The sequence below is a fragment of the Streptomyces stelliscabiei genome (genome assembly GCF_014873495.1).
Lineage (GTDB): Bacteria > Actinomycetota > Actinomycetes > Streptomycetales > Streptomycetaceae > Streptomyces > Streptomyces bottropensis.
In genome coordinates, this window is the sequence record NZ_JADBGF010000001.1 from 2,924,171 (window position 1) to 3,038,643 (window position 114,473).

95 protein-coding genes (2 of these 95 running past the window's edge) are annotated in these 114,473 nt (G+C 71.7%); 47 read left to right on the top strand and 48 right to left on the bottom strand.

What is annotated here, in order from left to right; all coding sequences use genetic code 11:
- The 3 genes in view from H4687_RS12840 to ctaC are tightly spaced (each overlapping or abutting the next) and all read right to left on the bottom strand, a layout consistent with a single transcriptional unit that may run on beyond the window.
- Positions 1–202, bottom strand: partial view of a cytochrome c oxidase subunit 4 gene (locus tag H4687_RS12840; RefSeq protein WP_046914243.1) — the 5' portion only. 197 nt of this gene lie to the left of the window's left edge; 202 of the gene's 399 nt are visible here — the first part of the coding sequence; the start codon lies at positions 200–202; its stop codon lies beyond the left edge, outside the window.
- Entirely contained in the window at positions 199–1,938 is a 1,740-nt protein-coding gene (gene ctaD, locus H4687_RS12845; RefSeq protein ID WP_046914244.1) for an aa3-type cytochrome oxidase subunit I, read from the bottom strand. The genes H4687_RS12840 and ctaD overlap by 4 nt, the downstream gene beginning before the upstream one ends.
- Positions 1,935–2,894: an aa3-type cytochrome oxidase subunit II gene (gene ctaC, locus H4687_RS12850; protein WP_020115275.1), complete on the bottom strand. Its 960-nt coding sequence runs from the start codon at positions 2,892–2,894 to the stop codon at positions 1,935–1,937. The genes ctaD and ctaC overlap by 4 nt, the downstream gene beginning before the upstream one ends.
- A 281-nt stretch (positions 2,895–3,175) precedes the next feature.
- Here ctaC and H4687_RS12855 point away from each other — a divergent pair, with 281 nt between their 5' ends.
- Positions 3,176–4,558: a cysteine desulfurase/sulfurtransferase TusA family protein gene (locus tag H4687_RS12855; RefSeq protein WP_046914245.1), complete on the top strand. Its 1,383-nt coding sequence runs from the start codon at positions 3,176–3,178 to the stop codon at positions 4,556–4,558.
- Positions 4,559–4,692: 134 nt separating this feature from the next.
- On the opposite strand, the gene H4687_RS12860 is transcribed toward H4687_RS12855, so the two are convergent.
- Positions 4,693–5,667 carry a carbohydrate kinase family protein gene (locus H4687_RS12860; RefSeq protein ID WP_046914246.1) on the bottom strand — a complete coding sequence of 325 codons (975 nt, stop codon included), beginning with the start codon at positions 5,665–5,667 and terminating at the stop codon, positions 4,693–4,695.
- Between the two features lie 134 nt (positions 5,668–5,801).
- Here H4687_RS12860 and H4687_RS12865 point away from each other — a divergent pair, with 134 nt between their 5' ends.
- Complete coding sequence (locus tag H4687_RS12865) at positions 5,802–6,014, top strand: hypothetical protein (protein ID WP_046914247.1); 213 nt, start codon at positions 5,802–5,804, stop codon at positions 6,012–6,014.
- Between the two features lie 84 nt (positions 6,015–6,098).
- The gene (locus tag H4687_RS12870) at positions 6,099–7,838 is read left to right on the top strand and encodes a hypothetical protein (RefSeq protein ID WP_046914248.1); all 1,740 of its coding nucleotides are present in this window, start codon (positions 6,099–6,101) and stop codon (positions 7,836–7,838) included.
- A 122-nt stretch (positions 7,839–7,960) separates the two neighbouring features.
- On the opposite strand, the gene H4687_RS12875 is transcribed toward H4687_RS12870, so the two are convergent.
- Positions 7,961–8,317 (bottom strand): HesB/IscA family protein, encoded by a 357-nt coding sequence (locus H4687_RS12875; protein WP_005478347.1) that lies wholly within the window; start codon positions 8,315–8,317, stop codon positions 7,961–7,963.
- A 351-nt stretch (positions 8,318–8,668) separates the two neighbouring features.
- Here H4687_RS12875 and nadA point away from each other — a divergent pair, with 351 nt between their 5' ends.
- On the top strand, positions 8,669–9,853 hold the full coding sequence (nadA, locus tag H4687_RS12880) for a quinolinate synthase NadA (protein WP_005478348.1): 1,185 nt from the start codon (positions 8,669–8,671) through the stop codon (positions 9,851–9,853).
- A 30-nt stretch (positions 9,854–9,883) separates the two neighbouring features.
- Here nadA and H4687_RS12885 read toward each other — a convergent pair whose 3' ends face one another.
- The 6 genes from H4687_RS12885 to H4687_RS12910 form a co-directional block, all read right to left on the bottom strand.
- Positions 9,884–12,136 (bottom strand): protein kinase domain-containing protein, encoded by a 2,253-nt coding sequence (locus H4687_RS12885; RefSeq protein WP_046914249.1) that lies wholly within the window; start codon positions 12,134–12,136, stop codon positions 9,884–9,886.
- A 131-nt stretch (positions 12,137–12,267) separates the two neighbouring features.
- Positions 12,268–15,402 (bottom strand): efflux RND transporter permease subunit, encoded by a 3,135-nt coding sequence (locus H4687_RS12890; protein WP_046914250.1) that lies wholly within the window; start codon positions 15,400–15,402, stop codon positions 12,268–12,270.
- 202 nt (positions 15,403–15,604) lie between these two features.
- Entirely contained in the window at positions 15,605–16,294 is a 690-nt protein-coding gene (locus H4687_RS12895) for a response regulator (protein WP_046914251.1), read from the bottom strand.
- A 22-nt stretch (positions 16,295–16,316) separates the two neighbouring features.
- Positions 16,317–17,555: a sensor histidine kinase gene (locus tag H4687_RS12900; RefSeq protein WP_097251437.1), complete on the bottom strand. Its 1,239-nt coding sequence runs from the start codon at positions 17,553–17,555 to the stop codon at positions 16,317–16,319.
- 119 nt (positions 17,556–17,674) lie between these two features.
- Positions 17,675–17,953, bottom strand: a complete 279-nt coding sequence (gene pspAA, locus H4687_RS12905; RefSeq protein WP_005478354.1) for a PspA-associated protein PspAA — start codon at positions 17,951–17,953, stop codon at positions 17,675–17,677.
- Positions 17,954–17,978: 25 nt separating this feature from the next.
- A complete protein-coding gene (locus tag H4687_RS12910; protein WP_078531418.1) occupies positions 17,979–18,779 on the bottom strand; it encodes a PspA/IM30 family protein in 801 nt (266 codons plus the stop codon).
- Positions 18,780–19,113: 334 nt separating this feature from the next.
- On the opposite strand from H4687_RS12910, the gene H4687_RS12915 reads away from it, so the two are divergent.
- Positions 19,114–19,743, top strand: coding sequence for a DUF3043 domain-containing protein (locus tag H4687_RS12915; protein ID WP_179860141.1), 630 nt, complete (start codon positions 19,114–19,116; stop codon positions 19,741–19,743).
- 80 nt (positions 19,744–19,823) lie between these two features.
- Positions 19,824–20,537, top strand: coding sequence for a class I SAM-dependent methyltransferase (locus tag H4687_RS12920; RefSeq protein WP_028796922.1), 714 nt, complete (start codon positions 19,824–19,826; stop codon positions 20,535–20,537).
- A 310-nt stretch (positions 20,538–20,847) separates the two neighbouring features.
- Here the strand turns inward: H4687_RS12920 and H4687_RS12925 are convergent, their stop codons facing one another.
- Positions 20,848–21,051 (bottom strand): hypothetical protein, encoded by a 204-nt coding sequence (locus tag H4687_RS12925; RefSeq protein WP_046914254.1) that lies wholly within the window; start codon positions 21,049–21,051, stop codon positions 20,848–20,850.
- 127 nt (positions 21,052–21,178) lie between these two features.
- Between H4687_RS12925 and H4687_RS12930 the strand changes: the two genes are divergently transcribed.
- The gene (locus tag H4687_RS12930) at positions 21,179–22,384 is read left to right on the top strand and encodes a bifunctional adenosylcobinamide kinase/adenosylcobinamide-phosphate guanylyltransferase (RefSeq protein WP_046914255.1); all 1,206 of its coding nucleotides are present in this window, start codon (positions 21,179–21,181) and stop codon (positions 22,382–22,384) included.
- An 85-nt stretch (positions 22,385–22,469) separates the two neighbouring features.
- Here H4687_RS12930 and H4687_RS12935 read toward each other — a convergent pair whose 3' ends face one another.
- Positions 22,470–23,318 carry a class I SAM-dependent methyltransferase gene (locus H4687_RS12935; RefSeq protein ID WP_050399112.1) on the bottom strand — a complete coding sequence of 283 codons (849 nt, stop codon included), beginning with the start codon at positions 23,316–23,318 and terminating at the stop codon, positions 22,470–22,472.
- A gap of 192 nt (positions 23,319–23,510) precedes the next feature.
- Between H4687_RS12935 and cobT the strand changes: the two genes are divergently transcribed.
- Positions 23,511–24,626 (top strand): nicotinate-nucleotide--dimethylbenzimidazole phosphoribosyltransferase, encoded by a 1,116-nt coding sequence (gene cobT / locus H4687_RS12940; protein WP_046920019.1) that lies wholly within the window; start codon positions 23,511–23,513, stop codon positions 24,624–24,626.
- Between the two features lie 1,019 nt (positions 24,627–25,645).
- Here cobT and H4687_RS12950 read toward each other — a convergent pair.
- Complete coding sequence (locus H4687_RS12950; RefSeq protein WP_046920309.1) at positions 25,646–26,494, bottom strand: hypothetical protein; 849 nt, start codon at positions 26,492–26,494, stop codon at positions 25,646–25,648.
- Between the two features lie 90 nt (positions 26,495–26,584).
- Between H4687_RS12950 and H4687_RS12955 the strand changes: the two genes are divergently transcribed.
- On the top strand, positions 26,585–27,394 hold the full coding sequence (locus H4687_RS12955; protein ID WP_050399113.1) for an adenosylcobinamide-GDP ribazoletransferase: 810 nt from the start codon (positions 26,585–26,587) through the stop codon (positions 27,392–27,394).
- Positions 27,395–27,460: 66 nt separating this feature from the next.
- Here H4687_RS12955 and H4687_RS12960 read toward each other — a convergent pair whose 3' ends face one another.
- Positions 27,461–28,246, bottom strand: a complete 786-nt coding sequence (locus H4687_RS12960; protein WP_046918550.1) for an endo alpha-1,4 polygalactosaminidase — start codon at positions 28,244–28,246, stop codon at positions 27,461–27,463.
- A 513-nt stretch (positions 28,247–28,759) separates the two neighbouring features.
- On the opposite strand from H4687_RS12960, the gene H4687_RS12965 reads away from it, so the two are divergent.
- The 7 genes from H4687_RS12965 to H4687_RS12995 all read left to right on the top strand — a co-directional run bounded on the left by H4687_RS12965 (position 28,760) and on the right by H4687_RS12995 (position 39,787).
- Positions 28,760–30,298 (top strand): leucyl aminopeptidase, encoded by a 1,539-nt coding sequence (locus H4687_RS12965; RefSeq protein ID WP_046918549.1) that lies wholly within the window; start codon positions 28,760–28,762, stop codon positions 30,296–30,298.
- A gap of 302 nt (positions 30,299–30,600) precedes the next feature.
- Positions 30,601–31,989: a dihydrolipoyl dehydrogenase gene (gene lpdA, locus H4687_RS12970; protein WP_046918548.1), complete on the top strand. Its 1,389-nt coding sequence runs from the start codon at positions 30,601–30,603 to the stop codon at positions 31,987–31,989.
- Between the two features lie 60 nt (positions 31,990–32,049).
- Positions 32,050–33,843 (top strand): 2-oxoglutarate dehydrogenase, E2 component, dihydrolipoamide succinyltransferase, encoded by a 1,794-nt coding sequence (gene sucB / locus H4687_RS12975; protein ID WP_097250375.1) that lies wholly within the window; start codon positions 32,050–32,052, stop codon positions 33,841–33,843.
- Between the two features lie 293 nt (positions 33,844–34,136).
- Entirely contained in the window at positions 34,137–34,778 is a 642-nt protein-coding gene (locus tag H4687_RS12980; RefSeq protein WP_046918547.1) for a GntR family transcriptional regulator, read from the top strand.
- Positions 34,779–35,274: 496 nt separating this feature from the next.
- Complete coding sequence (aceE, locus tag H4687_RS12985; protein WP_050399116.1) at positions 35,275–37,977, top strand: pyruvate dehydrogenase (acetyl-transferring), homodimeric type; 2,703 nt, start codon at positions 35,275–35,277, stop codon at positions 37,975–37,977.
- A 209-nt stretch (positions 37,978–38,186) separates the two neighbouring features.
- Complete coding sequence (locus tag H4687_RS12990; RefSeq protein WP_050399118.1) at positions 38,187–39,206, top strand: helix-turn-helix transcriptional regulator; 1,020 nt, start codon at positions 38,187–38,189, stop codon at positions 39,204–39,206.
- Between the two features lie 56 nt (positions 39,207–39,262).
- Positions 39,263–39,787 (top strand): DUF4240 domain-containing protein, encoded by a 525-nt coding sequence (locus H4687_RS12995; protein ID WP_046915552.1) that lies wholly within the window; start codon positions 39,263–39,265, stop codon positions 39,785–39,787.
- 30 nt (positions 39,788–39,817) lie between these two features.
- Here the strand turns inward: H4687_RS12995 and H4687_RS13000 are convergent, their stop codons facing one another.
- Both H4687_RS13000 and H4687_RS13005 read right to left on the bottom strand, forming a co-directional pair.
- Positions 39,818–40,105: a hypothetical protein gene (locus H4687_RS13000; protein WP_179860305.1), complete on the bottom strand. Its 288-nt coding sequence runs from the start codon at positions 40,103–40,105 to the stop codon at positions 39,818–39,820.
- A 114-nt stretch (positions 40,106–40,219) separates the two neighbouring features.
- Complete coding sequence (locus H4687_RS13005; protein ID WP_046915554.1) at positions 40,220–40,963, bottom strand: peptidoglycan recognition protein family protein; 744 nt, start codon at positions 40,961–40,963, stop codon at positions 40,220–40,222.
- A gap of 328 nt (positions 40,964–41,291) precedes the next feature.
- Here H4687_RS13005 and H4687_RS13010 point away from each other — a divergent pair, with 328 nt between their 5' ends.
- Positions 41,292–42,476, top strand: a complete 1,185-nt coding sequence (locus H4687_RS13010) for a MarP family serine protease (protein ID WP_046915555.1) — start codon at positions 41,292–41,294, stop codon at positions 42,474–42,476.
- A 52-nt stretch (positions 42,477–42,528) separates the two neighbouring features.
- Here the strand turns inward: H4687_RS13010 and H4687_RS13015 are convergent, their stop codons facing one another.
- Positions 42,529–43,017: a GNAT family N-acetyltransferase gene (locus H4687_RS13015; protein WP_179860140.1), complete on the bottom strand. Its 489-nt coding sequence runs from the start codon at positions 43,015–43,017 to the stop codon at positions 42,529–42,531.
- A gap of 95 nt (positions 43,018–43,112) precedes the next feature.
- On the opposite strand from H4687_RS13015, the gene H4687_RS13020 reads away from it, so the two are divergent.
- Together H4687_RS13020 and H4687_RS13025 are read left to right on the top strand one after the other, a co-directional pair.
- Positions 43,113–44,033, top strand: a complete 921-nt coding sequence (locus tag H4687_RS13020; protein WP_046915557.1) for a TIGR01777 family oxidoreductase — start codon at positions 43,113–43,115, stop codon at positions 44,031–44,033.
- A gap of 248 nt (positions 44,034–44,281) precedes the next feature.
- Positions 44,282–45,679, top strand: coding sequence for an NAD(P)/FAD-dependent oxidoreductase (locus H4687_RS13025; protein ID WP_046915558.1), 1,398 nt, complete (start codon positions 44,282–44,284; stop codon positions 45,677–45,679).
- Positions 45,680–45,764: 85 nt separating this feature from the next.
- Here the strand turns inward: H4687_RS13025 and H4687_RS13030 are convergent, their stop codons facing one another.
- The gene (locus H4687_RS13030; protein ID WP_005478400.1) at positions 45,765–47,204 is read right to left on the bottom strand and encodes a hypothetical protein; all 1,440 of its coding nucleotides are present in this window, start codon (positions 47,202–47,204) and stop codon (positions 45,765–45,767) included.
- 403 nt (positions 47,205–47,607) lie between these two features.
- On the opposite strand from H4687_RS13030, the gene lipB reads away from it, so the two are divergent.
- The 4 genes from lipB to H4687_RS13050 all read left to right on the top strand — a co-directional run bounded on the left by lipB (position 47,608) and on the right by H4687_RS13050 (position 50,877).
- Positions 47,608–48,399, top strand: coding sequence for a lipoyl(octanoyl) transferase LipB (lipB, locus tag H4687_RS13035; protein ID WP_078907421.1), 792 nt, complete (start codon positions 47,608–47,610; stop codon positions 48,397–48,399).
- 153 nt (positions 48,400–48,552) lie between these two features.
- Positions 48,553–49,518 (top strand): lipoyl synthase, encoded by a 966-nt coding sequence (gene lipA / locus H4687_RS13040; RefSeq protein WP_005478403.1) that lies wholly within the window; start codon positions 48,553–48,555, stop codon positions 49,516–49,518.
- 293 nt (positions 49,519–49,811) lie between these two features.
- A complete protein-coding gene (locus H4687_RS13045; RefSeq protein WP_005478404.1) occupies positions 49,812–50,015 on the top strand; it encodes an SCO2195 family GlnR-regulated protein in 204 nt (67 codons plus the stop codon).
- 160 nt (positions 50,016–50,175) lie between these two features.
- Positions 50,176–50,877, top strand: coding sequence for a DUF4191 domain-containing protein (locus H4687_RS13050; RefSeq protein ID WP_046915560.1), 702 nt, complete (start codon positions 50,176–50,178; stop codon positions 50,875–50,877).
- Positions 50,878–50,994: 117 nt separating this feature from the next.
- Here the strand turns inward: H4687_RS13050 and H4687_RS13055 are convergent, their stop codons facing one another.
- A complete protein-coding gene (locus tag H4687_RS13055; RefSeq protein WP_046915561.1) occupies positions 50,995–51,462 on the bottom strand; it encodes an RDD family protein in 468 nt (155 codons plus the stop codon).
- Positions 51,463–51,660: 198 nt separating this feature from the next.
- On the opposite strand from H4687_RS13055, the gene glnA reads away from it, so the two are divergent.
- Both glnA and H4687_RS13065 read left to right on the top strand, forming a co-directional pair.
- Entirely contained in the window at positions 51,661–53,070 is a 1,410-nt protein-coding gene (gene glnA, locus H4687_RS13060; protein WP_037693601.1) for a type I glutamate--ammonia ligase, read from the top strand.
- Between the two features lie 146 nt (positions 53,071–53,216).
- Positions 53,217–53,474 carry an SCO2583/SCO2584 N-terminal domain-containing protein gene (locus tag H4687_RS13065; RefSeq protein ID WP_046915562.1) on the top strand — a complete coding sequence of 86 codons (258 nt, stop codon included), beginning with the start codon at positions 53,217–53,219 and terminating at the stop codon, positions 53,472–53,474.
- 43 nt (positions 53,475–53,517) lie between these two features.
- On the opposite strand, the gene H4687_RS13070 is transcribed toward H4687_RS13065, so the two are convergent.
- On the bottom strand, positions 53,518–53,811 hold the full coding sequence (locus H4687_RS13070; protein ID WP_046915563.1) for a hypothetical protein: 294 nt from the start codon (positions 53,809–53,811) through the stop codon (positions 53,518–53,520).
- Positions 53,812–54,008: 197 nt separating this feature from the next.
- Here H4687_RS13070 and H4687_RS13075 point away from each other — a divergent pair, with 197 nt between their 5' ends.
- A complete protein-coding gene (locus tag H4687_RS13075; protein ID WP_179860139.1) occupies positions 54,009–54,968 on the top strand; it encodes a phosphotransferase family protein in 960 nt (319 codons plus the stop codon).
- Positions 54,969–55,106: 138 nt separating this feature from the next.
- Positions 55,107–56,291 (top strand): winged helix DNA-binding domain-containing protein, encoded by a 1,185-nt coding sequence (locus tag H4687_RS13080; protein ID WP_097251436.1) that lies wholly within the window; start codon positions 55,107–55,109, stop codon positions 56,289–56,291.
- Positions 56,292–56,788: 497 nt separating this feature from the next.
- On the opposite strand, the gene H4687_RS13085 is transcribed toward H4687_RS13080, so the two are convergent.
- Complete coding sequence (locus H4687_RS13085) at positions 56,789–57,436, bottom strand: DUF4360 domain-containing protein (RefSeq protein WP_046913468.1); 648 nt, start codon at positions 57,434–57,436, stop codon at positions 56,789–56,791.
- A gap of 279 nt (positions 57,437–57,715) precedes the next feature.
- Entirely contained in the window at positions 57,716–58,030 is a 315-nt protein-coding gene (locus tag H4687_RS13090; RefSeq protein ID WP_028796925.1) for a hypothetical protein, read from the bottom strand.
- A 176-nt stretch (positions 58,031–58,206) separates the two neighbouring features.
- Between H4687_RS13090 and H4687_RS13095 the strand changes: the two genes are divergently transcribed.
- From H4687_RS13095 to H4687_RS13120, 6 genes are all read left to right on the top strand, one after another.
- Complete coding sequence (locus H4687_RS13095; RefSeq protein WP_179860138.1) at positions 58,207–58,566, top strand: arsenate reductase family protein; 360 nt, start codon at positions 58,207–58,209, stop codon at positions 58,564–58,566.
- A 160-nt stretch (positions 58,567–58,726) separates the two neighbouring features.
- On the top strand, positions 58,727–59,437 hold the full coding sequence (locus tag H4687_RS13100; RefSeq protein ID WP_046913470.1) for an RlpA-like double-psi beta-barrel domain-containing protein: 711 nt from the start codon (positions 58,727–58,729) through the stop codon (positions 59,435–59,437).
- Between the two features lie 313 nt (positions 59,438–59,750).
- Positions 59,751–60,779, top strand: coding sequence for a glutamine synthetase (gene glnII / locus H4687_RS13105; RefSeq protein ID WP_046913471.1), 1,029 nt, complete (start codon positions 59,751–59,753; stop codon positions 60,777–60,779).
- 443 nt (positions 60,780–61,222) lie between these two features.
- Positions 61,223–61,876 (top strand): winged helix-turn-helix domain-containing protein, encoded by a 654-nt coding sequence (locus H4687_RS13110; protein WP_046913472.1) that lies wholly within the window; start codon positions 61,223–61,225, stop codon positions 61,874–61,876.
- A 99-nt stretch (positions 61,877–61,975) separates the two neighbouring features.
- Positions 61,976–62,983, top strand: coding sequence for an NAD-dependent epimerase/dehydratase family protein (locus H4687_RS13115; RefSeq protein WP_192781668.1), 1,008 nt, complete (start codon positions 61,976–61,978; stop codon positions 62,981–62,983).
- Between the two features lie 279 nt (positions 62,984–63,262).
- Positions 63,263–64,837, top strand: coding sequence for a DUF1996 domain-containing protein (locus H4687_RS13120; protein ID WP_046913474.1), 1,575 nt, complete (start codon positions 63,263–63,265; stop codon positions 64,835–64,837).
- A gap of 126 nt (positions 64,838–64,963) precedes the next feature.
- On the opposite strand, the gene H4687_RS13125 is transcribed toward H4687_RS13120, so the two are convergent.
- Positions 64,964–65,416: a hypothetical protein gene (locus tag H4687_RS13125; RefSeq protein WP_179860137.1), complete on the bottom strand. Its 453-nt coding sequence runs from the start codon at positions 65,414–65,416 to the stop codon at positions 64,964–64,966.
- A 115-nt stretch (positions 65,417–65,531) separates the two neighbouring features.
- On the opposite strand from H4687_RS13125, the gene H4687_RS13130 reads away from it, so the two are divergent.
- From H4687_RS13130 to H4687_RS13140, 3 genes are all read left to right on the top strand, one after another.
- Positions 65,532–68,660: an alpha-N-acetylglucosaminidase gene (locus H4687_RS13130; protein ID WP_050398477.1), complete on the top strand. Its 3,129-nt coding sequence runs from the start codon at positions 65,532–65,534 to the stop codon at positions 68,658–68,660.
- 139 nt (positions 68,661–68,799) lie between these two features.
- On the top strand, positions 68,800–70,746 hold the full coding sequence (locus tag H4687_RS13135) for a hypothetical protein (protein ID WP_046916157.1): 1,947 nt from the start codon (positions 68,800–68,802) through the stop codon (positions 70,744–70,746).
- A gap of 71 nt (positions 70,747–70,817) precedes the next feature.
- Entirely contained in the window at positions 70,818–71,510 is a 693-nt protein-coding gene (locus H4687_RS13140; protein WP_046916158.1) for a TetR/AcrR family transcriptional regulator, read from the top strand.
- Positions 71,511–71,556: 46 nt separating this feature from the next.
- On the opposite strand, the gene H4687_RS13145 is transcribed toward H4687_RS13140, so the two are convergent.
- From H4687_RS13145 to H4687_RS13215, 15 genes are all read right to left on the bottom strand, one after another.
- Entirely contained in the window at positions 71,557–71,907 is a 351-nt protein-coding gene (locus H4687_RS13145) for a 5-carboxymethyl-2-hydroxymuconate Delta-isomerase (RefSeq protein WP_046916160.1), read from the bottom strand.
- 5 nt (positions 71,908–71,912) lie between these two features.
- Positions 71,913–73,520, bottom strand: a complete 1,608-nt coding sequence (locus H4687_RS13150) for a fused response regulator/phosphatase (protein WP_046916161.1) — start codon at positions 73,518–73,520, stop codon at positions 71,913–71,915.
- 83 nt (positions 73,521–73,603) lie between these two features.
- Positions 73,604–79,039 carry a pullulanase-type alpha-1,6-glucosidase gene (gene pulA, locus H4687_RS13155; RefSeq protein ID WP_050398476.1) on the bottom strand — a complete coding sequence of 1,812 codons (5,436 nt, stop codon included), beginning with the start codon at positions 79,037–79,039 and terminating at the stop codon, positions 73,604–73,606.
- A 113-nt stretch (positions 79,040–79,152) separates the two neighbouring features.
- On the bottom strand, positions 79,153–80,535 hold the full coding sequence (locus H4687_RS13160) for an alpha-amylase (RefSeq protein ID WP_046914270.1): 1,383 nt from the start codon (positions 80,533–80,535) through the stop codon (positions 79,153–79,155).
- Between the two features lie 561 nt (positions 80,536–81,096).
- The gene (locus H4687_RS13165) at positions 81,097–82,002 is read right to left on the bottom strand and encodes a S8 family serine peptidase (RefSeq protein WP_046914271.1); all 906 of its coding nucleotides are present in this window, start codon (positions 82,000–82,002) and stop codon (positions 81,097–81,099) included.
- Positions 82,003–82,040: 38 nt separating this feature from the next.
- The gene (locus tag H4687_RS13170; RefSeq protein WP_046914272.1) at positions 82,041–82,268 is read right to left on the bottom strand and encodes a hypothetical protein; all 228 of its coding nucleotides are present in this window, start codon (positions 82,266–82,268) and stop codon (positions 82,041–82,043) included.
- Positions 82,265–82,465 carry a hypothetical protein gene (locus H4687_RS13175; protein WP_046914273.1) on the bottom strand — a complete coding sequence of 67 codons (201 nt, stop codon included), beginning with the start codon at positions 82,463–82,465 and terminating at the stop codon, positions 82,265–82,267. Before H4687_RS13175 ends, H4687_RS13170 begins: the two co-directional genes overlap by 4 nt.
- Complete coding sequence (locus tag H4687_RS13180) at positions 82,462–82,653, bottom strand: hypothetical protein (RefSeq protein WP_046914274.1); 192 nt, start codon at positions 82,651–82,653, stop codon at positions 82,462–82,464. The genes H4687_RS13175 and H4687_RS13180 overlap by 4 nt, the downstream gene beginning before the upstream one ends.
- A gap of 7 nt (positions 82,654–82,660) precedes the next feature.
- Positions 82,661–82,852, bottom strand: coding sequence for a hypothetical protein (locus H4687_RS13185; RefSeq protein ID WP_046914275.1), 192 nt, complete (start codon positions 82,850–82,852; stop codon positions 82,661–82,663).
- A gap of 187 nt (positions 82,853–83,039) precedes the next feature.
- Positions 83,040–84,023 (bottom strand): cyanobactin maturation protease PatG family protein, encoded by a 984-nt coding sequence (locus tag H4687_RS13190; RefSeq protein WP_046914276.1) that lies wholly within the window; start codon positions 84,021–84,023, stop codon positions 83,040–83,042.
- 91 nt (positions 84,024–84,114) lie between these two features.
- Positions 84,115–84,372 carry a hypothetical protein gene (locus tag H4687_RS13195; RefSeq protein WP_046914277.1) on the bottom strand — a complete coding sequence of 86 codons (258 nt, stop codon included), beginning with the start codon at positions 84,370–84,372 and terminating at the stop codon, positions 84,115–84,117.
- A gap of 179 nt (positions 84,373–84,551) precedes the next feature.
- Complete coding sequence (locus H4687_RS13200; RefSeq protein ID WP_046914278.1) at positions 84,552–86,228, bottom strand: glycoside hydrolase family 13 protein; 1,677 nt, start codon at positions 86,226–86,228, stop codon at positions 84,552–84,554.
- Between the two features lie 218 nt (positions 86,229–86,446).
- Positions 86,447–87,358, bottom strand: a complete 912-nt coding sequence (locus tag H4687_RS13205; protein WP_046914279.1) for a sugar ABC transporter permease — start codon at positions 87,356–87,358, stop codon at positions 86,447–86,449.
- A gap of 13 nt (positions 87,359–87,371) precedes the next feature.
- Complete coding sequence (locus H4687_RS13210) at positions 87,372–88,376, bottom strand: carbohydrate ABC transporter permease (protein WP_046914280.1); 1,005 nt, start codon at positions 88,374–88,376, stop codon at positions 87,372–87,374.
- Between the two features lie 122 nt (positions 88,377–88,498).
- A complete protein-coding gene (locus tag H4687_RS13215) occupies positions 88,499–89,770 on the bottom strand; it encodes an extracellular solute-binding protein (protein WP_046918827.1) in 1,272 nt (423 codons plus the stop codon).
- A gap of 473 nt (positions 89,771–90,243) precedes the next feature.
- Between H4687_RS13215 and H4687_RS13220 the strand changes: the two genes are divergently transcribed.
- Both H4687_RS13220 and H4687_RS13225 read left to right on the top strand, forming a co-directional pair.
- Positions 90,244–91,278: a LacI family DNA-binding transcriptional regulator gene (locus tag H4687_RS13220; protein ID WP_020115298.1), complete on the top strand. Its 1,035-nt coding sequence runs from the start codon at positions 90,244–90,246 to the stop codon at positions 91,276–91,278.
- A 132-nt stretch (positions 91,279–91,410) separates the two neighbouring features.
- Positions 91,411–92,274, top strand: a complete 864-nt coding sequence (locus H4687_RS13225; RefSeq protein ID WP_046918831.1) for a phosphatase PAP2 family protein — start codon at positions 91,411–91,413, stop codon at positions 92,272–92,274.
- On the opposite strand, the gene H4687_RS13230 is transcribed toward H4687_RS13225, so the two are convergent.
- Complete coding sequence (locus H4687_RS13230; protein WP_046918826.1) at positions 92,264–93,196, bottom strand: LysR family transcriptional regulator; 933 nt, start codon at positions 93,194–93,196, stop codon at positions 92,264–92,266. The genes H4687_RS13225 and H4687_RS13230 overlap by 11 nt on opposite strands.
- A 72-nt stretch (positions 93,197–93,268) precedes the next feature.
- Here H4687_RS13230 and H4687_RS13235 point away from each other — a divergent pair, with 72 nt between their 5' ends.
- The gene (locus H4687_RS13235) at positions 93,269–94,279 is read left to right on the top strand and encodes a DMT family transporter (RefSeq protein WP_097251434.1); all 1,011 of its coding nucleotides are present in this window, start codon (positions 93,269–93,271) and stop codon (positions 94,277–94,279) included.
- Here the strand turns inward: H4687_RS13235 and H4687_RS13240 are convergent.
- Positions 94,230–97,241, bottom strand: coding sequence for a bifunctional [glutamine synthetase] adenylyltransferase/[glutamine synthetase]-adenylyl-L-tyrosine phosphorylase (locus H4687_RS13240; RefSeq protein WP_046918825.1), 3,012 nt, complete (start codon positions 97,239–97,241; stop codon positions 94,230–94,232). The two genes, H4687_RS13235 and H4687_RS13240, sit on opposite strands and share 50 nt — an antisense overlap.
- 240 nt (positions 97,242–97,481) lie before the next feature.
- On the opposite strand from H4687_RS13240, the gene H4687_RS13245 reads away from it, so the two are divergent.
- Positions 97,482–97,910, top strand: a complete 429-nt coding sequence (locus H4687_RS13245) for a hypothetical protein (RefSeq protein WP_050398475.1) — start codon at positions 97,482–97,484, stop codon at positions 97,908–97,910.
- 240 nt (positions 97,911–98,150) lie between these two features.
- Complete coding sequence (locus tag H4687_RS13250) at positions 98,151–98,594, top strand: VOC family protein (protein WP_046918824.1); 444 nt, start codon at positions 98,151–98,153, stop codon at positions 98,592–98,594.
- 109 nt (positions 98,595–98,703) lie between these two features.
- On the opposite strand, the gene H4687_RS13255 is transcribed toward H4687_RS13250, so the two are convergent.
- The gene (locus H4687_RS13255) at positions 98,704–100,065 is read right to left on the bottom strand and encodes a glutamine synthetase family protein (RefSeq protein WP_005478482.1); all 1,362 of its coding nucleotides are present in this window, start codon (positions 100,063–100,065) and stop codon (positions 98,704–98,706) included.
- A gap of 391 nt (positions 100,066–100,456) precedes the next feature.
- Between H4687_RS13255 and H4687_RS13260 the strand changes: the two genes are divergently transcribed.
- From H4687_RS13260 to H4687_RS13270, 3 genes are all read left to right on the top strand, one after another.
- Positions 100,457–101,119 carry a DUF3105 domain-containing protein gene (locus tag H4687_RS13260; protein WP_046918823.1) on the top strand — a complete coding sequence of 221 codons (663 nt, stop codon included), beginning with the start codon at positions 100,457–100,459 and terminating at the stop codon, positions 101,117–101,119.
- A 28-nt stretch (positions 101,120–101,147) separates the two neighbouring features.
- Positions 101,148–101,768 carry a DUF305 domain-containing protein gene (locus H4687_RS13265; protein WP_046918822.1) on the top strand — a complete coding sequence of 207 codons (621 nt, stop codon included), beginning with the start codon at positions 101,148–101,150 and terminating at the stop codon, positions 101,766–101,768.
- 110 nt (positions 101,769–101,878) lie between these two features.
- On the top strand, positions 101,879–103,633 hold the full coding sequence (locus tag H4687_RS13270; RefSeq protein WP_046918821.1) for an NAD+ synthase: 1,755 nt from the start codon (positions 101,879–101,881) through the stop codon (positions 103,631–103,633).
- A gap of 28 nt (positions 103,634–103,661) precedes the next feature.
- On the opposite strand, the gene H4687_RS13275 is transcribed toward H4687_RS13270, so the two are convergent.
- The 5 genes from H4687_RS13275 to H4687_RS13295 form a co-directional block, all read right to left on the bottom strand.
- Positions 103,662–104,204: a GNAT family N-acetyltransferase gene (locus tag H4687_RS13275; RefSeq protein ID WP_046918820.1), complete on the bottom strand. Its 543-nt coding sequence runs from the start codon at positions 104,202–104,204 to the stop codon at positions 103,662–103,664.
- A 406-nt stretch (positions 104,205–104,610) separates the two neighbouring features.
- Positions 104,611–105,837 (bottom strand): MFS transporter, encoded by a 1,227-nt coding sequence (locus H4687_RS13280; protein ID WP_046918828.1) that lies wholly within the window; start codon positions 105,835–105,837, stop codon positions 104,611–104,613.
- Positions 105,838–105,960: 123 nt separating this feature from the next.
- A complete protein-coding gene (locus H4687_RS13285; protein WP_046918819.1) occupies positions 105,961–107,010 on the bottom strand; it encodes an endonuclease/exonuclease/phosphatase family protein in 1,050 nt (349 codons plus the stop codon).
- 182 nt (positions 107,011–107,192) lie between these two features.
- A complete protein-coding gene (locus tag H4687_RS13290; protein ID WP_046918818.1) occupies positions 107,193–107,828 on the bottom strand; it encodes a TetR/AcrR family transcriptional regulator in 636 nt (211 codons plus the stop codon).
- Positions 107,829–107,874: 46 nt separating this feature from the next.
- Positions 107,875–109,452, bottom strand: coding sequence for an MFS transporter (locus H4687_RS13295; RefSeq protein WP_046918817.1), 1,578 nt, complete (start codon positions 109,450–109,452; stop codon positions 107,875–107,877).
- Between the two features lie 190 nt (positions 109,453–109,642).
- Between H4687_RS13295 and panB the strand changes: the two genes are divergently transcribed.
- The 3 genes from panB to H4687_RS13310 all read left to right on the top strand — a co-directional run bounded on the left by panB (position 109,643) and on the right by H4687_RS13310 (position 112,547).
- Positions 109,643–110,509 carry a 3-methyl-2-oxobutanoate hydroxymethyltransferase gene (gene panB, locus H4687_RS13300; RefSeq protein WP_005478495.1) on the top strand — a complete coding sequence of 289 codons (867 nt, stop codon included), beginning with the start codon at positions 109,643–109,645 and terminating at the stop codon, positions 110,507–110,509.
- Between the two features lie 176 nt (positions 110,510–110,685).
- Positions 110,686–111,711 carry an ATP-binding cassette domain-containing protein gene (locus H4687_RS13305; RefSeq protein WP_050398472.1) on the top strand — a complete coding sequence of 342 codons (1,026 nt, stop codon included), beginning with the start codon at positions 110,686–110,688 and terminating at the stop codon, positions 111,709–111,711.
- Positions 111,708–112,547 (top strand): ABC transporter permease, encoded by an 840-nt coding sequence (locus tag H4687_RS13310; protein WP_050398471.1) that lies wholly within the window; start codon positions 111,708–111,710, stop codon positions 112,545–112,547. Before H4687_RS13305 ends, H4687_RS13310 begins: the two co-directional genes overlap by 4 nt.
- A gap of 48 nt (positions 112,548–112,595) precedes the next feature.
- On the opposite strand, the gene H4687_RS13315 is transcribed toward H4687_RS13310, so the two are convergent.
- On the bottom strand, positions 112,596–114,473 hold the 3' portion of the coding sequence (locus H4687_RS13315; RefSeq protein ID WP_050398470.1) for a BTAD domain-containing putative transcriptional regulator. It continues 1,431 nt past the right edge of the window; the window shows 1,878 of its 3,309 coding nt (coding positions 1,432–3,309); the start codon falls outside the window, past its right edge; it ends in the stop codon at positions 112,596–112,598.

Sequence of the window (114,473 nt, forward strand, 5' to 3'; positions counted from 1 at the left end):
CGTCGGCCTCCTTGTTGTCCTGCGCGCCCACGTCGACCCGCCGGGCCGTGAAGGCCAGGTAGTAGCCGACCATGATGCACAGACCGAAGGCCAGGAACAGTGCCGTGGTACCGGCCGGCTCCTTCGACCACACGCCGTAGACGATCGCCATGGCCAGCACGAAGACTGCCAGCCAGATGAACATCTTGCCTTGGACCTTCACTTGCCGGCCTCCTTGCCGCTGGCCGCGAGCTCGTCCGCCGCCGGGCCGCCGTGCGCGAGCTGTTCGAGCGCGGCGATCTCCGGGTGGTGCAGGTCGAACGCCGGGGATTCACTGCGGATCCGCGGCAGGGTGAGGAAGTTGTGCCGCGGCGGCGGGCAGGAGGTCGCCCACTCCAGCGAGCGACCGTAGCCCCACGGGTCGTCGACCTCGACCTTCTTGCCGTACTTGGCCGTCTTCCACACGTTGTAGAGGAACGGCAGGATCGACAGACCGAGGACGAACGAGGCGATCGTGGAGATCGTGTTCAGCGCGGTGAACCCGTCGGCCGCGAGGTAGTCCGCGTAACGACGCGGCATGCCCTCCGCGCCCAGCCAGTGCTGGACGAGGAACGTGCCGTGGAAGCCGATGAACAGCGTCCAGAAGGTGATCTTGCCGAGGCGCTCGTCGAGCATCTTGCCCGTCATCTTCGGCCACCAGAAGTGGAAGCCGGAGAACATCGCGAAGACGACGGTGCCGAACACCACGTAGTGGAAGTGCGCCACCACGAAGTACGAGTCCGAGACGTGGAAGTCCATCGGCGGCGAGGCCAGGATGACACCGGTCAGACCACCGAAGGTGAAGGTGATCAGGAAGCCGGTGGCCCAGAGCATCGGTGTCTCGAAGGACAGCGAGCCCTTCCACATCGTTCCGATCCAGTTGAAGAACTTCACGCCTGTCGGTACGGCGATGAGGAACGTCATGAAGGAGAAGAACGGGAGGAGTACGCCGCCCGTGACGTACATGTGGTGCGCCCACACCGTCACGGAGAGGCCGGCGATCGCGATCGTCGCTCCGATCAGACCCATGTAGCCGAACATCGGCTTACGGGAGAAGACCGGGATGACCTCGGAGATGATGCCGAAGAACGGCAGGGCGATGATGTACACCTCTGGATGGCCGAAGAACCAGAAGAGGTGTTGCCAGAGCAACGCGCCGCCGTTGGCGGCGTCGAAGACGTGCGCACCGAACTTGCGGTCCGCCTCCAGGGCGAACAGCGCGGCCGCGAGGACCGGGAAGGCGAGCAGGACCAGGACAGCGGTCAGCAGCACGTTCCACACGAAGATCGGCATGCGGAACATGGTCATGCCGGGTGCGCGCATGCAGATGATCGTGGTGATGAAGTTGACCGCGCCGAGGATGGTGCCGAAGCCGGAGAAGGCCAGACCCATGATCCACATGTCGGCGCCGATGCCCGGGCTGCGGACCGCGTCCGACAGCGGGCTGTAGGCGAACCAGCCGAAGTCGGCCGCGCCCTGCGGGGTGAGGAAGCCACCGACCGCGATGAGCGAGCCGAAGAGGTACAGCCAGTACGCGAACATGTTCAGCCGCGGGAACGCCACGTCGGGCGCGCCGATCTGCAGCGGCATGATCCAGTTGGTGAAACCGGCGAACAGCGGCGTCGCGAACATCAGCAGCATGATCGTGCCGTGCATCGTGAACGCCTGGTTGAACTGCTCGTTCGACATGATCTGCGTGCCCGGGCGGGCGAGTTCGGCGCGCATGAGGAGCGCCATGACGCCGCCGATGCAGAAGAACGCGAACGACGTGACCAGGTACAGCGTGCCGATCGTCTTGTGGTCGGTGGTCGTCAGCCACTTGACGATGATCTCACCACGCCGCTGGCGCCGGACCGGCAGCTCGTCCTCGTAGTGGGAACCCGCCGTCTCGGCACCCTGAGGTTCGTTGAGGATGCTCACAGTACGTTCGTCTCCCGGTTCTTCTCGTGCTTCGTCTGCTCGATGCCGGCCGGGACGTAACCGGTCTGCCCCTTCTCCACGAGCGACTTGAGGTGCTCCTCGTAGCGCTCCTGGGAGACGACCTTCACGTTGAAGAGCATCCGCGAGTGGTCCACGCCGCACAGTTCGGCGCACTTGCCCAGGAAGGTTCCCTCCTGGTTGGGGGTCACCTGGAAGGCGTTGGTGTGGCCCGGGATGACGTCCTGCTTCATGAGGAACGGCACCACCCAGAAGGAGTGGATGACGTCACGCGAGGTCAGGACGAAGCGGACCGTCTTGCCCTCCGGGAGCCAGAGCGTCGGGCCCGGGTTGCCGGTCTGCGGGTTCTTGTCGCCAGGAATGCCGCAGGTGTAGACGCCGCCGGCGTTCGCCGGGAAGTCCTTCTTGTACCGGTCCGGGATCGCGGCCAGGTTCTCGTCGGTGGCCGCGTCGCCGGTGGAGCCTTCGACGTTCTCGATGTAGTTGAAGCACCAGCTCCACTGGAAGCCCACCACGTTGACCGTGAGGTCGGGCTTCTTCGACGTGTCGAGGAGCTTCGACTCGTCGCGGGCGGTGAAGTAGAAGAGCACCGAGACGATGATCAGCGGGACGACCGTGTACAGCGCCTCGATGGGCATGTTGTACCGGGTCTGTGGGGGAACTTCGACCTTGGTGCGGCTGCGCCGGTGGAAGAAAGCACTCCACAGGATCAGGCCCCACACCAGCACGCCCGTGGCGAGCGCGGCCGCCCACGACCCCTGCCACAGGGAGAGGATCCGCGGAGCCTCTTCCGTGGTCGGGGTGGGCATACCCAGGCGGGGGAAGTCCTCCCATGTGCAACCGGTGGCGGTCGCCAGGACCAGGCCTGCGGTCATTGCCTGCAGCAGCTTCCGCCGCATCGGGCGCCGCGGCGAGCGGTCGGAGCCGTTGGGACTCACGTAGCGCCTTCCCGAGAGTCTCGCCCGCGCGGTATGGCTGCGGCCTTCTCGCTGGTCGGTCGCCGCCCTGCGACGGGCAGGGGTTTGGATGTTTATGCGGACCAAACCCTACTGGACGCGTTTTGGGGTCGCGCGGGGAGGGGGGCCCAACACTCCGCGGGTCATGCCGAGCGCCTAATAGCTCGGGGCTTCGGGTGATTTGGCGGGTGCGCGCGCGTTGTGGCTGTTCGCGCAGTTCCCCACGCCCCCGTGTCCTCGGCCCGAGGCTTTAGCGTTGGCCTGTGGCCTACTTCGACTCCGCTTCCTCCGCTCCCCTTCATCCCGTCGCGCGGCAGGCGCTGACGGCCTCGCTGGACGAAGGGTGGGCCGATCCCGCGCGGTTGTACCGGGAGGGGCGGCGGGCACGCCTGCTGTTGGACGCGGCCCGGGAGGCCGCCGCCGAGGCGGTCGGATGCCGGGCGGACGAACTGGTCTTCACCTCGTCGGGGACCCGGGCGGTGCACTCCGGGATCGCGGGAGTGCTGGCCGGGCGGCGGCGGGTGGGGCGCCACCTGATCGTGTCGTCCGTCGAACACTCTTCGGTGCTGCACGCGGCGCAGACGCACGAGGCCGACGGCGGATCGGTCACCCGGGTGGCGGTGGCCCGTACGGGGTCGGTCGCCGCGTCCTCCTACGCCGAGGCCCTGCGCCCCGACACGGCGCTGGCGTGTCTGCAGTCGGCCAACCACGAGGTGGGGACCGAGCAGCCGGTGGCGGAGGTCGCGCGGGCGTGCCGGGCGGCGGGCGTGCCGTTGCTGGTGGACGCGGCGCAGTCGCTCGGGTGGGGGCGGGTGAACGGTGACTGGTCGGTGTTGACCGCCAGCGCGCACAAATGGGGCGGCCCGTCCGGGGTCGGCCTCCTGGCCGTGCGCAAGGGGGTGCGCTTCGCTGCGCAAGGGCCCGCCGACGAGCGGGAGTCGGGGCGGGCCGCCGGGTTCGAGAACATCCCGGCGATCGTGGCGGCCGCCGCCTCGCTGCGGGCCGTGCGGGCGGAGGCGGACGCGGAGGCGTTGCGGCTGCGGGAGTTGACGGAGCGGATCCGGGCGCGGGTGCCGTCGCTGGTGCCCGATGTGGAGGTGGTGGGCGATCCGGAGCGCCGGCTGCCGGGGGTGGTCACCTTCTCGTGTCTCTATGTCGACGGGGAGACTTTGCTCCACGAGCTGGACCGCGAGGGCTTCTCCGTCTCCTCGGGCTCCTCCTGTACGAGCAGCACGCTGACGCCCAGCCATGTGCTGCGGGCCATGGGGGTGCTGAGCGAGGGGAACGTGCGGGTCTCCCTGCCGGCGGGGGCGGCGGCCGAGGACGTCGAGCGGTTCCTGTCCGTGCTGCCGGGGGCGGTCGCGGCGGTACGGGAGAAGCTGGGGGCGCCGGTGAGCACCGCTGTGACGGCCGTGCGGGAGGACGCCCTCGTCGTGGACGCGCTCGGCAAGCGGTGCCCGATCCCCGTCATCGAGCTGGCCAAGGTGATCGGCGACGTCCCGGTCGGCGGCACCGTCCGTGTCCTCTCGGACGACGAGGCGGCTCGCCTGGACATCCCGGCGTGGTGCGAGATGCGGGGCCAGGAGTACGTGGGGGAAGAGCCGGCGGAGCGGGGTTCGGCGTACGTGGTGCGCCGGGTGAGCTGACGGGGGCCCCGCGCCCGTGAAGGTGAGGCCGAAGGCCTCTCCTCAGGGCGCGGGGAACTGCGCGACCAGCCACATCGCGTCCGCGGCCGACAACGCGCAACCGACCCGGCAGTCCGGTGGTCGCCCCGGCCCCCTCAGCCCAGGTGCTTCTTCACTTCCGCCGCCGCCTCGTCCCCGTAGGCCTTCTCGAACCGGTCCATGAAGTGCGCCCGGCGCAGCTGGTACTCCTGCGTCCCCACCGTCTCGATCACGAGGGTGGCGAGCATGCACCCGACCTGCGCCGCCCGCTCCAGCGAGACACCCCAGGCCAGCCCGGAGAGGAAGCCCGCCCGGAAGGCGTCGCCGACACCCGTGGGCTCGGCCTTGCGCTCCTCCTCGGGGCAGCGGACCTCGATGGGGTCCTCGCCGGCCCGCTCGACGCGGACGCCGCGCGCGCCGAGCGTGGTCACCCGGTGGCCGACCTTGGCGAGGATCTCCGCGTCCGACCAGCCGGTCTTGGACTCGATGAGGCCCTTCTCGTACTCGTTGGAGAAGAGGTAGGTGGCGCCGTCCAGCAGTATCCGGATCTCGTCGCCGTCCATACGGGCGATCTGCTGCGAGAAGTCGGCGGCGAACGGGATGCCCCGGGTGCGGCACTCCTCCGTGTGGCGGAGCATCCCCTCCGGGTCGTCCGCGCCGATCAGGACGAGGTCGAGGCCGCCGACGCGGTCGGCGACGGTCTTCAGCTCGATGAGGCGGGCCTCGCTCATCGCGCCGGTGTAGAAGGACCCGATCTGGTTGTGGTCGGCGTCCGTGGTGCACACGAAGCGGGCCGTGTGCAGCGTCTCGGAGATGCGCACGGAGGCGGTGTCCACCCCGTGCCGGTCGAGCCATGCGCGGTACTCGTCGAAGTCGGAGCCCGCCGCGCCGACCAGGATCGGGCGCGTGCCGAGCTGTCCCATGCCGAACGCGATGTTCGCGCCGACACCGCCCCGGCGTACGTCGAGCTGGTCGACGAGGAAGGAGAGGGAGACCGTGTGCAGCTGGTCCGCGACGAGTTGGTCGGCGAAGCGGCCCGGGAAGGTCATCAGATGGTCGGTGGCGATGGAGCCGGAGACTGCGATACGCACGGCGAGGACACACTCCTGCGAAGGGAGAGGGGATTGACAGTTCACGCTACCGGGTCCCTCACCTGCTCTGAAGCAGGCGAAACTACCCGATAGTAGGTCTTTCTTCGCGGGTTCGCGGTGCGTACGGTGCCGGTATGACGAACCTCAAGATCCACGGCTCCGTCCCGTTCGACCCGGACGGCGGCAGCCTCGCGGCGCTGCGCGGTGACTGCGCCCGGATGGCTCCGCACTGGGCGGCCCCCGCGAAGGTCATTACGGCTCCGGTCTCCCCTTCGCTCATTCACGGGGTCACGGTGCCCGTCGCGTCCGCCCGGCTGGTGGACGCGATGCCGGAGTACGGCTACTGAGGGAACCGCAGGCTCCCGCGCCGCGTCCCATCGCTGTCCCCCGTAGAGGGGATGTGGTGTACGACCTGCCGAAGGAGCGATGCGGTGAACTCCGAGCGACCCGACAACCCCGAGAACCCGGACGAGGGCCCCGAGCCCGACGCCGCCGAGGAGCTCGGGGCTGCCGGGGATGACGCCACCGAGGCGGAGGCGGACGGCGCAGAGGCGGCCGACCGGGCCGATGAGCCCGCGCGAGCGACCGATTCCACGGATGCGGATGCGTCTACGGATGCTGACGAGTCTTCGGATGCTGATGCTGCGAGCGCCGAGGTCGTGGGCGGCGGTGCCGAGCGGTCGGGCCGGCGGCGCTCCCGGGTGATCGTCGCGTCCGTGGCCGCCGCGGTGCTGCTGGTCGGGGGTGGTGGGGCGCTCCTCGCCAGCACCGCTTCCGACGGGTCCGGGGGCGACGGCAAGGGTTCCGGTGCGCCCGGCGGCGACGGCACTCCCCCGCCGCTCGCGCTCGACGGATACTCCGGCGGCGGTTCGAACGGCATCGCGCCCGGTGAACCGAACCCCTACGGGGTGACCTACCGCGCCGGTGACGACCTGCCCGAGGGCCCCGGCTCGGCTCCGGTGTACGCGCCGAAGGGCGAGGTGACGGCCGCCGAGGTGGCGCGGCTCGCCGAGGCGCTCGGGGTGACGGGCAAGCCGACGGCCGAGGGTGAGGGCTGGCGGGTGGGGGCGGCCGGGGACGGTTCGGAGCCGGTGCTGCGGGTGGGCCGGCAGGCGCCGGGGGCCTGGACGTTCGACCGGTACACGCCGGGCACGGACGACTGCGAGAAGGTGACCGTCTGCGCGTCCGGCGGCACGGCCGGCGCCGGCGACCCGGTGAGCGAGGCGGTGGCCCGGAAGACCGCGGCGCCCGTCCTCAAGGCCGTCGGCCAGGACGACGCCAAGCTCGACGCCACCCAGCTCATGGGCGCCGTACGGGTGGTGAACGCGGACCCCGAGGTGGGCGGGCTGCCCACATACGGCTGGGCGACCGGCATCCGCATCGGCGCGGACGGCCAGGTGCTCGGCGGCAGCGGCAACCTGAAGTCGCCGGTCAGGAGCGACACGTACCCCGTTGTGGACGCGGACCGGGCGCTGGAGCTGCTGAACCGCTCCGGGCAGGGCATCGGCCCCGAAGGCGCCGGCACCGAGCGCGGCGGCATCGGCGGCTGCACCGGTCCCGTACCGCTGGAGGGGGAGGACGGGGCGGTCGTCGGGAGCGGGACGGCCGCGTCGGGCGAGACGCCGTGCGAGCGGGTGACCACGGCGCCGAAGCCGGAGGCGGTCGCCGTCGAGAAGGCGGTGTTCGGGCTGGCCTCGCACCAGGTGGACGGGCGGCCGGCGCTGGTGCCGTCCTGGCTGTTCGAGGTACGGCCGACCGGGGCCGAGGACACCTACACGGTGACCCACCCGGCGATCGATCCCGCGTACCTGGCCGGCCCCGAGTCCCGCTCGGCGCCGACCGAGAAGCCCGGTGGGCCGGGTGACACACCCTCCACCGGCGCGTCCTCGCGCGATGTGCGGATCCAGGGCTGGACGGTCGACGGTGACGAGCTGACCGTGACCTTCTGGGGCGGGGTGTGCAGCGCGTACGCGGCCGGGGTGAGGGAGGAGTCGGGCGAGGTGCGGGTCACCGTGACCGACACTCCGCAGGAGGGCAGGGCCTGCATCCTGATCGCCAAGGCGATGGAGCGGACGGTGCGCCTCGACGAGCCGCTCGGCGACCGGAAGGTGGTCGGGTCGGACGGCGAGGCGATCCCGAAGGGCGGCATCGCGGAGCTGGAGCCGCGGTAGGCGCCACCGGGGGCGCACCGGGCCCGGCATGACGGAAGGCGGCGTCCCCGTGGAGGGGACGCCGCCTTCGTCGTACCTGAACGTCGCCGTGCGCGTACCACTGCCGCGCGCGGGCGGGGACCCTAGCTGAAGGAGTCGCCGCAGGCGCAGGAACCCGTCGCGTTCGGGTTGTCGATGGTGAAGCCCTGCTTCTCGATGGTGTCGACGAAGTCGATGGTCGCGCCGCCCAGGTACGGGGCGCTCATGCGGTCGGTGATGACCTTCACGCCGTCGAAGTCCTTGACGACGTCACCGTCGAGCGAGCGCTCGTCGAAGAAGAGCTGGTACCGCAGGCCGGAGCAGCCGCCGGGCTGAACGGCGACGCGCAGCGCCAGATCGTCACGGCCTTCCTGGTCGAGCAGGGCCTTGACCTTGGCCGCGGCGGCGTCGGTCACGATGATGCCGTCGGTGACGGTGCCGGTCTCGTCCGATACGGACATCTACATCTCTCCCGGGTTGTACGGAGACTGCTTGCCGACGGGTGCAACCGCCGGAGCCCCGGATTCATTCCGGGTCGCGCGGATATGCCACGCGTCTCTCTTCATGCTCGCACATGGCCCGCGGCAGGGACACGAGGTCGCGGGGGGCTGTGGACAACGCCACGCGCCGGGGGCGAGTCAGGCCGTTCGGCGCGGGCCGCCGGGATTCATGTCACATGGACACTATGGCCATCGTCAAACTGACGTGAAGCGGTTATGATAGATAGCGTCAATTCGACGAAAAGGATCGCCCGGATGTCCCGCCGACCCTCCCCGGGGGCGGCGAGCCGCAGAACAGAAAGGGTGCGTGCCGTGACCACCGCCCAGACCCAGGAGCTCGACGTACAGCCGACGCCTCTCGCCCTGCTGCTGCTCGGCCGCGAGGCCGACCCGCGGAGCGAGCGGGGTGTCGAGTGCCCGGGCGACCTCCCCTCCCCGTCCGACCCCGACCTGGTGGAGCGCGCCCGCGCCGCCAAGGAGAAGCTCGGGGACAAGGTCTTCGTGCTGGGCCACCACTACCAGCGCGACGAGGTCATCCAGTTCGCGGACGTCACGGGCGACTCCTTCAAGCTGGCGCGGGACGCGGCGGCGCGACCCGAGGCCGAGTACATCGTGTTCTGCGGTGTGCACTTCATGGCCGAGTCGGCGGACATCCTCACCGGCGACGACCAGAAGGTGGTCCTTCCGGACCTGGCCGCCGGATGCTCCATGGCCGACATGGCCACCGCCGAGCAGGTCGCCGAGTGCTGGGACGTGCTGACCGAGGCGGGCGTGGCCGAGCAGGTCGTGCCCGTGTCGTACATGAACTCCTCGGCCGACATCAAGGCCTTCACCGGCAAGCACGGCGGCACGATCTGCACCTCCTCGAACGCGAAGCGGGCCCTGGACTGGGCCTTCGAGCAGGGTGAGAAGGTGCTGTTCCTGCCGGACCAGCACCTGGGGCGCAACACCGCCGTGCGGGACATGGGGATGTCGCTCGACGACTGCGTCCTCTACAACCCGCACAAGCCGAACGGCGGCCTCACGGTCGAGCAGCTGCGGGCCGCGAAGATGATCCTGTGGCGGGGACACTGCTCGGTGCACGGCCGCTTCAGCCTGCAGTCCGTGAACGACGTACGGGAGCGGATCCCGGGCGTCAACGTCCTCGTCCACCCCGAGTGCAAGCACGAGGTCGTGGCGGCGGCCGACCACGTCGGGTCGACCGAGTACATCATCAAGGCGCTGGAGGCCGCTCCGGCCGGTTCCAAGTGGGCCATAGGCACCGAGCTGAACCTGGTCCGGCGGCTGGCGAACCGTTTCGCGCCGGAGGGCAAGGAGATCGTCTTCCTCGACCGCACGGTCTGCTTCTGCTCGACCATGAACCGCATCGACCTCCCGCACCTGGTCTGGACCCTGGAGTCGCTGGCCGAGGGCAACCTGGTCAACCGCATCGAGGTCGACAAGGAGACGGAGGCGTTCGCGAAGCTGGCGCTGGAGCGGATGCTGGCGCTGCCGTAACCGTTCCCGGGGACCGGGCGGGACACGTGCTCACCCCGACGCGGCGGGTTCGCGGTCGGGGTGGGCGGGGTCGAGGGAGAAGACCGTGCCGTCGGCGACGGCCACGACCAGCGCTCCCGCCTGGGGACTCGCCCAGGGAGTGCCCTGGACGGACCAGGTCGGCGTGGTCCTGGGCAGCGTCTCCCACAGCAGGGTGCCCTTGACCCTGTCGAGCGCCGCGACCCTGCCGGTGTCGCTGACCAGGTAGAGGGTGCTCGTCGCGGCGTCGTACGCGGGCGCGCCCGGCCGTTCCAGACTGGTCCGGGTCCGCCACAGCAGCTCGCCCGTGTGCGGTGACACGGCGGTCACCTGGCCGCCGGACCGGGTGTACACCAGCACGCCGCCCGCCAGGGCCGCCCGGCCCAGCCCGTTCCGGCCCGGCTTCGTCGTCACACGGGTCCCGGTCTCCAGGTCCACGAGCAGGGTCGTGTCGTACGCCGGGTCGCTGTCGGAGGCTCCGTCGGTGTGCTCGGTGTCCTCCCCGACCAGGACCAGATCTCCCTGCTTCACGCCGAGGAGGACGCTCTCCAGCGGCACCTTCACGGTTCTGGCCGAGCCGTCGGCGCGGTCCACGACCAGGACCCGGGACTCCGTGTTCGCCGCCTTGGCGTCCCGGGTCACCGGGCGGCAGTGCGCGTACGTGCCCGCTCCGGCCGAGGTGAACACGCAGTGGTGGCCGGCGGGCAACGGCAGGGACCAGCGCTCGGCGCCCGTGCGCGGTGAACGGGCCGTGAGCGTCCTGCCGTCGGGTTCGGCGGTGAGGACGAGGTCTCCGATCACTGCCGAGTCGATGTCGGTGCTGCCCACCCGGCGGGTCCACAGCCGCTCGCCGGTGTCCGCGTCGAGGGCGATGAGATCGATGGGGTCCACGACGGGTTCGCCGCTGAAGACGGTCTGCTGCACGAGCACCGTGCCGTCCCGGACACCGAGGATGCCGGCGTAGTACCGGTCCCGCACGGTGGTCGCCCGCGCGATGGCCGCCCGCCAGAGCGTCCTGCCGGTCCGGCCGTCGAGGCGGACGGGGAGGACTCCCGCGCCCCCGCAGTAGACGTCGTCCCCGTGCGCCTGGCAGGAGGGAGCGCCGCCGTTGTCGCCGTCCTTCGCGGGCAGCGACCGCCGTGCGCCCGCCGCCGCCGTCGCGAACAGCGTCGTCTGCCAGGGTTTCCAGCCACTGGGCGGCGGCGTCCAGCGGGAGGTCGGGGACGGCGCGGGCGTCGCCGCGTCGCCGGTGGGCGCCTGGTCGGGCCCCAGCAGGTAGGCGGTCAGTCCGAGGACCAGTACGCCGACGGTGCCGGTCGCGGCCAGTAGGGGGCGGAGACGGCGGCGGGCGGGATGCGGGGTGGGTGCCGGGTCCGCGCCGGTCTCCAGATGGATCTCGGTGGCGGCGGCCGCGACCTCCTCGCGCCGGGGGACCCTCGGCAGGGCACCCGGCTCCGGCTCCGGCAGGACGGCCTCGAACTCCCGCGCCAGTTCGTCGAGTCCGGGCCGGTCGGCGGCCGTCTTGGCCAGACAGCGCGTCAGTACCGTGCCCAGCCGCGGGTCCACCCCGTCCAGCACGGGTTCGTCGTTCATCACCCGGTAGGCCGTCAGATAGGGGCTGTCCGCGTCGAAGGGTCCCCGCCCGGTGAGGGCGTACACCAGCAGCGTCCCCAGCGAGAACACGTCCGAGGCGGGGCCCGCGGTACGGGCGTCGGTGAGCTGTTCCGGGGACATGAACGGCGGGGTGCCGATCATCTGGCCGGTCTCGGTCAGGGAGAGGTTGTCCGCGGCGCGCGAGATGCCGAAGTCGATGACCCGGGGGCCGTCGTCCGCCATCAGCACGTTGGCCGGCTTCAGGTCCCGGTGCACCACGCCGGCCCGGTGGATCTCCCGCAACGCCTCCACCAGCCCCAGGGCCAGGGGGCGCAGTTCGGTGTCGCGGAGCGGGCCGTGGTCGCGGATCCGCTGGGCGAGCGAGCGGCCGGGCACGTACTGGGTCGCCATCCAGGGGCGCTCCGCCTCCGGGTCGGCGTCCACGACCGCCGCGGTGAAGGCGCCGCTGACCTTGCGGACGGCCTCGATCTCCTGGCGGAACCGGCTGCGGAAGACGGAGTCCTGCGCGTACTGGGCGTGCACCACCTTCACGGCGACCTCGCGCCCGGAGCGGGATCTCGCCCGGTAGACGACGCCCATGCCGCCGGTGCCGAGCCGGTCGACCACCTTGTACCCGCCGACCGATCTGGGGTCGTCGCTGCGCAGCGGCACGCCCTGGTCCCTCCCCCCGACAAGCAGCCCAACCAGCAATCAGAGGCACAGGATACGTAAGGACGACGCACGGCGGCCGGGCCGCGGACCCTATGGTTCCGCGACCCGGCCGCCCTGGGCCTCACGAGGTGTCAGACTCCGGCGGGCTCCGGCTTCTCCGCCTCCGTGCCGGACTCCGGCTTCGTCGGCCCGGACGCCTTGCCCGCCCGCTTCAGGGCCTTCTTCTTCGCCCGGCGCTCCTTGCGGATCTCGATCATCGTGTAGAGGGTCGGGACCAGCAGGAGCGTCAGCAGCGTCGAGGTGATCAGGCCGCCGATGACGACCACGGCCAGCGGCTGGGCGATGAAACCGCCCTCGCCGGTGATGCCGAGCGCCATGGGCAGCAGCGCGAAGATCGTCGCCAGTGCCGTCATCAGGATCGGGCGGAGGCGGTGACGCCCGCCCTCGATGACCGCCTCGACCGTGCTGTAGCCCTGGCGGCGGTACTGGTTGATCAGGTCGATCAGCACGATCGCGTTCGTCACCACGATGCCGATCAGCATCAGCATGCCGATCATCGCGGGGACACCCATGGGCGTGCCGGTGATGATCAGCAGACCGATGGCCCCGGTGGCCGCGAACGGGATCGAGACCAGCAGGATCAGCGGCTGGACCAGGGACCGGAAGGTCGCCACCAGCAGCATGAAGACGATCGCGATCGCCGCGAGCATCGCGAGACCGAGGGAGGCGAAGGCCTCGTCCTGGTCCTCGGAGACGCCGCCGATGTCGGCGGTGGCGCCCTCGGGCAGCTTCAGGCCGTCCAGCTTGGCGGTGAGGTCGGCGCTGACCGCGCCGGTGTTGTCGCCCTTGGGCTTCGCCGTGATCGTCGCGGCCCGCTGGCCGTCGATCCGGGTCATGGAGACCGGGCCGTCCACCAGCTCGACGTCCGCGATGTCGCGCAGCTTCACCGCGCCGAGCCGCAGGTCGCGCAGCTCCTTCAGGGTCTCGGCGGGCTTCGCCGACTTGATGACGATGTCCCGCTCGGTGTCGTCGAGGATGGCCCGGCCGCTGGTCGTCCCGCGGACGGCCTGGGAGACGGCGGCGCCGAGGGTCTGGTCGTCGAAGCCGGCCGCGGCCGCCCTGTCGGTGACCCGGACCGAGATCCGGGGCACGCTCTGGGCGAGGTCGCTGGTGACGTCCGAGACGTTGTCCATCGTCGAGACCGCGTCACGGACCTGCTCGGCGGCCTTGCGCAGGACGCCGGCGTCGGCGGCCTTCACGACCACGCTCAGGTCCTGGCTGCCGAAGGCGTCACCGACCGCGACGGTCGTCGTACCGATCCCGGAGAGCCCGGTGAGGCCCTTCTCGATCGTGTCCTGGACGTCCGCGGCCGTGGCCGAGTCGTCCAGCATGACGCTGTACGAGGCCTGGTTGGAGTCGGTGCCACCGCCGAACGCGGCGAGGAAGCCGGAGGAGCCGATGGTGACCTGGTAGTCCTTGACGCCCTCGGTGCCGGCGAGCAGCTTCTCGACCTTCCTGGTCTGCTCGTCGGTCGCCGCGAGGCTGGTGCCGGGCTTCAGCTCCTGCTTGAGACTGAGGACCTCCTGGTCGCCCGGGTCGAAGAAGTTCGTCTTCAGCAGCGGGGCCATGCCGAACGTGCCGACCAGGACGACGGCCGCGAGGGCCACACTGGTCAGCCGGCGGCGCGTGGCGAAGCGCAGGACGGGGACGTAGAAGCGCTGCAGGCGGCTCCTCGCCTCCTTCTCCTCGGCCTTCCGGCGCGCTTCCTCGGCGTCCTCGGGTGTGCCCTTCGGGGGTCGCAGGAACCAGTACGACAGCACCGGGACCACGGTCAGCGAGACCACGAGGGAGGCCAGCAGGGCCGCCGTCACGGTGAGCGAGAAGCTGCCGAACAGCTCGCCCACCATGCCGCCGGTGAGACCGATCGGGAGGAAGACCGCGACGGTCGTCAGGGTGGAGGAGGTGACCGCGCCGGCGACCTCGCGGACCGCCTTGAGGATGGCCTCCTCGCGCTCCTCGCCGTAGCCGAGGTGACGCTTGATGTTCTCCAGGACGACGATCGAGTCGTCGACCACCCGGCCGATGGCGATGGTCAGCGCGCCGAGCGTGAGCATGTTGAGGGACAGGTCACGGGTCCACAGGACGATCAGCGCCAGGACCACCGACAGCGGGATGGACACCGCGGTGACGAGGGTCGAGCGGATCGACGCCAGGAAGACCAGGATGACCAGGACCGCGAAGACCAGACCGAGGGCACCCTCGGTGGTCAGTCCGTCGATGGACTTGGAGACCGCCGGGCCCTGGTCGCTGACCACGGTCACGGTGGCTCCGGAGCCCAGGTCCCGGCGCATGTCCGCCAGCTTGTCCTCGACGGCCTCGGAGATGGCGACCGCGCTGCCGTTGCGGTCCATGGTGACCATGACCGCGAGGCTCGGCTCGCCGTTGGTACGGGTGATCGAGTCGGCCCTGGCCTGCTCCTCCTTGACGGCGGCGACGTCGGCGAGACGTACGGGCTTCTTGGCGCCCTGGCCGCGCACCATCAGGTTCTCGATCTGCTCCAGCGAGGTGTAGCCGCCGCCGACCTGGACGGTGCGGTTGGCGCCGTCCTCGTCGAAGGAGCCCGCGGGGACGGTGACGCCGCCGGCCTGGAGGGCCTGGCCGAGGGCCGTCGTGCTCAGGCCGGCCTTCGCCAGCTTCGCCTCGTCGGGGGTGACGGTGACCTGGAGGTCCCGTACGCCGTCGACGGTGACCTGGCCGACGCCGTCGATGTCCTCCAGCGTGGGAACCACGGTCCGGTCGAGCTGGTCGGCCAGGGCCTGCTGGTCCTGGTCGGAGGCCACGGCGAGGACGACGGTCGGCATGTCGTCCGTCGATCCCGCGATCACCTGCGGGTCCACGTCGTCCGGGAGCTGCGCCCGGACCCGGTTGACGGCCTGCTGGACGTCGGCGACGAGCTGGTCGGTGCCGGGGCCGTAGTCGAAGGACGCCATGATCAGGGCGTTGCCCTCACTGGCGGTGGAGGTGACGCCCGTGATGCCGTCGACACCTTCGAGGCTGTCCTCGATGGGCTCGACGACCTGCTTCTCGACCACGTCCGGGGACGCGCCCTGGTAGGGCGCGAGCACGGACACCATGGGCAGTTCGATGGTGGGCAGCAGCTGCTGCTTGAGCTGGGGTATCGCGATCGCCCCGAAGACGAGCGCGATGATCGACATCAGACCGACGAGGGCCCGTTGTGCGAGGCTGAACCGAGACAGCCAGGACATGGGTCAGGGTCTCTCTTCCGTGGCGTGAGCGGAGGTCGAACGCCCGTGCCACATGCGGCTGGATCCCCCCATGTGTCGCCCCTGTGAAGCGGATGTGAGCGCTCACCTCATACCCTGGGCCATGGGGGACCCCTGTTCCCTCGCTCCCCAGGGCCATTTCCTTATGCCCCGCCTACTCCGGGTGGAGTAGTCCCGGGCGCTCTCAGTCCACCCTTGGGCGTACCAGGCCCGACTCGTACGCGAAGACCACCAGTTGGGCCCGGTCGCGGGCGCCGAGCTTGGCCATGCCCCGGTTGACGTGCGTCTTCACGGTCAGCGGGCTGACCTCCAGCCGCTCGGCGATCTCGTCGTTGGAGAGCCCGCCAGCGACCTGGACGAGCACCTCCCGCTCGCGGCCGGTCAGGGTGGCCAGGCGCTCCGAGCGGGCGGCGGCACCTGCGTCGCCGTCGGCCGAGTCGTCCGGCTGGGCGAGGAAACGGGCGATCAGGCCCTTGGTGGCGGTGGGTGACAGCAGGGCCTCGCCGCCGGCGGCGAGGCGGATCGCGTTCAGCAGTTCCTCCGGTTCGGCGCCCTTGCCGAGGAAGCCGGAGGCACCGGCGCGCAGTGACTGCACGACGTAGTCGTCGACCTCGAAGGTGGTGAGGATGACGACGCGGACCTGGGTGAGCGTCGGATCGGCGCTGATCAGGCGGGTGGCGGCCAGCCCGTCCGTGCCCGGCATCCGGATGTCCATCAGCACGACGTCCGCCCGCTCCCGCTTCGCCAGCCGCACGGCCTCCGCCCCGTCCGACGCCTCCCCCACGACCTCCATGTCCGGCTCCGAGTCGACGAGCACCCGGAAGGCGCTGCGCAGCAGGGCCTGGTCGTCGGCGAGCAGGACACGGATCGTCATACGGGGTCCCCCGGGGCGCTGGTCACGGTCGTGCCGCCTGCGCGGCGGTCGTGCGGGTCGTGAGCGGCAGGATCGCATGGACGCGGAAGCCGCCGCCGTAGCGGGGACCGGTGGTGAGGGTGCCGCCCAGCGCGGTGGCCCGTTCGCGCATGCCGAGGAGTCCGTGGCCGCCACCGCCGGCCGCCTCGCCCTCGCCGTCCTTCTTCGTCTGCCCGGCGCCGTCGTCGAGGACGGTGATCTCCACGTTCGGGCCGACGCGTACGACGCTGACCTCGGCCTTCGCCGTCTCGCCCGCGTGCTTGTGCACATTGGTGAGGGCTTCCTGGATGACGCGGTACGCGGCGAGGTCCACGGCGGCCGGGAGGCTCACGCCCTCGTCGGCGCGGACCACCTCGACCGCGAGGCCCGCGCTGCGGAAGGTGCCGACGAGCTCGTCGAGCCGCACCAGGCCGGGGGCGGGTTCGGTGGGGGCCTCGGGGTCGCCGGACTGGCGGAGCAGACCGACCGTGGCGCGCAGTTCGCCGAGCGCGGAGCGGCTGGCCTCGCGGACGTGGGCGAGGGCCTCCTTGGCCTGGTCGGGCCGCTTGTCCATGACGTGCGCGGCGACCCCGGCCTGCACGTTGACCAGGGCGATGTGGTGGGCGACGACGTCGTGCAGGTCGCGGGCGATCCGCAGGCGCTCCTCGGCGACCCGGCGGCGGGCCTCCTCCTCGCGGGTGCGCTCGGCCCGCTCGGCGCGTTCCCGGATGGCGTGCACGAAGTCGCGGCGGCTGCGCACCGCGTCGCCGGCCGCGGCGGCCATGCCGGTCCAGGCGAAGATGCCGATGTTCTCCTGGTCGTACCAGGGCAGCGGACCGGCGAGCATGGCCGTGCCCGTCAGCACGGTCATCGTCAGCAGGCCCACGCGCCAGGTGGTGGGGCGGTCGGTGGTGGAGGCGACGGTGTACAGGGCGATGACGGCGGACATCGCGACCGGGGCACGCGGGTCGCCGGTCACCAGTTCGGCGAGGGTGAGGGCGCAGGTGGCGGCCAGCACGACCAGGGGGGCGCGACGGCGGGCGATCAGGACGGCGGCGGCCGGCACCATGAGCGCGAGGCTCAGGGCGGCGGGGGTACGGGCGCCCCACTTGTCGCCGTGCTCGGCGTGGGGGTCGACGAAGGCGCCCGCCACCATCGCGGCGAGGACGCCGACGGCGAGGGCCGCGTCCAGGGCCGTGGGGTGCGCCGTCAGCCAGGCCCTGACGCGCTTGCCGAGAGACAGCGAGGTGGTCGGGCGCGGGTGCGTGGGGGCCGGTCGCGCCCCCGCGGTGGTGGCCGCGAGGTCGGTACCGCCCCACTCCCCCGGTCGGCCCCGTGGGCCGGTCTCCCGTGTCCGCGAGGTCACCCCGGGATCAGACCGTCGTCGCTGAGCATCTCCCGGACCTCCTCCAGCGTCGCGTCCGGGGCCGGGAGAATCAGCTCCGAGGGCTCCAGGGAGTCGTCGGGGAGAGGGGCGCCCAGCTCGCGGACCTTGTCCAGGAGGGCGTGGAGGGTGTGGCGGAAGCCCTGCCCGTCGCCGACCTCCATCTCCGCGAGGAGGACGTCGTCCAGTTTGTTCAGCTCGGCGAGGTGGGCGTCGTCCAGCCTCACCTGCCCCTCCCCCATGATCCGTACGATCATGTCGCCCTCCTCGGGGACGAGACGCCTACTTCTCGAAACGCGGAGTGTCCTGCCGCTGGGACTGCTGCTGCGGGGCCGACTGGCCCGTGCCGCCCTCGATGGCCTGCTGCTGGGCGGACGGGCCGCCCGCCAGCTCCGCCTTCATGCGCTGGAGCTCCAGCTCGACGTCCGTACCGCCGGAGAGGCGGTCCAGCTCGGCCTGGATGTCGTCCTTGTGCATGCCGGACGGGTCGTCGAGGGCACCGGAGGCGAGCAGCTCGTCGATGGCGCCGGCGCGGGCCTGGAGCTGGGCCGTCTTGTCCTCGGCGCGCTGTATGGCGAGACCGACGTCGCCCATCTCCTCGGAGATGCCGGAGAACGCCTCACCGATCCGGGTCTGGGCCTGGGCAGCGGTGTACGTGGCCTTGATCGTCTCCTTCTTCGTCCGGAAGGCGTCGACCTTGGCCTGCAGGCGCTGCGCGGCGAGGGTGAGCTTCTCCTCCTCGCCCTGGAGCGTGGAGTGCTGGGTCTCCAGGTCCGTCACCTGCTGCTGGAGCGCGGCACGGCGCGAGAGCGCCTCGCGGGCCAGGTCCTCGCGGCCCAGCGCGAGCGCCTTGCGGCCCTGGTCCTCCAGTTTCGAGGACTGGGACTGGAGCTGGTTGAGCTGGAGCTCCAGACGCTTGCGGGACGTGGCCACGTCGGCCACGCCACGGCGCACCTTCTGGAGCAGCTCCAGCTGCTTCTGGTACGAGTAATCGAGGGTTTCGCGCGGGTCCTCGGCCCGGTCAAGGGCCTTGTTCGCCTTCGCGCGGAAGATCATCCCCATACGCTTCATGACACCGCTCATGGGCTTCGCGCGCCCCCTTCTGACGGAACTCCAGCTCACAGGTCTGCGACAGAACCCACAGTACGGGCCCTGCTTCTATTACCGCACTGTTCGGGGACGGATGCGCTCATCCCCAAGGACGACTGTGTACGGCACCGCTCCGGCGTAGGGAGTAGGTGGTCCCCGGGGTCGCGTACGAACCGGTCCCGCGGAACACCGGGCCTCTCCTACGGACGAACCGTCACCGCGCTCCCCCTTTTCCGGTACCCGGGCTGCCCCGGCCACTGTCGCCCCACCTCTGTCTCCAGTACGGACGCCGGGTGTTGCCGGATCGTTCCCCACTCGGCTGGGGTCCATGCCCCGGCACCCCGTACCCTTGGGTTTTGTGTTCCGTAGCCGCGCCAAGAGCGAGAAGGAATCGGCCGCCGACAAGGCGGCGGTGACCGACTCCCCGCAGACCCGTCACCCGCAGGCCCCCAAGGGGCGGCCCACTCCCAAGCGGAGTGTGGCCCAAGGCCAGCGTCGAAGCGTCGCCCATACGCCGACGACGCGCAAGGAGGCCGCCAAGCGCTCCCGCGACGAGCGCCGCTCCGCCATGGAGAAGCAGCGCCAGGCGCTGGCCACCGGCGACGAGCGGTACCTGCCCGCCCGGGACAAGGGCCCCGTGCGCAGGTTCGCCCGTGACTTCGTGGACTCGCGCTTCCACATCGCCGAGTTCTTCCTGCCGCTGGCCGTGCTCATCCTCGTGCTGAGCATGGTGCGGGTGGCCTCGCTGCAGAACATCGCGCTGCTGCTGTGGCTGTTCGTGATCGTGCTGATCGTGGTCGACTCGGTCGCTCTCGCGTTCCGTCTGAAGAAGCAGCTGAACGAGCGCTTCCCCGACGCGAACAAGAAGGGCGCGGTGGCCTACGCCCTGATGCGCACGCTCCAGATGCGTCGCCTCCGGCTGCCGAAGCCGCAGGTCAAGCGCGGAGAGCGGCCCTGAGCACGACCCCTTTCTCCGGAAGTGCGGCGCAGGCCTGGCTGAACCGGCTGGGCACTCTGCGTGAGGTCGTACGGCAGGAGCTGGTCTCCCGGCAGGTCGACGAGCAGATAGCCGGACGTTTCCCGGTCGGGCAGCGGCTCCGGGTCCTCGACGTGGGCATGGGGCAGGGCACGCAGGCGCTGCGGCTGGCCCGTGCCGGGCACGCGGTGACCGGGATCGAGCGAGAGGCGAAGTTGATCGCCGTCGCCCGGGAGGCGCTCGCCGCGGAGCCCGAGGGCATCCGGGGTCGGGTGCGGATCGTGGAGGGCGACGGCCGGGACACGGGCGTGCACTTCCTGCCGGGCAGTTTCGACGTGGTGCTCTGTCACGGCGTGCTGATGTACGTCGAGGAGCCGGACGCGCTGCTGGCGGGGCTTGCGCGGATGCTGGCGCCCGGGGGGTTGCTGTCCCTGCTCGTGCGCAACGGCGACGCGCTCGCGATGCGGGCGGGGCTGGCCGGGGACTGGGCCGGGGCGCTGGCCGCCTTCGACACCACCGCGTACCGCAATCGGCTCGGGCTGGATGTGCGGGCGGACCGACTGGCGACGCTGACGGACGCGCTGGCGGGGATCGGGGCGCCGTTGCACGCGTGGTACGGGGTGCGGGTGTTCACGGATCTCGCCGCGGACGACGCGGTGGTGCCCGACGGGCAGGGGAACCTGGAGGCGCTGCTCGCGGCGGAGGAGCGGGCGGGGCGGACGGATCCCTATCGGCAGGTGGCGGCTTTGCTGCACCTGTGCGGGGTGCGGGGCTGAGGGACGCCCGGCAGCTCGGGGGGTGCGGGTCTCGTCGGCGGGTGGCGGTCCGGTGGGGCTTGTCGCGCAGTTCCCCGCGCCCCTAGAAGCATCAGGCCCTGTGAGCGTGAAAGCCCAGCCCTGCGAGCCAGGAAGACACGGCCCTGCGGGCCTGAGAAGCACGGGGTGCAGCCCCTGCTTCTCAGGGGCGCGGGCAACTGCGCGACCAGCCCCCGACCACCCGCACCCGTCCACGAACCCCCGTCCCCCGGGCTCTCCCACGGGGATCGGGGCGGAGCCCCGGACAGGGACCCCGCCCCACCGCGGAGCGCTACGCCTGCAGGCTCATCGGGCCGTAGATCTCCGTCGTGTCCTCGAAGAGGCGGACCTGGTCGGCGCCGCCCTCCAGAAGCTCCTTCCAGTGTTCCCCGATCCACGACTCGGCGTCCCCCTGGGTCGTGAACTCCTCGGGCTGGACCGCGGGCTGGACCTCCGCCCCGTCGGCCTTCTCGAACCGCCACAGCCATGCCGCCATGTGAGCCTCCGTAAGTACCGGCCCGGCACCGCACACAGGGTGCCAAGCAAGATCCGGTTCCTCCCCTGAGCCTAGTCGGACGCACAAGACCTGCGGGTGGTCATCGGGACACGCGAAAATCGGGGGCGTGGAACTGACTTTGCTCGGCACCGGCGCCCCCGCGGGGCTTCCCCGCCCCGACTGTCCGTGCGCGGCGTGCGCGACCGCGCTCGGTGATGCCGCGCGCGGGGCGACCGCGCTCCTCGTGGACGGCGCACTGCTGCTCGACCTCACTCCGGGCGCCGCCCTCGCGGCCGCGCGCGCCGGGCACTCCCTGACCGGGGTGCGGCAGGTACTGCTGTCGCACCCGCACGACGGACCCGCCGTGGAGGTGCCGCCGGGGCTGCCGCAGCCGGGCCGGGTGCCGGACGGGCGGGAGCTGGCGCTGCTGACCGGGCACCGGGTGCGGGCGCTGGCCCTGGACGCGCCGGGCACCGGGTACGCGGTGACCGGGCCGGGCGGGCAACGCCTGCTGTACCTGCCGCCGAGGGGCGCGCCCGCCGGCCTGGAGGAGCACGCCGCACAGCCGTACGACATGGTGCTCGCCGACGTCCTCGGGCGGCCGGACGCGCTGGCGCGGCTGCGGAGGGCGGGTGCCGTCGGGCCGACGACCGATGTCGTGGCCGTCCACCTCGACCACGACGTGCCGGCGGACGGCGAGTTGCCGCGCCGGCTCGCGGCGGCGGGCGCGCGCGCCGTGCCCGACGGGACGACGCTGACGGTGGGCGCCTACGAAAACGTGCCCGACGTACCGCGCCGCACGCTGGTGCTCGGCGGGGCGCGGTCGGGGAAGTCGGTGGAGGCCGAGCGGCGGCTGGAGGCGTTCCCGGACGTGCTCTACGTGGCGACCGGCGGGACGCGGGGCGGCGACGGGGAGTGGGCCGAGCGGGTCTTCGCCCACCGGGAGCGGCGGCCCGGTTCCTGGCGCACCGTGGAGACCTGCGACCTCGTCCCGCTGCTGAAGGAGGACGACGGGCCGCCGCTGCTCATCGACTGTCTCTCGCTGTGGCTGACGGACGCGATGGACGAGGTGGGGGCGTGGGACGACGCCGAGTGGGCCGACGGCGGGGAGCGCGCGCTCCGGGCGCGTGTCACCGAACTGACCGACGCCGTACGGCACACGCGCCGCACGATCGTCGCCGTCTCCAACGAGGTCGGCTCCGGCATCGTCCCCGCCACCGCCTCCGGCCGTCGCTACCGCGACGAACTCGGGCGGCTCAACGCGGCCTTCGGGGCGGAGTGCGAGCACGTGCTGCTGGTGGTGGCGGGACAGGCGCTGTCCCTGCGGGGGTGAGGCACGGGTTCGCCCCTACGGGAGTGAGGTACGGGATGGGGAAGCGGGCGGGGGCACGGGATGGGGAAGCGGGCGGGGGCGCTCGTCACGTGGTGCGGCGCGCGAGGATGCGGTGCGCGCGGGGCGGGAGCGGGGTGCAGGGGCGGGCGGTGAGGATCTCGTAGCCCAGGGACCGCAGTTCGGTGAGGAGGTTGCGCAGGGGCATGAGGTGGAGGGGGCGTGGCCGGTCGCGCGGCCTCCAGTAGCGGCGGTCGCCGAGGGTCAGGGAGCCGAACGGGCGGGCGGGGTCCGGGACTTCGAGGAGGAGATGGCCGCCGGGGCGCAGCACGGTGTGGGCGGCGCGGAGTTCGTCGCGGGGGTCGGCGGTGTGTTCGAGGTGGTGGAACATGCTGACCACGTCGTAGCGGGCGCGCAGCCGGGCGGTGATCTCCGGGTCGGTGAGCAGGCCCTGGTACCCCTCCTCCACCCGCCCGGCCTCCCAGGCCCGTTCGATGCGCCGGGTCGGGTCGAGGCCGTCGAAGGAGGTGTACGGGTGGATCGCGCGCGCGGCCGCCGGGAAGTGGCCGTGTCCGGTGCCGACGTCCAGCCAGCTCTCCGGTTCGGAGTACGGCAGCAGTGCGCGGGCGGCGCCCCGGTGGTGTCCGCGGCGCCGGCGCTCGTCGGGAGCGGTCCGGTCGTCGTCCGCTCCGGGGTGCTGGTGGTGTCTGAGCAGCAGGCCGTCCGCCGTGGGCCGGGGGTTCTGGAAGGCGTGCGCGCAGTCCCGGCACTCGTCCACCGCGAAGGTGCCCGGGGTGCGCCGCCTGCCCTCCGGCGCACGCACGCGGGTACGCAACTGCCGTGAGCCGCACCAGGGGCAGTCGTCGCGGCGCGGTTCGTGGAAGGGGTCGGCTCCCGTGGCGGGTCGGCCGGGCTCCGGCCGCGGGGTGGGGGGCATGGCGGCTCCTGGGAACGACGGGATCGCGTACGCGACCGGGGTGACGACGTACGGACATTCGCACCGAAAAGGTACGTAGGTGAGCGGGATCCCGGGCGCAACGACGTGCCCGTGGCGCGGTGGGACGTTCGCCGGTCGCGGGGGCACGGTGTGGCGCGGTCGTGTTCGATCGCTGCCGGTACTGTTCGGCGAATGAGCTCGCTTAATCTCGACGACTTCACCGATCTGATCGAGCGCCCCGACGGCGGGGTGCGCCGCGACGCCGAGGCGCGGCGGGAGCGGCAGATCGTGCCGCCCGGGGCGCTGGGCCGCCTCGACGAACTGGGTGAGTGGCTGGCGGCGGCGCAGTCGGCCGTGCCGGTGCGGCCGATCGGCCGGGCCCGGGTGCTGCTGTTCGCGGGCGACCACGGGATCGCCGGACTCGGGGTCTCGGCGCGGGCCGCGGGCACGGCGGACGAGCTGGTGCGGGCCGTCCTCGACGGGAGCAGCCCGGTGGCGGTGCTGGCCCGCCAGCTCGACGTCCCGGTGCGCGTGGTGGACCTCGCGCTGGACTGCGACCCCGAGGCGCTGCCCGCTGAGGTCGTCCGGCATCGGGTGCGGCGCGGGTCGGGGCGTATCGATGTCGAGGACGCGCTGACGGCCGAGGAGGCGGAGGCCGCGTTCCGGGTGGGTGTCGCCCTCGCGGACGAGGAGGCGGACTCCGGGACCGATCTCGTCGTCCTCGGCGACGTGAGCGTCGGCGGGACCACGGCGGCGGCGGTTCTCGTCGCCGGGCTGTGCGGGACCGACGCGTCCGTCGTCACCGGGCGGGGCGGCCGGGCGATCGACGATCTGACGTGGATGCGCAAGTGCGCGGCGGTCCGGGACGCCCTGCGGCGGGCCCGGCCGGTGCTCGGGGACCAGCTGCAGCTGCTCGCCGCCGTCGGCGGGGCGGATCTCGCGGCGATGACCGGGTTCCTGCTGCAGAGCGCGGTACGGAAGATGCCGGTGATCCTGGACGGCGTGGTGTCGGCGGCGTGCGCGCTGGTCGCCCAGCGGGTCGCCTTCCGGGCGCCGGACTGGTGGCTGGCCGGGCAGAGCAGCGGGGAGCCGGCCCAGGCCAAGGCGCTGGACCGGATGGCCATCGAGCCGCTGCTCGACCACGGGGTGAAGGTCGGGGAAGGGGCGGGGGCGCTGCTGGCGCTGCCGTTGGTGCGGGCCGCGGCGGCGTGGGCGGCGGAGCTGCCCGAGCGCGAGCCCGACCCGGCGGAGCCGGACACGACGGAGCCGAAGTCGGCGAAGCCGGCCGAGGAGTACGACGCGACCTGAGTCGACCTCAGTCCCGGCCGGGGGGTCGGTTCCTCGGGTGCGGGTGAGTGGGGGCTGGTCGCACAGTTCCCCGCGCCCTTGAAAAGCACGGGCTGCGCCCCGAGCTTTTCAGGGCCGCAGAGCCTCAGCTTTTAGGGGCGCGGGGAACTGCGCGAGAAGCCCCACCGGACCCGCACCCGCCGCCCCACCCGCACCCCCGATCCCGCCCGCATCCGCGACCCTCACACGCAACCGGACGAGCGGGCCGGGAGAGACCGGGATCACGTGGGTCCCGCTCAACTTCGTACCTCTCCGGGCGGTCTTCGACCATGGCGGGCGGAACTGCGCGCCAGGTTCCTGGAGTCGCACGGACGAGGTCGCACGGATGAGGACGGACCGTTGAACAGGGCCGCCCGTCTGGCCCGCGCCGAATGGGGCCGCCTGTACGGGGCCGTGCTCCCGGCCCTGACGGGCCGTCGCCTGCGGGCGGTCCCCCTGACGCTCGCCGCCGTCTGCCTCGCGGCCGCCGTTCACCTGGTGCACCGGCAGCCCTGGGGCTACCGGTTCGTCGAGGACGTCGGTGCCGTGCGGGCGGAGGACCCGCTCGGGCTCGCACTGCTGCGGACACCGCTCTCCCTCTTCGTACCGGCGCTGGACCTGCCCGTGTGGGGTGCGCTGGCGCAGATCCTGCTCGTGTTCGGGGTGGCGGAGATCTGTCTGGGCCGACGGCGGACCCTGGTGATCGCGTACGTCGCCACGCTGGCCGGCACGCTGTACGCGCGCGTGGGCATCGCGCTCGGGCCCGACGTCCTCCTGGTCGGGCTGCCCGCGTCGGACGCGCGGGTCGTGGACACCGGGCCGTCGGCGGCCGTGGTGGGGCTCGCCGTGTTCGTGGGGTGGCGTCACCGGGCGTACCTCACGGCGGGGGCGGTCGTGGTGGCGATGGTCGTCGAGGTGCTGGTGAAGGAGAACCTCGCGGGCAAGGAGCATCTGGCGGCGATCGCGGCCGTGCTGGTGGTGTGCGGGGTCGTTGCCGCGCGTCAGCGGCGCTCCGGCCGCTCGGCCGGCTCCGGCGGGCCTGTGCGCCCGGTCGGGTCCGACGGGCCGGCCGGGAGCGCGGGGCGGCGGGCCGCGGACTCCAGTTCCGGTGCCGCGTCCGGGGCGCCGCCGATCCAGTCCTGCAGCCGGCGGCTGGGGCCGGTCCAGCGGCGGTCGTGGCGGTAGGCGCGCTTCCAGGAGCGGGCGCGGGCGCGCGGGCGGCGGCGGTAGAAGCGGCGGGCCCAGGCGGAGGTGGGGCGGGCCAGACGGACGGCCCCGACGACGGCGACGAACGGGATGATCACCCCGAAGATCGCGGTGCGGGCCTTGCCCTTGGCGAGGGCGATCAGGGCGACGAGGAAGTTCGTCCCCATGGTCAGCATGACGGCTCCCCGGTCCTGCAGCTCCTCCTCGTCGAGGTCGTTGACGCCGAAGGGGAGGAAGCCGACGAGCAGCAGGCCCACGAGGGCGGCCGTCAGGACGACCACCTCGACGCTCTGACGGCCCTCCTCGCTCCAGTACACGTCGTCCAGGTGCAGGATCAGCGCGAACTCGTCCAGCACCAGCCCCACCCCCATGCCGAACAGCACGGCGGAGATCAGCGCGCCGAAGCCGTGCCCGTCGCCCGCCACCGAGCCGAAGCCGCCGACGACGGTGAGGACGATGCCGGGGACGACGTGGTGGATGTGCACCCCGCCGCTGCCGCTGATGTTGCGGAACGGGCCCTTGCCCGCACGGATCAGGCGGGTGATGACCCGGGTGATCAGGAAGGTCAGGACGAACGCGGTGAGCGCGAGAAGCAGGGGCAGTTTGCCCGGCTCGATGATGTTCCGCTCCCACCAGTGACCCATATGCGAACTTTATCCACGACCGCTCCCGGCCGCTCCCGGCCGCCCCCGGCCGCCGCCGAGGCCGTCGGCTCCGCCGGGTAGCCTGCGCCGGTGTCCACGACCCCCGAGCCCTCCCTCCCGCCCCGTCCCGCGCTCCTCGACGGCCCGCGTTTCGCGTTCGGCACCCTCACCGTGCTGCCCGTGAGCGTGCGCCGCTGGGACCGGGAGGCCGCGCGCGCCGGGATGCTGTGCGCGCCGGTCGCCGGCCTGGTCGTCGGTCTGGGCGCGGCCGCGCTCGGCGCCCTCCTGCTGCTCCTCGGCTCCGGTCCGCTGCTCGCGGCCGTGGCCTCCGTCGCCGTACCGGCCGCCCTCACCCGGGGCCTCCACCTGGACGGGCTCGCCGACACCGCCGACGGCCTCGGCAGCGGCAAGCCCGCCGAGGACGCCCTGCGGATCATGAAGCAGTCGGACATCGGGCCGTTCGGGGTGGTCACCCTCGTCCTGGTGCTGTTTGCTCAGGTCGCCGCGCTCACCGAGGCGTACGGCGAGTCCTGGGCGCTGGGCGCGCTCGCGGCGGCCGTCTCGGCGACCGCCGCGCGGCTGGCACTGACCCTGGCGGCGCGCGCCGGCGTGCCCCCGGCCCGGCCGGAGGGGCTCGGGGCGGCGGTGGCGGGGGTGGTGCCGGTTCGGTCCGCGCTGCTCACGGCCGCCCTGGTCGGATGCGCGGCGGCGGGCGCGGGGGCCCTCCTCGGGCCCTACGACCTGGGCCGTACGGTGCTCGCGGTCGTCGTCGCCTGTGGTGCCGCCGAGCTTCTGCTCGGCCACTGCGTACGGCGGTTCGGCGGGGTCACCGGTGACGTCTTCGGGGGCCTGGCGGAGACGGCGGCGACGGCGGCCCTCGTCGTGTTCACCCTGGGGTGATCCCCGAGGGGACCTCCAAGAGGACCTCCGGAAGGGTCCACGGGGCGCCGACCGGGGTGGTCGGGGTCAGCAGGCCTTCCGCCATGCCCCCAGTTCCCACTTCTTCAGCAACGAGCTGAGCTTCAGACGCCGGGCCTCGGGGCAGAAGTCGCCCGTCTCCCTCTCGTACTCGACGTGGAAGACGGCCTTGCCTGCCTCGATGAACGGGGTCAGGTCGTCGCACTCCTCGAACTGGGCGCACTGTTCGTTGACGGCGAAGTCGAAGTCGTCCACGAGCCGCGGTATCTGGTCGAGGTCGTTCTTCAGGCCGACCGCGAGGCCCCGTTCGTGGGCCAGGCGGGCGACGAGACGGTTGTAGCGGAGCTGGTCGGCGGCCTTGAGGGGGAAGCCCGTCTCGTTGCGGTAGCCGTCCATGTTGTCGGGCTCGACCGCGTCGAAGCCCTTCTCCGCGCACATGTCGATACGGGCGGCCATCAGGGGTTCGAGGACGTCGGTCTCACGGATGTCGAGCCAGCGCTCGCCCTCCCAGCCGTTGCCCTTGCCTATCACCGAGTCCGGGAACCTCTCGGCGTCCGGGCGCCAGTCCTCCCAGGCGCCGGTCGACAGGTAGCAGATGACCTTGCGGCCGTCGTCGTGCAGCCCGGCGACCGTGTCGGCGGAGTGGTCGAAGCCGTCGATGTCGTACACGGGGACGTCGACGGAGGTGTCCAGGCGCCCGCTGAGCTGCCACTGCCACGGGGTGCCGGGCTCCGGCCGCCAGTGGGCGTCCGTCTCCTCCCCCGTGGTGCACCCCGCCGCCAACAGGAGCGGGATCAGGGTCAGCAGGGCGCGGCGGGCGGGGGCGCGGCTCATCGGGTGGGCTCCAGGGCGTGCGGCAACGTACCCCAGGGATGATCCCCCACGCCGGGTACGGCGCGGCCGGTTCGCCGACTATGAGGTCGGGTGGGAAGTGATGCGCACCGATGCGCTGATCACGCACCTGCAGGACGCAAGCGGCTCAGGTCATGGCATACGGGACACGAGAGCGACCATGAAGCCACCCAGGGGTGAACGCCCGCAGGAGTGAGCGAGACCGGTGGCCGACGCTACGCGCGGAGACCGTCGGTGCCGTGCGCGAAGGCCCTGGAACGGCCACGGCCGCACGGCGATAAGGGATCCCCCTATGCCTGAGACATGGGGATCTCCCTGCACGCCCGGGGCGCAAAGTCGGGGAGGCTGGTCGCAGCGGACACCGCACGGACGGCGGGAACGCAACCGGCCCACGCCCCAGGTCCGATGGGCCGAACAAGGGCCTAGGCTCGTTCTCGGCACGTCGACCCATCCGTTCGGCCACCGAAACTCAATCGGAAGCGAGATTTCACCACCGTGACTGCTCTCACTCTCAGCACCGCCGCCGCGCCCGGCCTCCGCGCCGACGCGATCGTGGTCGGTGTCGCGAAGGGCTCTGCATCTCGGCCTGGGGGCCTGGTCGTAGCGCCGGGCGCCGAAGCCGTGGACAAGGCCTACGACGGCAAGCTCGCCGGCCTTCTGGAGACCCTCGGCGCCTCGGGCGCGGAGGGCGAGGTGACGAAGCTGCCCGCGCCGTCCGGCTTCAAGGCGCCGCTCGTGCTGGCGGTGGGCCTGGGCGCGGTGCCCGAGAAGGACGCCTCGTTCGGCGCGGAGGCGCTGCGCCGCGCGGCCGGTGCCGCCGCCCGTGCCCTGTCCGGCACGAAGAAGGCCGCGTTCGCGCTGCCCGTCGGGGACGCCGACACCGTGGCCGCCGTCGCCGAGGGCGCGCTGCTCGGCGCGTACTCCTTCGACGCCTACAAGGGCAACGCCAAGGACCCGAAGGCCAAGAACGGCAAGGCGCCGCTCGCCGATGTCGTCCTGCTCGGCGCGAAGCCGCGCGACAAGGCCCACAAGGCGGCCGCCGAGCGGGCCATCGCGGTGACCGAGGAGCTGAACCGCGCCCGCGACCTCATCAACACCCCGCCGAACGACCTGGACCCCGAGGCCTTCGCCGCCGTCGCGCAGACCGCGGCCAAGGAGCACGGCATCAAGGTGACCGTCCTCGACGAGAAGGCGCTCGCCAAGGGCGGCTACGGCGGCATCCTCGGCGTCGGCGCGGGCTCCGCGGCCACGCCCCGGCTGGTGCAGCTGTCGTACACCAGCTCCAAGGCGAAGAAGCACCTGGCGTTCGTCGGCAAGGGCATCACGTACGACTCGGGCGGCATCTCGCTCAAGCCCGCCGGGCACAACGAGACGATGAAGTGCGACATGAGCGGTGCCGCCGCCGTGTTCGCCGCGGTCGTCGCCGCCGCCCGGCTCAAGCTGGAGGTCAACGTCACGGGCTGGCTCGCCCTCGCCGAGAACATGCCCTCCGGCTCCGCCACCCGCCCGGGTGACGTGCTGCGCATGTACAGCGGCAAGACGGTGGAGGTGCTCAACACCGACGCCGAGGGCCGGCTGGTCCTGGCCGACGCGCTCGCCAAGGCCTCCGAGGACAAGCCGGACGCGATCGTAGACGTGGCGACGCTGACCGGCGCGATGATGCTGGCGCTGGGCAACCGGACCTTCGGGATCATGGCCAACGACGACGCGTTCCGCTCCGCGGTGCACGAGGCCGCCGAGGAGTCCGGGGAGCCGGCGTGGCCGATGCCGCTGCCGGACCACCTGCGCAAGGGCATGGACTCCCCGACCGCCGACATCGCGAACATGGGTGAGCGCTACGGCGGCGGGCTCGTCGCCGGGCTGTTCCTGAAGGAGTTCGTGGGCGAGGGGATCACCTGGGCTCACCTGGACATCGCGGGACCGGCGTTCAACGAGGGCGGGCCCTTCGGGTACACGCCCAAGGGCGGTACCGGGACGGCCGTCAGGACGCTGGTGCGGCTGGCCGAGCGGGCCGCTTCGGGTGACCTGGGCTGATGTTCGCCTAGGAGCTCGACGCCTGAGGGGCGTGGGCGGCTGCGGGTCCGTGGTGGCTCGTCGCGCAGTTCCCCGCGCCCCTGGGGCCGCTGCCGTCGGCCCGCGTCACGAAGCACACCTTCACATCTGAGCGTGTGGTGTCTCACACCCCGGCCCGGCGTCTCGTTCGCCCTCGACAAGTGCGAAGATGGGGCTCGGCAGGACAGGGCCCCCACCACAGGGCCGAAGAAGAGCGGCCGGACACCAGCCGCCGCGCGGTCGTGGACGACCGGCGTACGGCGCACATGCATGGAGGACGTGACGTGGCGAACGACGCCAGCACCGTTTTCGACCTAGTGATCCTCGGCGGTGGTAGCGGTGGTTACGCCGCGGCCCTGCGCGGGGCCCAGCTGGGCCTGGACGTCGCCCTGATCGAGAAGGACAAGGTCGGCGGCACCTGCCTGCACCGGGGATGCATCCCCACGAAGGCCCTGCTCCACGCGGGCGAGATCGCCGACCAGGCCCGCGAGAGCGAGCAGTTCGGTGTGAAGGCCACCTTCGAGGGCATCGACGTGCCCGCCGTGCACAAGTACAAGGACGGGGTGATCTCCGGCCTGTACAAGGGTCTGCAGGGGCTCATCGCCTCCCGCAAGGTCACCTACATCGAGGGTGAGGGCCGTCTGTCCTCCCCGACCTCCGTCGATGTCAACGGCCAGCGCGTCCAGGGCCGTCACGTCCTGCTGGCGACCGGCTCCGTGCCGAAGTCGCTGCCGGGCCTGGAGATCGACGGCAACCGCATCATCTCCTCGGACCACGCCCTCGTCCTGGACCGCGTCCCGAAGTCGGCGATCGTCCTCGGCGGCGGTGTCATCGGCGTCGAGTTCGCCTCCGCCTGGAAGTCCTTCGGCACCGACATCACCATCATCGAGGGCCTCAAGCACCTCGCCCCGCTCGAGGACGAGAACTCCTCCAAGCTTCTTGAGCGCGCCTTCCGCAAGCGCGGCATCAAGTTCAACCTGGGCACCTTCTTCTCGAAGGCCGAGTACACCCAGGACGGTGTCAAGGTCACCCTCGCCGACGGCAAGGAGTTCGAGGCCGAGCTGCTGCTGGTGGCCGTCGGCCGCGGGCCCGTCTCCGCCGGTCTCGGCTACGAGGAGCAGGGCGTCGCGATGGACCGCGGCTACGTCCTGGTCGACGAGTACATGCGGACGAACGTCCCGACCGTCTCCGCCGTCGGTGACCTGGTCCCGACGCTCCAGCTCGCGCACGTCGGCTTCGCCGAGGGCATCCTGGTGGCGGAGCGTCTGGCCGGCCTGAAGGCCGTTCCGATCGACTACGACGGTGTCCCGCGGGTGACGTACTGCCACCCCGAGGTCGCCTCCGTCGGTATCACCGAGGCCAAGGCCAAGGAGATCTACGGTGCGGACAAGGTCGTCGCTCTGAAGTACAACCTCGCGGGCAACGGCAAGAGCAAGATCCTCCAGACCGCGGGCGAGATCAAGCTCGTCCAGGTCAAGGACGGTGCCGTGGTCGGCGTCCACATGGTCGGCGACCGCATGGGCGAGCAGGTCGGCGAGGCCCAGCTGATCTACAACTGGGAAGCGCTGCCCTCCGAGGTCGCCCAGCTCATCCACGCCCACCCGACGCAGAACGAGGCGCTCGGCGAGGCCCACCTGGCCCTCGCGGGCAAGCCGCTGCACTCGCACGACTGACCCCTCGGTCGACGAAGCGACGATCCAGACTTCCGCAATCGTTAAGGAGCAACAGAAACCATGGCGGTTTCCGTAACCCTTCCGGCGCTCGGCGAGAGCGTCACCGAGGGCACCGTCACCCGCTGGCTGAAGGCCGAGGGTGAGCGCGTAGAGGCCGACGAGCCGCTGCTCGAGGTCTCGACCGACAAGGTCGACACCGAGATCCCCTCCCCCGCCGCCGGCATCCTGGCGTCCATCAAGGTCGCCGAGGACGAGACGGTCGAGGTCGGCGCCGAGCTGGCCCTGATCGACGACGGCTCGGGCGCGCCCGCCGCCGCCCCGGCCCCCGCCGCCGAGGAGGCTCCGGCTCCGGCCCCCGAGCCCGCCGCGGCCGCGCCCTCCACCGAGCAGGAGGCCCCCGCGCCGGCCCCGACCGCCGAGGCGGCCACCGGCGGCGGCTCCGCCGAGGGCACCGACGTGGTCCTCCCGGCGCTCGGCGAGTCCGTCACCGAGGGCACCGTCACCCGCTGGCTCAAGGAGGTCGGCGACTCCGTCGAGGCCGACGAGCCGCTGCTGGAGGTCTCCACGGACAAGGTCGACACCGAGATCCCGGCGCCCACCTCCGGTGTGCTGCTGGAGATCACGGTCGCCGAGGACGAGACCGCCGAGGTCGGTGCCAAGCTGGCCGTCATCGGCGCTCCCGGTGCCGCCCCGGCCGCCGCTCCGGCTCCGGCCGCCCCGGCTCCGGCGCCCGCCGCCGCTGCCCCGGCGCCCGCCGCGCCGGCTCCGGCCGCTCCGGCTCCCGCTCCGGCCGCTCCCGCCGCTCCGGCTCCGGCGCCCGCCGCCGAGGCTCCGGCAGCTCCGGCTGCCGCGCCCGCTCCGGCCGCCCCGGCTCCGGCCGCTGCCCCGGCCGCGTCGGCTGCCGCCAAGGCCACCGACGAGGGCGCCTACGTCACCCCGCTGGTGCGCAAGCTCGCCGCCGAGAACGGTGTCGACCTGGGCTCCGTCAAGGGCACCGGCGTCGGCGGCCGTATCCGCAAGCAGGACGTCGTCGCCGCCGCCGAGGCCGCGAAGGCCGCTGCCGCCGCTCCGGCTCCCGCCGCTGCCGCACCGGCCGCCGCCCCCAAGAAGGCGCCGTCCCTGGAGGCTTCTCCCCTCCGTGGCCAGACCATCAAGATGCCGCGCATCCGCAAGGTCATCGGCGACAACATGGTCAAGGCGCTGCACGAGCAGGCGCAGCTGTCCTCGGTCGTCGAGGTCGACGTCACCCGTCTGATGAGGCTGCGCGCCCGGGCCAAGGACTCCTTCGCGGCTCGCGAGGGCGTCAAGCTCTCCCCGATGCCGTTCTTCGTCAAGGCCGCGGCCCAGGCGCTGAAGGCGCACGCGCCGATCAACGCCCGGATCAACGAGGGCGAGGGGACGATCACCTACTTCGACGCCGAGAACATCGGTATCGCGGTGGACTCCGAGAAGGGCCTGATGACCCCGGTCATCAAGGGCGCCGGTGACCTCAACATCGCCGGTATCGCCAAGGCCACCGCCGACCTGGCGGGCAAGGTGCGGGCGAACAAGATCACGCCGGACGAGCTGTCCGGTGCGACGTTCACCATCTCCAACACCGGTTCGCGCGGCGCGCTCTTCGACACGATCATCGTGCCGCCGAACCAGGTCGCGATCCTCGGCATCGGCGCCACGGTCAAGCGCCCCGCCGTGATCGAGACGGAGGAGGGCGCGGTCATCGGCGTCCGCGACATGACGTACCTGACCCTCTCCTACGACCACCGTCTGGTCGACGGCGCCGACGCGGCCCGTTACCTGACGGCCGTCAAGGCGATCCTGGAGGCGGGCGAGTTCGAGGTCGAGCTCGGTCTGTGAGTCTCTGAGCAGGGGCTTGTGAGCAGAAGCCGCTGATCGCGGGACGACGGTGCCCCGTCCGGAGTTCTCCGGGCGGGGCACCGTCGCGTCCGCGTTCCGCCGCGGGGAGACACCGCCGAGCCTGGCCGGTACGGGTCTTTACAAACCGGCCGCCCATGGCAGCGTGTAAGTCTCGTCTCACCTGCGCGAAAGGACCCCCGTGCGCCTCTCCACCGGAGGGCCGCGGCTCTATTGTCTAGAGGTCAACGCCCCTGGGGCTCGTCCCCCGCCGGTCCCCCGCCGAAGGAGCCCGCATGACCACCGCGCCCGTCGTCCACTCGCTGCGCGAACAGATCCGCGAGCACATCGTGGAAGGCATCGTGAGCGGGCGGTGGAAGCCGGGTGAGCGGATCGTGGAGCGGCGGATCGCGACGGAGCTGGAGGTCAGCCAGACTCCCGTGCGGGAGGCCCTGCGTGAGCTGGAGTCGCTGCGGTTGATCGAATCCGCGCCGAACAAGGGCGTACGGGTGCGGAATCTGACCGCGGCCGATCTGGAGGAGAGCTACCCCGTACGGGCGGGGCTGGAGGCGATCGCCGCGGAGCTGGCGGCGGAGCGGCTGGCGGAGGACTGCTCGGCGCTGGAGCCACATGTGGCCGCGCTGTACGAGGCGGACCGCAAGGCCGACGGGACGTCCCAGGTGCGGCACACGGTGGCGTTCCACCGGGAGCTGGTGCGGGCGGCGGGCAACTCGGTGCTGCTGCACACGTGGGAGGGGCTGGGGATCGAGGTGTTCACCGCGCTGTCGATCCGCTGGCTGGGTACGGTCCAGCAGTCCTACGCGGAGGAGCACGAGGAGCTGGTCGCGGCGTTCCGGCGACGCGACCCCCGGATCGCCGACCTGGTCAAGTCCCACGTCCTGGGCTGCGCCCCGCACACGGACGACGAGCCGGCGTAGACGTCTCGGCCGCGGGTCCGGCGGGGGTCGCTCGCGCAGTTCCCCGCAGCCCCTGAAGAACAGGGGCTGCGCCCCTTGCTTTTCGGGCCCGCGGGGGCAGCGGTGGGCTCTACGGCCCCCGGGGCCTGGGCTTTTAGGGGCGCGGGGACCTGCGCGAACGACCCCCACCCGGCCGCACCCGCCGACGCACCCACACCCCCTCCCTCTGAGCGCACCCCCGCTCAAACGCCGCCCCACCTGCACAAACCCCGACCCACCACGGCACCCGGTGTCTCCGCCGGGGGCACCCCGTGCCGACTTTCTCGTGATCAAGATATTTTGCCCGGAACCCTTTGATCGATCATCGATCAGCGGGTTACAGTCGCCGACGGGCCGCGCGACGGAGTCGCACAATGACGCCGCACCGAAGCCCACCGCCCTGTCCTGCCAAAGACCAAGGGCAACCCCCGAACCCTTGCCGATGAGGGAACCCCCTTCGACTGAGGAAGGCGGCGCAATGACCGACTCCCACGCCATCCGGCCGAGCGCGCTCGACCAGCTCCCCGACCGGGACCCGGAGGAGACCGCCGAATGGCAGGCCTCGCTGGACGCCGTCACCAAGGCGGCCGGGCCGCACCGCGCGGCGTACCTGATGCGCCGCACCCTGGAGCGTGCGGAGGGCAACGGCATCGCGCTGCCCAAGCTGCTCGAAACGGACTACGTCAACACCATCCCCACCGCCGCCGAGCCGGGCATCCCCGGTGACGAGGCGATGGAGCGCCGTATCACCGCCTGGAACCGCTGGAACGCGGCCGCGATGGTCTCCCGCGGCTCGAAGTACGGCGTCGGCGGCCACATCGCCACCTTCGCCTCCGCGGCCTGGCTCTACGAGACCGGCTTCAACCACTTCTTCAAGGGCAAGGAGCGGGACGGCTCCGGCGACCAGCTCTACATCCAGGGCCACGCCTCCCCCGGCATCTACGCCCGCGCCTTCCTCGACGGCCGCCTGAACGAGTCCCACCTGGACAACTTCCGCCGTGAGGCAGGGGGCGAGGGCCTCCCGTCGTACCCGCACCCCCGCCGCCTGCCCTGGCTGTGGGAGTTCCCGACGGTGAGCATGGGCCTCGGCCCCCTCTCCGCCATCTACCAGGCGCGCTTCAACCGCTATCTCACCAGCCGCGGCATCAAGGACGTCTCCGACTCCCACGTCTGGGCGTTCCTCGGCGACGGCGAGATGGACGAGCCGGAGTCGACGGCAGCCCTCGCGCTGGCGAGCCGCGAGGGTCTCGACAACCTCACCTTCGTCATCAACTGCAACCTGCAGCGCCTCGACGGCCCGGTCCGCGCCAACTTCAAGATCGTGCAGGAGCTGGAGGCCCAGTTCCGCGGCGCCGGCTGGAACGTCGTGAAGACGCTCTGGGGTTCCGCCTGGGACGAGCTGTTCCAGCTGGACACGACCGGCGCGCTCCTGCGCCGGCTGCGCGAGGTACCCGACGCGCAGGTGCAGACGTACCAGACCCGTGACGCCGCCTACATCCGCCAGGACTTCTTCGGCAAGGACCCCGCGCTCGTCGAGATGGCGAAGCTGCTGAGCGACGACAAGATCCTGGAGTGCTTCCACCTCTCGCGCGGTGGTCACGAGGCCCGCAAGGTGTACGCCGCCTACAAGGCCGCCGTCGAGTTCAAGGGCGCGCCGACCGTCATCCTGGCCCAGACCGTCAAGGGCTTCACCCTCGGCGAGGGCTTCGCGTCGAAGAACGCCAACCACCAGATGAAGAAGCTGTCGACGGACGAGTTCAAGCAGATGCGTGATCTGCTCGAACTCCCCATCAAGGACAGCGACTTCGTCGACGGGGTCGTGCCCTACGGCCACCCCGGCGCCGACTCCGCCGAGGTCCGCTACCTCCAGGAGCGCCGCGCCGCGCTCGGCGGTCCCGCCCCGGCCCGCCGTACGCACGCGCTGGCCCCGCTGCCGGCCGCCGCCGACAAGACGTTCGCCTCCTTCGACAAGGGCTCCGGCTCGCAGAACGTGGCGACGACCATGGCCTTCGTCCGTCTGGTCAAGGACCTGGTCCGCGACAAGCAGACCGGCCGCCGCTGGGTGCCGATCGTCCCCGACGAGGCGCGCACGTTCGGCATGGAGTCGCTGTTCCCGTCCCTCGGGATCTACTCCCCCAAGGGCCAGACGTACGAGCCGGTCGACCGCGACCAGCTGATGTACTACAAGGAGGCCAAGGACGGCCAGATCCTCAACGAGGGGATCACCGAGGCCGGTTCCATGGCGGACTTCATCGCCGCGTCCACCGCGTACTCCACGCACGGTGAGGCGATGATCCCCTTCTACATCTTCTACTCGATGTTCGGCTGGCAGCGCACGGCCGACCAGATGTGGCAGCTCGGCGACCAGCTCGGCCGCGGCTTCCTCGTCGGCGCGACGGCCGGCCGTACGACCCTGACGGGCGAGGGCCTCCAGCACGCCGACGGCCACTCGCCGGTCATCGCCGCGACGAACCCGGCGGCGCTGACCTACGACCCGGCGTTCGCGTACGAGGTCGCGGCGATCGTCAAGGACGGTCTGCGCCGGATGTACGGCGAGGCCGCGCCGGGCGAGGACCCGAACGTCTTCTACTACCTGACCGTCTACAACGAGCCGCTGCCGCAGCCCGCCAAGCCGGGCGTCGCCGGGGTGGACGAGGGCATCGTCAAGGGCCTGTACCGCTTCAACACGGCCGAGTCGGCGGGGCTGTCCCCGGTGGCGAACGCCCCGCGCGTCCAGCTGCTCGGCTCCGGTACGGCGATCCACTGGGTCCTGGAGGCGCAGAAGCTCCTCGCCGAGGAGTGGGGTGTCGCGGCGGACGTCTGGTCGGCGACCTCGTGGAGCGAGCTGCGGCGGGACGCGCTGGAGGCGGATGCCGCGCTGCTGCGCGGGGAGGAGCGGACGCCGTTCGTCCGGCAGGCGTTGCAGGGTGCGGAGGGGCCGGTGCTGGCCGTCTCCGACTACATGCGCCAGGTGCCGGACCAGATCGCGCAGTGGGTCGAGCAGGACTACTCGTCGCTCGGTGCGGACGGGTTCGGGCTGTCGGACACCCGTGAGGCCGCCCGTCGTCACTTCGGTGTGGACGCGCAGTCCGTGGTCGTCGCCGCGCTCGCGCAGCTCGCCCGCCGTGGTGAGGTCCAGGCTACGGCGGTGAAGGAGGCTCGGGAGCGGTACGGGCTGTGACGCCGGCGGGGCGGTGGGGGCGTTCTCCTCGCCCCCGCCGCCCCTACCCGTCCCTCCCCCAGGGGCTGCGCCCCTTCGACCCCCGTCTGCCGGCCCGGTGGGGGTTCTCGCGCAGTTCCCCGCGCCCCTGAAAAGCAGGGGCTGCGCCCACCGCTTTTCAGGGGCCATCCGGATCCCCGGGCCCCCCACGCGCCCGGCATCATGAAGGCATGCGTGCTGCTCGGCTGATCAAGATGGTGCTGCTTCTCCAGTCCCGGCCCTCCATGACCGCCGCCGAACTCGCCCGTGAACTGGAGGTGTCCGAGCGGACCGTCACCCGGGACGCCCAGGCGCTGTCGGAGGCGGGGGTGCCGGTGTACGCGGACCGGGGGCGGGCCGGGGGGTACCGGCTGATCGGCGGGTACCGCACGCGCCTCACGGGCCTGGCCCGCGGGGAGGCCGAGGCGTTGTTCCTCAGCGGTGTGCCGGGGGCGCTGCAGGAGATGGGGCTGGAGGACGCGGCCTCCGCGGCCCGGCTGAAGGTCTCGGCCGCCCTGCTGCCCTCCCTGCGCGATGCCTCCCGTACGGCGTCCCAGCGGTTCCACCTCGACGCGCCGAGCTGGTTCCAGGAGCCGAAGACCCCTGAGCTGCTGCCCGCGGTGGCGGACGCCGTGTGGGACGACCGCAGGATCGTCGCGCGCTATCGCAGGGGTGACACCGAGGTCGAGCGCGCGCTGGAACCGTACGGTCTCGTCCTCAAGGCCGGGGTCTGGTACCTGTGCGCCCATGTCCCCCTCACCGGCGGAAGCACCGGCTCCTTTCGGACCTATCGCATCGACCGTTTCCTCTCCGTCGAGGACGGCGGCGACCGCTTCGCCCGCGACGAGGAGTTCGACCTGCCGGCCCACTGGGACGCGCAGGCGGAACGGTTCGCCCGGTCGATCCTGCACGCCGAGGTCGTCGTGCGGCTCTCGGCGGAGGGCGTGCGCAGACTGCCGTACGTCGTGGATCCCGTCTCCGCCCGGGACGCGCTGACGGCGGCCGGGGCGCCGGACGAACACGGCCGGACGACCCTCACGCTCCGGGTCGAGTCGGAGGAGGTGGCGCACACGCAGCTCACGGCGCTCGGGGCGGAGGCCGAGGTGCTGGCGCCCGCGGGCCTGCGGGAGCGCTTCGCGGGCGACGCGCGCCGGCTCGCCGGGCTGTATGCGCGACCCCGTGAGGCCCCGCGGACACCGTGGCGGACATAACAATCCGCCGTTCTCCACGTGCGTCCCACCCGCCCAGGCACGATGCTGGACCCGTGATGGACGAGACGGAGTTCTGGGAGCTGGTGGACACGGCCCGCGAGGATGCCGAGGGCGATCCCGAGGACCAGGCCGACCTGCTCGTGGAACGGCTCGGCCGGCTGGACCCGGAGGCGGTGCTGGACTTCGCCCGGCATTTCGAGTCCCGCTACAACCGCGCCTACACCTGGGACCTTTGGGGCGCCGCGTGGGTGCTGCTCGACGGTGCCAGTGACGACGCGTTCGACTTCTTCCGGTGCTGGCTGATCGGTCAGGGCCGGGAGGTCTTCGAGGGCGCGGTCCACGACCCCGACTCGCTCGCCGGTCTGCTGGACGACTTCGACGACGAGATCGACGGGGACGGCGAGGAGCTGGGCTACGCCGCGGACGAGGCGTACGAGCAGCTCACGGGTGTCATCGCCCCGGACCTCGGCATCCCGCCCCCGCCCCGCGAACCGGAGGGCACCCCGCTCGACTTCGAGGACGAGACGGCGCTCGCGGAGCGCTGCCCGAAGCTCTGGGAGCGTTTCCGGGGCGAGGGCTGAGCCGGGCCGGTTCCGGCGGGGCGGGGCTTCTCAGGCCCGCGAGCCGCGACCCGGCGTGCGCGGCAGGTAGGCGTACTGCTCGGTGGTGTACGGCTGGGCGTGGTGGCGTCGTTCCTGCCCCGGGGCGGGGTGCCCGGGGGCGTGGGCCCCGTGCAGGGGCGCGGCGTTGGCGCGGTCCAGCGCGGACGCGGTGACGGCGGACGGGCCGAGCACGACGACGGCGGTCGCGCAGGCCACCGTCCAGGGGCTCCGCAGGGTCGAGGACCAGGACCTCCGCCGGTCGCGGGACGCGTCGTTCTTCGTACGGCTGCCGAGCATCTTCCCCACCACTTCCCCATCTCCGGTCGGCGTGACATCACGAAGGTAGGGCGCGGATCTTGGAGCGGTCTGTGAGGCCCCGGCGCGCTGTCTGTGAACCTGATGAGATCCGGGTCAGCGCCGGCCCTGGAGGCGGGCCGCCAGCTCCCTGATCGCGGGCAGGCGTTCCGCGAGGGCCGCGCCCGGACAGCTGGTCATGTAGCCGTCGCTGTGGCCCGCGAGGGTGGGCAGCAGGACGGTGGTGCCGGAGGCGTAGCGGCTGAGGCTGTTGCTGGAGGTGAGCCGGACGCTGCCGCGCGGGTCGGTGTCGGAGAGGCCGAGTTTCCAGGCGGCGAGGGCGGCGATCGCGTCGGTCATGGCCTGCGGGACCGGGACGCCGGCGGTGAAGGTGCCGAGGGCGGCGATGCCGGTGGTGCGGTGGTTGAAGCCCTGGGTGTGGGCACCGGTGACGGCACGGTCGATGCCGCCCGCGCGGCCCTCGTAGATGGTGCCGCAACGGTCGACGAGGAAGTTGTAGCCGATGTCGTCCCAGTCCTTGGCTCCGGTCTGGCCGGCGTACAGGTAGCGGATGATGCGGGGCGCGTCGGCGCAGTCGTAGCCGTTGGGCGAGTCCGTGTGGTGGATGAAGACGGCGGCGACCTCGTCGTCGTAGCGGGCGGGTGGCTGGCTGGGCGCGTCCTTCTCCAGCCAGCGGGTCCTCGGCACGATGGGCGGCCGGGGCGCCTGGTGCGGCAGCGCGGGCCGGGCCGCTGCGGGCCGGCCCGGCCGTTGCCCCGTACGGTCCACGCCGAACACCAGCATGACCAGCGCGAGGACGGCCGCCAGGCCGGGCAGGGAGGCCAGCAGCAGCAGGAGCACCCGCCGGGGCGGATCCGCACGCTCCCACGCCAGGCGCACGCGGTCCCGCGACCGGCGCAGGTGCCGCCGTATTCGCGCCCCCCGTGACCTCCGGAACACACGCATGTCCCCAGAGTCACCCGGATGCGCCCCCGCCGCGATGTGGGGTGGGCCACCCGGTGGAAGCGGAAGGAACCAACACCGTGGTCCGGGGCGTTTTCACTGTTCCAGGGCGGATGTGGCGCGGTGGTGGCCGGTTCGCGCGGACCGGCGGGGTGCCGCGGGGGCGCAGCTGATCACTGCGGCCGCCGCGCGCGTACTACAGGGTCCCTAGAGAGAGGCGGCTGGAGTGGACGTGCTCGACATCCTGCTGATGCTGGTGATCCTGGCCTACGCGGCGTCGGGTTACCGTCGCGGCCTGGTGGCGGGATGCGTGTCCCTCGCCGGTTTCGTGGGCGGTGCGGCGACCGGCGTCTGGGTGCTGCCCTGGATGATGGAGCTGGTGGAGGCGGGCACGCCCACGGCGACGGTCACCGCGGTGCTGACCGTCCTGGTGCCGGGGGTGATCGGGCACGAGCTGGCGGGCAGGCTGGCGCTGCGGCTGCGCCGGGAGATCGACCGCAGCCCGCTGCGGGTGGCCGACGGCGTCGGCGGGGCGGCGGCCAACACCCTCGCCGTGCTCATCGTGGCGTGGGTGGCCGCGAGCGTCCTCGCGGCGTCCTCGTCGGCGGTGGTGACCAACTCGATCCGGAACTCCGCGCTGCTGGGCGCCGTGCAGAACACCATGCCGGACACCACCCCGGCCTGGTTCTCGGACGCCACGTCCGCGCTCACCGAGGCGGGCTTCCCGCAGGTCTTCAACCCGTTCGAGAACGAGGCGACGGCCGAGGTCGCCAAGCCCTCCGGCGACAGCGTCACCGCGGCCGCGACCGGCGCCGCCAAGCGGAGCACGGTGAAGATCGAGGGCGTCGCGGGCACCCAGGGCCGCGAGGGCAGCGGTTTCGTGTACGCCGGCGAGCATGTGATGACCAACGCCCATGTGGTGGCGGGCATCGACGACCCGAGCGTGCGCGTGGGCGGCGTGGGCAGGGCGTACGAGGCGAAGGTCGTGCTCTTCGACTCCGACAAGGACGTGGCGGTCCTCTACGTCCCGGGGCTCAAGGCTCCGCTGCTGCGCTTCGACGACAGCGCCGAGCGCGGGGACGCGTCGGTCGTGGCCGGTTATCCGGAGGACGGCGGCCTGGACCTCCAGGCGGCCACGGTCGCCAGCCGGATCGACGCGACCGGCCGGAACATCTACAACACCGACTCGGTGACCCGCGACATCTACTCCATCCGCTCCACCGTCCGCCCCGGCAACTCCGGCGGCCCCCTCCTCACCACCGACGGCCGGGTCTTCGGCGTCGTCTTCGCCCGCTCCACCTCGGACGCCGAGACGGGTTACGTCCTCACGGTCGACGAGGTCCTCCCGGACGCGCAGCGCGCGGCGAACGCGACGACCCCGGTGGACACGGGTGACCTGGTGACCTCGTGACCCGACGGCCGGGCGACCTGGTGGGCCGAGGGCCCGGTGAGGGGCGGTCGGGTCAGAGCCGACGGCCCATCAGTACGTCGTCCACGTACGCCCCGTCGAGCAGGAACTCCTCCGGCAGGATCCCCTCCACCACGAAGCCCTCGGACTCGTAGAGCCTCCTGGCCGCGGTGTTGTGGCCGAGGACCCGCAGGGTCAGCCGGCGGGCGCCGCGGCGGCGTGCCTCGTCCTGGACGGCGCGCAGCAGCGCCCGTGCGACGCCCGCCCCGCGCGCCCGGTCGGCGACGGCGAGGCCCTGGATCTGACGGACGTGCGTGTGGCAGGCGAGGCCGGAGGGCAGGGCGAGGCGGACGTACCCGACGACGGTGCCGTCGAGTTCGGCGACCAGGTGGTCCTGCGGGCCGTAGTGCTCGTTGAAGAACGGCGCGTACGGCTGGGTGGGGCGTTCCTGGACGGAGTGCAGCGTGGACCAGGTGTCGCGGTCGAGTCGGCCGAGCGTGTCCTCGTCCTCCGAGGTGGCGAGGCGTATGTGGGGTGCGTGCATGGCGGCCACTGTACGGCGGCCGCACCGGCGAATCGTCGGCCGGATCGTGCACCCCGGACCCGCCGTCCCGTCGTGCGGGCGGGCAGGATGGAGACATGACCGTTGAATCGCCCGTTCCGCCCGGTTCTCGTATCGCGATCGCCGGTGCGTCCGGCCTGATCGGTTCCGCGCTGGCCCGCTCGCTCACCGAGGACGGTCACGAGGTGCTCCGGCTCGTGCGGCGGGCGCCCCGCGCGCCGGGTGAGGTGCGCTGGGACCCGGAGGCGGGTCGGGTCGACACGGCCGGCCTCGCGGGGTGCGCGGCCGTCGTCAACCTCGCCGGCGCGGGGGTCGCCTCCCACCGCTGGACGGACGCGTACAAGGCGACGATCCGCCGGAGCCGGGTGCTCGGCACCAGGACGCTCGCCGAGGCCGCCGCCTCCCTCCACACTCCGCCGAACGTCTTGGTCAACGGCAGCGCCGTCGGCTTCTACGGCTTCACGGGCGACCGGGTCGTGGACGAGTCGGCGGAGCCGGGCTCGGAGTTCCTGTCCGGGCTGTGCGTGGAGTGGGAGGGGGCGACCGAGGCGGCGCGGGAGGCCGGGATCCGTACCGCGTTCGCCCGTACGGGGCTGGTGGTGGCGCGGGGCGGGGGCGCCTGGGGTCCGCTGTTCCCGCTGTTCAAGGCCGGGTTGGGCGGGCGGATGGGTGACGGCCGCCAGTACTGGAGCTTCATCTCCCTGCACGACGAGGTCGCGGCGCTGCGGCATCTGCTGTTCACACCGTCGCTGTCGGGCCCGTTCAACCTGACCGCGCCGACCCCGCGCACCAACCGTGAGATCACGGCGGCGATGGGCCGGGTGCTGCGCCGGCCCACCCTGTTCACGGTGCCCGCGCCGGCGCTGCGGCTCGCGCTCGGCGAGGTCGCGGGCGATGTGCTCGGCAGTACGCGGGCCGTTCCGACGCGGTTGCTGGAGTCGGGGTTCGCGTTCACGTATCCGGAGATCGACGACGCGATCCGAGCTGCGCTCGGCTGAGGGGGTGGGTGGGTCGTCGGTGCGGGTGTGGTGTCGGGTGCGGTGTCGCGTGCGGGCCCGCGGCCGCCCGACAACGTTCACCCCCCCGAACGCCCGGCGCACACTCGCCCCGTCCATGCCCCCGTGCGAGGTCACACGCTCCTTCCCCGGAACCGGCGCCCGCCTTCACTCTCATGCCGAACTCAGGTATTTCAGAAGGATGTTGGGGGCATAACGTCCCCGCAGCCGCGCGACCTCGGGAGGGGCACGTGCTTGAGTCGGTGCACCAGTCGGCGTTCCCGGCGGACACGGAGGACGTGGACGTCATCGTGGTAGGAGCCGGTGTGGCCGGCCTCGCCGCAGCCGGACATCTGACCAGGGCGGGGCTGAGGACCACCGTCCTGGAGGCCGCCCCCGCCGTCGGCGGCCGCATGTCCACCGAGAAGATCGACGGCTTCCGCCTGGACCGGACGACGCGGCTGCTCTCCACGTCGTACCCGGAACTGCGCCGTACGCCCGGCCTGGACCGGCTCCCCCTGCGGGCGTTCGCCCCGGGCGTCCTGCTGCACGCCGACGGCCGTCATCAGCGCGCCGGCGCCGCCCCGGTCCTGCGGAGCGCGAGGGGCGCACTCACGGCTGCGCGCGCCCTGGCAAGCGCCCCCAGGCTCCCCCGGAACCAGGGGCGTTCCCCGGCCCGTTCCTCGGGCACGCGGCCCGGTCGGCTGGGCGCTCCCGCCGACCAGTCCCGGCTGGCCATGGCCCTGGCCCGGCTCGCCGCGACCGCGCCCGAGCGGCTCCTCGCCCGGGTGGAGGTACCGGCCGCCCAGGCACTGACGACCCGGGGGTTCCCGCCCCGGACGATCGACGGTTTCGTACGCCCCCTGCTGGCCGCGCTGCTCGCCGACCCGGCACTGGAGACCTCCAGCCGCTGTGCCGACCTGGCACTGCACACCTTCGCGACGGGCCGGCTGTGCATCCCGGAGGGCGGCGCCGACACGCTTCCGGAGCTGCTCGCGGCCGCGCTGCCGCCGGGCTCGGTCCGCACGGGGGTCCAGGTCACCGCGATCAGCACGACCTCGGTGACCACGGCCCAGCACGGTGAACTCACCTGCCGAGCCGTGGTGCTGGCCACCGACGCCCGGTCCGCCGCGGAACTGCTGCCCGGCCTGCGGGTGCCGGGGTTCCACCCGGTGACGGTTCTGCACCACGCCACCGACGAGCCCCCGTTGGCCGAACCCGCGCTGCTCCTCGACGCCGACCGCAGCGGGCCCGTCTCGCACACGGCGGTCGTCAGCCAGGTCGACCCGAGCCGGGCACCGGCGGGCCGCGCCCTGATCACCTCCACGGTCCTCGGCACTCCCCCGGATCCCGCGCACCTCGACGCCACGGTCCGCGCCCAACTGGCCCGTCTCTACCGGACGTCCACGACCCGCTGGGAACTCCTCGCCGCGCACCACGTCCCCGAGGCGGTCCCCGCGATGCCCGCGCCGCACGACCTGCGCCGTCCGGTGCGCCTCATGGCGGGCCTCTACGTCTGCGGCGACCACCGCGACACCAGCACCGTCCAGGGCGCCCTGCACTCCGCCCGGCGGGCCGCACACGCCGTCCTGACCGACCTGGACGTCCGGCCGTTGCTCTCCGAGGAGCCGCTGGAGACGGCCGCGTGAGGCTCCCCGGGAGACGCCTCAGGGGCGCCCGGCACTGTGCCGGGCGCCCCTGAGGCGAGTCCTACGGGTCCTACGGGTCCCGCGCCTACCCCAGCGCCGCCACCTTGTCCCGGTACCCCCGCACCGGGGCCGCGTCGCGGTAGGGCTCCAGGCGGCGTTCGAAGTCGCGGACGTACTCCACGGCCCGTACGGACCGCATCTCGGAGGCCTGGCCGGCGGCCTCCGCGCCCAACTGGCAGGCCTGGTCGAGCTCTCCGAGGCCCAGGCGGGCGGAGGCGAGGACGACGCGGCAGAAGAGGCGGCTGCGGGCGTAGGCGGGTGCCCGCAGCTGCAGGGAGCGCTCGGCGTGCTGGGCGGCTGCACGGTACTGCTGGAGGTCGCGGTGGCTGTGCCCGAACTCGTCGGCGAGCTGGGCCTCGTCGAAGAACCGCGCCCAGTACGGGACCTCGTCCCCGGGGCGGGCCGTCTCCAGGGCGCGTTCGGCCCGGACCAGCGCGGCGGTGGAGGCGCGCACCTCGCCGAGCACCGCGTGCCCCCGCGCCTCGACGGAGTGCAGCAGCGACTGCACCACCGGCGGCACGGCCGACCCGACGCCCTGCTGGGCGACGCGCGCGAGCTGCACGGCCTCGCGCCCATGCCCCAGATAGACCGCCTGCCGGCTCATCGTGACGAGCACGTACGCCCCGTACGCCCGGTCCCCCGCCGCCTGCGCCAGCCTCAGCGCCTGCACGAAGTACCGCTGCGCGAGTCCGTGGGCGCCGATGTCGTACGAGGTCCAGCCGGCCAGCCGGGTCAGGTCGGCGGCGGCCGCGAACAGCCGCCGGCCGACCTGCTCGCCGTAGGCGCCGCGCAGCATCGGCTCGGCCTCGTGTTCCAGGTAGCGCACGAGGGCCTGGCGGGCGTGACCGCCGCCGTACGCGTCGTCGAGGGCGCGGAACAACTCCCCCACCGAGCGGAGGGCGGCGATGTCCCCGCCGGTGACCTTCTGGCCGGGGCCGCGCTCGGTCTGGCTGCGCTGCCGGGGGACGACCGGGCGGCCCTGCGGGGGGACCCGGGTCGCGCCCGGATCACCCCGGCCCACCCGGTCGTCGGCCCGGCCGATCAGCCAGTCCCGGCTGGGGACGACCAGCCCGGCGGGCGTGAACGCGATCTTGCGGAGTTCGGCGTGGCTGCCGGAGTCCTTGCGCCACAGGCCGCCGACGATGTCGATGGCCTCCTCGGGGGTCGCGGCGAACTCCAGGCCCGCGTAGACGGGGGCGCAGGCGTCCAGGCCGAGGTCCTGGGCGGTGAGCCGGCGGCCGAGGCGGCGGGTGAACACCTCGGCGATGAGCGCGGGTGTCGTCCCCCGGGGCTGCTGACCACGCAGCCAGCGGGTGACCGACGTCTTGTCGTATCTGAGGTCGAGGCCGTGTTCGAGACCGAGCTGGTCCACACGGCGCGCTAGTCCCGCGTTCGAGAACCCCGCTTCTGCGATGAGGGCGGCGAGCTGGCGGTTGGGGGTGCGCTGCGCGGGTCGTTCCGTCATCTGCGGTGCGGTCTCCTGCCTTCCGGGTGTCGGCGGGGTTTCCCGGATTGCCTGGTGAGAAGCCTTTTGCGGCCTTGTGAACGGCGCGAATGTAGCGGAGAGTAAGCGTCCGATCGCACACTTCCGCAACCATTCATCCGATCGTGTGAGGATTTGCCGCACGGCTGACGTGGTCGGCCTCCGTCACGCGCCGGCTGGGCATCTCGTACGCCCGGCGGCCGGGGCGTACGACGAGCGTCGGGCTTCACCTCCGCGCCCTGTACGACGGTCGTCGGCACCGGCGCCCGAGACCGCTCGAACACCGCCCGGCCGCGCGGTCGTACAGTGGCTTGGGCGCGTCACGCGCCTGACAGGGCTATCGCGGTGCCGCCGCCCGGTGGTACCGCCGAGGGAGGCGCTTGCCGTGAGTGGATTGCGGTTCGTCCGCATGGGGTTCGGCGCGGAGGCCGTCGAGTACCAGGAGGCGTGGGACGAGCAGCGCCGGGTGCACGCGGCGCGCTTCGCCGACGAGGTCCCCGACACCGTGCTGCTCCTGGAACACCCGCCGGTCTACACGGCCGGCCGGCGCACGGCCGACAACGAGCGCCCCCTCGACGGCACCCCCGTCATCGACGTCGACCGCGGCGGCAAGATCACCTGGCACGGTCCGGGACAGCTGGTGGGCTACCCGATCCAGAAGCTTCCCCGGCCGGTGGACGTGGTGGCCCACGTACGGCGCCTGGAGGAGGCCCTGATCCGTACGTGCGCGGAGTTCGGGGTGGAGACCACGCGGGTCGAGGGCCGCAGCGGGGTGTGGGTGCTCGGCGATCCGGTCGAGCGGCGGCTCGGCGGGCTCTCGCTGGACCTCGATCCCCGGATGACCGACGACGAGTTCGATCCGCGGATGAACGGGCCGGAGTACGCGCCCTCCAACGCCGGGCAGCGGCGCGAGGACCGCAAGATCGCGGCGATCGGGATCCGGGTGGCGAAGGGGGTCACGATGCATGGCTTCGCGCTGAATGTGAACCCCGACAACAAGTGGTTCGACCGGATCATCCCGTGCGGGATCCGTGACGCGGGGGTCGCCTCCCTCGCGGGGGAACTGGGCCGGGACATCGGCATCGCGGAGGTTCTTCCCGTGGTCGAGCGGCACCTGCGGGACGTGCTGGAGAACGCGGAGTTGCAGCCGCGGGTGGTTGTGCGCACGGCGGTGTAGCGGCTGGGGTGCGCGGGCGAGCGCGGGGCGCACCCCTCGCGGGGCCGGCGCGGGGAATGGCACCGCGAAGGTGAAGGTTGCCCACCCCGGAGAGCGAGAACCGTACGGGCGTACCCTGGGGGACGCCGAAGAATCGAAGCACAGGGAGCCGATGTGTCCGCAGTCGCACCCGACGGACGCAAGATGCTGCGCCTGGAGGTCCGGAACAGCCAGACCCCCATCGAGCGCAAGCCCGAGTGGATCAAGACCCGGGCGAAAATGGGCCCCGAGTACACGAAGATGCAGAGTCTCGTGAAGAGCGAGGGCCTGCACACGGTCTGCCAGGAGGCGGGCTGCCCCAACATCTACGAGTGCTGGGAGGACCGCGAGGCCACGTTCCTCATCGGCGGCGACCAGTGCACCCGGCGCTGCGACTTCTGCCAGATCGACACCGGCAAGCCCGAGGCGCTGGACCGCGACGAGCCCCGCCGCGTCGGCGAGTCCGTGGTCACCATGGACCTGAACTACGCCACCATCACCGGCGTCGCCCGCGACGACCTGGAGGACGGCGGCGCCTGGCTGTACGCCGAGACGGTCCGCCAGATCCACCGGCAGACCGCCGAGCGTGAGACCGGCCACACCAAGGTCGAGCTGCTCGCCCCCGACTTCAACGCCGTACCGGAGCTGCTCCAGCAGGTCTTCGAGTCCCGCCCGGAGGTCTTCGCGCACAACGTCGAGACGGTCCCGAGGATCTTCAAGCGCATCCGCCCCGGCTTCCGCTACGAGCGCTCCCTGAAGGTCATCACCGAGGCCCGCGACTACGGTCTGGTCACGAAGTCGAACCTGATCCTCGGCATGGGCGAGACCCGCGAAGAGGTCAGCGAGGCGCTGAAGCAGCTGCACGACGCCGGCTGCGAGCTGGTGACCATCACCCAGTACCTGCGGCCGAGCGTCCGCCACCACCCCGTGGAGCGCTGGGTCAAGCCGCAGGAGTTCGTCGAGCTGAAGCAGGAGGCCGACGAGATCGGCTTCTCCGGCGTGATGTCCGGCCCGCTGGTCCGCTCCTCGTACCGCGCCGGCCGCCTCTACCAGATGGCCGTCGAGAAGCGGGGCTCGTACATCGCCTCGCAGGCCGTCTGACCCCTCCACCAGCCCCTCCACCGGCCGCTCCGCCAAATGGCACGCAGTGCCATCAGGTCGTGTGAATCCCAGCACAAGGGGCTACTCGCCAGTAATGGCCGATTGACCGCGGTCCTGACCGTCCTCGCAGATGAGGGCCCTGTCAGGGCCGCGTCGAGGTTTAAGGGCCGCCCATCAAGGCTTCACCCTCGTTTGACCGGTCGGTCATGCCCTGGTAACACCAATGAGTGACCCTGGTTTCACACCCGGTACAGGGTCCTAGCCAGAGCAGCCATCCCGAGGGGGGACCTCCCATGCAGGCCGCACCCGTCCGCGCCACACCGATCCCGTCGTTCACCGATGCACTGCGTGCCGTCGAGTCGCTTCTGCTGAGCAGCGGCCAGCGCACCGCCCGTCGCAACGCCTGGACCTCCGTGCTGGAGGACCGCCGCCGCGCCAAGGACCGTGTCGAGGCCGAGCGCGTCCTCGAGGCGGCCGTCTCCTCGCGCACCTCGTAACCAGCCCCTCCGCACGACCCGCTCGTCGCACGACCCCGTCCGCAGCACGACCGCCGGCACCGCCGCCGCCCGGCGCCGCTTCCCCGGCGCAGCCGCCGGATCCCGGTCCCCACCGGCACCGCCGTCGTCCTCGCTTCCCCGGACACGTAGACTTCCTGCCATGGCGAGGAAGGAACCCGCAGCGGACGCTGCGAACCCCGGGCGACTCAAGCAGATCGCTCTTACGTACAAGATGACCCGCAGGGCCGACAAGAAGATCGGTCTTGTACTCGCGGCTGTCGGAATCATCACCTTCGGTGTCTTCCTCGCGATCGGTTTCTTGATCGGTCACCCCATCTATCTCGGCATCCTGGGCCTCCTGCTCGCCTTCCTCGCGACGGCGATCGTCTTCGGACGGCGGGCCGAGCGCGCGGCGTTCGGGCAGATGGAGGGCCAGCCCGGCGCGGCGGCCGCGGTGCTCGACAACGTGGGCCGTGGCTGGACCACGACCCCCGCGGTGGCGATGAACCGCAGCCAGGACGTGGTGCACCGGGCCGTGGGCAAGGCCGGCATCGTCCTGGTCGCCGAGGGCAACCCGAACCGGGTCAAGAGCCTGCTGGCCGCCGAGAAGCGGAAGATGGCCCGCATCGTGGCGGACGTCCCGGTGCACGACCTGGTCGTGGGCACCGGCGAGGGTCAGACCGAGCTGAAGAAGCTCCGCACGACCATGCTCAAGCTGCCGCGCGTGCTCTCCGGCCCCCAGGTGACCGCCACGAACGACCGGCTGCGCGCGATGGGCGACCTGATGAGCAACATGCCGCTCCCCAAGGGTCCGATGCCCAAGGGCATGCGCATGCCGAGGGGCGGCCCGAAGGCCCGCTGACGAGGCCGTACCGACGCGACGAGACACGTACGACGATGGGGCGCCCGGAGTGATCCGGGCGCCCCATCGTCGTAGGCCTCGTACGTCGTAGGCCTCGTACGAACCCTCGTCCCGGCGCTAGATCCGCACCTCCACCGTGCGCGCCAGCCGGTCGTGCAGGCCGCGGCCGTCGCGGTCCCAGACCAGGGCCGGGATGGCGAGGCAGAGCAGGACCGTACGGACGAGGGCGCGCCACGGGTTGACGGTGCCGGCGTCCTGGGCGACCACGCGGAGGCCGAAGAGGCGCTTGCCCGGGGTGAAGCCGACCGTGCCCAGGGTGAGGGCGTGCAGCAGGAAGAAGATGAGCAGGGCCCAGTTGCTGGTGGCCTGGTCGTAGCCGTCGGTGATCAGGCCGTATGCGATCAAGAGGCACAGGCCCCAGTCGACGGCGAGGGCGCCGAGACGGCGGCCGGGGCGGGCGATGGAGCCGGGCCCCTCCTCCGGCAGACCGAGCTGTTCTCCCCTGTATCCGAAGTCGACCCCGGCGTCCTCCGCCGCGCTACGGGGGCCGGAGAGCCACGATCCGAGTGCTTGCCTCTTGTCCACGCGTCCACCGTACTGCGAGCGTTTTGCCATACGGACAGGTGGGGTGCGGGGCGGGATGTCCGGTTAACTTGTGCGAAACAAATGGGTCACGTACGAGAAATCACCCGTCCCTAGTGTCGAGAACAGCGTGTGCCACCGCACTGGCAGCACGAACGAACTACCACCCCGGCAGGTGACGTCGGGAGTAGGAGGAGCTGGATGTTCCAGAACGCCGACGAGGCCAAGAAGTACATCGCGGACGAGGACGTCAAGTTCGTCGATGTCCGCTTCTGCGACCTGCCGGGTGTGATGCAGCACTTCACGATCCCGGCCGAGGCCTTCGACCCGGCCGAGGAGCTCGCGTTCGACGGCTCCTCGATCCGCGGCTTCCAGGCCATCCACGAGTCCGACATGGCGCTCCGCGCCGACCTGTCCACCGCGCGCGTCGACCCGTTCCGCCGCGACAAGACGGTCAACATCAACTTCTTCATCCACGACCCGATCACGGGCGAGCAGTACTCCCGTGACCCGCGCAACGTGGCGAAGAAGGCCGAGGCGTACCTCGCGTCCACCGGCATCGCCGACACCGCGTACTTCGGCCCCGAGGCCGAGTTCTACGTGTTCGACAGCGTGCGCTTCAAGACCTCGGAGAACGAGTCCTTCTACCACATCGACTCGGAGGCGGGCGCCTGGAACACCGGTGCGCTGGAGGACAACCGCGGTTACAAGGTCCGCTACAAGGGCGGTTACTTCCCGACCCCGCCGGTCGACCACTTCGCCGACCTGCGTGCCGAGATCTCGCTGGAGCTGGCCAAGTCCGGCCTCCAGGTCGAGCGCCAGCACCACGAGGTGGGCACCGCCGGCCAGGCCGAGATCAACTACAAGTTCAACACGCTGCTCGCCGCGGCCGACGACCTCCAGCTCTTCAAGTACATCGTGAAGAACGTGGCCTGGCGCAACGGCAAGACCGCGACCTTCATGCCGAAGCCGATCTTCGGTGACAACGGCTCGGGCATGCACGTCCACCAGTCGCTGTGGGCGGGCGGCTCGCCGCTCTTCTACGACGAGGCCGGGTACGCGGGCCTGTCGGACATGGCCCGCTACTACATCGGCGGCATCCTCAAGCACGCCCCGTCGCTGCTGGCCTTCACCAACCCGACGGTGAACTCGTACCACCGCCTGGTTCCGGGCTTCGAGGCCCCGGTCAACCTGGTGTACTCGCAGCGCAACCGCTCCGCGGCCATGCGTATCCCGATCACGGGTTCGAACCCGAAGGCGAAGCGCGTGGAGTTCCGCGCGCCCGACTCCTCCGGCAACCCCTACCTCGCCTTCTCGGCCCTGCTCCTCGCGGGCCTGGACGGCGTCAAGAACAAGATCGAGCCGGCCGAGCCGATCGACAAGGACCTCTACGAGCTGGCGCCCGAGGAGCACGCGGGCGTTCCGCAGGTCCCGACCTCGCTCCCGGCCGTCCTCGACTCGCTGGAGCGCGACCACGAGTTCCTCCTCCAGGGCGACGTCTTCACGCCGGACCTGATCGAGACGTGGATCGACTACAAGCGCGCCAACGAGATCGCCCCGCTGCAGCTGCGTCCGCACCCGCACGAGTTCGAGCTGTACTTCGACGTGTGATCGAGCCCGTGAGCCCGCGCCCCAGGCGTGTGGTTCCGGTCGGACGCTGAGTCGTGCGACGGCGCCCCCGTTCCCGCTTTCCGGGACGGGGGCGCCGTCGTATGGTTCTGGCACGACTGTTCGATGAATGACGGGGAGACACGGGGATGCCCGAACAGGACGACCAGGAGCGGGAGTTCGACATCAAGTGGGCGGACGGCGCCGAGCACAAGGAGCCCTCCGCCCGGGCCCGGATGCTCGCCGCGCGCTGGAAGGAGAACCCGCCCGCGCCCCAGCCCTTCCGCGCCGACCCCGGCCCGGCCGGACCGCGCCGGTCCTCGTGGGTGTCGACGCTGATCGTCTTCGGCTGCGTGGCGGGGCTCATCGCGCTGATCGGCTACATCAACTACCAGTCGTCGTACTGAGGGGCTGCGGCAGGTGGCGCGGCCGAGGCGAGCCCCGGCCGCGCTACTTGCCGCCCTTGTCGCGGTCCTGTCGACGGGTCGCGAGCGGCCGTTCGCGGCGGTAGCGGCGCTCCCACCTCGCCTGCTGGTCACGGCGATCGCGGTACGCGCGGTAGGAGCCGGGCTGGGCCGGGCCGCCGCCTGGCGGGGAGCCCGACGAGGAGGCCGCCGAGCCTCCCCCCGTGCGGCCGTGGCGGACGTACAGGTAGAGCAGGGCGACGGCGGCCAGCCAGAGGACTTGGTTGGAGAAACCCATGACGACCAGAACCGCGGTCGCCGAGAGGATCAAGGTGCCCATGACGGGACTCCTCGGGGCGTGGCGTGGGTGATGACTGTGCGGGGAAGAGTAGCCCCGGCGCCGGGAAGTGATGCCCGCCTTGCGCGGGCCCGGTTCCCGAGGGGCTTCGCTGCGTGTGTCCAGGATGATGGTGTGGCGGGTGCGAGAGCATCCCATTTATCGGGGAACGGCCGGGGTGCGTCGGGGATGCTGGGTCCATGGCATCGGATGATCATGAGTGGGCCGCGACCCGGGCGTGGGTGGCCGAGCGGCTCCCGGAGGGCCGCACCGTACGGAACTGGACGGATCTGCGGGGTGGTTGGACCTCCCGGATGCGCGGGCTGACACTCGACGACGGGACGGGGCTCGTCCTGCGGTCGTTCGTGAAACCGTTCTTCCGGCTGCACGCTCCGGGGCTGCTGAACCGTGAGGCCGAGATCCTCACGCTGCTCGCCTCGTACGACGACATCCCCGCTCCACGTCTGCACGCCGTCGACCCCGCCGCCGAACTCGCCGCCCACCCCTCGCTGTTGATGTCCCTGCTGCCGGGATCGTTGCGGATGGCGGAGGACGCGGACCTGGAGGCGCGGCTGGATCTGCTCGCCGGGCAGCTCGCCCGGATCCACGCGGTCGTACCGGAGCGACGGCCCCGCACGTACCAGGCCTGGACCTCGCCCGAGCGGGTCAACACGCCGGGCGGTGCGCTGTGGGAGCGGGCGGTGGAGGTGATCCGGCGGGAGGCACCCGCGTACGAAGGATGCTTCCTGCACCGGGACTTCCATCCCGGGAACGTCCTCTTCACGGGTACGGGTACGGGTACGGGTACGGCTGGCGGTGCGGGCGGTGGTCTTCGGGTCAGCGGGGTCGTGGACTGGGTGGAGACCTCGTGGGGGCCGGCGGACCTCGATGTGGCGCACTGTTCGACCGCCCTGGCGTTGTTGTACGGGGTGGAGCACGGGCTCGGATTCAGGGAGCGGTACGAGGCGCGGGGCGGGCGTCGGCCGGCCGTGGACCAGGACCACGTGTACTGGCGGCTGCTGGACGCGCTGGGTTACGCCCCGGACGCGGAGAAGCTCGCGGTGCCCTGGCGGGAGCTGGGGCGGACGGATCTGACGCCGGAGGTCCTGGGGGCTCGGCTGGAGGGGTATGTGGGCGGGGTGCTGGAGCGTTACGCGTAGCCGGCCGGGGCCGGGCCGGGCGCCGGGGCGTCCGATTGTCAGTGGCGTCCGGGAGGATGCGTCGAGGGCTCCGGGCTCGGTCGGCGCTCCGGATGTCGGGCGCGAGCGCGGCGCGGTGTGAAGGTGAGGGCGGTGGGCATGGCTGACGGGCGGCTGCGATATGTCGGGGTGGCCGAGCGGCGGGTGCGGCTGGGGCTGCGGCAGCGGTTGGCCGGATTGGTGCGGGCGGCGGGGCCGGAGGAGGTGGCTGATTCCCTGGTGGCCCTGCACGGCTCGGATCCCGCGACGGTGCCGCTCGCGGTGGGCGCGCGGCTCGCCGATCCCGGGCTGACGGTGGCCGAGACCGAGCGGGCGCTGTACGTGGACCGCTCGCTGGTCCGTATGCACGGTATGCGGCACACCGTGTTCGTGTTCCCGACCGAGCTGACCGCCGTGGTGCACGCCTCGACCGGCATCGCGGTCGCCGCGAGGGAGCGGGCGGCGCTGCTGAAGGACATGGCCGCGGCCGGGGCGCCGGACGCGGCCTGGCTGAAGGAGGTCGAGGAGTCGGCGCTGGCAGCGCTGGCCCGCCGGGGCCAGGCGACGGCGGCCGAACTCGCCGAGGACGAACCGAGGTTGCGGGAGCGGTTCGTGTACGCGGCGGGGAAGAGTTACGAGGGGACGCACAGCGTCTCGACGCGGCTGCTGAGGGTGCTGGGGGTGGAGGGCAGGGTCGTGCGGGGGCGGCCGCTGGGCTCCTGGACGTCGAGCCAGTTCCGGTGGGCCGTGGCCCCCGCGCATCCCGAACTGGATGTGGCGCAGGCCCAGGCGTCGCTGCTGGGCCGGTGGTTGGCGGCCTGCGGCCCTGCGACCGAGGCGGATCTGAAGTGGTGGACGGGGTGGCGTGTCACCGAGGTCCGCCGGGCGCTGGCGGCGATCGGGGCGCGGGCCGTGGCGCTGGACGAGGGGACGGGGTATGTGACCGCCGAGGACGAGGAGCCGGTTTCCGGCCCCGCCGAGCCCTGGGCCGCCCTTCTGCCCGCCCTCGACCCGACGGCGATGGGCTGGCGGCAACGCGACTGGTATCTCGCCCCCGAACTCCGGCCGGCCCTGTTCGACTACAGCGGCAACGTCGGGCCGACGGTGTGGTGGAACGGCCGGGTGATCGGCGGCTGGGCCCAGCGGTCCGACGGCGAGGTCGTGTGGCGGCTGCTCGACACGGAGGGGGTGGGGCGGGAGGCCGAGACGGCGATCCGTGCGGAGGCTGCGCGGCTGCGGGGGTGGGTGGGTGACACCCGGGTCACGCCACGCTTTCGGACACCGTTGGAGAAGGAGTTGGTGTGAGTTCGGGTGCGTAGGGGCGGGGCCGGGGTGGGGGTTGCTCGGGTGTTGGTGGGGCCCGGGTGCGTCGGCGGGTGCGGGTGCGTCGTGGGGTGCGGTGGTGGGGGTGGGTGCGGTGCGTCGGCGGGTGCGGTGCGTCGGCGGGTGCGGTGCGTCGGCGGGTGCGGTGCGTCGTGGTTGCTCGCGCAGTTCCCCGCGCCCCTGAAAAGCAGGGGCTGCGCCCCGTGCTTTTCGGCGCGCAGCACCGTCGCTGTACAGGCCCGGCGGTGTCGCCCCTGAGCAAGTCCACGAGGCCATGACCTGCACCATCCGAACCCCACCACCGACAGGCGGACGAAGCCGCAGCTCCACGGGACCCAGGTACTCAGGCCCACAGGGCGGCTTGTCAGGGGCGCGAGGAACTGCGCGCCCAACCCCCACCCACCCGCGGACGAAAACCGACCCTCCTCCGCACACAAAGCGCCGGGTACCCCAAAAGCAAGGGGTACCCGGCAACCGGCTCACCCCGAGGGGCACTGCTTCCAGGCCAAGTGGTAGATCGTGCTGATGTCACCGTCCGTCGAGTCCATGGTCATGAAACTCGTGCTGCTGGCCGGCGACGACCCCCGGTTGACCCTCAGCTCGGTGTTGATGTTGAAGTTGCGCTCCACCCCACAGGGCGCCCACACCAGCTGGGCCCAGTCCGTCTCGTCCGTGGCCTGCCAGTTGTCCTCCTTCGGGCCGTTGAACGTGTGGGTCCTGGAGGCGGTGTCCGGGGAGCCCTGGAAGTAGTACGAGGCCTTCTCGACGCCGCTCGCGCCGCGCGCGAGAGAGGCGAAGCCGCGGTAGTCGACGCTGGCGATGGCGTAGGTGAAGCCACCGGGCACATGGACGATCAGATTGAGCTGGCAGTTCTTGCGGAACGCGGTGGACGGGGCGCCACCGCCGACCTGGGCGAGGTAGTCGCTGTAGGTCACCGTGAACGCGGTGTTGTCCGGTGAGACGGCGACCGCGGCCGTGCCCTGGGGACAGCCGGAGCCGTTCACCGTGGCGACCTTGATGATGATCTTGTCCGGGGGCGGGTCCTCGAAGGGGGACTCGGCCTGCGCGGGAAGCGCACTGGCGAACAGGGCGGCTACGGCGCCGCCCAGGAGGAGACCACGAACCATGGGGGGTTCTCCCATCAGAGTCATGCACATGTCAATAGACAGGTGCGAGAACCCCACGGCCTGCGACAACACGGACCACGCGAGCGCAGTCTGTGAAACAGCTGTGAAGACCGAGGGGCGACCGCATCGTATGGACCCCGGACGGGCAGGGCTAGAGCGATCTCCGGCCAACCCTGGCGGCCGGAGATCGCCCATTCCCGTTGAACCCCTCGACTTCCTCGGTGGATCGGCGGGGTGGCCGGCTCGGCGCGGCACACCGCGCCGACCACCCCCACCGCACTAGCGGCTGTAGCGCATCAGCGCCCGCACCATGTGGCACGTGGTGTCCGACGGCGGATGTACGCCGATGACCTCCGCCGTGCTCCGGATCGTCTCGTTGCGCGCCTGGTTCGGCATGTGGACGCCGGAGTCGAGCAGGGCGATCGCGAGGCGCATGGCCTTCAGACGCCGGTTGTGGGTGATGTACCACTCACGCGGACGGCCCGGCGGGAGCGTGTGCTTGACCACCGGTTCGTACGGGAGATCGAGCAGGACGGGATGCTGGACGGTCGACTGAGTGGGCAGCGGCTTGGACTTCAGTGCGGCAGCGGGCACGGACATCCTCCTGTCGCGGTCTGGGCACCGCCGGAATCCCCCGTCGGCAACCCTCGAACACTGCTTCTATTTTACTACTCCCCACTGACAATCGCCCCTGGCCAGAAGGCATCTGAGGGGTCCTGTGACGCAGGTGGAACACGAGTTTTCGGGCCCGGTTGGCTACCGTGGGCGGCATGGAGATCTGGATCAATCCGGCCTGTTCCAAGTGCCGCAGCGCGCTCAGCCTGCTCGACGCCGAGGGTGCCGACTACACCGTCCGCCGCTACCTGGAGGACGTCCCGAGCGAGGACGAGATCCGCGCCGTACTCGACCGGCTCGGGCTGGAACCGTGGGACATCACCCGCACCCAGGAGGCCGCCGCCAAGGAGCTGGGCCTCAAGGAGTGGGCGCGGGACGCGGGTTCGCGCGACCGCTGGGTCACGGCACTCGCCGAGCACCCCGGACTCATCCAGCGGCCCATCATCACCGCCGAGGACGGCACGGCGGTGGTGGCCCGCACGGACGAGGCGGTACGGGAGGCTCTGTCCAGGTAACAGGTGGTCCGGCCACCCCGGCTCTCAACCGTGGCGTGATGTGCGTCACTTGAGAGTTTGCTGTGCCCGTTGAGCAGCTTCGTTCGACATCTCGTACGTAGCGGCGTACTCGTCCGATCCGGTGGCCGATCCGAAGGCCCGCCGGGAACAGGAGGCGCGCATGTCGCGTAGGAGAACGCTCGGCACGAAGAAGAAGGTCGCGCTGTTCGTGACCGCGGCAGCGGTGGCGGGAGGCGGGGCCTTCGCCATGGCGACCACGTCGAACGCGGCGCAGACCGCGGCGGATTCCAGTGTCTGTCAGGGGCTGGCCACCGCGCTCGGCAACAACGAGCGGTTCATCGCGGACCAGAAGGCGAAGCCCGACGCCCAGTCGGCGGCGCGGATCGCCAACCGCGAGGCGGTCATCGCCCAGATCAAGGTCCAGCAGGGCGCGTCGGACTGCGTGGTCGGGGAGTCGGCTCAGGGCTCCCAGGCCGCACCGCCCGCACAGCCGTCCGCGCCGGCCACGCAGACCGGGGGGTCGGCTCAGGACCCCCAGGGCGACGAGGCGGCCGGGAACACGGGCGGCGCCGGTGGCGCGGGGAACGCGGGCGGCGCGGGTGACACCGGCGACGCCGGGGCCGGCCGGCAGGTCTGCAACGGCTCCACCGTCACCCTCTCCGGCGAGGGCGGCGCCCCGGCCGCGTCCAGCAACCAGTTCCCGGCCGGCACGAAGCTGCGGGTGACCAACCTGGACAACAACAAGTCCACGACCGTCGAGGTCACCTCGGTCTCCGGCAGTTGTGCCCTGCTGAACAACGCCGCCTTCGAACAGGTCCGGGAACCCGGCAAGTTCCTGATCCGCCGCGCGCTGATCGAGAAGGTGGGGTGACGCCGGCCCGGACGGCGGCGTGGGCCCGCTCGTAACGGTGAGGTGAAGAGAGGGCGACCGCACTCCGGGAGGCCGGCCATCGCACACGGCGATGGCCGGCCTCGTCCGCGCGTACGACCAGCGCGTACGACCAACACGTCCGCCGGGACGTGAGTCGCGCCACAGCGACCCCAGGTAACACGGGGTTCACATTCGAGCAACGGCCGGGAAATCGCGTGTTGACAGGCTGCGCGGCATCAGCGCGGCGTTTCAGTGCCGCAGCGCCGCAGCACCCGCACATGCGCCTAGTGACCCACCCCGAAGGATGTGTCCCGTGACCTTCAAGGCTGAGTACATCTGGATCGACGGCACCGAGCCGACGGCCAAGCTCCGCTCGAAGACGAAGATCTTCGCCGACGACGCCAAGGGTGCGGAGCTGCCGATCTGGGGCTTCGACGGGTCTTCCACGAACCAGGCCGAGGGGCACTCCTCGGACCGCGTGCTCCAGCCGGTCTTCTCCTGCCCGGACCCGATCCGCGGCGGCGACGACATCCTCGTGCTCTGCGAGGTCCTCAACATCGACATGACGCCGCACGAGTCCAACACCCGTGCCGCGCTGCGTGAGGTGGCCGAGAAGTTCACCGCCCAGGAGCCGATCTTCGGCATCGAGCAGGAGTACACCTTCTTCGACGGCGAGCGCCCGCTCGGCTTCCCGATCGGCGGCTTCCCGGCTCCCCAGGGCGGCTACTACTGCGGTGTCGGCGCCGACGAGATCTTCGGCCGTGACATCGTCGAGGCCCACCTGGAGAACTGCCTGAAGGCCGGTCTCGCCATCTCCGGCATCAACGCCGAGGTCATGCCCGGCCAGTGGGAGTTCCAGGTCGGACCGGTCCCCCCGCTGGAGGTCGCCGACCACCTGTGGGTGGCCCGCTGGCTGCTCTACCGCACCGCCGAGGACTTCGACGTCTCCGCGACGCTGGACCCGAAGCCCGTCAAGGGCGACTGGAACGGCGCCGGCGCGCACACCAACTTCTCCACGAAGGCGATGCGCGAGGGCTACGACGCGATCATCACCGCGTGCGAGTCGCTGGGCGAGGGCTCGAAGCCGCTCGACCACGTCAAGAACTACGGCGCCGGCATCGACGACCGCCTGACCGGTCTGCACGAGACCGCCCCGTGGAACGAGTACTCCTACGGTGTCTCCGACCGTGGCGCCTCGGTCCGTATCCCGTGGCAGGTCGAGAAGGACGGCAAGGGCTACATCGAGGACCGCCGCCCGAACGCCAACGTCGACCCGTACGTCGTGACACGGCTGATCGTCGACACCTGCTGCACCGCGCTCGACAAGGCCGGCCAGGTCTGATCCGTCCGGGCCGCACGGGCCCGAGCTTCGCCGAAGGGCGTCCACCGAACCGGTGGGCGCCCTTCGGCGTCCCCGGCCCGCCCAGGACCGGCCGGTGCGCACGGGTGTGTGACGGCAGAGACGTGGGTGTGATGTCAAAGAAGCGTCCAAGCAGTGAGAGGAGGCTCCTGCAACGGGCGTGTGTCTGCTTCAATGAACCCATGGCCGGCTTCCAGAATCGACGCGCGACGGGTCGCCATGACCTGGAGCCCTTCTGGCCTTCCCGTCAGCACCACGACTTCGACCGGGTGTGTTGCCGCGCGACGAACGCGCCGGCCCTCTAAAGCCGTACACCCCGGCCTTCGGTCGGCGCGGAACGACGTACGTCCCTCGGCGGGGCCGGCCACGAGCTCGGTCGCCGAGGTCTCCCGGACGAACCTCTCGCGCGAAAGAGCTGACCTCTCATGGCGAACACCCGTTCTCTGTCGACCGCCGCCCCGCTGACCTCCGCGCCGGGCGCCGCGCCCGTCGCCGTCCCCGCGCCCGGCGCCTCCCCCCGGCACCGGCTGCGCGCCGTGGGCCGGGACGAGGTCGTGGACATCACGGACTTCCTGCCGCCGGGCGCCACCTGGCTCCCGGCCCCCCAGCACACCCTGCCCTCGCTTCCGGGCCGGCCGCCGATGGTCGGCTACCTGGTGCTCCTGCCGGCCGACCAGCAGCCGCCGGTGCCGCCGTTCGCCGTCCCGGACGAGCGGCCTCTCGACCACGCGGGCTCCGCCGCGGGTCCCGCCTCCGGTTCCGGTCCCGGTTCCGTCGGGGCCGGGGACGAACTGGTCCGCGTCGACACCGTGCAGCGCACGGCCGAGGTCGGCGGGCGACCGCTCGACCTCACCTATCTGGAGTTCGAGCTTCTCGCCCATCTCGTCGCGCACCCCAACCGGGTGCACACCCGCGACCAGTTGGTCACCACGGTGTGGGGCTACGGACATGTGGGCGACGGGCGGACGGTCGACGTCCACATCGCCCGGCTGCGCCGCAAGCTCGGTGCGGAGTTCCGCCAGGCGATCCAGACGGTACGGCGGGTCGGGTACAAGTACACGCCTCCACTGGCCCGTTGACGGCCGCCGCGCTCGCCGCGGGGCCGGTCCCCTGAAAGCGGATCTCCCGAGAGCGGATTCCCGTTCCGTACCGGCCGCCCGGCGGGCAGAGTCGGCGGTATGAGACTTCTGATGCTGGGTGGTACGGAGTTCGTGGGCCGCGCCGTCGTGGAGTCGGCACTGGCCCGCGGCTGGGAGGTGACCGTCTTCCACCGGGGACGGCACGCGCCCGTGGCCGGGGTGCGGTCGCTGCTGGGCGACCGCACCGCGCCGGACGGGCTCGCGGCGCTCGCCGACGCCCGCGCCGACGGGAGCGAGTGGGACGTCGTCGTCGACACCTGGTCGGCGGCACCGCGAGCTGTGCGGGACACCGCGCGCCTGCTGTCCGGCGTGGCCGAACGGTATGTGTACGTGTCGAGTTGCTCGGTGTACGCCTGGCCACCGGCCGCCGGGTACGACGAGCGGGCACCCCTGGTGGACGGCGCGTCGCCGGACGCCGACGGGACGGACTACGCCCACGACAAGCGGGGCGGGGAACTGGCCGCGATCGAGGCGTTCGGCCCCGACCGCTCGCTCCTCGTGCGCAGCGGGCTGATCCTCGGTCCGTACGAGAACATCGGCCGGCTGCCCTGGTGGCTCACCCGGGTCGCCCGGGGCGGACCGGTCCTGGCGCCCGGTCCCCGCGACCTCCCCCTCCAGTACGTCGACGTCCGCGACCTCGCCGCCTGGATCCTCGGGGCCGCGGAACAGGGAGCGAGCGGCGCGTACAACCTGATCGGCCCCACGGGCACGACCACGATGGGCGAACTGCTGGACGCCTGTGTGCGGGTGACCGGCGGTTCGGCCGAACTCCGCTGGACGTCACCGGAGTTGATTCTCGGCGCCGGGATCGAGCCGTGGACGCAGCTGCCGGTGTGGGTGCCCGGGGGGAGCGATCTGCACGACGCGCTGCACCGGGCCGACGTGTCCCGGGCCCTGCGGGACGGGCTCCGCTGCCGGGGTGTGGAGGAGACCGTACGGGACACCTGGGAGTGGCTGACGGAACTCGGCGGAATCGCGCCGCGGCGACCGGACCGGCCGGCGGTGGGGCTGGACGCCTCGGTGGAGGCGAAGCTGCTGGGGCTCTAGCCGGGCAAACCGGCATGGGGACGGCGGTTCTCGCGCATCTCGGCCAGAGCCGCCGAAACTCCCCTTTCACGGGCTCCGCCTGGCCACCTCGCCATGTACACGCCGTAGGGGATCGACAACTCCCGGTGCCGCGTGGGGTGTTGAAACCAGTTTGTCCCACGAATCTCTCATCAATTTCTGAGTCGCCTGAACACTCCTGGGACTCACCGCGTACTTGATGGAGCCGCTTCACTCCTGTCGGGCGCCTCGATAGCCCCGCAAGGAAGTCAGAGGAGTTCCATGGGACGCAACACACGCAAACGACGTTCGCCGCTGGCCGTTCGGGCCATTGCCGCATCCGCGGCGCTCGCGGTCGCGGGCGGCGGCCTGGTCTGGGCGAACTTCTACGCCTCAGCGGGCGAGTCGAAGTCCAAGCCCAACGCGACGCTGGCGGCCGCCCAGGTGGCCACCATCGCCTGCCCGGACGTCGGTCAGAAGCTGACGAACGTGCCGAAGAAGGCGCGCGCGGGTGTCGCCAAGGAGCTGGCGCTGCTGGACCGGCAGATCACCGAGGCGTACAAGCGCCTGGCTGACACGCGCCAGGCGCAGGCGGGCGACGCCAACTTCGTCAACAACGCCATTCTCGGCCCGCTGAAGTCCAAGCGGACGGCCACCATCGACCGGATCGCCATCAACATCCGGCGCGTGGGCGGCCAGGCTCCGCAGGGCATGGCGCAGCTCGCGGCCTGCCAGGGCAAGGGTGACCAGGCTCAGACCAACGCCGGCGGGGGCCAGGGTCAGAACCAGGGCGGCCAGAACCAGGGCGGCCAGAACCAGGGCGGCCAGAACAACGGCGGCCAGGGTCAGAACCAAGGCGGTCAGAACCAGGGCGGCCAGAACGGCGGCCAGGGTCAGGGTCAGGGTGCCAACGGCCAGGGCGGCAACGGCCCGGTCGCGGGCGACTTCATCAACATCAACCAGGTCCAGCCCAACGGTGGCCCCAAGGGCGTGAACGGCAACGGTCTCGCCGCCAACGGCAACGGTGGCTCGCGGGGCACCTTCACCACCAGCTGCGGCGTCAACAAGAACGAGCTGCGCAACTCGGACAACGTGATCGTCGCTCCGGGTGTCAGCAACGGCGCCCAGCACCAGCACGACTACGTGGGCAACCAGAGCAACAACGCCTTCGCGAGCGACCAGGACCTGGCCAACGCGCAGACCTCCTGCCAGAACCAGGGCGACAAGTCGTCGTACTTCTGGCCGGTCATCCGCATCCAGGACGGTTCGAACGACATCGACGCCAACAAGCCCGGCGGCGGCGCGGACAAGAACGTCGGCAAGATCGTCGAGCCGAGCCAGGCCCAGCTGAAGTTCGTCGGCAACAAGCGTGGCCCCGTCGTCGCGATGCCGCAGGCCCTGCGCATCATCACCGGTGACGCCAAGGCCTTCGTGAACGGCCTGAACAACGCCAACACGAACTGGAGCTGCACCGGCTTCGAGGACCGTGTGGTGACGGACAAGTACCCGATCTGCCCGCAGGGCAGCTCCGTGGTGCGGACGTCCTTCTTCCAGAGCTGCTGGGACGGCAAGAACATCGACAGCGCCAACCACCGCACGCACGTCGACTTCGTCGAGGCGGACGGCAGCTGCTCGAACGGCTTCCAGGCCATCCCCCAGCTCCAGGTCCGCCTGGTCTACAACGTCCCGGCCCCGCAGATCCAGAACGGCCAGGTCGTGAAGCCCTACGCGGTCGACTCCTTCCCGGAGAACCTGCACAAGCCGATCACCGACCACAACGACTTCATCAACTTCTTCAACCAGCAGACGATGAACAAGATGGTCCAGTGCATCAACAACGGCCAGAACTGCACGTAGTACCCGAGCGCTTCTGAGCCACAGACGAAAGCCGGCGGTGGGATCTCCCACCGCCGGCTTTCGTCTGTCCTGATCCCCTGCCCCTCGCCTCCCGCTCCGACGTTTCCGGGAGCGGGGCCGGCACGGTCAGCCGCTGTGGCTGCCGTCGTTGTGGCTGCCACCGGGGTTCATGTGCGCGGATCCTTCCTGCATCTCCCCGCCGAGGGTGCCCTGCAGCCCGCCCACGGTCTTCTTCTGGCCGACGGCGACCCACTTGCGGCCGACGAGGTAGTAGCCGCCGTAGTCCTTGGCGCCGGCGAGCCACTCCGCCTGACCCCGGTCGGTGGCGAAGGTCGCGAGGACGAACTTGCCGTCGAAGTCGCCGTCCTTGTTGGTGCACAGGGCCTGGCGGATGGTGTCCGCGTCCGTCTGCATGTCCGGCTTGCAGCCCACCTCGCCGGCGATGTGCTCCAGCGTCCCCGTCGCCGTCTTCGGGACCGCCGCCTCGGCGTCGTCGCCCGCGCCGCAGCCGGTCAGCGCCAGCAGGGCGGCGACCGCGCCGGCCGCGGCCCCCGCAAGCCTCTTCCTCGTCATACTCATCCGTACCTCCGGGTCCGTTCAGGCGACGTGAACGCGCCAGCTCCGTGCGCACCGTTGTTCACGGACGGTCGCCCCGTTAGCGTGCCGCCACTGTCGACACAGGGGGCACACAGACATGAACAGTCCGTCGCGACGCATGGTGCTGGGCTCGGCCGGTGTCATCGGCCTCGGGACCCACCTGCGGTGGTCGGCCCCGGCCCACGCCGCTGAGAGCCCTGGCGAGGGCCCCGTCTTCGATACGGCTCCCGCGCACTCGGCGCTCAATCGGCTGCTGCCCGGTCATGCCGGACAGTTCCGGCTCAGTCTGCTCGACCGGAGCGGCACGGTCGACCGGTTCCGTGTCACAGGCACCAAGGGAGACATCCAGGTCCAGGCCACCACACCGGCCACTCTGCTCATGGGCGTCCACTGGTACCTGAAGTACGTCTGCGGGGCCCACCTGGCCTGGAACGGCAGCCAACTGGACCTGCCGAGCCGTCTTCCCGCCCCCGCCCGCCCCCTGGAGGGATCCACCGCCCTCCCCCACCGCTTCGCCCTGAACGACACCAACGACGGGTACACCGCCCCGTACGCGGACTGGACGTACTGGGAACACCAGATCGACCTCCTGGCGGCGCACGGCTGCAACGAGGTGCTGGTCGTCGCGGGGATGGAGGCCGTCTACCACCGGCTGCTGAAGGACTTCGGCTACTCCGACGAGGAGTCCCGCGCCTGGCTCCCCGCCCCCTCCCACCAGCCCTGGTGGCTGCTGCAGAACCTCTCCGGGTACGGCGGCCCGCTCTCCCCACAGCTGATCGCCCGCCGGGCCGGCCTCGGCCGGCGCATCACCGACCGCCTGCGCGAGCTGGGCATGTCCCCGGTACTCCCCGGCTACTACGGGCACGTCCCCAAGCAGTTCGTCGAGCGCAACGGCGGTGACGCGCACGTCGTGCCGCAGGGCGTCTGGCACGGCTTCGAGCGCCCCGACTGGCTCGATCCGCGCACCGACTCCTTCGCCCGGGTCGCCGCCTCCTTCTACGGTCATGTACGGGACGTGTTCGGCGCGGCGGCCCACTTCAAGATGGACCTCCTGCACGAGGGCGGCACCGCGGGCGACGTACCCGTCCCGGACGCGGCGCGGGGCGTCGAACGCGCGCTCCACAAGGCCCACCCGGACGCCACCTGGGTGATCCTCGGCTGGCAGGAGAACCCGCTGCCGGAACTGCTGGACGCCATCGACCGGTCGAGAATGCTGATCGTCGACGGCGTCTCCGACCGCTACGCCGGTGTCACCGACCGCGAACGCGACTGGGGCGGCACCCCGTACTGCTTCGGCACGATCCCCAACTTCGGGGGCCGGACGACCATCGGGGCCCGCGCGCACCTGTGGACCGACAAGTTCTTCGCCTGGCGGGACAAGCCGGACAGCGCTCTGGTGGGCACGGCGTACATGCCGGAGGCCACCGACCGCGACCCGGCGGCCTTCGAGCTCTTCTCCGAACTGGCCTGGGCACCGGGGAAGATCGACCGGGCCGCCTGGTTCTCCGCGTACGCCGACTTCCGCTACGGCGGCCGCGACGACGCGGCCCGCGCGGCCTGGCGGGCGCTGCACGAGACCGCGTACCAGCAACGGGCCGTGGAACGCAGCGACCCGCACGACTCGCTCTTCTGCGCCCGTCCGGACCTCGCCGCGGACCGCGCCGCCGAGTACGCGCCGCGCACGCTGACCTACGACCCCGGCCGCTTCGACGCGGCCTTCGCCGGGCTGCTGGACGTGGCGGGCGGGCGGCGCCGCAACCCGGCGTACCGGTACGACGTGGTGGACCTGGCACGGCAGGCGCTCGCGCACCGGAGCCGCCAGTACCTGCCGCAGCTGCGGGCGGCCCACCAGCGCAAGGACCTCACGACGTTCCGCGCGCTGTCCACGCTCTGGTTGCGGCTGATGCGGCTGTCCGACGAGGTCACGGGCACGGACGGGGCGTTCCTGCTGGGGCCGTGGGTGAACGACGCGCGGCTGATGGCGACGAACGACGCCGAGCGGGCGGAGTTCGAGCGGACGGCGAAGGTCCTGATCACGGTGTGGGGCGGGCGCGCCACCTCCGACGCGGGGGATCTGCACGAGTACGGCAACCGGGAGTGGAACGGCCTGATGGCCGACTTCTACGTCCCGCGCTGGCAGAAGTGGCTGGACGCCCTGGAGGACGCGCTCGCGACGGGGACCGCTCCGGCGGCCGTGGACTGGTTCGCGTTCGAGGAGCCGTGGACCCGGGAGCGCAGGGACTATCCGCTGCGGCCGGTGGGTGACGCGTACCGGACGGCGGCGCGGGTGCGGGACGTGCTGGCGCGGGCGCCGTACCAGGGGACGCTGACCGTCACCGCGGAGCCGCCGGTGCTGCCGCCCGGCGGGAGCGCGCGGCTGTCGGCGGTCTTCCGCAACGTCAACGGGCTGCGGGACACCGGGCGGGTGGACTTCGCGCTCGGCGGCTTCGCCGGTACGGCCGAGCCGGAGGGGCCGACATCGTTGCCGGGCGTCGCGGCGGCGGGGTCGGGGACGGTCCGCTGGCGCGCGCACACGCCGGGTGCGCCGCTCGACCGGCCGCTACGGCCGCTGCCCTACTCGGTCACGGTCGCGTACGGGCCCCGGGGCGAGGACCGGGTCGAGGGGCGCTTCGACGGGACGCTGTTCGAGGCGGGGGCGCTCGATCCGGGGTGGCGCACCTACACGAACAACGGGGCCGTCTTCGGGCAGCTCGGGGGCCGTTTCGCGATCGACGGTGCCGGGGCGGACCTGTGGCGGGGGACGTCGGAGTTCGGCACGGCCTATCGGGCGGGGGCCTTCCGGGACGGTACGTCCGTGACGCTCCGGGTCGACTCCCAGGCGGCCACCGGGAACTGGGCGCGGGCGGGGATCGTGGTGCGCGACGTGCTCGGTACGGCCGGGTCGAAGGGGTTCGTGAATCTGGCGGTCACTCCGGCCAACGGGGTGGTGCTGTCGTACGACAGCTCGGGCGACGGGACGCTCGACACGTACCGGCGGATCACGGGGGTGAAGGCGCCGGTGGTGCTGCGGTTGAGCCGGGTGGGGGTGGGGGCGTACGTGGGTGAGTGCTCCGTCGACGAGGGGGCGACCTGGCGGGTGGTGGCGCCGGTGAGTGTGCCGGGAGCGGCGAGTGGGGGGCAGGACGTCGGGCTGTTCATGAGCGCGACGAACGGGGGGAGCGGGGCGAGGGGCCTGGTCGAGTTCAGCGGGTGGCAGCTGACGTGATGGGGGGCCTCGGGTGCGTTCTGCGGGTGCGGGCCCGGTGGGGCTTCTCGAAGAACGCACCCCCGCATCCCACCCCCCAGCCGCCCCACCCAGCGGAGCGCCGCGGTGACCATCCGACCATTCGCTCGTTCTGCTGAACGTGCAGTCACAGGATGTCGCCCCGCGCCGCCCCGCATCGTCCCGCGCCCAGGAGTCGGTCGTGGACGTCGAGCAGGCGGAGGCCGCGCTCGTCGAGCACTATCCGCGTCTGGTCCGGCTGGCCTATCTGACGTTGCCGCCGAGCCTGGGCCGCAACCGCCGGGTGCTGACGGCACACGCGCTGGCCCAGCGGGCCCTGCCGAGGAGCCGCCGGTCGACGTCGCTCATCCCGGCGCAGGCGACGGGCGCCGGCCGGGAGCGCGACCCCGGGTACGCCTTCGTCCGGCTCCAGGTCGTCCGCACCGCCCTGGAGGCGGGCCTCCCCCTGCGGCGGACGGCGTGGCCGAAGCGGTCCCAACTGCCGCCGTTGCTGCCGCGGGTGTGGGGCCTTCGGCTGTTCCCCCGCTCCGGAGGCGCCGACGAACTGGCCCTGGACCAGCGGCTGTCGGCGCTCTCCTCGCCGGGGCGCGCCGCCTACGTCCTGCGGGGCCTGGAGCGGCTCCCCGACCCGGTGATCACATCGCTCCTGGAGGAGGCGGGCGTCGACGCCCCGGCCGCCGCGCTGAAGGAGGCCGACTCGGTGCCGGCGCAGCAGTACGCGCTGCTCTCCTCCCCCGAGTACGACCCCTGTTCGCTGCACGCCCGCCCCACCGATCTGATGCGCCGCCGCCAGCACACGAGGGCGGCGCTGGCCGCGACGGCCGCCGTGATCGTGAGCGCGGCGCTGCTCGGACTGCCCGGTGAGGGCTGGGGACCCGACGGCGCGGCGGCGCCCTCGTACGCGCGGAACCCGGCGGCCCAGGCGGCCCTCGACCCGGGGCAGCTGACGACGGCGACGGCCACGGCGTGGCGGGCGACGGGGCGCACCGACTTCACCACCTGGCCCGCGCGCGGCGATCTCGTCAAGGACAGGGCCCTGCTGCGGCGCGCCCTCGCGGTCTGGGCCCGCCCCGGCGAGTCCGTACAGGTCTCGGTCACCCTCGGCACCCAGGCAGGACCCCCGCCCGGCCCGCCGCAGCTGCTGTACGCGGGCCGGGTCGACAACCTCCGGGTCGTCCTGCTGCACGACGGTCTGCGGATCGCCCGGTACGCCGAGCCGCTCGACGACCCGGGCATGGCCGCCCTCGACCTGACCCGGGCCGACGGGGCGACCGGCGCCGGCGCGAGCGCCCTGATCCTCGGCCGGTCCGACGGCAACGTCCGCTATCTGACGGCCCCTTGGGTGCGTGAGGCGGCCGTACGGGATCTGGCCAGGCCCGGCGCCCGGGTGCGTACGCTCGCGCTGGCGAAGGACGGGACGACGGCGCCGTTCGCCAGTCCGGCGGTGCGGACCGGGGAGTGCCGGTCGTGGGACGTGCTGCAGCTCAGCGATGCCACGGGGGGTACGCGGCTGCTGACCGATCTGCTGGAGGTGACGCCGGCGCACCTCACGATCGGGCGGCCGTCGGCCGCCTCGACGAGGCGTGACGCGTCCGCCGCTCCGGCGGTCTGGGCGCCGTTCGCCTGCTCCCTGGCCGCCGTGCGGTCGCAGGGTGTGCGGACCGTGAACGCCTGGCGGTTCGCCCGTCAGCCGCTGCCCGACGGCAGCGGCACGGCCGACTGGGCGTGCACCCGCACCGAGACCTGGCGGGGCGCGGGAACCCGGGCGATGACCCAGTTCGACACCCCGGCCGGCGCGTACGTCACGGCCGCCGCCGACGAGGTTCCGGCCTGCGGCCCTGCCGACCCGCACGTCCTCGCGGCCGGTCCCTGGAAGTCGGCGACCGGCGACTCGTACCTGCTCGCCGCCGGTGCCAGGGACACCGTCTCCGTCGAACTGAGCGGCGGGGTGCGCGGTTCGGCGCCGGGCAACCTCCTCGCCGTACCGGCCGGGGACGGTGCGCGGGCCGAGTTGAAGGGCACGCTGGCGAACGGCCGGGAGATCAGCGGACTGCAGCCCGCCCGGTGAGCGCCCGCGCGTCGAACGCTCTGACAGGATCCCGCCCATGGCGGGCTGGAATCAATCGGTAGAGTGTTCGTATGCGAACCGGTGCGCGCCGCAGGATGGGTGTGGAGGAGCGGCGGCAGCAGTTGATCGGGGTGGCCCTCGAACTGTTCAGCCGGCGCTCGCCCGACGAGGTCTCCCTCGACGAGATAGCGTCGGCCGCGGGTATCTCACGCCCGCTCGTCTACCACTACTTCCCGGGCAAACTCAGCCTGTACGAGGCCGCGTTGACGCGTGCGTCCGACGATCTCGCACACCGTTTCGTGGAACCCCGGGAGGGTCCGCTCGGCGCCCGGCTGCTCCGTGTCACCCACCGGTTCTTCGACTTCGTCGACGAGCACGGACCCGGTTTCTCGGCTCTGATGCGCGGCGGTCCGGGCGTCGGCTCGTCCCGCACGAACGCCCTCGTCGACGGTGTGCGCCAGGCCGCCTATGTCCAGATTCTTTCGCACCTCGACGTCGACACCGCACCCGCGCGGCTCGAACTGGTCATCCGCTCCTGGATCTCCCTCGCCGAGTCCACGGCCCTCCTCTGGCTGGACGGGCGCCGCATCCCCCGGCAGGAGCTGGAGGTCCAGCTCGTCCACGACTTCGCGGCCCTGGCGGCGGTGAGCGCGGCCCAGGACGAGGAGATGGCGGCCCTGCTCCGCGGGATACTCGCCGACGAGCCGCGGGACGGCCCGTTCAGCGATCTGGCGGGGCGCCTCGTGGCTCTGGGACGCCCCTAGACCCGTGCGGACGGGTCCTGGCCCGCCGCCTCCGGGGAGACCGGATCTAGAACTTCCGGTACGAGGGGTCGAGGTCCCGGACCTCCGCCGACGCGTGCAGCGCCAGCCCCTCCCCCACCTGCACGAACTTCCGCAGCAGCGCCAGCACGTTCTCGGTCAGCGTCACCTTCGTGGCGTCGGTCCGTCCCGCGAGCAGGCCGAGCGTGACATGCACGATCGCGTGCCCGTCGGTGTCGGGGCCGACGACCGTGTCCTCGGTCGCCCGGAACTGCGTCTTGCACGCCTCCGGCTTCGCGGCGGCGGTGCGCACGACCTCCTCGTGCAGGGCCCTGGCGAACGCGGGCCGGTCGAAGCCCTCGGAGAGAACGGCGGAGTAGTCAACAGTGATCTGCGGCATGAGGGTCACCCTAACCGCAGCCGCAACGCCAGCAGGGCGATGTCGTCCTCCCGGTCCCGCCCGAAACAGTGCAGCAACGTGTCGCACAGCGCCACCGTCCCGTCCGGGGCGTCGGCCGCGGCGGCCCGCAACTGCTCCAGGGAGAGCGAGAGATCGATGCCCCGGGTCTCGACGAGCCCGTCGGTGACCATGAGCAGCCGATCGGACGGCCACAGCGTCGTCTCCGTGGGCGGGGGCCGGTCGAGTCCGAGCCCGAGGAGCGGCCCGGCGGCCTTCACGTACGCGGCCTCTCCGGAGTCGCGGACGATCAGCGGCGGGATGTGACCCGCGTTGGCGACCCGCACGCGCCCGGTGTCCGGCTCGACGAGGGCGAGACAGACCGTGGCGGTGACGTCGGGGTGGTAGTGCTGGAGCATCCGGTCCAGCCGCCGGGCGAGTGCCGCGGGGTCGGACTCCTCCACGCAGTAGGCGCGCAGGGCGTGCCGGATCTCGACCATCACGGTGGCCGCGTCCAGGGAGTGCCCGACGACGTCGCCGACGGCGGTGAGGACCCCGCCGGAGGTGGACAGGGCCGCGTAGAAGTCGCCGCCGATCTCGGTCTCGTGGGACGCGGGCACGTACCGCACGACCACGTCGAGGCCGGGGAACTCGGGTAGCCGCTTGGGCAGGAAGCTGTGCTGGAGGGTGAGCGCGACATGGCGCTCGACCTGGTACATGAGCAGGGGCTGGGCGGCCAGGGCGGTGGCCTGGGCGAGGCGGCCGACCAGGCCGGTGGTGCCGGCGGCGGTCCCGGGGGTGCCGCGCACGGGGGTGGCGACGCAGACGGGCGTGCCGCTCTCGGTGCGGGCCAGGACCAGTCGGGCGTCCTCGGTGACGCCGGGCCGGAAGAAGCCGGCCGGCCACAGGGGTGCGGGGACCACGGTGTCGGCGGTCCCCGGGGCGCCGTCGGTGACACGGCGGATGAGCCGGGCCACGGCCTCGTGCGCGCCGCCGTCGGGGAGGGTGGTGCGGGCCCTGGCCCGGGAGGTGCCGCTGTAGAGGTGGCCGTCCTCGCCCAGCACGAACACGGCGGCGGGCAGCCGGGTGAGCCGGGCGGCGCCCTCGGCGGCGGCCGCGGCGAGTTCTTCGAGGGTGCGGGCGGCCTGGACGTCGACGATGGTCTCGGACAGCAGGGTGAGCCGGCGGACGAGGGCCTCGGCGTCGTTGCGCATCCGGGCGCCGCGCACGGCCGCGCGGACGACCGCCTGGATCTCCTCCGGCTCGGCGGGGACCGTCAGATAGGCCTCGCCGCCCGCGTCCAGGCCCCGGCAGCGGTCGCCGGGGGCGACGGACGCGGCGGAGAAGTGGACGACGGGCAGGGCGGCCGTCGGGGGTTGTGCCTTGAGCCGGCGGCAGAGTTCGAAGCCGCTCATGTCGGGGAGGCCGACGTCGACGAGGGCCACGTCGGGCAGGGCGCCCGAGCGCAGCCGCAGGTCGAGTTCGGCGAGCGCCTCACCGGCGGTGGCGACGGGGACCACACGGTGCCCGGCCCGGCGCAGGACCGCGCCCATCGCGTACCGGCCGGCGGGCGCGTCGTCGACCACCAGCACCGTGCTGTGTGCTCCGTCGGCCATCGGGCTCATGAGGCTCTCGTCGTCGCTGAAGCTCGGGTGGTGCGGGCGGTCCTCTCACCGCCCGCACCGTCCACGCTAGCGTTCTAGCGGACGGATCGTGCGAATACGGCCACGGTCCGCCCCGGAACGACGAACGTTCCCGATTCGGCTTCGTACGACGAGGTCCGGACGGTAGAGTCCGCGCCCGCCGCCTGGACGCGGTGCAGGGCGTAGTCCGTTCCGGCCAGGCCGTCCACGGTCTGCTTGCGCACCTCGGGGGTGGCGTTGAAGACGACGACGAGGTCGCCGAGTTCCATGGTGATCACGCCCGGGGTCTCGTCCTTCCCCGACAGCGGGAAGGACAGTTCCGACTGGACCTGCCCGGTCGTGCCGAGGGAGAACACGTCCTCCGTGGTGCGGATCCGCAGCAGGTCCCGGTAGGCCGCCGAGGCCCCCTCGATCTGCTCGCAGCCGACCTCGACGGCGGTCAACAGGGGTTTGGCGTAGGACCACTTGGACCGGTTGTCGGCGGCGAGCGGCAGTCCGCGCCCGAAGCCGTTGCCGTCCCGGCAGTCCCAGTGGATCGCGTTGAACCAGTCGCCGCTGTCGTAGGAGTTGCGGTCGAGGGACTTGGACCGCAGCAGGTCGGTGCCGGCCTGGGAGAGCGCCGGGCCCTGGGAGAGGGCGGCGGTCGCCAGGGCGAGGACCTGCATCCGGGCGCGGTCCGCCGGACTCGTCGACTTCGGCAGTTTGAAGGCCAGGGCGTCGAACAGGGACTCGTTGTCGTGGGCGTCGACATAGGCGAGGGCGTCGCCGGGGGCGTCCGCGTAGCCGGCGGGGGCCCCGTTGTAGTCGACCTCGGAGCCCTTGACCTCCTTGCCGCCGGTGTCGGTGAACCGGTAGTTCGCCAGGTTGCCGCTCAACCCGACCTTGATGAGGTCCTGGTAGTGCAGCAGCCGCGCCTTCTGCTCGGCCGGAGTGCCGTTGGCGTCCGAGGAGTTGGGCTCGGTCCACAGGCCGGAGGCGAAGCCCTGGACGCCGGGGTCCTCGTCGAAGGGGCCGCCGCCGCGCACGGCGTCACGGGCCCGGTCGGAGAAGGTCGCGACGCCCGTCCCGGCCATGTTCTTCTGCGTGGCCTGGACGAAGCGCGCGTCGTCGGCGACCTCGCCGAAGTTCCAGCCCTCCCCGTAGAGGATGATCTTCCTCCCGTCGACGCCGTCCTTCGTGAGGGTCAGCGCGTCGAGGGCCTTGCGGACGGCCAGGATGTTGGCCTTCGGGTGGTGGCCCATGAGGTCGAAGCGGAACCCGTCGACCTTGTACTCCCTGGCCCAGGTGACGATCGAGTCGACGACGAGCTTGCCCATCATGGTGTTCTCGGGGGCGGTGTTGGCGCAGCAGGTGGAGGTGGCGACCGAACCGTCGGCGAGGAGGCGGTGGTAGTAGCCGGGGACGACCTTGTCGAGGACGCTTTTGTCGGCCTGGCCGCTCGCCGGGGTGTGGTTGTAGACCACGTCCAGCACGACCCCGAGGCCGTCGGCGTTGAGCGCCTTCACCATCTTCCGGAACTCGACCGTGCGCCGGGTGCCGTCCGGGTCGGTCGCGTACGAGCCCTCGGGGACCGTGTAGTGGTAGGGGTCGTAGCCCCAGTTGAAGGCGTCCTTCGCGGCGGCCTTCGCCACGCACTCCTGCTGCTGGTCGGAGTCGGGGGCGTAGGAGCCGAGGTCGCAGTCGACGGTCGCCTGGTCGGCCTTCCTCTCGGGGATGGTGGCGATGTCGGCGACGGGGAGGAGGTGCACGTACGAGGTGCCCGCCGCCGCCAGCTTCCGCAGGTGCTTCGCACCGTCGCCGCCCTTGTCGGTGAAGGCGAGGTAGGTGCCCCGGTCCTTCGCGGGCACGGCCTTGTCGTCGACGGAGAAGTCCCGGACGTGCAGCTCCTGGATCCGCGCGTCCTTCAGCGGTACGGCCTTCGGCTTGGTGTACGACGACCAGCCGCCCGGCGCCAGGGACCTGTCCCCCAGGTCGACGACGAGGCTGCGTGCGGAGTCGGCGGTCAGGGCGACGGAGTACGGGTCGGTGACCTTGTTGGTGACCATCTCGCGGACGCTGGGCGCCCACACCGTCACGACGTACCGGTAGGGCTTGTTCTTCCAGGACTTCGCGCCGGTGACGGACCAGACGCCGGTGGTGTCGTCGCGCTTCATGGGGAGGGTCCTGCCGTCGAGGTCGAGCTTCACCGACTGTGCCGTGGGCGCCCAGACGGCGAGCTTCGGGCGGTCCTTGGCGAACGTCGGCCCGAGGTCGACGTCCGCCGCCTTCCCGCCGTAGAGATCGTCGAGCACGCCGGCGAGCTGGACCCCGGTCGCCGCGAGCACAGCGCCGTTCGCCGCGCGCTGGGAGGCGACGAGCTGACCGCGCAGGGCCTCACGGACCCGGTCGCGGTCGCGCGGGTCGACGGTCCAGGCGGTGTACGCCTTCAGGTGCGGGAACCTCGCCTTCTGGCCGTCGGTGAGGGCCGACTTGGTCAGGCGGAGCCAGCGCTCGTCGGTGCTGGTGAGAGCGCCGTCCTTCGCCGTGATGGAGCCGGTGCGGGAGTACAGCAGCTGGGTGGAGGCGGCGGTGTCGTTCCCGTTCCAGGCGACGGTGTTCCGGTCGATCCAGATCGCCTTGGAGCTGGTCAGGTCGAGGGCGGCGGCGCTGCCCGCGGGCTGCGGGAGAAGGTACTTCTCCTGCCCGTTCAGCAGCCACGCCTCATGGCCGGTGGTCTTGAGGTCCAGCGCCTGGTCGGTGGGGAGGTCCTTCTCGTCGCCCTTGTGGATGATGTAGCTGAGGCTGGTCGCGCCCTCGGTGAGCGGTACCTCGTAGACGGCGCCGTAGGTGTCGGTCCGTACCGGCTCCAGGGGCTTCGACCAGTCGGTGGGGTGCGCGGCGCCGGCCCAGACGTGCAGGCCCCAGCCGTCGTACTTCCCGTCGGCGCGGTGGTGGTGGAGGACGGCCTTGGAGGTGTCCGGGGCCGGCAGGTCGGGCCGCTGCGTCGAGGCGGCCTCCTTGCCCTGCTCGACCCAGATCTCGCCCGTCCTCGTGACGTCGATCGAGCGGTCGGCGGCGACGTCCTTGTTCCCGTCCTTGTCGATGACGAGGTAACTGACGTTCGTGGCGCCGGGCTTGAGCTTGACGTAGGCGAAGGCGCCGTACGCGTCGCGTCCGACGAAGTCGTGGCCGTCCGGCCAGGTCGTCGCCTCGCCGTCGGCGAGGTCGCCCCAGGCGTAGAGCCGCCAGTCGGTGTAGTCGCCGTCGGCGCGTCTGTAGTGGACGATCGCGTGGTCGCGCGAGGTGGCGGTGGGGGTCTCGGGGGTGGGCGGGGCGCCGGTGGTGGAGGTCGCGCCGGCACTCGCCGTACGTCCGGTTCGGTCGATCACCACCGCTTTGTACCGCAGGGCCGTCCCGGCCGGAACCTTGTCCCCGAGGGTCTGGGTGACCTTGTACGGGGCGTGGTCGGCGGAGCCCAGCGTCCGCCACGCGCCGTTGCCGACCTGTGCGGCGAAGACGACACGGTTGAGCTGTCCCCCGTCGACATCGGCACCGATCTCGACCGTGCCGGTGGCACCGGCGGCCGGCGCCTTGAGGGTGAGGGACGGCTCGGTGGCGGGCTTCGGAAGGGGGCCGGCGGCCTTGAGGACGATCGCGGACCCGGCCGGGACGGTGACGGCGACCTCGCGGTCGGCGTCGCTCGTGACCGTGGCGCCGGTGCCGTAGAGGCCCCGGAAGGCCATGCGGGGCGAACCGGTGGCGAAGGTGGCCTTCTCGGCGTCGTCGGCGTTGTTGAACGCGACGAGGTACTCGGTGCCGGTCCTGGCGTCCGTCCGCGAGAAGGCGTAGACGCCCGCGCCGTCGGCCGCGTAACGCTCGGTCTGGACGCCGTCGGCGAGGGCCGGGTGGGCCTTGCGGAGCTTGGCGAGAGCACTGATCTGCCGGTAGAGCGGTGCTCCGGTGTCGTACGCGTCCGTGGCGTGGGTGCGGTCCGTGCCGAGCTGGTCGTCGTCCAGGTAGTCGGCGGTCCTCGAGGCGAACATGGTCTGGCGGGCGTCCTTGTCACCGCCCGCGCCGGTGAAGCCCTGTTCGTCGCCGTAGTAGACGACCGGGTTGCCCCGGCCGAGGAACATCAGCTCGTTGGCGAGCCTGTCCTTGGCGAGCAGTTCGGCGTCGGAGGCCTTGGGGTCGTCCTGCTTCAGGAAGGTCCCGATGCGCCCCATGTCGTGGTTGCCGAGGAAGGTGACCTGCTCGTACGCGTTGGCCTTGTCGGTCGTGTACTTGTAGTCGTCCCCGAACACCGCGGCGAGCTTCTCGGCGCTGCCGCCCTGGGAGGCGTACGAGCGCGCCGCGTCCTGGAAGGGGAAGTCGAGGGTGGAGTCCAGACGCCCCTGGGTGACGTACGGGGAGGTCACGGACGTGTCGGCGGAGTAGACCTCGCCGAACATGAAGAAGTCCTCGCGGCCCTTCCTCGCCGCGTACGCGTCGAGCGCGGTGGCCCACTGCGTCCAGAACCCCATGTCGACGTGTTTCACGGTGTCGATCCGGAAGCCGTCGATCCGGAAGTCCCGCACCCACTTCTCGTAGATCTTCTCCATGCCGGAGACGACCTCGGGGCGCTCGGTCCACAGGTCGTCCAGCCCGACGAAGTCGCCGTGGGTGGCGGACTCGCCGGCCCAGGTGGAGTCGCCCCGGTTGTGGTACATCGTCGGGTCGTTGAGCCAGGAGGGGACCTTGGTGTTCTTCTTCGCGGCGGGGACCACGGGGGTGCGGGGGAAGGAGTCCCGGTCGACGGACGGGAAGCCGGTGCCCCCGGCCGCGTGGTCGGCGTCGCCTGCGTCGTCGAAGGGCTCGCCGTCCTTGGTCAGATAGGGGAACGCGCCCTTGGAGAGGTAGTCGTAGGACTTCTCCTCGTTGTCGACGACATCGGCGGTGTGGTTGGTGATGACGTCGAAGAAGACCTTCATGCCCTTGGCGTGGGCCTTGGAGATCAGGTTCTCCAGGTCCTCGTCGGTGCCGAAGTGTGGGTCGACCTTGGTGAAGTCGGTGATCCAGTAGCCGTGGTAGCCGGCGGAGGCGTTCTCGCCGGTGCCCTGCACGGGCTGGTTCTTGAAGATGGGGGCCAGCCAGATGGAGGTGGTGCCCAGGCCCTTGATGTAGTCGAGCCGCCGGGTGATGCCCTTGAGGTCGCCGCCCTGGTAGAAGCCCTTGTCGGTGGGGTCGTAACCGGTGGCCAGGCGCGAGCCGGTCAGACCGCCCTTGTCGTTCGCCCGGTCACCGTTGGCGAAACGGTCCGGCAGGACGAAGTAGAACTGCTCGCGGGTGAGTTCGTGACGGGCGGCGGTCTTCGCCAGCCGCGCGTCCGACGGAGGCGCGGGCGCGGGCGCGGCCCCGGCCGCGAGGGGCTGGACGAGCGCCGCGGTCAGCGCGGTCACGGTGACCGCGCCGACCGCCGCGGCCCGTCCGGTGTGGGTGGTTCGGCGCCTGGACGGCGCCGGCCATCTCGGTATCACGGATGGACTCCTTGCGATGACGGCTCTGGTGGGTCCGACCCCGCGCGACCGTATCGCCGCCGAAAGCGTTTCAGCAAGAGGCTTGAAAGTAACGGTAAGGCCTTACAAGCCGGTCAGCAGACGGACTTGCCCGCGTAGAGCGCGAGGGCCGTGTGGGCGCCGAGGGTCGCGGTGAACCGACCCGAGCCGTCGACGGTCACCGTCGTGTTCTTCTGCACGTCGCAGTACGTGCCGGCCGCGAGGGAGGTCTGGTACGTACGGCTGAGGCTGTTCGACTCGTGGTTGATGGCCACGAAGCCCTTGCTGCCGCGCCCGAAGGCGATCGCGTCGCCGCCGTTGTCCCACCAGTTGGTGACGGGCTCACCGCGGGTGGCGTTGCGGAAGGCGACCATGCGCATGATCTCCGGCCAGGCGTGCTGGCACTTCCAGCCGTTCTGCCAGCAGGCGTCGACGCGACCGTTGTTCGGCGGCCCGGCGTCGGTGGAGGAGAACTCGTAGCCGGAGTTGATGTCGGGCGCGCCGTACGGGTACGCCAGCATGAAGACGTTGGCGAGGGTGTAGGTGGCGTTGTCCTTGTAGCTGAGGGTGGAGCCGTTGCGCTCGGTGTCGTGGTTGTCGACGAAGACGCCGGCGACGGAGCTGTTCAGGTAGCCCCAGCCCTCGCCGTAGTTCTTCAGGTAGGCGAGGTTCTCGTTGTTGAAGACCCGCTTGAGGTCGAAGGCGTACCGGAACTCCTGCACGTCCCCGTTGCCGGTGTACTCGCCCGGCTGCACGGCCTCGCCGGAGCCGTAGATCGCCTCCTGCTTCCAGTACACGGACGGCTTGCCGAGCCGTGACTTGATGGCGGCGAGGTCGGCGGCCGGGATGTGCTTCGCGGCATCGATCCGGAACCCGTCCACACCGTGCCCGAGCAGGCTGTTCATGTACGCGGCGATGGCCGACCGGACGTACTCCTCGCCGGTGTCCAGGTCGGCGAGGGTGACGAGTTCGCAGTTCTGGACGTCGGCGCGGCTGGTGTAGTCGCTGATGGTGGCGGTGCAGTCGTCGAAGTCGAAGGAGGAGTAGAGGCCGGGGTAGTCGTACTTCGTGTACGAGGAGCCGCCGGTTCCCGTGCCGCTCCCGGCCGACATGTGGTTGACGACGGTGTCGACGACGACCTTGACGCCGGCCGCGTGGCACGTGTCGACCATGTTCCGGAAGGCGGTGGCATCTCCGAGCCGTCCGGCGATCCGGTAGCTGACCGGCTGGTACGACGTCCACCACTGCGAGCCCTGTATGTGCTCGGCGGGCGGCGAGACCTGGACGTATCCGTAGCCGTTCGGCCCGAGGGTGGTGGTGCACTCCTTGGCGACGGAGGCGAAGTTCCACTCGAACAGGACGGCGGTCACGTCCTTGGTCCCGGGCGGCGACGCGTACGCGCTCCCGGCGGGCACGGCGAGCGCGACCGACGCGCCCGCCGCGAGGGCGAGCGCGCCGGCGAGGGTTCTGCTGGTCATGTGTGGGGTCCTTCTCCGTTGAAGGGGTCCAGAGGGGGGCGAGCCGGAGTTCGCGCAAGATCAGTTGCCGAATCTTGCTGCAAGATGGCTGAAAACTTTCAACCGTCAGGAAGGTACGAGTCCACTTGTCGCATGGTCAACCCTCCGGACACGCCTTCTTCACGCGCCCGAAATCTCCTCACGGGGTGGGGAGTTGAGGCGGTGCGGCGTGACAGGGGAGGCGGCGCGTGGCCGGGCCGGGGTGATCCGGGGGACCGTGGCGCGGTGGCGTCGCGCCGCTTCGGTGATGCGGTGGCCCGTGAGGTCGGCGAGGTCGCCGCCGAGCGGGAGGAACGGGACGCAGGCTCCACGGTCCGATGCCTGCCTCCTCGCAGGCGGACAGGAGGGCGGGTCGTCGCGCCTGTCGGCGTGGAGGTGGTTGTGGACCGCGGCCACGGGGGCGATGGCGCGGGCCTCGGCGCGAGGTCCGGCACCGGCGTCGCCGAGCCCTAGGTGCGCTCGACGCGTTCGGGGTGAGGTCGCGGTTCCGGGCGGATGAGTCGGGGGTGACTGGCTGACGGCCTAGGAGCCGGGACCGGTGGTTCGGTGGAACCGGCCCCGGACGCCCAGCGCCTCGCGCAGTGCCGTGTACGCGGCCCACGCGTCCAGCAGCGGAGGGGTCACCGAACGCCGCGGGGCGGGGCCGTGGGTGACGGCGTAGCGTACGGCCTCCGGGCCGGCGTGCGGAAAGGCCGAGCGCAGCAGGGCGAGGGCGCCGGTGACGAAGGGCGCGGCGGCGCTCGTGCCGCTCAGGAGGAAAGGGCGGCCGTCGGGCCCCGGGCCCGGAATACGGTCGCCGGGGGCGCCGAGCCCGTGGCGGCCGATGGACGCGGCCAGGTTGGACCGGGGCATGGGGTGCCCGGCACGGTCGTAGGCGGTCACCGGGACGACCCACGGGTGGTCGGTGAGGACGGAGGAACCCACCCGGCCCTGGTTCCCGGCGGCGACCACCAGGATCACGCCCCGGTCGGCGGCATGGTCGAGGGCCGCCTCCAGCGCGTGGTCACGGACTCCGGAGGGCGCGGGCTGGGCCATGCTGAGGTTCACGACGTGGGCGCCTGCGTCCACGATCTCCGTGAGCGCCCCGGCCAGTTCCCCGGTCCGTACGCCGGAGAGACAGGTGGCGGGGCCTCCGCCCGCCGGGTGGTCCGTGAAGAGAGGCCGGGACAGCAAGGTGCAGCGGGGGGCGACACCCCCTTCGCCGACGAGGATGCCCGCCACGGCCGTGCCGTGCGCGCAGCAGACGTCGGCGCGACCGCAGCTTGCCCGGCCCGCGGACCGGCCCAGTTCCCTGATCGCGCGGCCCGCGAAGGCCGGGTGGTCCACGGCGACTCGTCCGTCGATCACGCCGACGACGACCGAGGGGCGACCCGAGGTGCGTGCCATGAGCGGCGTGAGGCCGACCAGGTCCAAGGGGTCCACGGACACGCCCCTCTCCTCCGGCCGCCCGGCAGCGGACGGCCGGCCTACTCGGTCACGGGTTCGAGCGGAAGGCAGCCCGCGAGGCAGCTCTCCGCGCAGCGGTTCAAGCAGTCGCCGGCCTCGTAGGGCGGCACGTCCTGGCACTCGTCGGCGCAGAGGTTGGAGCACAACGTGGCACATTGCGTGTCGAGTTGGGCGTACAGCCGGTCACCGGCCCCGTCCCGCCGGACGGGTGGGCCGGGGACCGCGGCGGCGAATCCGGGGAGCGTCATGGCGCGCTCCCCCACCACGCCGGATCCCGGCACCGGTCCGCCAGGCAGGAGGCGTAGCAGCCCTCGAAGTCGTCGAGCCCTTCGCAGCGCGACCAGCAGAGCGGACCCTCGACGCGCTCGCAGGTGATCTCCTGCGGGTGCAGGAGATCACCCGGCCCGGCGGGGGCGGAGTGCCGCGCGAATCCGGGGAAGGTCATGACTCACCCCAGGAGGCGGAGCAGCGCTCCTCGATGCACTCGCGCCGGCAGACGGCGGGATTCCAGGAATGCTTGCACCGGGTCGTGCACGGCGGGCCCTGCTCCTCCTCGCAGGTGATGTGCTGGGGGACGATCCGGTCACCGGCCGGCACGCCCGTCGGCGTGCCGGTGAATCCTGGCAGGCTCATCGCGAGGTCACCACGTCTCCGCGCAGAGCCTCGCCACGCACTTCCGTACGCACGCGGCGGGGTTGTGGGCATTCCGGCACTGGTGGCGGCAGACCGGCCTCAGTTCCTCCTCGCAGGTGAACTGCTGCGGAACGAGCAGATCACCGGCGTTCGCTCCGCGTGCCGCCGTCGGCTCGACGGCGAATCCGGGGATACGCATGTCCGTTCGCCTCTTCTCCCTGTCGTCTCGTTCTTCTCGTTCTTCTCGTTCGTCTCGTTCGTCTCGTTCGTCTCGTTCGTCTCGTTCGTCTCGTTCGTCTCGTTCGTCGCTTCGTCGCTTCGTCGGTCTCGTCGGCCTTGGCGGCCTTGTCGGCCTTGTCGCTTCGTTCCTTCTCGCCTCGTGACGCTCACCGGTCGTAGTAGCGCTGGACCGGGGTCACCCGGTAGGGGAACAGTCCGGAGACGCCTACCCGGACGAACAGCTTCTCGGTGACGTTGGTCCGGCGGTGGGTGTAGGAGAGGACGACCGTGACGACGCTCTGGGCCCCGACGCTGAGCCGGGAGGGCGCCGCTTCCACCCCGGACAGGGCGTAGCCCTCGGCGCGCAGCTCACTGGTCCTCCGGTAGATCTCCTGCTCCCGCACCGTCAGGTAGTTGAGGGCCCGGTGGGTGGGGTCGAGGCCGGCGTTGTTGTTGAGCTGGAGCACCCGGTCGAGCACCTCCCTGGCGGTCCTCTCGAACTCCTTGCGGGAGGTGTCCTCCGGGCGGTCGATCGCCTCGATCAGCTCCCTGCTGTCGAAGGCCCAGATCTTCTCGACATGGACGACCGGGACGGAGAGTCCCTGGCACGCGCCCGGCGGTACGAGCGGGCCGAGAGTACCCACGACCACAGCGAGATCGCGGCAGTCCCGGACCGGGCGCAGGGCCTCCACCAGGTCGTCCAGGCCCGCGGATTCGACGGGCTCCACCACGTAGGTGTCGACGCCCTGGACGGACAGGACATAGCACATCTGCCGGGCGATGTAGCGGTTCTCCGGAGCGGAGAGGACCCGGTACAGCGCGTCGGCGTCGGTGGCGTCACGGCTTCCGTCGGCGCCCGCGACCTGAGAGAACTCCTGCTGGACGGAGAGATCGGGGAACACGGCGCGCACGCGTCCGAGGACGTAGACGTAGGCGGGGCCGGTGTCGCCGTGCCCCGTCCCGCCGCCCTGGTGGGAACCCGTCTCCGCGCAGCCGCAACAGGCCTGGGTGACACCGGACTCCACGGGCACGGGTCGGGCGTCGCCGGGATCGGACGCGGGGATCGGTGCCGCTGCCGGTGCCGCCGATCGTGGCCCGGCCTCCGACGGAGGACTCGTGTCGGTGACGCCGTCGGTGATCTCGGGGTCCATGGGTCACTCCTCACGCACGCTTCGTCGGGCTCCCGGCCCGGAGCGGTCGCGCACCGGGCATCCTGAGTCGTGCACGCGCCTCGCGCGGTGCTCAGCGTTCTCGTCCGCCGTCGATCGTCATCCACCGGTTCAGGGCCGCGGCCCTGCGCTCGCAGCCGCCGCAGGGCCGGACCCCCACCGCCGCGGTCACCCGGGCGACGGCGTCGCCCAGCCCGATGTCCCCGTCCTCACGCGCGAAGCCGGGGATGCGGACCCGGTGGCGGGAGCGGGCGGGACGGGACGGCCCGTACGCGTCGCGGGCGACGGTCTCCTCGGCCGGGTCCCGACCGCTCGTTGTACCGTCAACCATCTAGCTCACATCCCGGTGTTGGCCGATCTCCCCGTCGCCCCCACCTCCTTCCACTGTCCTCCTGAGGCACGCGGGACGCACCCCGGCCGGACGACGCGGCAGGGCCCGCCGCCCCGGTGCGGGGCGACGGGCCCTGAAGGCCGGCCGCGGGTGCCGCGCGGCCGCTGTACTGCGGAGGTTCAGCCGGTCGTCCACCAGACCGTCGTGTCCCCCGGCAGCTTCGCCTCGTCCTCGGCCACGGTCACCTCGGCGCTGGCGAGCAGGAGACGGCCGTACGCGGGGATCGTGACCGCCTCGCCCGTCGTGTTCGCCGCGCACACGAAGTCGCCCCGGCGGAAGGCCAGGACGCCCTCGGGTGTCTTCAGCCACTCGACCGAGTCGCCCGCGCCCAGGCCGGGTTCCTCCCGGCGGACGGACAGGGCGGTGCGGTACAGCTCCAGGGTCGAGTCCGCCGCGCCCGTCTGGGCCTCGATGCTCAGCTCGCCCCATGCGGCGGGCTGCGGCAGCCAGGAGCCGCCCGCGCCGAAGCCGTACGACGAGCCGGACCGGGTCCACGGGATCGGGACACGGCAGCCGTCGCGGAAGCCGTCCTGGCCCGCGCCCCGGAAGTACGCCGGGTCCTGGCGGACCTCGTCCGGGAGGTCGACGACGTCGGGCAGGCCCAGTTCCTCGCCCTGGTAGACGTACGCCGAGCCCGGCAGGGCCAGCATCAGCAGCGAGGCGGCGCGGGCTCGGCGCAGCCCCAGCGCGCGGTCGCCCGCGAGGCGGATCTGCGTGCCGAGGCCCGGCTCGTTGGCGAAGCGGGTCGCGTGGCGGGTCACGTCGTGGTTCGACAGGACCCAGGTGGCGGGGGCGTTGACCGGGCGCATCGCGTCCAGGGTGCGGTCGATGACGGTCTTCAGCTCGGCCGCGTCCCAGTAGGTGGCCAGGTACTGGAAGTTGAATGCCTGGTGCAGCTCGTCCGGGCGGACGTAGTTCGCGGTGCGTTCGACCGTGGGGGTCCATGCCTCCGCCACGAAGATGCGCTCCCCCGCGTACTCGTCCAGCAGCAGGCGCCACTCGCGGTAGATCGCGTGGACGCCGTCCTGGTCGAAGAACGGCATGACATCGTTGCCCAGCAGTTTCAGCTGGTCGTGGGCGCCGAGGTCCGGGAGGCCCTCGGCCTTGACCAGGCCGTGGGCCACGTCGATGCGGAAGCCGTCCACGCCCATGTCGAGCCAGAAGCGGAGCACGGAGCGGAACTCGTCGCCGACCGCCGGGTGGTCCCAGTTGAAGTCGGGCTGCTCCGGGGCGAACAGGTGCAGGTACCAGGCGCCCGGGGTGCCGTCCGGCTCCGTCACCCGGGTCCAGGCCGGGCCGCCGAAGATGGACTCCCAGTCGTTCGGGGGGAGTTCGCCACAAGCGCCCTTGCCCTCGCGGAAGTGGTAGCGGTCGCGCAGCGGTGAGCCGGGACCCTCCGCGACCGCCCGCCGGAACCACTCGTGCTGGTCGGAGGAGTGGTTGGGGACCAGGTCGACGATGATGCGCAGGCCCAGCTCGTGGGCGTCGCGGATCAGGGCGTCGGCGTCCAGCAGCGACCCGAACATCGGGTCCACCGCGCGGTAGTCGGCGACGTCGTAGCCGGCGTCGGCCTGCGGGGAGGCGTAGAAGGGACTGAGCCACACGGCGTCGATGCCGAGGTCGCGCAGGTACGAAAGCCGGGAACGAACGCCCTCCAGGTCGCCCATGCCGTCGCCGTTGCTGTCGGCGAAGCTGCGCGGATAGACCTGGTAGATCACCGCGTCGCGCCACCAGTCGCTGCGCTGTGCCTCGGCGGGGGTCGCGGTGGGGGTGGTGGTGGAGTGCTGGTGGCTCATGACGTCCTTGATGCGTGGCGGGTCATCTGGGCGGAAGGATGCGGATGGGGGCGAGACGGCCGCGGTGACAGCGGGGTCGGATGGCCAGCGCGGCCGCCTCGGGTCTTGGGGCGCCCCCGAGGGGGCGCGGGGCTCTGACATCTGCGGCTCCGCCGCGGGGCGCGACGGGCCCCACGAGAGCCTCGGCGAGCGACGGCCCCTCACGGCCCTGTCGGCGGTCAGCCTTTCGTGCCGCCCGCGGTCAGGCCGGTGACCAGGTTCTTCTGCACGAGGTAGAAGAACGCGGAGACGGGGATCGCGACCAGGACCGCGGTGGCGGCCATCAGGTTGCGCTGCGCGTCGTGTTCGCTGACGAAGCTCTGCAGGCCGACGGCGAAGGTGTACTTCGTGTCGGACAGCATGAACGTCGAGGCGAAGGCGACCTCCCCGAACGCGGTGATGAAACTGTAGAACGCGGCGACCGCGAGGCCCGGCCTGGCGAGCGGCAGGATCAGCCGCGCGAACGTGCCGAAGGGGCTCAGCCCGTCGACGCGTCCGGCCTCGTCGATCTCGAAGGGGATCGTGTCGAAGTAGCCCTTGAGCAGCCAGGCGCAGTACGGCACGGCCGTCGAGCAGTAGACGAGGACGAGGCCGAGGTAGCTGTCGATGAGCTTCAGTTCCGAGAGGATCTCGTACATCGGCACCATCAGGACGGCCACCGGGAACATCTGCGTGACCAGGAGCACCCACATGAACTTCCGGTAGCCCGGAAAGCGCATGCGGGAGACGGCATAGCCCGTGGTCGCCGCGATCAGCACCCCGATGACGGTGGTGCCGAGCGAGACGACGAGGGTGCTGACCAGCCAGTCGAAGAACGGTGTCTCCTGGAGCACGTACGAGTAGTTGGCAAAGGTCATTTTGCCGAAGATGCGTCCGGGATGCAGGTAATCGTCCTTGTCCGGACCGAGGGACAGGAAGACCAGCCAGGCGATCGGGAAGAGCGCGGCCAGGCTCGCCAGCACGAGGATCGTGTGGGAGGCGAAAGCGCCGGCGGGGCTGTTCTCACCGCGTCGGCGTGTCCTGGGCGCCGGGGCGGTCCGCGCGACCGGCCCGTCCTCGGGAGCCGTGGTCTTGACGGTCGTGGTGCTCATGGGGGCTCCTGCCTCAGATCGCGAGCTGCTGCTCATCGCGGTTCAGCCAGCGGCGGTAGACGGAGGTGAAGACGATCAGGATGGCCAGCAGCAGGATGCCGTAGGCCGCCGACTGCGCGAAGTCCCGCGGCTGCTGCCCGAAGCCGAGGTAGTACGCCCAGGTCACGAGGATCTGCGCCTCGGGCGCGGTGTCGCCGAACAGCAGGAAGATGACGGCGAACTGGTTGAACGTCCAGATGACGCCGAGGAGGACGACGGTGGAGCTGACGGAGCGCAGGCCCGGCAGGGTGACGTGGCGGAAGCGCTGCCAGGCGCTCGCGCCGTCCATCTCCGCGGCCTCGTACAGGGTCGTGTCGATGGACTGCAGTCCGCCGAGCAGCGAGACCATCATGAACGGCACCCCGCACCAGGTGTTGACCATGATCGCGGCGAACCGCTGCCAGAAGGTGTCCTCCAGCCACAGCGGCGTCGGCAGGTGCAGCGCTTCGAGGCCGGCGTTGATGACACCGCCGTCGGCGAGCATGAACCGCCAGCCGAAGACGGTGACGAAGGTGGGGACGGCCCACGGCAGGACCAGGATCAGCCGGTAGAAGGTGCGGCCGCGCAGCTTCTGGTTGAGCAGCAGCGCGAGGCCGAGGCCGATGAGGTAGTGCAGGGCGACGCACAGGGCCGTCCAGAGAATCGTCCAGACGAAGTGCGACCAGAAGCGGTCGTAGGAGGTCGGGCCCCACAGGATGTCGGCGTAGTTGTCGAAGCCGATGAACTCGTAGGTGGCCTCGATGTGGTTGACGCCGATCGTGCGCGCCGAGTTGAGGCTGTTGGCGTTGGTGAGGGTGAGGTAGAAGCCGCGGGCCAGCGGATACAGCACCAGGACGCCGAGCACGACGACCACCGGGGCGATCATCGCGTACGCGTACCAGTACCGCTGGTACGACTGCCTCAGACGCGTGAGCCGGCCCGGGCGCCCGCCCGGTTCACCTCTGCGCTTGCCGGTCGCACGGTCGATGGCGACTGTCATCGTTCGACACCTTCTGGAGGATCAGGGGCTGGGCCGCTCGGGGGCTGGGGGCGTGGGGGGCCGGCCGGTGGCCGCCGTGTCCGTTCCGGTGGTCCGGGGCGGGACGCGGCGGCCACACGGGGTCACTTGCTGAAGTCCGGGACCAGCTTGGCGATCGCGGTCTCCGCGTTGCCGAGGCCCTTGTCGAGGGACTCCTTGCCGCCGGCGATCGCGAGCAGCTCGGTGTCGAGCGGGCCCCACAGGGAGCTGTACTCGGGCAGCTCGGGGCGCGGCTGGGCGGCGGCCAGCACGGTCTGGTAGCCGGCGATGCCCGGGTCGGCCTTGACCTCGCCGGTGTAGGCGTCGTCGCGGGTGGGCAGCGTGGAGTTCTTCAGGGCGATGGTCTCCTGCGACTTCGCCGAGGTCATGAAGTCGACGAACTTCAGCGACGCCTCCTGGTGCGCCTTGTCCGAGCCGGCGTACACGGAGAGGTTGTGGCCGCCGGTCGGGGCGCCCGCCTTGCCGGTGGAACCGGCCGGGACGGTGGCGATGCCCAGGTTGGCCTTGTCCTTGAACGCCGAGCCCTTGTAGAAGTTGGTGATCTCCCACGGGCCCTGGACGATCGAGGCGACCTTGCCGTTGACGAAGGCGTCCTGGATGTGGGCGTAGGCGTCGGCGGTGGTGTCCGCCTTGTGCAGGCCCTTGCCGTCGAAGAGACCGAGCCAGGTGCCGTACGCCTTCTTCGCCGCGGCGGAGTTGACGGTGATCTTCTTGGCGGCTACGTCGACGGTGTCGGTGCCCTCGCCGTGGAGGAAGGACTGGGCGTAGTAGGCCTGGGTGGAGCCCCAGTAGCCGTCGACGCCGGTCTTGGCCTTGACGGTGGCGGCGGCCTTCTTCAGGTCGTCCCAGCTCTTGGGGGCCTCGGTGATGCCGGCCTTCTCGAAGAGGGCCTTGTTGTAGACCAGCGCGAGGGTGTCGGTGACGAACGGGACACCGTAGGTCTTGCCGTCGTACTGGGCCTGCTTGATCAGGCTGGGCTGGAACTCGCCCTGGTCCTTGAGGGCCTCGGTGCCGTCCAGCGGCAGGAAGAAGCCCTTCTTGGCGAAGGCCGGGGTCCAGCCGACCTCGGAGCGCAGGATGTCCGGGGCGCCCGTGGCACCGGCGGCGGTGTCGAACTTGTTCTGCGCCTGGTCGAAGGGCACGTTGACGTACTTGACCTTGATGTTCTCGTGGGCGGCCTCGAACTCCTCGACCAAGGCCTTGTACGTCGGTGCCTCATTGGTGGCGTTGGAGGTGTCCCACCAGGTGATGGTGACCGGACCGTCGGCCGAGTCGCCGCTGTCGCTTCCGCCGCAGGCCGTCGCCGTGAGGGCGATCGACGCCACCAGCGCGGTGGCCGCTATGCCACGCCGCATGAGATCTCCTTGAGGGTGAAAGCCCGTGTGCCGGGAGGGAGGCCCCGTCTGCCGTCCCCGCCGAGTGTCGGCGCGCCGTTGCCGCCGCCGGGCGTGGCCGAACGTAACAGCGATGTAAGCCGGACGAAAGACCTTGCTGCAAAAAAGTGCAAGAACCGGTGATGGTTACCCCGTCGTGACCTGCCTCTGACTGCCCCGAAACCCTGCGTCAGGGCCGCTCAGCGGGGCTTTGCGCGGCCATGAAAGACTCTGCAAGCTCTTGCCGCGACACGCGCGTACGGCAATCATCACTCCGTCAGCGCCTTGCGGATCGAGGCAGTCACCCCTTTCCGCGCACGGGCGCCCCCCACGGACACCGACCAGAATCACGAGGGACCGCGATGACGCAGCAGCCCGCAGCGGGCCGCACCCCCGCCCGCACCCGAGGCCGGGCCGGTGGGCAAGCGCAGGTGCGGCCGGTACAGTCCAGTGCTGTGACCACACGGCTTGCCGACATCGCAGCCCAGGCGGGGGTCAGTGAGGCGACTGTCAGCCGCGTCCTGAACGGGAAGCCGGGCGTCGCCGCGACCACTCGCCAGTCCGTTCTGGCCGCCCTCGACGTGCTGGGCTACGAGCGGCCCGTACGACTGCGGCAGCGCAGCGCGGGCCTGGTGGGCCTCATCACCCCGGAGCTGGAGAACCCCATATTCCCGGCCCTGGCCCAGGTCATCGGCCAGGCGCTGACCCGGCAGGGCTACACCCCGGTCCTCGCCACCCAGACCCCCGGCGGTTCGACCGAGGACGAACTGACCGAGATGCTCGTCGACCGCGGGGTCGCCGGCATCATCTTCGTCTCCGGACTGCACGCGGACACCTCGGCCGACATGCAGCGCTACGAGCAACTGCGCGCCCAGGGCGTGCCGTTCGTGCTCGTCGACGGTTTCTCGCCCAAGGTGCAGGCCCCCTTCATCTCGCCGGACGACCGGGCGGCGATGTCCCTGGCGGTGACGCATCTGGTGTCGCTGGGGCACACCCGGATAGGCCTGGCCCTCGGGCCCAAACGCTTCGTGCCGGTCCAGCGCAAGATCGAGGGCTTCGTCCGCACGATGCAGGACCTGCTGGGCCTGGCGGCCGCGACCGTCGAGTCCGAGATGGTCCAGCACTCCCTGTACACGCTGGAGGGCGGCCAGGCGGCGGCCCTCGCGCTGATCGACCGGGACTGCACGGCGGTGGTGTGCGCGAGCGACATGATGGCGCTCGGCGCGATCCGGGCGGCGCGGCAGCGGGGCCTGCTGGTGCCGCAGGACGTCTCGGTCGTCGGCTTCGACGACTCCCCCCTGATCGCCTTCACCGACCCCCCGCTGACGACCGTCCGCAAGCCGGTCCCGGCGATGGGGCAGGCGGCGGTGCGTACGTTGCTGGAGGAGATCGGCGGGACCCCGGCGCCGCACAGCGAGTTCGTGTTCATGCCGGAACTGGTGGTGCGGGGGTCGACCGCTTCGGCACCTGGGGACCGCAGTCGTACCTAGGAGGGAGAAGGCGGGGGTGGGTGCCATACGTACGGAGGAGAGGGCTCTGTGCAGTACCCCGACGAACGTGCGTGATGAACCCGACCAGAGGATGATCGGTGGGGTACCGCTTATCTGGCAGACTCTGTGCCCATGGGTGAGGCGACCGTGACGACACTGGAGGAAGGCCGGGAGCAGACCGCCCCGCGGTCCGTCACGGACGCGCAGGGGCAGGGGTTCCTGCACCGGCTGAGGGCTCCGCGCCGTCCCCGTTTCTGGTTCGAGATCCTGCTGATCGCGGTGAGTTACTGGACGTACTCCCTGATCCGCAACGCGGTCCCCGAGCAGAAGAGGCAGGCGCTCGCCAACGCCGACTGGATCTGGAAGGTGGAGCACCACCTCGGGATCGCGGTCGAGGAGACGATCAACCACTCCGTGAACTCGGTGACATGGCTGATCGTCGGCATGAACTACTACTACGCGACCCTGCACTTCATCGTCACGCTCGGTGTCCTCGTGTGGATCTACCGTAGTCATCCGGGTCGCTACGCGGCGACCCGTCTGGTGCTCTTCGCGACCACGGCGGTGGCCCTGGTCGGCTACTACTTCTATCCGCTGGCCCCGCCCCGCCTGATGACCGGCGAGAGCTTCATCGACACGGTCGTCGTCCACCAGACCTGGGGCTCGATGGCCTCCGGCGACCTGAAGAACATGTCGAACCAGTACGCCGCGATGCCGTCGATGCACATCGGCTGGTCGCTGTGGTGCGGGCTGACGATCTTCGCGCTGGCGTCGGTGCCGTGGGTGCGGGTGCTGGGCCTGCTCTACCCCACCCTGACGCTCGTCGTGATCGTCGCCACCGCCAACCACTTCTGGCTGGACGCGGTCGGCGGCATGATGTGCCTCGCCTTCGGCTACACCGTGGCCCGCCTCTGGTACGGGGCGCTGCCGTACGCACTGCCGCGCCAGGTCGCGGGGAGGGCCGGGGAGAGGGAACTCGCGCCGGTCAAGGCGTAGCGCCGACACCGGGTGCCACCGATCGCGGACCCGAGGCGTCGGCGGCGTCCCGCAGCGCCCTCACGAACGTGCTCAGGGCCGGCTGCGCCGGAGCCGTCCCGCGGACGGCCGCGTGGATGGAGCGCCGGGGTTCCGGCCCGGTGAGGCGGCGTACGACGACGTCCGGGTGGGGGCTGCCGAGGCCGAGGCCGGGGATGAGGCCGACGCCCAGCCCGGCGGCGACGAAGCCCTGCGCGGTCGTGTAGTCCTCGCTCTCGACGACGAACCGGGGCCTGAACCCGGCCTCCGCACACGCCTCCAGCTGCGCGTCCAGGCAGGGCCCCGGCCACTCGCTGCCGACCCATGCCTCGCCCGCGAGGTCGGACAGCGCCAGGGCGGGCCGGTCGGCGAGGGGGTGCGCGGCGGGCAGGACGGCGAAGTAGGTGTCGTCGAGCAGGTGCAGCAGCGTGACGCCCTCGGGGTCGGCGCCGCGCGGCCGTACGACGAGCGCGAGGTCGGCGCGGCCCTCCTTGACGGCCGGGAGCGGGTCGTCGGGGTCGACGAGCCCCAGCTCGACCTGGACGCCGGGGTGCTCGGCGCGCAGCCGGGCGACGGCGGGGGCGACCAGGGCGGCGCCGGCCGTGGCGAAGTACCGCACGGACAGCCGTCCCGTGCGTCCGGCCCGCAGGTCGGCCAGAGCGGTCTCCGCCTCCGCGAGCTGCCTGCCGATCGCGGAGGCGTACTCGGTGAGCAGCAGTCCGGCCGCCGTGGGCCGCACCCCGCGGCCGACCCGCTCCAGCAGTGCGGTCCCGGCCTCCTTCTCCAGCGCCGCGACCTGCTGGCTGATCGCGGAGGGGGTGTAGCCGAGGGCGGTCGCGGCCGCCGTCACCGAGCCGCTGGTCACCACTGTCCTGAGCACCTGCATCCGACGCACATCGAGCATGTAGACCAGCTTAAAGGTATGTGTATGATTCTTCGCTTGTCCTTACGCCTCCGGCGCCGGATGGTGGTGCCCATGCCTTTCGCGTCCACACTCCGCATGGCCGTGCTCGCCCTGCTCTGGGGCTCCGGCTTCCTCTGGATCAAGCTCGCCCTCAACCACGGCATGTCCCCGCTGGGGATCACCGTCACCCGGTGCGCGCTGGGCGCGGGGGTCCTGCTCGCCCTCGCCCTCGTCGCCCGCCAGCGCCTGCCCCGCGACCGGCGGACCTGGGGACATCTCCTGGTGGCCGCCTTCTTCTGCAACGCCCTGCCCTTCGCGTTGTTCGGCGTCGGCGAGCAGACCGTCGACTCGGGCACGGCGGGAGTCCTCAACGCGACGACACCGCTGTGGGCCATGCTCCTCGGCCTCCTCCTGGGCACCGACCGCCCCCTCTCCCCCGCCCGCCTCACCGGTCTGCTGCTCGGATTCGCCGGAGTCCTGCTGATCTTCGCGCCCTGGCAGCGGGCGGGGCTGATGACCGGGGGCTCTCTCGCCCTGCTCGGGGCGGCCCTCAGCTACGCGGTGGCCTTCGCCTACATGGGCCGCCATCTGACGGGCCGCGACGCACCGCTGGCGGTGTCCGCCGCGCAGCTCCTCACCGCGACGGGCTGGGCGGCACTCGCCCTGCCCACCGGCACCTCGGGCACGGCCGGCGTGGACGTGACCGCTCTGCTCGCGGTCACCGTCCTGGGGATCTTCGGCACCGGCGTGACCTTCTACCTCAACTACCGCCTGATCGAGGACGAGGGCGCGACCAGCGCGGCGACGGTCGGCTACCTGCTGCCGGTGGTCTCGGTCGCGCTGGGCGCGCTGTTCCTGGACGAGCGGGTGGGGGCGCGGGTGGTCGCAGGGATGGTCGTGGTCCTCGTGGGGGTGGCGTTGACGCGGCGGCGGGCCGAGGGGGTGGCCGCGACGGTGCGTTCGTCGCGGGTCCCGGTGACGGGTCCCACCCCTGGAGAGACCCCACCGGTCGCACCCCACACCGGCTCCGGCCTCACCCCCCGTAGAACAACTCCTCCACCACACCCCGAGCCCGTCGCGTGATCCGGCGGTAGTCGTCGAGCATGTCGCCCACGTGTCCGGGGCCGTAGCCCAGGTAGCGGCCCACGGCGGCGAGTTCGCGGCCGTCGGAGGGGAAGGTGTCGCCGGCCCGGCCCCGGACGAGCATGACGGCGTTGCGGACGCGGGTGGCCAGCACCCAGGCCTCGTCCAGGGTCGCCGCGTCCTCGGCGCTCACCAGGCCGGCCGCGAGCGCGGCCGCCAGGGCCTCGCGGGTGCGGGTCGTGCGCAGGCCCGGCACACTGCGGGCGTGCCGGAGCTGGACCAGCTGGACGGCCCACTCCACGTCGGACAGGCCGCCGCGGCCGAGCTTGGTGTGCAGGGTCGGGTCGGCGCCGCGCGGCAGCCGCTCGGTCTCCATACGGGCCTTCAGACGCCGGATCTCGCGTACGGCGTCGTCGCCGAGCCCGTCCGCCGGATAGCGCAGCGGATCGACGAGGTCGATGAAGCGGCGGCCCAACTCCTCGTCACCGGCGACGGGTTCGGCGCGCAGCAGGGCCTGCGACTCCCAGCCCAGCGACCAGCGGCGGTAGTAGGCCTCGTACGACTTCAACGTCCGTACGACGGGACCGGACTTGCCCTCGGGGCGAAGGTCCGCGTCGATGAGGAGGGGCGGGTCGGCGCTCGGGATCTGGAGCAGGCGCCGCATCTCGGCGACGACCGCGTTCGCGGCGCGGGCCGCCTCCTGCTCGTCGACACCCTCGCGCGGCTCGTGGACGAACAGGACGTCGGCGTCGGAGCCGTAGCCCAGTTCGTGGCCGCCGAAGCGGCCCATGCCGATGACGGCGAAGCGGGTGGGGAGGGTGTCCCCCCAGCGGTCGCGGACCACGGCACGGAGCGTGCCCGCCAGGGTCGCGGCGGTGAGGTCGGAGATCGCGCCGCCGACGAGGTCGACGAGGGCGCCCTGGTCGGCGGTGGCCGGAGTCTCCTCGGTGCCGTAGGAGCCGACGATGTCCCGGGCGGCCGTACGGAACAGTTCGCGGCGGCGGACGCCGCGCGCGGCCGTGACGCCCTGCTGGGCGCCGTCCGCGCGGCCGACGGCGGCGAGGATCTCCTGCTCCAGGTGGGCGCGTACGCGGGGTTCGAGCCCGCCGGCCCCACCGGCGACCCCGTCGCCGTCACCGAGGAGGGAGACGGCCTCGGGGGCGCGCATGAGGAGGTCGGGGGCGAGGCGGCCGGCGGAGAGCACCCGGGCCAGGTTCTCGGCGGCCGCCCCCTCGTCGCGCAACAGCCTGAGGTACCAGGGGGTCCGGCCGAGCGCGTCCGAGACCTTGCGGAAGTTGAGGAGCCCGGCGTCCGGGTCGGCGGAGTCCGCGAACCAGCCCAACAGGACCGGCAGCAGGGTGCGTTGGATGGCCGCCTTGCGGGAGACGCCGGAGGCCAGGGCCTCCAGATGGCGCAGGGCCGCCGCCGGGTCCGCGTAGCCGAGGGCGACGAGGCGTTCGCGGGCCGCGTCGGGACGCAACCTGATCTCGCCGGGCGCGAGTTGGGCGACGGCGTCGAGGAGCGGGCGGTAGAACAGCTTCTCGTGCAGCCGGCGTACGACGGCCGCGTGGCGCCGCCACTCGCGGTTCAGCTCGGCGACCGGATCGGTGCGCAGGCCGAGCGAACGGCCGATGCGCCGCAGGTCGTCGTCGTCCTCGGGGACGAGGTGGGTGCGGCGCAGCCGGTAGAGCTGGATGCGGTGTTCCATGGACCGCAGGAAGCGGTAGGCGTCGTCGAGCTGGGCCGCGTCCGACCGGCCCACGTACCCGCCGGCGGCCAGCGCGCCCAGCGCGTCGAGGGTGGTCCCGCTGCGCAGCGAGGTGTCGCCCCGCCCGTGCACGAGCTGGAGCAGCTGCACGGCGAACTCGACGTCCCGCAGGCCCCCCGGTCCGAGCTTGAGCTGCCGGTCGACCTCGGCGGCCGGGATGTTCTCGACGACCCGGCGGCGCATGCGCTGCACGTCGGCGACGAAGTTGTCCCGCTCCGCGGCCTTCCACACGAGCGGCTGGAGCGCGCTGACGTACGCCTCGCCCAGTTCGAGGTCCCCCGCGACCGGCCGGGCCTTCAGCAGCGCCTGGAACTCCCAGGTCTTCGCCCACCGCTGGTAGTAGGCGAGATGGCTGCTCAGCGTGCGCACGAGCGGGCCGTTGCGCCCCTCCGGCCGCAGATTGGCGTCGACGGGCCAGATGCTGCCCTCGACGGTCGTCTCCGAGCAGATCCGCATCATGTGCGAGGCGAGGCGGGTGGCCGCCCGGACGGCCTTCTGCTCGTCGGCCCCGTCCGCGGTCTCCCCCACGAAGATGACGTCGACGTCGGAGACGTAGTTCAGCTCGTGGCCGCCGCACTTGCCCATCGCGATCACCGCGAGCCGGCACAGGGCCACGTCCTCCGGAGCGGCGGCGCCGGCGATCGCGAGGGCGGCGCGCAGCGTGGCGGTGGCGAGGTCGGCGAGTTCGGCGGCGGTCTGGGCGAGGTCGGTGGTGCCGCAGACGTCGCGGGCGGCGATGGAGAGCAGACAGCGGCGGTAGGCGACCCGCAGCGAGACCGGGTCGGTGGCCTCGGCGAGTCCCCGTTCGAACTCCTCGACGCCCGGATGCAGATCCTGCGCCTCGTACGTCACGAGCGCCTGCCAGTCCTGAGCGTGCCGGGCCAGGTGGTCACCGAGCGCGGCGGACGCGCCGAGCACCCCCAGCAGCCGGTCCCGCAGCGGCTTGGCCGCTATCAGTGTGTCCAGCACCGCCCGCCTCGCGGTGCGGTCCGGCTGCGCCTCCAGCAGCCGGACGAGGCCCAGCAGCGCGAGGTTCGGGTCGGCGGTCGCGCCCAGGGCGTCCAGCAGCACCGGATCGTTGCGTACGGCGGACAGTTCCTCGCTCTCCAGCAGCCGCTCGGCGGCGCTCGGATCGGTGAAACCGTGCCGCACCAGTCGCGTGAACGTACTGCTCCTGCGCCCCGGCGCCGTCATCCCCGGCCTCCCGTCGGATCAAGTCCGCGTCCGCTCACCCGATCACCCGACTTCATCGATCAAGGTCGTACGGGCACGAGCCTAACCGCAGTCGCGGGAGGAAGCGCCGGTCGGCCGTCGGCGGGGTCCGGTGGCCCGCTCACCGGGCGACCAGGGACTTCGCGGACCGCGGCCGGTGTGCGCGCCGGCGCCGTCGTCCCGGGAGGCCGCATTCACCATGTTCACGGCTGATCTGCCGATGTGGTGGAGGAAGAGGACGCGCCGGGCGGCGGGGAGGGTGCGAAGCGGCACCGGTCGTGGCGCGCGGTGGTGTCCTCGGAGACGGTGGCGCACACCGTGCTGCCGGAACCCGGCGGGGCCGCCGTCGCCGGGCTCGTCGCCCTGGTGGGGTGGCCGTTCGGGTGGCAGCCCGAGCCCGGCCTGCCGGCGCTCGGGCTGACCATCCCCGCGTCGCAGTTGTATCGCGACGCGCGACCGCCGCGCCGGCGTGCCGCGCTCGCCGCCTTCCTGACGCCGGCGACGGTGTCCCTGCTCCTGGCCACCGCCCTGAACCGGGCGCTGCCCGCCACGGCCGACCCGGGCATCGGTCTCCTGGTCGGCTACGCCCTCGCCATCCCGGTCGGCGCGGCTGTGCTGGTCCGATCGCTCGACCCGCCGGACGCCGTGTGACTGTGGTCGGCGGTCCGCACCGAGCGGCGGCCGGGGATGAGTTTCCGGCCTTCGCGGGGTCTGCCCTGTGACGACAGCCGACATGCCGACAGCCGACACGGTCTTCGCGGTGGCGCCCGGCACGGTTTTCGGCTTCGGTAAGGGGGAGGCCGTTCAGCCGGACGCGGTGGCGGTTCGGCTGAGGAACCGGTGCACACCGGCGCACAGGCACTCCGTCAAGGGCGACTTGGAGGACCAGGGATGCAGTACACGCTCGAAGTGATTCCGCTGCCCGTCAGCGACATCGACCGGGCCCGTGACTTCTACCGGGACAAGGTCGGTTTCCATGTCGACATCGACCAGGAGGTCATGCCCGGCATGCGGATCGTGCAGCTGACTCCCCCGGGCTCCGGCTGTTCCATCGCCCTCGGCGACGCCATCTGGGACATGGCCCAGGGCGTCAAGCCGGCCCCCGGTTCCTACCAGGGCCTCCAGCTCTGTGTGGCCGACATCAAGGCCGCCCACGCCGAACTCCGCGAACGCGGCCTGGACGTCTCCGAACCCGTCGAGTACGCCCCCGACGACGGCGCCACCTTCATGTACTTCAAGGACCCGGACGGCAACGGGTGGGCGATCCAGGAGTACCGCCGCCGGGTCTCGGAACCGCTGCACCGGGTGCTGGCGGACCTGGCGGAGCGGCGGTAGCGCCAGCGGCACGCACGCGCGCGGACCAGCGGGACATGACGCGGGGCCGACGGTCGTTGACCGTCGGCCCCAGCGGTCTGCGCGGCGGTGAGCGCGCTCCGACCTGCGCCTACAGCACCGGCAGGTTCTTCCGCAGCTCGAAGGCGGTCACCTCGCTGCGGTACTCCTCCCACTCCTGGCGCTTGTTGCGCAGGAAGAAGTCGAAGACGTGTTCGCCGAGGGTCTCCGCCACCAGGTCGCTGCGTTCCATGAGGGACAGGGCCTCGCCCAGGTTCTGGGGGAGCGGCTCGATGCCCATCGCGCGGCGTTCCGCGTCGGAGAGGGCCCAGACGTCGTCCTCGGCGCCCGGCGGGAGCTCGTAGCCCTCCTCGATGCCCTTGAGGCCGGCGGCCAGGAGCATCGCGTAGGCCAGGTAGGGGTTCGCGCCGGAGTCCAGGGAGCGGACCTCGACCCGGGCCGAGCCCGTCTTGCCGGGCTTGTACATGGGGACGCGGACCAGGGCGGAGCGGTTGTTGTGGCCCCAGCAGATGTACGAGGGGGCCTCGCCGCCGGCGCCCGCGGTGCGCTCGGAGCCGCCCCAGATGCGCTTGTAGGAGTTGACCCACTGGTTGGTCACGGCGGCGATCTCGGCCGCGTGCTTCAGCAGTCCCGCGATGAAGGAACGCCCGACCTTGGAGAGCTGGTACTCCGCGCCCGACTCGTAGAACGCGTTGCGGTCGCCCTCGAAGAGGGAGAGGTGCGTGTGCATGCCGGAGCCGGGGTGCTCGGAGAACGGCTTGGGCATGAAGGTCGCCTGGACGCCCTGTTCCAGCGCCACCTGCTTCATGACCAGGCGGAACGTCATGATGTTGTCCGCCGTGGACAGCGCGTCGGCGTAGCGCAGGTCGATCTCCTGCTGGCCCGGGGCGCCCTCGTGGTGGGAGAACTCGACCGAGATGCCCATGGACTCCAGCATGGTGATCGCCTGGCGGCGGAAGTCCATGCCGACGTTCTGCGGGGTGTGGTCGAAGTAGCCCGAGTTGTCGGCCGGGGTCGGGCGGGAGCCGTCGGTCGGCTTGTCCTTCAGCAGGAAGAACTCGATCTCGGGGTGGGTGTAGAAGGTGAAGCCCAGGTCGGAGGTCTTGGCCAGGGCGCGCTTGAGGACGTAGCGCGGGTCGGCGAAGGACGGGGAGCCGTCGGGCATGAGGATGTCGCAGAACATCCGGGCGGTGCCGGGGGCCTCCGCGCGCCACGGCAGGACCTGGAAGGTCGACGGGTCCGGCTTGGCGATCATGTCGGACTCGTACACCCGGGCGAAGCCCTCGATGGCCGAGCCGTCGAAGCCGATGCCCTCGTCAAACGCCTGTTCCAGCTCGGCGGGGGCCACGGCGACGGACTTCAGGAAGCCCAGCACGTCCGTGAACCACAGGCGTACGAAACGGATGTCGCGCTCCTCCAACGTACGGAGCACGAACTCCTGCTGCTTGTCCATCTTCCGCTTCCACCCATTCCTTGCTGGTCAGGCCGCCTTGCTCCCGAGCGACGGGAGGTGGTCGGGCACCTGAGCATCCCACCACAACACCATTTCATGCGCGTTGCGCACCTTGATCGGCGAACCGACCTCCGGCCGAACGCCCGGTGCACGGCAGGTGTACCTCCCACTGTGCGGGAGTACCGCTCCCTGTGCCGCTCAACCGCTCTGCCGCCCATCTTGCCTGCTCGGACCGACATCCGTAACGCCCGTGTCGTTCCGTGGGCGGTCCGCGGGGCCGGCGGGGCAGCATGGGAGGCGGGATCCCTCGTTTACGCGAGGGAGCGGATCAACTTACGATCAGCTGATCCGACCGTCCCATCCGACCCATCCCCCACTAAGGACACACCCCATGGCCGCCAAGACCAACAGCAGCGGGGACCGCAAGGCGCGCATCGAGGCGATGCGCCGTGCCGAGCGCTCCCGCGAGCGCCGGACCCGGATCCTCACGATCGGCGCCAGCGTGCTGATAGTCGCCGGCCTCGTGGTGGGCGGGACGGTCCTGATCCGCTCGCAGTCCGACGACGACAGCGGCAGCACGGCGAGCGACTCCAAGTCGTCGGGCAAGTGGAAGACCGGGTCCGACGGCGTCAAGACCTGGAGCACCAAGCTCACCCAGAACCACGTCACCAAGAGCGTGAGGTACCCGATGGAGCCCCCGGTGGGCGGCGACCACAACCCGGTCTGGCAGAACTGCAACGGCGACGTCTACGACAAGGCGATCAAGAACGAGAACGCCGTGCACTCCCTGGAGCACGGCGCGGTCTGGGTCTCGTACAACAGCAAGGCCTCCGAGGCCGACGTGAAGGCGCTCGCGGAGAAGGTCAAGAAGACGCCGTACACGCTGATGAGCCCGGTCGAGGACCAGAAGGACCCGATCATGCTCAGCGCGTGGGGCCATCAGCGCACGGTGACCGGCGCGAAGGACCCGAACGTCGACAAGTTCTTCGAGTCCTACGTCCAGGGCGAGCAGACGCCCGAGCCGGGTGCCGCCTGCACCAACGGCATCTCCTAGCGGCAGCGGGCCTGGGACAGTGGGAAGCATGAAGCACATCGGTTGGATCGCCTCCGGGGCCGCGGCGGCGCTCGTCGCGGCCGGGGCGATCACCTACGCGGTCGCCGACGGTGACGGGTCCGGGCTCAAGGCCCCCGCCGCCGACTCCGCCGACGCGGGGTTCGCCCGGGACATGGCCGTCCATCACCAGCAGGCCGTCGAGATGTCGTACACCGTGCGCGACCGGACGGACGACAAGGAGGTCCGGCGGCTCGCGTACGACATCGCGCAGACGCAGGCCAACCAGCGCGGCATGATGATCGGCTGGCTCGATCTGTGGGGTCTGCCGAAGGTGTCGTCGGACGAGCCGATGGCCTGGATGGGCATGGGCGGCATGGCCTCCGGCGAGGACGGCGCGCTGATGCCGGGCATGGCCACCGACGCCGAGATGGACGAGCTCGGCAAGCTCAACGGCAAGCGGGCCGAGGTCTTCTTCCTCCAGCTGATGATCGACCACCACAAGGGCGGCGTGCACATGGCGCAGGGCTGTGTCTCGAAGTGCACGGTCGGCGTGGAGAAGAAGCTCGCGCAGGGCATGGTCAACGCCCAGGAGTCCGAGATCTCGTTGATGACGGGGATGCTCAAGGACCGGGGGGCCGCGCCCCGGTAGCGCGCCGGTAGCGCCTCGCCCGGCGCGCGGGCGCGCGGGGGCGCGAGGGCGCGCCGAACGTGGGGCGCCCCACACCCCATAGCGTCGCTCTGACGATTACACTGGGTCCCGTGCCTCAACTTCGTCTCGCCTTGAATCAGATCGACTCGACGGTCGGCGACATCGCCCAGAACGCCGAGGCGGTGGTCCGCTGGACCCGGCACTCCGCCGAGCAGGGAGCGCATCTGGTCGCGTTCCCCGAGATGGTGCTGACCGGGTATCCCGTCGAGGACCTGGCGCTGCGCCAGTCCTTCGTGGAGGCCTCCCGCTCCGCGCTGCGGGCGCTCGCCGCGCGGCTCGCCGACGAGGGCTTCGGGGAGCTGCCGGTGGTGCTCGGCTACCTCGACCGTTCCGAGTCCGCCGCCCCGAAGTACGGTCAGCCCGCGGGGGCTCCGCGCAACGCGGGGGCGGTGCTGTACCGGGGCGAGGTGGCCCTCACCTACGCCAAGCACCACCTGCCCAACTACGGCGTGTTCGACGAGTTCCGCTACTTCGTGCCCGGCGACACCATGCCCGTCGTGCGGCTGCACGGCGTCGACATCGCCCTCGCCATCTGCGAGGACCTGTGGCAGGACGGCGGCCGCGTCCCGGCGGCCCGGTCCGCCGGGGCCGGGCTGCTGCTCTCCATCAACGCCTCGCCGTACGAGCGCGACAAGGACGACACCCGCCTGGAACTGGTCCGCAAGCGCGCGCAGGAGGCCGGCTGCACCACCGCCTATCTGGCGATGATCGGCGGCCAGGACGAGCTGGTCTTCGACGGCGACTCCATCGTGGTGGACCGCCACGGCGAGGTGGTCGCGCGGGCGCCGCAGTTCTCCGAGGGGTGTGTCGTCCTCGACCTGGACCTGCCGGCGGGCGCCGCCGAACCGGTCACCGGGGTCGTCGACGACGGCCTGCGCGTCGACCGCCTCGTCATCTCCGAGGAGCCGCTGCCCGCGTACGAGCCGGAGCTGACCGGCGGGTACGCGGAGCGCCTCGACGACGACGAGGAGGTGTACTCGGCGCTGGTGGTCGGCCTGCGGGCGTACGCGGCCAAGAACGGCTTCCGGTCCGTCCTGATCGGGCTGTCCGGCGGCATCGACTCGGCGCTCGTCGCGGCGCTCGCGTGCGACGCGCTGGGCGCGCAGAACGTGTACGGCGTGTCCATGCCCTCGAAGTACTCCTCGGACCACTCCAAGGGCGACGCGGCGGAGCTGGCGCGCCGGACGGGGCTCAACTTCCGCACGATCTCGATCGCCCCGATGTTCGACGCGTACATGGCGTCGACGGAGCTGACGGGTCTGGCCGAGGAGAACCTCCAGTCCCGGCTGCGCGGCACGCTGCTGATGGCGATCTCCAACCAGGAGGGCCACATCGTGCTGGCCCCCGGCAACAAGTCGGAGCTGGCGGTCGGGTACTCGACTTTGTACGGCGACTCGGTGGGCGCGTACGGCCCCATCAAGGACGTGTACAAGACGTCGATCTTCCGGCTGGCGGAGTGGCGCAACCGGGCGGCGGCGGAGCGGGGGCAGACCCCGCCGATCCCGGAGAACTCCATCTCCAAGCCGCCGAGCGCCGAACTGCGTCCCGGCCAGGTCGACACGGACTCCCTGCCGGACTACCCGGTCCTGGACGCGATCCTGGAGCTGTACGTCGACCGCGACCAGGGCGCCGACGCGATCGTGGCCGCCGGGTTCGACCGGGAGCTGGTGTCGAAGACCCTCCGCATGGTCGACACCGCCGAGTACAAGCGGCGGCAGTACCCGCCGGGCACGAAGATCTCCCCGAAGGGGTTCGGCAAGGACCGCCGGCTGCCGATCACCAACCGGTGGCGGGAGCAGGCTTAGGGGCCGGCCGGGGCCCGAGGGCGTTCCCTCAGGCCTCCGGGTCGCGCAGGCCGACGCAGTCGAAGGCCCAGAAGGCCTCCGCGTAGACGAAGGTGCCCGTCATCCACGGCTCGTACGCGGACAGACGGGCCACCTGGAACGCGGCTTCGGGAATGCGCAGCGACGGTGGGCGGAAGCCCGCCGCGCCGGCGCCCTCGAAGCCGCGCGTGCCGTAGTAGTGGGGGGACCCCTCCAGGAAGACCAGCGGCACACCCTGGCCGTCGGCCGCCGCGAGGGCGTGGGCGATGAGCCGTGTGCCGATGCCCCGGCCCTGGAACTCCGGGAGCACGCCGAGCGGCGACAGGGTCAGGACGTCCACGATCCGGCGCGGGGCGTCCAGGCGCGCCGCGCTCAAAAGGACGTGCCCGGCGACCCGGTCCTCGACGGTGGCGACGAAGGACAGGGGCTCCGTCGCGGCCTCCGTGGCGCGAAGTGCTTCCACGAGCGCGGGGACCCGCTCGCCGTCGCCGAAGGCGCGGGTGTGCACCTCGCGCACCGCCCGGTGATCGTCGGCGGTCTCCGGCCGGATCACCGGGCCGTTCCCGCGGGTGCGCTCCGCGCGCCCTCGTTCGCTTCGTGTGCCGTCATGGCCGCGAGGGTAGGCGGGAGTCGGCTCGTGCGCGAGGCGATTTCGATGGGCTCCGCGTGTCTCGGACGCGCGCCGTTGCCGACGGGCGCCTTCACGAACGGGCGCCTTCACGAACGAGCGCCGTCTCGGACCAGCGCCGTCTCGGACCAGCGCCGTCTCGGACCAGCACCGTCTCCGGCGCGCACCGTCTCGGACCCGCGCCGTTTCCGACCGGCGCCGTCACGGACCGGCTCTGCCTCAGACGCTCACCGTCACGGACCCGCGCCGTCACGGACCGGCTCTGCCTCAGACGCTCACCGTCACGGACCCGCGCCGTTTCCGACCGGCACCGTCTCGGACCGGCGCCGTCTCAGACCCGCACCGTCTCCGACTCCCCCGGCACGTGCGACGCCACCACGCGCCCGCGCTGCGGCGGGGCGACGGCCGCTCGGCGGTTGTCCACGGTGGAGGCCACGCCGGCGACCGCCAGGCCGACCAGCGCGAGAACCGCGCCCACCGTGGCCGGGGCCGTCGCGCCGAGACCGGCGGAGAGGGCCAGGCCGCCGGTCCAGGCGCCGCCGGCGTTGGCGAGGTTGAAGGCGGCCTGGTTGGCGGAGGAGGCGAGGGAGGGGGCCGCGGCGGCCTTCTCCATGACCATCAGCTGCAGGGGCGAGCCGGTGGCGAAGGCGGCGACACCGAGGAGGAGGACGGCCAGCGCCGCGCTCCACTGGGCGGACATCAGGACCGGGAACAGCGCGAGGACCGCGATCAGCGACGCCAGGCCGCCGAAGAGGGTGCCCCGCAGGGAGTGGTCGGCGAGACGGCCGCCGGCCAGGTTCCCGATGGTCGCGCCGACGCCGAACAGCGCGAGCAGCAGGGTCACGCTGGTCTCGGCGTACCCGGCGGAGTCCGTGAGCATGGGCGTGATGTAGCTGTAGGCGGAGAAGAGCGCGCCGAAGCCCGCGACGGTCGTGCCGAGGGCGAGCCAGACGGGCAGCGAGCGCAGGGCGCCCAGTTCGCCGCGCAGGCCGGCGGAGGGGCGGGCCTCCGCCCGGTCGCCCGGCAGCAGGAGCGCCAGGGAGGCGATCGCCGCGAGGCCGATCACGCCGACCCCGACGAAGGTGATCCGCCAGCCGAAGTGCTGGCCCACGAGGGTCGCGGCGGGGACGCCCGCGACGTTGGCGATCGTCAGGCCGAGGAACATCAGCGAGACCGAGCGGGCCTTGCGCTCCGGCGCCACGAGGCCGGTCGCGACGACCGCGCCGACGCCGAAGAAGGCGCCGTGCGGCAGACCGCTGAGGAAGCGGGCGGCGAGCAGCCAGTGCTCGTCGGGGGCGAGTGCGGAGAGCGTGTTGCCGACGACGAAGAGGACCATCAGCCCGATCAGGACCTTGCGGCGGGGCAGCCGGGCCGTGACGGCGGCGAGCAGCGGGGCACCGATGACGACACCCAGCGCGTACGCGGAGACGAGGTGGCCGGCGGCGGGGATCGAGATGCCGAGGTCGGCCGCGACCTCCGGGAGGAGGCCCATGATGACGAACTCGGTCGTGCCGATTCCGAAGGCGCCTACGGCGAGAGCGAGCAGGGCCAAGGGCATGGCGGGACCTTTCAGGAAGAGCGGGGGGATGTCGGGGTTCCGTTTCATCGTATGTTCCTTTGCGGAACAAACTCGAACCGGGGCCGTATTCCCCTGTCTCCCGCGACCGCCCCACCTGCGCGGTCAGCTCCCGGACGTGTCGATCGTCACCCGCGCCGCCACCGGCAGATGGTCGCTGCCCGTCTCCGGCAGCGTCCAGGACGCCGTGGGCTCCATGCCCCGGACCATGATCTGGTCGATGCGGGCCAGCGGGAACGACGCGGGCCAGCTGAAGCCGAAGCCGCTGCCCGCCGCGCCCTGGGTGGAGCGCATCTGGGCGGTGACGGCGTTCAGGGCGCGGTCGTTCATGGTGCCGTTGAGGTCGCCGAGGAGCGCGACCTGCTGGATCGGCTCGTCGGCGATGGCCTCGCCGAGGGCGTTGGCGCTCTTGTCGCGCTGGCGGGCGGTGAACCCGGCCTCCAGCTTGACCCGCACCGAGGGCAGATGGGCGACGTACACGGCGACCGGCCCGTCCGGCGTCGCCACGGTGGCGCGCATCGCGCGCTCCCAGCCGAGCTTGATGTCGACGGGCTCGGTGTCGCTCATCCGGTGCCGGCTCCACAGGCCGACGGTGCCGACGACCTCGTGGTACGGGTACGTCGCCGCCAGCGCCTTCTCGTACACCGGCACCGCGTTCTCGGTCAGTTCCTCCAGGGCCACCACGTCCGCGCCGGAGCCGGCGATCTCGCGGGCCGTGCCGGAGGGGTCGGCGTTGTCCGCGTTGACGTTGTGGGTGACGACGGTGAAGTCGCCGCCGCCGCCGGTCTTGCTGGTGACGAGTCCGCCGAAGATGTTCAGCCAGACGACCGTGGGCACCAGCAGCGCGATGAGCGCGGTCGCGGACCTGCGGACCAGCGCGAGCACGAGCAGCACCGGGATCGCGAGGCCCAGCCACGGCAGGAACGTCTCGGTCAGACTGCCGAGGTTGCCGACGGCGTTGGGGACCTGGGCGTGCAGCACCATGACCAGGGCGACGAGGACGGCGAGGACCGCGAGGACGATGCCCCGGCGCCAGATCCGCCGGTCCCCTCTCCAGCCGCCGAAGAGGCGGCCCAGCAGGCGCCGGAACCGGGATTGTTCGCGGCCCTGACCGGTGCCGCCGCCGCCCGTCTCCGTCATGTACGCCTGCGCCATACCGTCGCCTCACTGCCTGCCGTGCATTTTCCCCGCGCCTAAAGACCCTAGGGGATGATCGCCGTCGTTCCCGCCGCCGCACGGCGGGCGTTCGGGGACGAGGACGCACAACCCGCTGTTCGGAGTTCCGAACCGGTGGACAGGTCCCGACGTCTGTAACGAAACGCGCACATCACTGTGACTCACTTCGCAGAAGGACGAAGCCCTTCGAGCACCGTGTCGACGATGTTCTCCGCGAGATCCTCGGGCAGGGAGGCGTCCGGGCGCATGACGGTGCGCACGAGCATGGGGCCGAAGACCAGGTCGCCGACGAGGTCGAGGTCGACGTCGGCGCGGAGTTCGCCGTTGTCCCGGCCCCGGCGCAGGACCTCGGCGAGGGCCCGGCGGCGGGGGGCGACGACGTCCGCGTGGTAGGCGTCCCAGATCTTGGGGCTGCTCTTCATCTGGGCGATGACGTTGTGCAGGATCGCCGACGGCCGGTTGAGCAGCCCGCGTTGGCGTGCCGCCTCCAGGAAGACGACGAGGTCGTCGCGCATCGAGGTGCCGGGCAGCACGGGGTCCGGGGGTTCGGCCGCGCGCAGGACGTCGACGAAGAGCGCCTCCTTGCCGCTCCAGCGGCGGTAGATGGTCGCCTTGCCGACGCCCGCGGTGCGGGCGACCCGTTCGATCGACAACTCCGAGAGCGGCACGCCCTCTTCGAGGAGTTTCATCACGCCTTCGACGATGGACCGCTCCACGGCCTCGCTGCGGGGCCGCCCGCGGACGGGGCCCGCGCCCCGGACGCGTCCGTCTCCGGCGTGGCTCTCGGCGAGGCTCAAGGTCGACTCCGTCTCTGTGCGTCGTGGGACCGGACCGATTCTCCGGTCAGTGGTCGACGGCCGCCAACTCGGGCTCCTCCTTGCCCTCCTGACCGCCCTTCGGCCGTCCCGGCAGGAACACGGCCATGGCCACGGCACCGATCAGGGCGACACCGGCCCCGCACAGGGCGGTCACGTGCATGGCGTGCAGGAAGGCGTCGTGGGCCGGGCCGACCAGGGCCTCGCCCCGTTCGCCGAGACGGGCGGCGAGGCCGAGGGTGGCCTCGATGGACTCGGCGGCGGCGTGCGGGGCGCCGGCGGGCAGCTGATGCTCGATGTCGCTCCGGTAGGCGGTGGACAGCACCGAGCCGAGGACGGCGATGCCGAGGGCGCCGCCGACCTGGCGGAAGGTGTTGCTGAGCGCGGACGCGGAGCCGGCCTTCTCGCGGGGCAGCGCCTGCATGATGACGACGCTGAGCGGGGTCATCACATGGGCCATGCCGACGCCCATGAGGAAGAAGATGACTTCGAGGAGCCAGATCGGCGTGTCCCCGTCCAGCACGGCGAACGCGGCGAGCATCCCGGCGATCAGCGTCATACCGGCCGTGCACACCGCGCTGTTGCCGAAGCGGTCCACGACGAGCCGGGCGCGCGGCGCGAAGACGAGCTGCGCGACGGCCAGCGGCAGCATCAACAGGCCGGTCTGGAGCGGCGAGTAGCCGCGCACGGTCTGGGTGTAGAAGACGGAGAAGAAGGTCACGCCCATCAGCGCGAAGAAGACCAGGCCGATGACGCCGATGGACGCCGAGAAGACCTTGTTCCGGAAGAACGACATGTCGATGGACGGGTGGTCGCTGCGCTTCTCGAAGATCACGAAGGCGGCGAGGACCGCGAGTCCGGCCCCGATGGTGGCGAGGACCGTGACATCGGTGAAGTCGGCGAGCTGACCACCGCGGATGATGCCGTAGACGAGGAGCACGAGGCCGATGACGGAGAGCACCACGCCGACGGGGTCGATGCGGCCGGGGGCGGGGTCGCGCGAGTCGGGCACCAGCCAGATCATCAGGCCGAGCGCGAGGAGGACGATCGGCACGTTGATCAGGAACACCGAGCCCCACCAGAAGTGGTCGAGCAGAAGACCGCCGGTGATCGGGCCGATGGCGATGGCGAGGCCGACGCCGCCCGCCCAGATGCCGATGGCCTTGGGCTGCTCGTCGCGCTCGAAGACGTTCATCAGGACGGCGAGGGTGGCGGGCATGACGAAGGCGGCGCCGAGGCCCATCACCGCGCGGAAGACGATCAGCTGGGCCGGGGAGCCCGACATCGCGGCCAGCGCCGAGCCGAGGCCGAAGACGACGAGTCCGCCGAGCAGCACCTTCTTGCGGCCGAGGCGGTCGCCGAGCAGGCCCGCGGAGAACAGCAGCCCCGCGAAGACCAGCGTGTAGGCGTTGATCGCCCACTCCAGCTCGCTCTGGGTGGCGCCCAGGCCGGTGGGCTCGGGGGTGGAGATCGTCTTGATGGCGACGTTGAGGATCGAGTTGTCGAGCACCACGATCAGCAGGCTCAGCATCAGCACACCGAGAATCACCCAGCGGCGCCGGTGCACCGCCGCCGGTATGCGGGAGTCAGGGACTGCGGTAGTCATGTCGTCGAGCCTAGACCTATTTCGATACGGGACCGTCTCGTATCGAATATCTTTTACCCTGTTCTTACATGCCGCATGCCGAAACGGTCACATGCGCCCGCCCTAGCCCTCCCTCTCGGGAGGTGCCACCATGGAAGCGGTCCGGGGACGCCGTCAGGGTGCCTCGAGATGACATGAAGGAGCTGGAGCGATGACGCAGCTTTCGGCTGCCCAGACGAAGCCCTCCGACGGCAGCAAGGCGCTGTACGGGGGCAAGGGCACACGCCGTATCACCGTCCGGGACATCGCCCTCGCCAAGGAACGCGGCGAGAAGTGGCCGATGCTCACCGCCTACGACGCGATGACCGCCTCCGTCTTCGACGAGGCCGGCATCCCGGTCATGCTCGTCGGCGACTCCGCGGGCAACTGTCACCTCGGCTACGAGTCGACCGTGCCCGTCACCCTCGACGAGATGACCATGCTCTCCGCCGCCGTCGTACGGGGCACCAGCCGCGCCCTGATCGTCGGCGACCTGCCCTTCGGCTCCTACCAGGAGGGCCCGGTGCAGGCGCTGCGCTCGGCGACCCGGATGGTCAAGGAGGCCGGGGTCGGCGCGGTCAAGCTGGAGGGCGGCGAGCGCTCGCACCGCCAGATCGAGCTGCTGGTCGAGTCCGGCATCCCCGTCATGGCCCACATCGGCCTCACCCCGCAGTCCGTCAACGCGATGGGCTACCGCGTGCAGGGGCGGGGCGAGGAGGCCGCGCAGCAGCTGCTGCGCGACGCCAAGGCCGTCCAGGACGCGGGCGCGTTCGCGGTGGTCCTGGAGCTGGTTCCGGCGGAGCTGGCGGCGGAGGTCACCCGGGTGCTCCACATCCCGACCGTCGGGATCGGGGCCGGGGCCGAGACCGACGCGCAGGTCCTCGTGTGGACGGACATGCTCGGGCTGACCGGGGGGCGGATGCCGAAGTTCGTGAAGCAGTACGCGAATCTCCGGGCGGTCATGGGTGACGCGGCGAAGGCGTTCGCGGAGGACGTCGTGGGCGGGACGTTCCCGCAGGAGGAGCACTCGGTCCACTAGGCCTCCCCCGCGCCCCCTGCTTCTCAGGGGGCGCGGGGAACCGCGCGAGCAGCCCCCACCCGCCGACACCCGCCGACGAGACCCGCACCCCCGAGTCGTCGGGCGTGTCGGCGGGGCATCGGCCGTATAGGTGAGCTGTCGGTGGTTTGTCGGTGGGGGCTGGGAGTGTCGTCCCCATGACACGAATCGACATGAACACCGGCGGCGCGAAGGGCGCTGTGACCGTGCGGGGGCTGGTCAAGCACTACGGGGAGACCAGGGCGCTGGACGGTGTCGACCTCGACGTGCGCGAGGGCACGGTGATGGGCGTCCTCGGCCCGAACGGCGCGGGCAAGACGACGCTCGTGCGCTGCCTGTCCACCCTGATCACCCCCGACGCGGGCCACGCGACCGTGGCCGGCTACGACGTCGTACGGCAGCCGCGGCAGCTGCGCCGCGTGATCGGGCTGACGGGGCAGTACGCCTCCGTGGACGAGAAGCTGTCCGGCTTCGAGAACCTGTACATGATCGGCCGGCTGCTCGACCTGCCCCGCAAGGAGGCGAAGAGCCGTGCCACCGGTCTGCTGGAGCGGTTCTCGCTGACCGAGGCCGCCGGGCGCCCGGCGGCGACGTACTCCGGCGGTATGCGGCGGCGGCTCGACCTGGCCGCGTCCATGATCGGGAGCCCGGCCGTGCTGTACCTGGACGAGCCGACGACCGGTCTCGACCCGCGGACGCGCAACGAGGTGTGGACCGAGGTGAAGCGCATGGTCGGCGACGGTGTCACCGTGCTGCTGACCACCCAGTACATGGAGGAGGCCGAGCAGCTGGCCTCAGAGCTGACCGTGATCGACAAGGGCAAGGTGATCGCGGGCGGCCGTATCGAGGAGCTGAAGGCCCAGGTCGGCGGTCGCACGCTGCGGGTCCGGCCGGCCGATCCGGTGCAGCTGCGGCCGCTGGCCTCGGAGCTGGACGGCCTGGGCATCACCGGGCTCGCCACGACCACCGTGGACATCGAGACCGGCACCCTCCTCGTGCCGATCCTCAGCGACGAGCAGCTGACCGCCGTCGTCGGCGCGATCACCGCGCGCGGGGTGACCATCGCCTCGATCACCACCGAACTGCCCAGCCTGGACGAGGTGTTCCTGTCGCTCACCGGCCACAGGACCGGTGCGACGCAGGACGCGACCCCGTCCCCCGCCTACGAAGAGGTCGCCGTATGAGCGCCGTCACCACCGTTCCCACCGCCGGTGGGGCCGCCGAGGCCGGTCAGGCCGACGGCCGCATCGGGCTCCGGGCGCACGCCCGGCACACCGGCGCGCTCGTCCGGCGGAACCTGCTGTGGATCCGCCAGGACCCCGAATCGATGTTCGACGCGGTCCTGATGCCGATCGTGTTCACCCTGCTCTTCGTGTACGTCTTCGGCGGCTCCATCGGGCAGGCGCTGGGCGGCGGCCAGGAGCAGTACGTGCAGTACGTGGTGCCGGGGCTGATGGCGATGATGGGCATGAACATCGCCATGGGCGTCGGCACGGGCTTCAACGAGGACTTCCAGAAGGGCGTCATGGACCGCTTCCGGTCCCTGCCGATCGGCCGGTCCTCGGTCCTGCTCGCGAAGATCTCCGTCGAGCTGCTGCGCATGCTGGTCGCCACGACCATCCTGCTGACCGTCGGGGTCCTCATCGGCTTCGACATCACCAGCTGGCCGGGACTGTTCGGCGCGGTCGGCCTGGCCGTCGTCTTCGGATCGTCCCTGATGTGGATCTTCCTGGTGCTGGGCGTGACGATGAAGAACGCCCAGTCCGTGCAGGCCATGGGCTTCCTGGTGCTGTTCCCGCTGCAGTTCGGTTCGTCGATCTTCGCGCCGACCCAGTCGATGCCGGGCTGGCTGCAGGCCTTCACCGACTACAACCCGCTGTCGTCCCTGGCGGACGCGGCGCGCGGGCTGATGACCGGCGGCCCCATCGCGCACGACCTGCTGGTCACGCTCGGCTGGTCGGTGGGCCTGACGGCGGTGATGGCGCCGATCGCGATCCACAAGTTCAAGACGAAGAGCTGACCACCGGGGCCGCGGGCCGCACGGCGACGACGGAAGGCCGCACGGGGGTCAGACGAGGGCGGCGGCCTCCCGCGGGGTGAGGGCGCCGCCCTCGGCGTACGCCCGCTCGTACGCGGTGTCGCCCAGCGCCGCGCGCGTCACGGCCTCGGCCCTGTCACGGGACTCGACCTCCATCGGGCTGGAGAAGTGGCCGGGCGGCAGCAGCGCGTCGGCGGCGCCGATGAGCCGGGCCGCGTCGAGGGCGCGGGCGCCGCCGTCGACGGCCGTCAGGGAGATGGCCGCGGTCACGAGATGGATGGCGGGCATATGGGGCGCGACCATCTGGGACAGCCGGTCCAGACTCCGGTCCAGCGCCTCGCGCATCAGCCGCAGCGCCTCCTCGTGCTGTCCGTCCATCGTCTCCAGCCAGCCCTCGACGCCGATGACGAACCCGGCGAAGAGCACGAAGTCCGCGGCGTGGAAGTCCTGGCGCAGCAGGGTGAGCTGCTCGCGGGCCTCGACCGTGCGCCCGCTGCGGCCGAGCCGGATCGCGAGGAAGAGCCGGGCGGCGGGCACCGCCCCGCCGGCGGCCCGGCGCCCGGCCTCCAACACGTCGAACAGCAATTTCTCGCCGCGCTCCGCGTCGCCGCTCTCGATGTACACGCTGCCGAGCCGGACGCCGAGCATGCCCAACTGGGCGTTGGCGCCGAGTCGTTCGGCGTACTCGATGGCCCGCTCGAAGTCCGCGGCGGCGAGCTCGAACTCGCCCTTGCGCTCCAGGAACTCGCCACGCGCCGAGAGCGCCTCGGCGGCGCCCCAGGCGTCCCCGAGCCGGTCGAAGATCTCCAGCGACTCCTCGGCGTCCGCGGGGGCGTCGCCCGCCCAGTCGGTACGGTTGGCGAGGATGTTGGCCCGCATCTGCAGGGTCTGGCCCAGTTCCCAGGTGAAGCCGAGGGCGCGGCAGGTGTCGATGTTGGCGTCGAGGACGGCGCGCAGCTTCTCCATCTCGCCGGTCAGCAGGACGGCGTAGAACCACATGAAGCCGGGGAAGCGGCAGGTCTGCGGCTGGCCCGGACGGTAGGTCGCGCTGATGACCCGCAGCTTCTCCTGGGCCTCGGCGGTCTTCCAGGCGGGCAGTTCCATGTCCATGCAGGCCAGGTGGACGAGATGCACCCCGCGCCGGGCCTCGTCCAGGACGGCGGGACTCATCGGCGGCGGGCGTTCGACGGTGCGCTCCCGCAGGTCCGGGACGGGGCGGGCGGGTGCGGTGAAGGGGTCCGGGCCGAGTTCCTTGACCTGGGCGGACCAGTGCCGGGCCTCGGTCTTCAGATCCCGCATCTGCCAGTACCAGCACAGCGAGAGCGTCAGACAGAGCGCCTCCTGCTCGTCCCGCTCGGCGACGGCGTGTCTGAGGGCGGTGCGGATGTTCTCGTACTCCAGTTCCAGCAGCTCGATCGCGGCACGCTGGCCGGAGCCGCGCAGCAACGGGTCGGTGGTGCGGACGAGTTCGCGGTAGTACGTGAGGTGCGCGCGTGCGGCGGCCGGGCGGGTGCCGGTCTCGTCGAGCCGTTCGCCCGCGTACTCGACGACGGTCTCCAGGAGCCGGTAGCGCATCTCTCCGGCCGCGGGAACCGCCGAAGGGGCCGCCACGACGAGGGACTTGTCGACGAGCGAGCCGAGCGCCTCCAGCGCGGCGGGTCCGCAGACGGCCTCGGCGGCGGCCAGGTCGCAGCCGCCGGCGAACACCGACAGCCGCCGCAGGACGTACCGTTCGTCCTCGTCGAGCAGCTCCCAGGACCAGTCGACGACCGCGCGCAGGGTCTGCTGCCGGGGCAGGACGGTACGGCTGCCGGAGGTGAGCAGCCGGAAGCGGTCGTCGAGGCGGTCGGCGATCTGGCGGGGCGTCAGCATGCGCAGCCGGGCCGCAGCCAGCTCGATGGCGAGGGG

What these genes read in the sequence shown, in the direction of transcription:
- H4687_RS12865 (WP_046914247.1), top strand. Translation starts at nt 5,802, where the DNA reads ATGACGAACCTCAAGATCCACGGCTCCGTCCCGTTCGACCCGGACGGC.
- H4687_RS12875 (WP_005478347.1), bottom strand. Translation starts at nt 8,317, where the DNA reads ATGTCCGTATCGGACGAGACCGGCACCGTCACCGACGGCATCATCGTG.
- H4687_RS12890 (WP_046914250.1), bottom strand. Translation starts at nt 15,402, where the DNA reads ATGTCCTGGCTGTCTCGGTTCAGCCTCGCACAACGGGCCCTCGTCGGT.
- H4687_RS12895 (WP_046914251.1), bottom strand. Translation starts at nt 16,294, where the DNA reads ATGACGATCCGTGTCCTGCTCGCCGACGACCAGGCCCTGCTGCGCAGC.
- pspAA (WP_005478354.1), bottom strand. Translation starts at nt 17,953, where the DNA reads ATGATCGTACGGATCATGGGGGAGGGGCAGGTGAGGCTGGACGACGCC.
- H4687_RS12910 (WP_078531418.1), bottom strand. Translation starts at nt 18,779, where the DNA reads ATGAGCGGTGTCATGAAGCGTATGGGGATGATCTTCCGCGCGAAGGCG.
- H4687_RS12915 (WP_179860141.1), top strand. Translation starts at nt 19,114, where the DNA reads ATGCCCCGGCACCCCGTACCCTTGGGTTTTGTGTTCCGTAGCCGCGCC.
- H4687_RS12925 (WP_046914254.1), bottom strand. Translation starts at nt 21,051, where the DNA reads ATGGCGGCATGGCTGTGGCGGTTCGAGAAGGCCGACGGGGCGGAGGTC.
- H4687_RS12935 (WP_050399112.1), bottom strand. Translation starts at nt 23,318, where the DNA reads ATGCCCCCCACCCCGCGGCCGGAGCCCGGCCGACCCGCCACGGGAGCC.
- cobT (WP_046920019.1), top strand. Translation starts at nt 23,511, where the DNA reads ATGAGCTCGCTTAATCTCGACGACTTCACCGATCTGATCGAGCGCCCC.
- H4687_RS12950 (WP_046920309.1), bottom strand. Translation starts at nt 26,494, where the DNA reads ATGGGTCACTGGTGGGAGCGGAACATCATCGAGCCGGGCAAACTGCCC.
- H4687_RS12960 (WP_046918550.1), bottom strand. Translation starts at nt 28,246, where the DNA reads ATGAGCCGCGCCCCCGCCCGCCGCGCCCTGCTGACCCTGATCCCGCTC.
- sucB (WP_097250375.1), top strand. Translation starts at nt 32,050, where the DNA reads ATGGCGGTTTCCGTAACCCTTCCGGCGCTCGGCGAGAGCGTCACCGAG.
- H4687_RS12980 (WP_046918547.1), top strand. Translation starts at nt 34,137, where the DNA reads ATGACCACCGCGCCCGTCGTCCACTCGCTGCGCGAACAGATCCGCGAG.
- aceE (WP_050399116.1), top strand. Translation starts at nt 35,275, where the DNA reads ATGACCGACTCCCACGCCATCCGGCCGAGCGCGCTCGACCAGCTCCCC.
- H4687_RS12990 (WP_050399118.1), top strand. Translation starts at nt 38,187, where the DNA reads ATGCGTGCTGCTCGGCTGATCAAGATGGTGCTGCTTCTCCAGTCCCGG.
- H4687_RS12995 (WP_046915552.1), top strand. Translation starts at nt 39,263, where the DNA reads ATGGACGAGACGGAGTTCTGGGAGCTGGTGGACACGGCCCGCGAGGAT.
- H4687_RS13000 (WP_179860305.1), bottom strand. Translation starts at nt 40,105, where the DNA reads ATGCTCGGCAGCCGTACGAAGAACGACGCGTCCCGCGACCGGCGGAGG.
- H4687_RS13015 (WP_179860140.1), bottom strand. Translation starts at nt 43,017, where the DNA reads ATGCACGCACCCCACATACGCCTCGCCACCTCGGAGGACGAGGACACG.
- H4687_RS13020 (WP_046915557.1), top strand. Translation starts at nt 43,113, where the DNA reads ATGACCGTTGAATCGCCCGTTCCGCCCGGTTCTCGTATCGCGATCGCC.
- H4687_RS13030 (WP_005478400.1), bottom strand. Translation starts at nt 47,204, where the DNA reads ATGACGGAACGACCCGCGCAGCGCACCCCCAACCGCCAGCTCGCCGCC.
- H4687_RS13045 (WP_005478404.1), top strand. Translation starts at nt 49,812, where the DNA reads ATGCAGGCCGCACCCGTCCGCGCCACACCGATCCCGTCGTTCACCGAT.
- H4687_RS13050 (WP_046915560.1), top strand. Translation starts at nt 50,176, where the DNA reads ATGGCGAGGAAGGAACCCGCAGCGGACGCTGCGAACCCCGGGCGACTC.
- glnA (WP_037693601.1), top strand. Translation starts at nt 51,661, where the DNA reads ATGTTCCAGAACGCCGACGAGGCCAAGAAGTACATCGCGGACGAGGAC.
- H4687_RS13065 (WP_046915562.1), top strand. Translation starts at nt 53,217, where the DNA reads ATGCCCGAACAGGACGACCAGGAGCGGGAGTTCGACATCAAGTGGGCG.
- H4687_RS13070 (WP_046915563.1), bottom strand. Translation starts at nt 53,811, where the DNA reads ATGGGCACCTTGATCCTCTCGGCGACCGCGGTTCTGGTCGTCATGGGT.
- H4687_RS13075 (WP_179860139.1), top strand. Translation starts at nt 54,009, where the DNA reads ATGGCATCGGATGATCATGAGTGGGCCGCGACCCGGGCGTGGGTGGCC.
- H4687_RS13080 (WP_097251436.1), top strand. Translation starts at nt 55,107, where the DNA reads ATGGCTGACGGGCGGCTGCGATATGTCGGGGTGGCCGAGCGGCGGGTG.
- H4687_RS13085 (WP_046913468.1), bottom strand. Translation starts at nt 57,436, where the DNA reads ATGGTTCGTGGTCTCCTCCTGGGCGGCGCCGTAGCCGCCCTGTTCGCC.
- H4687_RS13095 (WP_179860138.1), top strand. Translation starts at nt 58,207, where the DNA reads ATGGAGATCTGGATCAATCCGGCCTGTTCCAAGTGCCGCAGCGCGCTC.
- H4687_RS13100 (WP_046913470.1), top strand. Translation starts at nt 58,727, where the DNA reads ATGTCGCGTAGGAGAACGCTCGGCACGAAGAAGAAGGTCGCGCTGTTC.
- H4687_RS13110 (WP_046913472.1), top strand. Translation starts at nt 61,223, where the DNA reads ATGGCGAACACCCGTTCTCTGTCGACCGCCGCCCCGCTGACCTCCGCG.
- H4687_RS13115 (WP_192781668.1), top strand. Translation starts at nt 61,976, where the DNA reads ATGAGACTTCTGATGCTGGGTGGTACGGAGTTCGTGGGCCGCGCCGTC.
- H4687_RS13120 (WP_046913474.1), top strand. Translation starts at nt 63,263, where the DNA reads ATGGGACGCAACACACGCAAACGACGTTCGCCGCTGGCCGTTCGGGCC.
- H4687_RS13125 (WP_179860137.1), bottom strand. Translation starts at nt 65,416, where the DNA reads ATGAGTATGACGAGGAAGAGGCTTGCGGGGGCCGCGGCCGGCGCGGTC.
- H4687_RS13130 (WP_050398477.1), top strand. Translation starts at nt 65,532, where the DNA reads ATGAACAGTCCGTCGCGACGCATGGTGCTGGGCTCGGCCGGTGTCATC.
- H4687_RS13140 (WP_046916158.1), top strand. Translation starts at nt 70,818, where the DNA reads ATGCGAACCGGTGCGCGCCGCAGGATGGGTGTGGAGGAGCGGCGGCAG.
- H4687_RS13145 (WP_046916160.1), bottom strand. Translation starts at nt 71,907, where the DNA reads ATGCCGCAGATCACTGTTGACTACTCCGCCGTTCTCTCCGAGGGCTTC.
- H4687_RS13150 (WP_046916161.1), bottom strand. Translation starts at nt 73,520, where the DNA reads ATGGCCGACGGAGCACACAGCACGGTGCTGGTGGTCGACGACGCGCCC.
- H4687_RS13160 (WP_046914270.1), bottom strand. Translation starts at nt 80,535, where the DNA reads ATGACCAGCAGAACCCTCGCCGGCGCGCTCGCCCTCGCGGCGGGCGCG.
- H4687_RS13170 (WP_046914272.1), bottom strand. Translation starts at nt 82,268, where the DNA reads ATGACGCTCCCCGGATTCGCCGCCGCGGTCCCCGGCCCACCCGTCCGG.
- H4687_RS13175 (WP_046914273.1), bottom strand. Translation starts at nt 82,465, where the DNA reads ATGACCTTCCCCGGATTCGCGCGGCACTCCGCCCCCGCCGGGCCGGGT.
- H4687_RS13180 (WP_046914274.1), bottom strand. Translation starts at nt 82,653, where the DNA reads ATGAGCCTGCCAGGATTCACCGGCACGCCGACGGGCGTGCCGGCCGGT.
- H4687_RS13185 (WP_046914275.1), bottom strand. Translation starts at nt 82,852, where the DNA reads ATGCGTATCCCCGGATTCGCCGTCGAGCCGACGGCGGCACGCGGAGCG.
- H4687_RS13190 (WP_046914276.1), bottom strand. Translation starts at nt 84,023, where the DNA reads ATGGACCCCGAGATCACCGACGGCGTCACCGACACGAGTCCTCCGTCG.
- H4687_RS13195 (WP_046914277.1), bottom strand. Translation starts at nt 84,372, where the DNA reads ATGGTTGACGGTACAACGAGCGGTCGGGACCCGGCCGAGGAGACCGTC.
- H4687_RS13200 (WP_046914278.1), bottom strand. Translation starts at nt 86,228, where the DNA reads ATGAGCCACCAGCACTCCACCACCACCCCCACCGCGACCCCCGCCGAG.
- H4687_RS13205 (WP_046914279.1), bottom strand. Translation starts at nt 87,358, where the DNA reads ATGAGCACCACGACCGTCAAGACCACGGCTCCCGAGGACGGGCCGGTC.
- H4687_RS13210 (WP_046914280.1), bottom strand. Translation starts at nt 88,376, where the DNA reads ATGACAGTCGCCATCGACCGTGCGACCGGCAAGCGCAGAGGTGAACCG.
- H4687_RS13215 (WP_046918827.1), bottom strand. Translation starts at nt 89,770, where the DNA reads ATGCGGCGTGGCATAGCGGCCACCGCGCTGGTGGCGTCGATCGCCCTC.
- H4687_RS13225 (WP_046918831.1), top strand. Translation starts at nt 91,411, where the DNA reads ATGGGTGAGGCGACCGTGACGACACTGGAGGAAGGCCGGGAGCAGACC.
- H4687_RS13230 (WP_046918826.1), bottom strand. Translation starts at nt 93,196, where the DNA reads ATGCTCGATGTGCGTCGGATGCAGGTGCTCAGGACAGTGGTGACCAGC.
- H4687_RS13235 (WP_097251434.1), top strand. Translation starts at nt 93,269, where the DNA reads ATGCCTTTCGCGTCCACACTCCGCATGGCCGTGCTCGCCCTGCTCTGG.
- H4687_RS13240 (WP_046918825.1), bottom strand. Translation starts at nt 97,241, where the DNA reads ATGACGGCGCCGGGGCGCAGGAGCAGTACGTTCACGCGACTGGTGCGG.
- H4687_RS13250 (WP_046918824.1), top strand. Translation starts at nt 98,151, where the DNA reads ATGCAGTACACGCTCGAAGTGATTCCGCTGCCCGTCAGCGACATCGAC.
- H4687_RS13255 (WP_005478482.1), bottom strand. Translation starts at nt 100,065, where the DNA reads ATGGACAAGCAGCAGGAGTTCGTGCTCCGTACGTTGGAGGAGCGCGAC.
- H4687_RS13260 (WP_046918823.1), top strand. Translation starts at nt 100,457, where the DNA reads ATGGCCGCCAAGACCAACAGCAGCGGGGACCGCAAGGCGCGCATCGAG.
- H4687_RS13265 (WP_046918822.1), top strand. Translation starts at nt 101,148, where the DNA reads ATGAAGCACATCGGTTGGATCGCCTCCGGGGCCGCGGCGGCGCTCGTC.
- H4687_RS13280 (WP_046918828.1), bottom strand. Translation starts at nt 105,837, where the DNA reads ATGCCCTTGGCCCTGCTCGCTCTCGCCGTAGGCGCCTTCGGAATCGGC.
- H4687_RS13285 (WP_046918819.1), bottom strand. Translation starts at nt 107,010, where the DNA reads ATGGCGCAGGCGTACATGACGGAGACGGGCGGCGGCGGCACCGGTCAG.
- H4687_RS13295 (WP_046918817.1), bottom strand. Translation starts at nt 109,452, where the DNA reads ATGACTACCGCAGTCCCTGACTCCCGCATACCGGCGGCGGTGCACCGG.
- panB (WP_005478495.1), top strand. Translation starts at nt 109,643, where the DNA reads ATGACGCAGCTTTCGGCTGCCCAGACGAAGCCCTCCGACGGCAGCAAG.
- H4687_RS13305 (WP_050398472.1), top strand. Translation starts at nt 110,686, where the DNA reads ATGACACGAATCGACATGAACACCGGCGGCGCGAAGGGCGCTGTGACC.
- H4687_RS13310 (WP_050398471.1), top strand. Translation starts at nt 111,708, where the DNA reads ATGAGCGCCGTCACCACCGTTCCCACCGCCGGTGGGGCCGCCGAGGCC.